The sequence below is a fragment of the Mesoterricola sp. MK458 genome (assembly GCF_055384935.1).
In genome coordinates this window covers 4,163,735-4,277,917 of sequence record NZ_AP045075.1, presented here as the reverse complement: position 1 = coordinate 4,277,917, position 114,183 = coordinate 4,163,735, and the positions used below count along the sequence as shown (strand labels likewise).

The window sequence follows — 114,183 nt, the reverse complement described above, 5'->3', positions numbered from 1 at the left end:
CGAAGATGATGTGTGGAGGGGTATGCCGAAGAAGCGCGCCACCCATCATCAAAGGACCTTGCCATCCGCCTCGCTCCTCTGTAGGAAATTGCTCTGCACAATACCTGTCAAGCGCCTTGAAAAGGTTTCCCAGATCAGCCCGTTCGAAATTGCGATTGGAATTCTCCTCAACCAGCTTTCGCAGGAAAGCAAGTCGAGGGGATCTAGTGAAGAAGTCGGGTTTGAGCATCTTCGCTTCGGCTCCATGTTCAATTTCTGTGGAACAGCGGGTCAAGCCTTGGGAGCTATTGAACCCCATTGGAGAAATGAATGGTCCGTCCCCAATTGCGTAATATTCAATGAGATATAACCTAGCACTCTAGTCGATGATTCTTCAAATATCTTGAGTTAAATGGGTTCCTAGGGGCGAACCAGATAAGTATCATACTTTGAATCGGTGGGGATGTTCCGCGCTTTGCATCGCACCTCCTGATCCCTGATTGGCGATGACTGAGGCATTTTGGGCGATTGCATGTTCGTGCATGATCCTGTCGATGATTGATTCACTACATTTTGGAACGCTCCGCTGGTCCACAGGATGAATCCTGATGAGTCCCTTCAATTCCATACAACTAATTGAACCCCTTCCCAACAAGGTGAGGTTGATGGTTGTTGATGATGAATCTCCTATTCGAGAATGCGCTTCGATGACCCTTATGCACCTTGGTGCAGAGGTGGTGCAGGCTTCCGATGGCTTGGAAGCCGTAACCATTTTCAGTTCTCAGCCTAATCAGATTCCATTGGTGATCATGGATATCTCAATGCCGATCATGAACGGGGTTGAGGCAACTGAAAAGATTCGAGCAATCAATCCCGAGGTCAAAATCATCCTCAGCAGCGGCGGGTCCAATCTTGACTGTTCGCACTTACATCCAAATGCGTTCCTACCAAAGCCATACACAGCCACCGCTCTCTGCGAAACGGTGAGACGAGTTCTTCAAGAACCATGAGCTTGTCCATCGCCTTGTAGCAGTGAAGAGCCAGTAGTCCGTGGAGACCTGCGCGGACCGATGGGTCTTTCCGTGAGTCGCAAAGATTGAATCTATTCCATGGGTGGTAAGTAGAAGAAGACCTCGGCATTCAAGCCGGGGCAGGAGGAACCCATGGTTTCAAAGATTGCGAGTAACGATCCACAGCGACCTATCGAGAGAACGAGAAGGTGCCAGAAACGGGTTTGTCGAAGCATGGAGCCTGACACTCCCGGCAACAATGCGCTCTCGCTGATTGCCTTCTTGAATGGTGAACGAGGCTTCCTGCTGAAGGGCTACGACGAAAGCGCCCTTTCCTTCTTCAACCTAGATGGAGAATCGATCTCACATGATCCAGGTTGGTTCAGTGTCCTTCGAAGGCTTGGCGAATACGTCCCTGGGGATATGGATGCGTTCTGGGCTCTCGTGATGCTGGTTTGACTCCTGAGGATGCCAAGGATATCTACCTTCGTCTACGGTGCCTCCTACCCTCGCCTACGGTGGCTTCTACCTACGTCTACGGTGGTTTCTACCAGGTTCTACGGTTGTCCATGCTGATATCGCAGGATTTATTGGGGACCCGAAGATCTTCCCGAGAGCATGAGGACCAGGACAATGCTCCACGAAGGCTGAGGATGGGCGTAAACCCTTATCACCATTGGTTTCTACCCGCGTCTACGATTGAAGTTAGGTTGGTCCAAGCACGATGTAGCCAAGGTGAGATGCATTACCGGGCTGCGGCCCGCGTCGGCGGGCGCAGTGTTCAATCTCCGAAAGGGGGTTTCAACGGGCTCAAAACGTGAAAACCCTCGTCAGCGTTGGCTTTCAGAGCAAAAATCTTGTGGCGTTTTGGTGACACCTTGCCCCGAAACGCAGTAAAATAGAGGCTCACTTGCGGGTGTTCCTTTGGTATTTGGAATCAGGCGTCACCTCACGGAACCCAATGTCCATGAGGCTTTGCACGTTTCAGGCTGGTGGTCCCGGGCAGAATTGAACTGCCGACCTACCGCTTAGGAGGCGGTCGCTCTATCCCCTGAGCTACGGGACCTGTGAACAGCCAAGGGCGAGTATAGCCTGATTCTAGAGATCCCGGAACTCGGCCCACTCGGGCTCGTTGGCGAAGATCCAGCGGTAGTAGGCGATGCCCTGGAGGCAGGCGGCGGCCTCTTCGTCCACCACCACCTGGCACCGGGGGTGGAGCTGCAGGGCGGAGGCGGTGACCATGGATGTGATGGGGCCTTCCACGGCCTTGGCGAGGATGGCGGCCTTGGATTCGCCCGTCACCAGCATCAGGCAGCGGCGGGAGTCCAGGATGGTGCCCACGCCCATGGTGATGGCGCGGCGGGGGACGGCGTCGGGGTCGCCGCCGAACATGGGGGCGTTCTGCTCCAGGGTGGAAGGCGTGAGGGCCTTTTCCCGGGTGCGGCTGCGCAGGGCCGACAGGGGCTCGTTGAAGCCGATGTGGCCGTCGCTGCCGATGCCCAGGAGCTGGAGGTCGATGCCGCCGGCGGCCTCGATCAGCGCCTCGTAGCGCCGGCATTCCTCCCCCAGGTCGGGGGCCATGCCGTCGGGAAGGTGGGTGCGTTCCGCGGCGACGTTCACGTGGCCGAAGAGGTGCGCCTCCATGTAGTGGCGGTACGAACAGGGGTGGGCGGCGGGGATGCCGATGTACTCGTCGAGGTTGAAGGTGGAGCAGGCCGAGAAGTCCAGGCCCTCCTTCCGGTGGAGATCCACGAGGCAGGCGTAGGCGCGCTCCATGGTGCGGCCCGTGGCGAGGCCCAGCACGAGCCCGGGCCGGGCCCGCAGCTCCTTGGCGACGATGCGGGCCACGAGGAGGGCGGCCTTCTGGCGATCGGGGGCGATGATGACTTCCATGGCGACCTCAGGGCAGGACGGGAAGACTGGCGGCGGCCACGGCCTGGCCCACGCGCCGGCTCTTCTCGTCGGGAAGGAAGACGGGGACGCGGGACGCGAACCCGGGGAACTCGGCCTCGAGCACCTCCCGGGCCCGGGCGAGGATGAGCTCCCCCCCTTCGCCGGAGGTGACCCTGCCCAGGATCATGACCTGCTCCAGGTCGTAGAACTCCCCGTACCACGGCAGGGTGTGGCCCAGGTACGAGCCGATGGTCAGGAAGAACTCCCGGGCCGCGGCGTCGCCCCGGGCCAGGCGGCCCTGCACGTCCTTGAGCCGCTCGGGAAGCGGCATGCCTGCGGGGAACGCCAGGCCCGCGGGGCCCGCGAGGCGGTCCAGGGCCTGCTGGGAGAAGTAGGCCGCGCCCACCCCGGGTTCGCCGGACCAGTCGTCGGTGCCGGCCCGGGGGTTGGCGTCCACCGCGGCGAAGGCCAGCTCGTTGAGCCAACCGGTGATCCTCCCGGCGCGGTCCAGGAACCCCACGGCCTCGCTGGAGCCCAGCGCGATGCCCAGGATCCCGGCCTTGCCCAGGGAGAGCCCGCCGGCCAGGGCCGTCACGTCGCCGTCGTTGATCACCTCCAGGGGCACGCCCCAGGCCTCGCGCAGGCGCAGGAACAGGGGCCGCACCTGGGCGTCGAAGCGGTCCGGAGGCACGGCGCGGAAGAGGGAGGCCACCCTCACCTGGTTGTCCACGATGATGCCCGCGCTGGAGCCGCCGATGGCATCCACCCGCGGCAGGTGGCTCGCGGCCAGCCTGAGGCCCTCGTCGATGCGGGCGTAGTGGTAGGCGGGATCCGCCTCGACCTTGGGGTTCCAGGGCAGCTCGGCGCTGAATACCACGTCGCCGTCCCGCACCGCGGCCACCTTGTAGTCGCTGGCCCCCAGGTCGAAGCCGATGCGGCAGCCCCCCAGGTTGCCGCCCAGGGCCAGGGGCCGGGGGGCGGGGGCGGGGACCTCGTCCACCGCCTCCACGGTGAAGGGCCGGCCGTAGGACAGCCCCATGATCTGCCGCTCGAAGGCCCAGGGCCCGCGTGGGGAGTACGCCTCCGCCAGGGCCCCGCACAGGGCGGGGGGGCCGGACACCGCGGCCCGGTGGCCCCCGCAGGCCCACAGGAGGCCGTTGAGCATCCACGTCACGTAGCGCAGGCTGTCGGCGTCCGCGCCCCCCGGGAAGACGTCCAGCTCGAGCCGGGCCGCCCAGCCCGGACCCTGCTCCAGGCCCAGCACCACCCGCTCCGAGGCGCCGTGGGCCGCCAGGGCCTTCCGGTAGGCGCGCACCCCCAGCGAGAGCGGGCGGTAGCCAGGATCCAGGGCCAGGGGCCGGGCCGGGGGCGTGTTGAACAGGCTCCTTTCGAACGGTTCGGGGCTGGCCATGGGAACCTCGCGGGGGACGTGGTTCCTTTGTACCAGATCCGGGGCCCGGGTTCGCACCCGGGCCCCCGATGACCTAACGCTTGGCCAGGGTGTGGTCCAGGTACCAGATGGCCCCGCCCTGCTCGCCGATGGCGTGGAGCTGGTCCACCAGCTCGTTCACGACCAGCTCCTCCTTCACCTGCTCGGTGACGAACCACTGCAGGGCGATCTCGGTGGCGTGGTCGCTCTCGGACTTGGCCAGTTCGTAGCACTGGCTGATGCTGGCGGTGTTGCCCTTCTCATGGTCCAGCACCATCTCGAAGATCGAGGTGGGCCCGTTGAAGCCCGTGGGCGGCGGGTTGATGGTCCGGAGCTCCAGCCGGCCGTAGCGGTCCAGGACGAAATCCACCAGCTTCAAGGCGTGGCTGGCCTCCTCGGCGGACTGCACCCGGAGCCAGTGGGCGAAGCCCTTGAAGCTCTTCTCCGAAAGGTGGGCGCTCATGGCCAGGTAGAGCTGCGAGGTGTACTGCTCGGCGTTGATCTGGGCGTTCAGCGCGTTCTGGGTTGCGGTGCTGATCATGGGGATCTCCGGTGTTGGAGGGGCAGGGCCGGCGTGGCGCTGCGCTCCAAAGCGATATATGAACCATTCAGAAGAAAAGTGCCGTGACCGGGGTCCGTGTTGATTCCACTATTCTTGCTTCGAGGGAGGTGCCCGTGCGCCGGCAGGAGAAGGAACTCAAGGATCCGGCGGCGGCCGCCCAGGTGCTGGACGCCGCCGAGTGGGGCGTGCTGGGCCTGGCGCCGGAGGCGGGCGCCCCGGTGCTGGTCCCCCTGAACTTCGTGCACCTGGATGGCCGCGTCTACTTCCACGGCGCCCAGGGCGGGACGAAGATGGACGCCCTGCGCCGGTGCGGCGCGGCCACCTTCCTCGTGGTGGACGCCTACGCCCAGATCCCTTCCTACGCCTTCGACCCCGAGCGGGCCTGCCCCGCGACCCAGTACTTCACCTCCGTGCTCCTGGAGGGCGCCGTGGGGGAGGTGACCGACCTCGACCGCAAGGCCGAGGTGCTGGACGCCCTCATGCGCAAGCTCCAGCCCGAGGGGGGCTACCGCCCCATCACCGCCGGAGACCCCATGTACAAGGCCAGCGTGGGCGCCGTGGCCATCCTCGAATTCGTGCCGGCGCGGTGCTCGGTGAAGTCCGACGTGGGCCAGCGGCTCACGCCGGCCCGGCGGGACTCGGTGCGGGCGATCCTGGCGCGCCGGGGGGATGCGGCGGCGCTTCGGACGCTGCGGGCGATGGAGGGCGGTCCAGGAGCTCCCGGATCCGGCGAAGCATCGCCAGGGGCTGAACCGGCTTCATGATCAGCTCCATGTCCCGGTCCAGCTCGCCCCGGCCCTGGATGAAGTCGGCGGTGTAGCCGCTGATGAACAGGACCTTCACGCCGGGGGCCTCCTGGCGGATCTCCTCGTAGGCCTGCCGGCCGCTCTTGCGGGGCATGATCATGTCCATGAGGATGAAATCCACGGCTTCCCGGTGGGCGCGGAAGACCTCCACCGCCTCCTGGCCGTCGGCGGCCAGCAGGACCCCGTAGCCGTGGTTGCGCAGCACGAGCTCCACCATGGTGCGCACCGCGGGTTCGTCCTCCACCACCAGGATGGTCTCCGTGCCCCGGACGTCGGTGGCGGCGGGACCCGCCTCCTCCCCGGCCTCGCCGGGCGCGGCGGCCAGGGGCGTCAGCACCTGGAAGACCGAACCCTGCCCCGGGGTGCTCTCCACCAGGATGTAGCCCTTGTGCTGCTTGACGATGCCGTACACCGTGGCCAGCCCCAGGCCCGTGCCGCGGCCCAGTTCCCGGGTGGTGAAGAAGGGGTCGAAGATCCGCTTCAGGGTGGCCTCGTCCATGCCTTCGCCGGAATCCCGCACCTCCAGCAGCGCGTAGTCCCCTTCCCGGCCGAAGCCGTGGCGGGCCCGGAAGGATTCGTCCAGGCGCCAGGGCCGGGTGGACAGGGCCAGAGTCCCGCCCGTGGGCATGGCGTCGCGGGCGTTGGTGGCCAGGCCCAGGAGCACCTGCTCCACCTGGCCCGGATCCACGTACACGGAAAGGGCCTCCGGGTGCCGGGACACCTCCAGGCGCACGTCGGCGCCGATGATCCGCCGCAGGAGCTTCTCCACGTTGCCCACCACGGCGTTGAGGTCCAGGACCTTGGGGTTCATCACCTGCTTGCGGCTGAAGGCCAGCAGGCTGTGCGTGAGCTGGGCGGCCCTTTCCGCGGCCTTGAGGATCTCCGCCAGAGCGGCCCGGTTGGGGTCACCGGGGCCCTGGGAGAACTGGATGAGGGTGCCGTAGCCGTTGATCACCTGCAGCGCGTTGTTGAAGTCGTGGGCCACGCCCCCGGCCAGGAGGCCCACCGCCTCCAGCTTCTGGGAATGGCGCAGCTGCTCCTCGAGCTGCTTCTGCCGGGTGATGTCCTGCTTCAGCCCCAGGAAATGGGTGATGACCCCCTGGGCGTCCCGCAGGGGGGAGATGGTGGCCCGCTCCCAGAAGAGCCCGCCGTCCTTCCTGCGGTTGTGCAGGTCGCCCACCCACACGTCCCCGCCGGTGAGGGTGCTCCACAGCTCCCGGTACACGGCCGGGTCCATCAGGCCGGACTTGAGGATCCGCGGGTTCTGTCCCAGCGCCTCGTCCAGCGCGTAGCCGGTGAGCGCGGTGAACTGGGTGTTCACGAACTCCATGGTGCCGGACACGTCCGTGATGACGATGGAGATGGCGCTCTGCTCCACGGCCTGCGCGAGGCGGTGCACGAACATGTCGGCCCGGGCCCGGGAGGTGATGTCCCGGTACTGCCAAAGGCGCAGGGCGGAGCCGGAGCCGGCGCGCAGCGGCCGGGAGCGCCGCTCCAGGACCCGGCCGTCCCACAGCTCCAGCACGTCGAGGCTCGTGGCCCGGGCATCCCCGCGCAGCGCGTCCTCCCGGGCCAGGAAGACGTCGGGGTCCTTGAGGTGGGCCAGGATGAGGTCCTCCTCGCACCCCGTGCCTTCCCCCAGGCCCCAGATCCGCCCGTAGGCGGGGTTGCGCTCCACTTCGGCGCCGGCGGCGTCCACGATGCGGATGCCGTCCTCCCCCCCGTCCAGGGCGGTGCCCAGGAGACCGGCCCGGTCGCGCAGGGCGTCCCGTTCGTTCGTTAGTTCGCCATGCCGGGCGGCCAGGAGGCCCAGGGCCTTCCACAGGAAGAGCGCCAGGGCCCCGTTCAGGAGCAGCCCCACCCCCAGGAAGGGCGCCCAGCGCCAGGCGTGGAGGGCTGCCGCCAGGCCGCCCCCCAGCACCATGAGGGCGGAAGCCGCCAGGGCGGCCACCAGGGCCAGGGATGTCTTCCCATGGGTCATGCGCACGGCTCCGGACGTGGCCACGTGGGCAGTTCATGCTTCGCCGGGGAATGAATGCGCGTTCGCCCCCCCTCACCCATACTATCCATCCCCCCCGTGCCCGGGGGCACATCCTGCGGGGAACCCCATGCACGTGAGAAGGTCCGTTTGCCCCTACGACTGCCCCGACGCCTGCGGCCTCCTGGTGGAGGTTGAGGACGGCTTGGCGGTTTCCGTGAAGGGCGACCCGGAGCACCCCCACAGCCGCGGCAGCCTCTGCCCGAAAATGACCCGGTACCAGGACACGGTCCACAGCCCCAGGCGCTTGACCGTTCCTTTGCTACGCACCGGCCCCAAGGGGAGCGGCCGCTTCGAGCCCGCAACCTGGCCCGAAGCCATCGACCGCATCGCCTCCCGGTGGCGGTCCATCATCGCCGACCACGGCGCCCAGGCGATCCTGCCCTACTCCTACGCGGGCACCATGGGCCTGGTGCAGCGCAACGCCGGCCACCCCTTCTTCCACCGCCTGGGGGCGAGCCGCCTGGACCGCACCATCTGCACCCCGGCCAAGGGCGCGGGCCTGGAGGCGGTGCTGGGCCAGACCCCCTGCCCCCACCCCGCGGAACTGCGCACCTGCGACCTGGTGGTGCTCTGGGGCATCAACGCGGTGGCCACCAGCGTCCACGGCCTCCTGGACGTGCGGGAGGCGCGGCGCCGCGGCGGCAAGGTGTGGCTGGTGGAAACCTACCGCACCCCCACCGCGGCCGAGGCGGATTCGACGTTCCTGGTGCGCCCGGGCAGCGACGGAGCCCTGGCCCTGGGCCTGATGCACGTGCTGGAGCGCGACGGCCTCCTGGACCGGGCCTTCCTGGACGCGCACACCCAGGGCTTCCCGGAGCTGTCCCGGGAGATCCTGCCGGACTATCCCCCGGAGCGGGTGGAGGCCCTCACGGGGCTGCCGGCGGCGGAGGTGGAGGCCATGGCCCGGGCCTACGGCGCAGCCAAGGCCCCCTGCATCGTCATCGGCGGCGGACTCTCCCGGTACGGCAACGGGGCCATGACGGTGCGCACCATCGCGTGCCTTCCGGCCCTGGTGGGCGCGTACGACCGCCCCGGGGGAGGCTGCTTCGGGCACACGTCCACCGGCGGCGCCTTCGCCCTGGGCGAGGTGACGCGGGAGGACCTGCTGCCGGGGCCCGTGCGCACCGTGAACATGAACCGCCTCGGCCACGCCCTGGGCGAGCTTTCCGGCCCGCGGGTGATGTCGCTCTACGTCTACCACTCCAACCCCGCGGTGGTGGCGCCGGACCAGAACGCGGTGCTGGCGGGCCTGGCCCGGGAGGACCTCTTCACGGTGGTGCACGAGCGGTTCCTCACCGACACCGCCCGCTACGCCGACGTCGTGCTGCCCGCCACCTCCTCCCTGGAGCACAGCGACCTCTACAAGGCCTACGGCAGCTACTGCATCCAGCGGGCCCGCCCCGCCCTGCCGCCGGTGGGGGAGAGCCGGAGCAACTGGGAGGTCTTCGGGCTCCTGGCCCAGGCCATGGGCTTCCAGGAGCCCTTCTTCCGCCAGAGCGCCGACGACCTCATCGACCACCTCCTGGGCCTGCCCAGCCCGTGGCGGCAGGGCATCGACGAGGCGGCCCTGGCCGAAGGCCGGGCCGTGGAGGTGGCGCCGCCCCCGGGGCCCCGCTTCCGCACGCCCTCGGGCAAGGTGGAACTGCTCAACCCCCGCGAACCCCACCCCCTGCCCCGCTTCCTGGCCCCCCACGCGGAGGGCGAGGCGCCGCCCTTCTCCCTCATGACCGCGCCCTCCCTCTTCGGGCTGAACTCCTCCTTCTGCGAGCGGGACGAGCTGCGGGCGCGGCGCAAGGGCATGCGCATCCGCATGGCCCCGGGCGACGCCGAGGCCCGGGGCCTGCGGGACGGCGACGCGGTGGCCGCCTTCAACGCCCTCGGCGAGGTGGCCTTCGCCCTGGAGGTCTCGCCCGCGGTGCCCGCCGGCATCCTGGTGGCCGAGGGGGTGTGGTGGCTGGAATTCGCGCCGGGGACCCGCTCGGTGAACGCCCTCACGTCCCAGCGGCTCACGGACCGCGGGGGCGGCAGCACCTTCTACGACAACAAGGTGGACATCCGGAAGCTCGGATAATCCAATCATTCCAAAATTCAAAATTTATTTATAATTCTCTCCGCCTCCGCTTGACGGCAGGGGGTCGCGGGCTATCCTGAAAACTGGAATATTATTTATTCATCCGGACCCGCAGGGACGACCCCCTTTCGCCAGGGTTCCGGAGGTGCGCCCCGAAGGAGGCCTCATGTCCCTATTCGACCGCTTCCAGGACCGCTACGAATCCGCCAGGGAAGAGGAGATGTCCATCCAGGAGTACCTGGAGCTTTGCCGGCGGGATCCCTCCGTCTACGCCAACGTGGCCGAGCGCATGCTCAAGGCCATCGGCGAGCCGGAGATCGTCGACACGAGGCTCCAGGAGCGCCACTCCCGGATCTTCGCCAACAAGGTCATCCGCGTCTACCCGGCCTTCCGGGACTTCTTCGGGATGGAGGAGGCCATCGAGTCCATCGTCGCCTACTTCCGCCACGCGGCCCAGGGCCTGGAGGAGCGCAAGCAGATCCTCTACCTCCTGGGCCCCGTGGGGGGCGGCAAGTCCTCCCTCGCCGAGGAGCTGAAGTCCCTCATCGAGAAGATCCCCTTCTACGCCGTGAAGGGCTCCCCGGTCAACGAATCGCCCCTGGGCCTTTTCAACCCCGCCGAGGACGGGCGGATCCTGGAGGAGGACTTCGGCATCCCGAGACGCTGCCTCACCACGATCATGAGCCCCTGGGCCGTCAAGCGCCTGCACGAGTACGGCGGCGACATCACCCGCTTCCGGGTGGTCAAGCGCCACCCCAGCCAGCTCGGCCAGGTGGCGGTGGCCAAGACCGAGCCCGGGGACGAGAACAACCAGGACATCTCCGCCCTGGTGGGCAAGATCGACATCCGCAAGCTGGAAACCTGCAGCCAGAACGACCCGGACGCCTATTCCTACTCCGGCGGCCTGTGCCTGGCCAACCGCGGCATGCTCGAATTCGTGGAGATGTTCAAGGCGCCCATCAAGGTGCTGCATCCCCTGCTCACCGCCACCCAGGAGGGCAACTACAAGGGCACGGAGGGCTTCGGGGCCATCCCCTTCGACGGGCTCATCCTCGCCCACTCCAACGAGGCCGAGTGGCAGACGTTCCGGAACAACCGCAACAACGAGGCCTTCCTGGACCGCATCTACATCGTGAAGGTGCCCTACTGCCTGCGCGTCACCGACGAGGTGCAGATCTACCGCAAGCTCCTGGACAACTCCTCCCTGGCCCAGGCCCCCTGCGCCCCTGACACGCTGCGCATGCTGGGCCAGTTCTCCGTGCTCAGCCGCATCAAGGACCCCGAGCACTCCAACGTCTATTCCAAGATGCGCGTCTACGACGGGGAGAACCTCAAGGACACCGATCCCAAGGCCAAGAGCCACCAGGAGTACCGGGACCTGGCCGGCGTGGACGAGGGCATGACCGGGCTCAGCACGCGCTTCGCCTTCAAGATCCTCTCCAAGGTCTTCAACTTCGACCACCGGGAGGTGGCGGCCAACCCGGTCCACCTCATGTACGTGCTGGAGCAACAGATCGAGCAGGAGCAGTTCCCCGCGGCGGTGGAGGACCAGTACCTGCGCTACATCAAGGAGTTCCTTTCCCCCCGCTACGCGGACTTCATCGGCAAGGAGATCCAGACCGCCTACCTGGAGAGCTACTCGGAATACGGCCAGAACATCTTCGACCGCTACATCACCTACGCCGACTTCTGGATCCAGGACCAGGAGTTCCGGGACCCCAACACCGGCGAGATGCTGGACCGGTCCTCCCTGAACGAGGAGCTCGAGAAGATCGAGAAGCCCGCGGGCATCGCCAACCCCAAGGACTTCCGCAACGAAGTGGTGAACTTCGTGCTGCGCGCCCGGGCCCGCAACGAGGGCCGGAACCCGGCCTGGACCTCGTACGAGAAGCTGCGCGTGGTCATCGAGAAGAAGATGTTCTCCAGCAGCGAGGAGCTGCTCCCGGTGATCTCCTTCAACGCCAAGGGCAGCACCGACGAGCAGCGCAAGCACCAGGCCTTCGTGGACCGCATGACCAGCAAGGGCTACACGGAAAGGCAGGTGCGCCTGCTGTGCGACTGGTACCTGAGAGTGCGGAAGGCGTCATGAACCGCATCGTCGACCGGCGCTCCGACAGCCGGAACAAGAGTTCGGTCAACCGCGGCCGCTTCCTCCGGAGGTTCCGCCAGGAGATCCACAAGGCGGTCAACGACATCATCGACCAGGGCGGCATCCGGGACCTGGACGGGGGCCGCACCGTGGGCATCCCGGCCAAGGACCTCACCGAGCCCCAGTTCGGGCTGGGTGGGGGCGGCCTCAAGGAACGGGTCCACCCCGGCAACGACACCTTCAGCACCGGGGACCGGGTGGACCGCCCCCCCGCGGAGGGCGGCGGCAGGGGCTCCCGGGCCAGCCCCGACGGCGAGGGGGAGGACGCCTTCACCTTCACCCTCACCCGGGACGAGTTCCTGGACATCTTCTTCGAGGAGCTGGCCCTCCCCAACCTCGTCAAGCGCCACCTGGCCTCCGTGGAAACCCGGAAGTGGGTGCGCGCCGGATACACCCAGACCGGCGTCCCCGCCAACATCAACTTCATCCGCACCATGCGCGGCGCCGCCGGCAGGCGCATCGCCGCGGCGGGACCGGCGCGCTCCCGCATCCGGGAACTGGAGGAGCAGCTCGAGGCCGTGGATGAGGAGGCCCTGCGCCTGGAACTGGCCGGGCTCCGCCGGCGCATGGCCGGGGTCCCCTTCATCGACACCTTCGACCTGCGCTACAACAACCGCACCCTGGTCACCCAGCCCTCCACCCAGGCGGTGATGTTCTGCCTCATGGACGTCTCCGGGTCCATGGACGAGCCCAAGAAGAACATGGCCAAGCGGTTCTTCACGCTGCTGTACCTCTTCCTCAAGCGCAACTACGAGCGCATCGAGGTGGTCTTCATCCGCCACCACACCGTGGCCGAGGAGGTGGACGAGGACGTGTTCTTCCACTCCCGGGAATCCGGCGGGACCGTGGTCTCCACGGCCCTGCGCCTGATGCACCAGGTCATCCAGGAGCGCTACGGCAGCGGCCTCTGGAACATCTACGGCGCCCAGGCCTCGGACGGCGACAACTGGCAGGAGGACTCGACCCTCTGCCTGGACCTCATGGGCAGCCGGATCATCCCGGTGGTGCAGCACTTCGCCTACCTCGAGATCTCCGAGGGCCGGCCCCAGAACCTCTGGGAGGAATACGCCCAGGTGCAGAAGGCCCACCCCGACACCTTCGCCATGCGCCGGGCGGCCTCGGCCAAGGAGATCTACCCAGTCTTCCACGAGCTCTTCAGAAGGAGGGTGCCATGACCCAGCTTCCATCCGGATCGGACTGGACCTTCGAGGCGCTGGATGCGTACGACACCGCCATCGGCCGCGCCGCGGCCGGCTACGGCCTCACCTGCTACCCCCACCAGCTGGAGATCATCACCACCGAGCAGATGATGGACGCCTACGCCTCCATCGGGATGCCCGTCTACTACCACCACTGGTCGTTCGGGAAGCACCTCCTGGCCACCTCGAGCCGCTACAGGCGCGGCCAGATGGGCCTGGCCTACGAGATCGTCATCAACTCCGACCCCTGCATCGCCTACCTCATGGAGGAGAACAGCCTGCCCATGCAGGCCCTGGTCATCGCCCACGCCGCCTACGGCCACAACTCGTTCTTCAAGGGCAACCACCTGTTCCGGCAGTGGACGAAGGCCGATTCCATCATCGACTACCTGGTCTTCGCCCGGAGGTTCATGGCGGAGTGCGAGGAGAAGCACGGCCAGGACGCGGTGGAGCGGCTCCTGGATGCGTGCCACGCCCTGATGAACGTGGGGGTGGACCGGTTCCGGCGGGCCCCCAGGCTCTCGCTGGCCAAGGAGCAGCAGCGCCAGAAGGAGCGCCTGGACCACCAGCAGGCCCAGCTCAACGACCTCTGGCGCACCCTGGTGGCTCCGCGGGAGAAGGACGCGCCCTCCCAGGCGCGGTTCCCCGCCGAGCCCGAGGAGAACCTCCTCTACTTCATCGAGAAGAACGCCCCCCTCCTGGAGCCCTGGGAGCGCGAGATCGTCCGCATCGTGCGCAAGATCGCCCAGTACTTCCACCCCCAGCGCCAGACCCAGGTGATGAACGAGGGGTGGGCCTCCTACTGGCACCACACGCTGCTCAACACCCTCTACGACCAGGGCCAGGTGGGCGAGGGCTTCATGCTGGAGTGCCTCCAGTCCCACGCCAACGTCCTCCACCAGCCGCCCTACAACAGCGACTGGTACTCGGGCCTCAACCCCTACGCCCTGGGCTTCACCCTGTGGAAGGACATCCGCCGCATGTGCGAGGCGCCCACGGACGAGGACCGGGCCTGGTTCCCGGGGGTCGCTGGCCGGAACTGGCTGGATACCTTCCATTTCGCCATGGAGAACTTCAAGGACGAGAGCTTCATCGCCCAGTTCCTCTCCCCCCGGGTCATGCGGGACTTCCGCCTTTTCACCGTGAGGGACGACGACGCCGAAAGCCGGCTCGCCATCGGGCCCATCCACGACGACTCCGGATTCCGCCAGCTGCGCCAGGCCCTGGCCGAACAGTACAACCTCGGCAGCCGCGAGCCCGACATCCAGGTGTGGAACGTGGACCTGCGGGGCGACCGCAGCCTCACCCTGCGCTACTTCAGCCGCAACCGGCGGAACCTCGCCCCCGACTGGCCCAAGGTCCTTGGCCACGTGGCCACGCTGTGGGGCTTCAGGGTCAGGCTCGAGGAGGAACTTGCCGGGGGCGGCACGCGAGCACTGGGCGAATGTGAACCTGCGCGGCCGGGGAACTGAGCCGGGATCCTGCGGTTGCTGGGGTCAAGCGATGGAAAGGCCGAGCGGATCTTGAGAAAGAAGTGCGCCTCGTCCCGGTAGCGGTATGCAAACCCAAGATGTCTGAAGTCTGCTACTTCCGACCTGTTACCCGATGGATCCGGCAAGCTCCATTGAAGGACCTATCGCCGAGGCGCCGAAGACGCCGAGGGTCGCCGAGGAAAGATAGAAAATCTTTTTCGGCGATCCTCGGCGTCTTCGGCGCCTCGGGTCGGGTAGGCCCGGGGCGTTGCCGCCCCAGGCCCCCCACAGATCCGGACGTGCCCGATTAAGGCATCCGGCTCCTCAGACCACGTAAGTAGCTGCGAGTGGGCGAGGCACGTTCCTTTTCAGCCTTGGCTGAGGGAGCGGAAACCGTTCCAGCAACCTGTAGAAGGCTTTCCAGGAGAGCACTGCCCTCTGGGACCTCCGCCCCAGCCACTTCTTCCACAGGTGCATGACCTGGTATCTGAAGTTGCCGATGGAACGCGAGTTCCCTGTGATGCCGTAGTAGTTGTAGTGGCCCACCAGCTTCTGGCGCAGGGTCTTGTGCTGGTCCTGGATCCGTTCATGCCGGTTGTGCCTGAACCAATCCCCCAGCGTCCTGATGGCACGGCTGAACCGCTTCTTCGAAGTCTTCCGCTTCACCACCCAGGCCCCTTTCAGGGACTTGCCCCAGTAATGGGTGAACCCCAGGAAATCGAAGTTGCCAGGGCCCCCTTCGGGGTCCCGCGGTTCCTTCGGCTTCCGGAATTCCACCAGCCGGGTCTTGTCCGGATGGATCTTCAGACCGAACTTCTCGAATCGCTTCGGCAGTACTTCCAGGACACGCCGTGCGTCTTCTTCCCGGGCGAAGCCCATCACGAAATCGTCCGCGTAGCGCACCAGAAAGGCCTGGCCCCGCAGCCGGGGCTTCACCTCTCGTTCGAACCACACGTCCAGCACTTCGTGGAGGTAGATATTCGCCAGCATCGGGGAGATCACCCCGCCTTGCGGGCTGCCTGTCTCTGGGTGCGTGATGCATCCCTGGTCCAGGACTCCCGCGTTCAACCATTTGCCGATCAGGCGCTTCACCACTCCGTCCCGCATCCGCTTGTCCAGCATTTCCCGCAGGCAGGCGTGGTCCAACGTATCGAAATACTGTCGGATATCCACGTCTAGCAGCCACCCGCCCCCCATTTTCATCGTCTGGTTCCAGATGGCCTGCAGGGCCTGGTGCGCCGACCGCCCGGGCCGGAATCCGTATGAACAGTCCAGAAAGTCCTGCTCATAGAGGGGTTCCAGGAGCATGACCACCGCCCTTTGGAGGACCTTGTCCTCGAAGGTGGGGATCCCCAGGGGACGCTGGGTTCCATCCGCTTTGGGGATGAATACCCTTCGCACGGGCGGGGCTTTGTAGGGGTCGCCGTCCTTGGCCCGTCTCAGCAGAGATTGGAGATTTGCCTCCAGGTTTTCCGCATAGTCCTTGGCCGTCTGTCCGTCTATCCCCACCGCCCCATCCTTTCGGGTTCGCCGGTAGGCTTCCGTGAGCCATTCGACGTCCATGTGGTGGGCCAGGGTACGCAGCGCCGCCTCCGGCATCTGCCTGGACAATTCTGCTATCCGTTGTTGTTTCGTGGAGACCGTTCCGGGAGACGAAGTTCCCATGGCCTTTCCCTCCAACGTTTCCGTGATCTGGCAGCCCCTTGGCTCCGGCGGGTCCCTCGGATCGGTTCCCCGCCTTCATCGCTACTACGAGCTGCTCCGATTCCCTGCCGATCCTCCCGCTTCCCTCGTTTGGCTTGAGGAGGCGGTACCGCCTTCGCATCCGGTTGTTCGCTCCTGATCGGGTCGGTGCCCCCCGTCCAGGCCAGGGTTGTTTGGGTTGTGGCGTCCCTAACCACGGTTCCAGGCGGAAACGGCAGGGCCTCCCCGGTTCCTGGGGGGACCCCCTGCGAACATGCCCTGCTCTTCGACCCCGGCGGGACCCTCGGGTCAGGCCATTACGACCCTACGGTGCGGCCTTCCGTGCTGTCGACGACGTCGGCTCCCGCGCTCTAAATCTTTCGAGGCTCCATCACACGGCCTATTCGCTCGCTGTCTACGCTTCGCAGGGCAGGTCACCCACACCCTACGCAAGACTCGCTTCTGGCTGCTGGCCAGCTTTGCCAGGCGGGGGTGGTTACCCGCCGGGTCCCATTGCGAGGTTTCAGGTTTCTATGTCATCCATCCTCCTCGCCCCGGCTTTCCGGGCGCACCGACAAGGTTTTTCGTTTCGAACGACCTCGATGACGAAAGATCCTAGCCAAGTCCCGTATCGGCGGCCAGCGGCAGGCGGAGGACGGCTCGCGCACCAGGTCCATCCTCGCGGTTGGCCAGCACCAGGCTTCCGCCGTGGGCCTCGGCGATCTGCCGGCTCAGGACCAGGCCGATGCCGCTGCCGCCGGTCTTGGTGGTGAAGAAGGGCACGAAGAGGTTGCCTCCGGTGGGCAGGCCCTGGCCGCGGTCCTCCACGCAGATCTCCACGGCGCCGGGCTGCAGGGACCAGCGCAGGGTCACGGGGCCTTCGCCGGCGTCCACGGCGTTGCGCACCAGGTTGATGAGGGCCTGGGCGATCTGGTCGCCGTCGGCCTGGAGGATCACGGGGGGGCCCGGGGCGACGGCCACGGGGCGGCGCTGCTCGAGGCCCGCCACCCGGCGCGCCAGGGCCTCCAGGTCCACCTCGGCCAGGCGCGGCTCCGGGAGCCGGGCCAGGCGGGTGTAGCCTTCCATGAACCGGCCCAGGCCCTGGGCCCTGGAGGCGATGATGCCCAGGCCCTGGCGCGCGTCGTCCATCCAGTCCTCCTCCTGGCGCTCCAGGATGCGGATGAGGCTCTCGGACAGGGACTGGATGGGGGCCAGGGAATTGTTGATCTCATGGCCCAGCACGCGGATCACCCGGTGCCACACCTTGCGCTCCTCCTCGCGCAGGGGCCGGGTGAGGTCCGAGAGCACCAGGAGCCGGTGGGCCCGCCCGCCCTGGCGGAAGGTGCCCCGGCGCAGCTCGAAGCGGCCCGCCCGGCCCGGGAAGGCCATGTCGGCCAGGGCCGAGGCTTCCCCGTCCAGGGCCGCGGCGAGGCCCAGCTCCGAGGCGGGCCGGCCCAGAAGCCGCTCCTGGACGCTGCCCAGCAGCCCCGCCCCGGCCCGGTTCACCAGGCGCAGGAGGCCGTCCCCGTCGAAGGCGAACACCGCCACGTCGATCTCGGCCATCACCGCCCGCAGGAGCGCCGTGGCCTCCATGGCCTTCATGCGCTGCTGCTGCATGAGTTCGCTCAGGGTGTTGAGCTCGTGGTACACCGAGCCCAGGGCGTCGGCCAGGGACGGCTCCCGGGCGCGGAAGGAGTAGTCCCCCTCCCGGATGGCGGCCAGGAGGTTGGAGAGCGTCTGGAGGGGGCGCCGCACCCGCGCGCGGATGGAGCGCGCGGCGAACCACGCCGCCGCGGCCGCGCCCAGGGCCAGCAGGACCCGCACCGGCCAGGGCCAGGGGCTGCGCGCCAGGAGCACCGCCGAGAGCGCCACGGCGGGAAGCGCGCCCAGGAGGGCCTGGAGCTGCATCCGCCGGTCGTGGGTCATGCGGAGATGCCGAGCTTGGCCATGCGCCGGTACATGGCGCTCCGGGAAAGCCCCAGCGCCTCGGCGGCCGCGGTGGCCCCGCCGTGGCGGGCCAGGGCCTTGCGGATGAGCAGGGCCTCCATGTCCTCCAGGCTCAGGTCGTCCAGGGCCGGGGCCGGGGCGCCCTTGGCGCCCAGCAGGAGGTCCGGGGCGGTGATCCAGGGGCCGCCGGCCATGAGCAGGGAGCGTTCCACGGCATGGGCCAGCTCGCGCACGTTGCCCCGCCAGGGGTGGGCCAGGAGGGCCTTCTGGGCGCCGGCGTCGAAGCCGGCGACGGCCTTCCGGTAGCGCCCCGCCTTTTCCTCCAGGAACCGCGTGGCCAGAGGCAGGATGTCCTCGGGGCGCTCGCGCAGCGGCGGCACGTGGAGCTCGACCGTGTCCAGGCGGAAGCGCAGGTCCTGCCGGAAGCGGCCCGCGGCCACCTCGGCGTCCAGATCGGCGTTGGTGGCGCTGAGGATGCGCACGTCGGCGCGCAGGGTGCGGCTCGAACCCACCCGCTCGAACTCGCCGGTCTCCAGCACCCGCAGGAGCTTGGCCTGGAGCGGCAGCGGCGCGTTGGCGATCTCGTCCAGGAAAAGGGTGCCGCCGTCGGCCAGCTCGAAGCGCCCGGCGCGCTCGCCCTTGGCGTCGGTGAAGGCGCCCTTCACGTGGCCGAAGAGCTCGGATTCCAGGACGCCTTCGGAGAGCCCGCCCGCGTTGAGGGTGATCAGGGGCCTGTCGGCCCGGGAGCTGGCGGCGTGGAGGGCCTGCGCCAGGAGGCTCTTGCCCGTGCCGTTCTCGCCCGTGATGAGCACCGAGGCCTCCGAAGGCCCGATGCGGCTCACCATCTCCATCACGTGGACCATGGCCTGGGAGGCGGCCACGATGGCCGGGGCGCCCTCCCGGAGGATCCGGTTCTCGGCTTCCAGGCGCCGGCTCTTCCTCAGGGCCGCGGCCAGTTCCAGGTGCGTGCGCAGGGTCGCCAGGAGCCGGGCGTTCTCCCAGGGCTTCTGCACGAAGTCCTTGGCGCCCCGCCGCATGGCCTCCACCGCCAGGTCGATGCTGCCCCAGGCGGTCATGACGATCACCGGCAGGCCGGGCTCCCGGGCCTGGATGCCCTCCAGCAGGGCCAGGCCCTCCTGGCCGGACGTGGTGTCCTGGCTGTAGTTCATGTCCATGAGCACCAGGTCGGGCCGGCCCGCGTCCAGGGCCGCCAGCGCGGCCTCCGGGGAGGCCGCGGTGTCGGTGCGGAAGCCCTCGGACTTCAGGAGGAGCCGCAGGCTCTCCCGGACATCGGGCTGGTCATCGGTGATCAGGATGCGGGGGGCGTTCGAGGGCATGGTCGGGTTCCAGGGTCTATCCTACTCCGCGCGGGACCCGGGTTCAGGTGGTCCGAACGGTCGTCACTCGTTCCGCAGGGCCACCATGGGGTCCACCTTGGTGGCCCTCAGGGCGGGCAGGAGGCACGCCAGGGCGCCCACCAGGGACAGCAGGCCCGCCACGGTGACGAAGGTCGCGGGATCCCAGGAGGTGACGCCGGCGATCTGGGCGTCCAGGGCCCGGCCCATGGCCAGGGAGATCACCACGCCCGCGGCCACGCCGCCCAGGGCCATGCTCAGCCCCTGGCCCACCACCAGCTTCAGCACGTCGCGCACCTGGGCACCCATGGCCATGCGGACGCCGATCTCCCGGGTGCGCAACGCGGTGAGGAAGGTGACCACGGCGTAGATGCCCACCGCCGCCAGCACCAGGGCCAGGGCCGCGAAGGACCCCAGGAGGATGCTCCGGGCCTGGGCGTCCTGGCGGTCCCGGGTGAGGGCCGTCTCCATCGTCCGGGGGTTGCCCAGGGGCAGTTCGGGATCCACTTCCCGCAGCACCCGCTTGAGCACGGGGAGCATGCCGGCGGGATCGGGAACGGTGCGCAGGACCACCACGAAGCTGGGGATGGGAAAGCCTCTGTCGGTGACGCTGGCCATGGGGAAATACATCTCGGGCTGCCCGCCCTTGCTGAGGCTGGCGTGGCGCACGTCGCCCACGACGCCCACGATGGAAAGGAATGGCTCTTCCCGGCGGTCCATGGAGATGCGGCCCTCCAGGACGTTGCCGCCCGGGAAGTGCTTCCGGGCGAAGGCCTCGTTCACGACCATGGTGGTGGATTCGTTGGGGGCGATGTCGCGGCCCTGGAGGATGGGGATGCCCATGGCCTTGAAGTAGCCCGGGGTGACGTGGTGGTTAAGGGCCTCCTGGCCGTCCGCGCTCTCCTGGCCCCCCACGTCGTAGGAGCTGGAACTGGTGGAGCCCAGCAGGGGCGGCGTGTCGTTGATCCCCACCGCCGCCACGCCCTGGGTCGCCTCCAGCCGGCGCTGGAATTCGACCATGAAGGCGTTGCGGGAGGCGGTGTCGGCGTACTTGTAGCGGGGGAGTGAGATGCGGGCCAGGAGGACGTGGTCCGGGCGGAAGCCCGGGTCCACGTTCTGCAGGTGCACCAGGCTCCGGAGCATCAGCCCGGCCCCGATGAGCAGGGCCGTGGCCAGGGCCGTCTCGGAGGCCACCAGGAGGCCCCGCAGGCGCGGGTGGCTTGCGGTCCCGGTGCCCTTGCCCTCCTTGAGGGAGCCGGCCAGGTGGAGCCGTTCGGCCTTGAGGGCGGGCACCAGCCCGAACAGGACCGAGGCCAGCAGGGAGATCACGACGGTGAACGCCACCACCCGCGCGTCCAGAGGCGCCGCCTCGATGCCGGTGCGGTTGGACCCGAGGATGGCCACGAGCCCGTTCAGGGCCCAGTGGCCCAGGAACAGCCCCGCCGCGCCGCCCATGAGGCCCAGCACCAGGCTCTCGGCCAGTGCGTGCCACACCAGGGCGCCGGGGCCGGCGCCCAGGGCCGCGCGGATGGCCATCTCCCGCTGCCTGCGGGAGCTGCGGGCCAGCATGAGGTTCATGAGGTTGGCGCAGGCGATGAGGAGCACGCAGGCCACGGCGCCCGAAAGCACCAGGAGCGTCCCCCGGGCGTTCACGACCACCTGGTCCCGGAGGGGCACCACGCGGGCGGTGAAGTTGCGGTTGGTGTCCGGGTAGGCGGCGGCGAGCCCCGCGGCCACGCGCTTGAAGTCGGCCTCGCAGGATGCGGCGGTGGCCCCGGGCTTCAGCCGGCCCACGACGCCCAGGAAGTGGCTGCCGCGCTGGTCGAGCTGGTCCTTCGTGAAGGCGGAGGGCAGCAGGATGCTGGTGCCGCCGATGCGATGGGCGAAGCGGAACCCCTGGGGCATGACGCCCACCACCGTCGTGTCCAGCCCGCTGAGGCGGATGGAGCGGCCCACGATGCCCGGGTCGGCGCCGAAGCGCCGGGTCCAGAAATCGTGCATCAGCACCACGGCCCGGGGGCCTTCGGCCCGGTCCTCCTCGGGCAGGAAGCCCCTTCCCAGGAAGGGATGCACCCCCACGACCCGGAAGAAGTTCCACGACACCCGGCCCGCGGGGACGTCCTGGGGCTCCTGGTCGCCGGTGAGGTTCAGGGAGTCGTTGGAGAGCGCGGCCATGCCTTCCACCTGGCCCGCGCTCCGTTGCCAGTCCAGGAAGTCGGGGGCGGAGAGCGGGTTGTCGGAGCGGTCCCGCACCGGCACGGCGCCCCAGACCGCCACGAGCCGGTCCGAATCCGGATAGGGCAGTGGCTGGAGAAGCACTCGGTCCACGAGGCGGAAGATGGCCGCGTTGGCCCCGATGCCCAGCGCCAGGATCAGCACGGCGAGCGCGGTGAAGCCCGGGGTCTTGAGCAGGGAGCGGAAGGCCCTGCGGAGATCGTCGAGGATGGCGTGCATGGGTCCTCCCTCAGGCCTTGGCCAGGGATTCCTCGACGACCCGCCCGTCGAAGAGGTGGATGGTCCGGTCGGCGTGCTGGGCGAAACGCTGGTCGTGGGTGACCATGCAGATGGTGGACCCGCGGCGGTGGAGTTCCTTGAGCAGGTCCATGACGGCGTCGCCGTTGGTGGAGTCCAGGTTCCCGGTGGGTTCGTCGGCCAGCAGGATGGAGGGCCGGCCCCCCACGGCCCGGGCCACGGCCACGCGCTGCTGCTGGCCGCCGGAAAGCTGGCTGGGAAGGTGCTTGGAGCGGTGCGACATGCCCACTTCCTCCAGGGCCTCCATGACCCGCGTGCGCCGTTCGCCCAGGGGCAGCCCCCGGTACACCAGGGGCAGCTCCACGTTCTCGTACACCGTCAGGTCGCCGATGAGGTTGAAGCTCTGGAAGATGAACCCGATCTCGTGGTTGCGGATGCGGGCCCGCTCCGAGAGGTTGAGGCCCGCCACGGGCTTGCCGTTAAGGGTGTAGCGGCCGTGGGTGGGCGTGTCCAGCAGCCCGAGGATGGAGAGGAGGGTGGACTTGCCGCAGCCGCTGGGCCCGGCGATGGAGATGAACTCCCCTTCCTGGATCTCCAGGTGGATGTCGGAAAGGGCGTGGGTCTCCACCTCGTCGGTGGTGAAGACCTTCCGGATGGCGTCGAGCTGGATGATGGATCGGGGGGACATGGAATCTCCTGGAAAGGGATTACTTGATCCGGATGCGGTCGGAGGTGTCCAAGGCGCTGGTGTCCGACAGGATCACCTGGTCGCCGGGCTTGAGGCCTTCGAGGATTTCGATGGTGGAGACCGACCCGCGCCCCAGCTTCACCTGGACGCGCCGGGCCTCGGAGCCGTCGGCGCTGAGCCGGTAGAGCCCCAGGGTTCCGTAGGCCTGGGCCTGCACGGGACGGCCCACGAACACGCCGTCGGAGGCCCGGTCCAGTTCCACGATGCCCTCGACGCTCAGGTCGGGCCGGGCCCCCTTGGGCAGGGCGCCTTCGAGGGTGGCGTCCACCAGGACGGTGCCGTTGGTCACGGCGGGGTCGATGCGCGCCACCCTGCCCTGCACCAGCCCGTTGCGGGTGTCCACCGAGACCGTCTGGCCCAGGACGAGGTCCTTGGCCTGGGTCTCGCTGATGCGGAGCTCGGCCTTGAGGCGGGAGGGTTCGGCCACCTTGGCCAGGGTGCTGCCCGGGGTCAGGCGCTGCCCGACCTGCACGGGCAGGAGCTGCAGGACGCCCTTGAGGCCCGCGCGCACCTTGAGGGCCTCCACCTGGCTGGCCTTGAGAAGCCACAGGGCCCGGGCCTGCTCGACCTTGGCGCTGTTGGCGGCGAGCTGGGCGGTGAGGGAGGCTTCGCCGATCCTCAGGCGGTCCTGCTCGATCTGGTATCGGGTCGTGAGCTCCTCGGCCTTGCCCCGGGCCTGCATGAGCACCTGGCGCGCCACGAGACCCTCCTTCTCCAGGCGCTCGTTGGCGTCCAGGTCCATGCGCGCCGCGGCGTAGTTGGCCTTGACGGTGGCCAGGGAGGAGCGCTTGTCCAGGAGGGCCTCCTGGACCCGGGCCTTGGCGCTGGTGAGTTCTCCTTCGGCGGCCTTGAACTGCCACTGGGCGTCCAGGGCGGCCTGCTGCAGCTCGGGATTCGACAGCTCAAGGATGACGGTGTCGGCCTTCACCGGGGTGCCGGGGTACACGAGGATCTTCTCCACGCGGCTGTCGAAGCCCGTGGTGATCCAGCGCACGTCCACCGGCTGCAGGGTCCCGGTGCCCCGCACCTGGAACACCATGGGTCCCCGCTTGACGGTATCCACCAGGATCCCCTGGCGCTCCACCGAGGGCACCGCGGGCTTGAGCCGCGCCAGCCCGATGGTGAGCGCCAGGATGCCAAGACCCGCGCCCCCCCAGGCGTAGTACTTCTTGCGACTGGGCGGGGTTGTGATGGGGATGTCCATGAACGGCTCCGAAGGCTCTGCCGTCGAAGGGAAGCCAGGACCGTGCCTAACGCCAAGACCCCATAAATCAATACTTGGTCAGGCGGTCACCCCGGAGCCCGTCCCATAAGCGGGACGGGGCCGTCCCATATTCAGGCGTAGACCCGCCGCCGAACCTCCTGCCGGGCCGTCCTCCATTCCCAGTAGGCCACGCGGACCTCCGCCCGGATCTGGATCATGGCGGCCTTCCATTCGGCCTTCCTCAGCACCCACGCCTCCCGCTTCTGGGCCTTGCGCTCGGACACGCGGGCTTCCCACCCCTCCACGTGCTCCTGCATGCGGGCCAGGGCCTGGTCCAGCCGGGTCCGGGCCGCCCTGAGACGGTCCGCGGCGGGGGTGGGGGTGGCGATGCCCGCCAGGAGGGTCTTCTCCTCCATGGCCAGGCGGGCCCGGCGGATCGCGGCGTCCGGCACCCGGCGCAGGCCCCGGGCCAGGCCCACCAGGGCCAGGGTCCAGATGAGCCACTTGGTGGGGTCGAACTGGTACCACTTAACGCCGTTGCGGTAGTCCCACTGGAACAGGTGGTGGTAGTTGTGGTACCCCTCGCCGTAGGTGAAGGGCGCCAGGAAGGCGTTGTCCCGGGCGGTGTTGGCGTCGGTGTAGGGCCGGGTGCCGAAGTAGTGGGCGGCGCTGTTGATGAAGAACGTGGTGTGGTGGGTGACGACGATGCGCAGCAGGACGCCGATGACGAGGTAGCCGAAGAGGTTGCCCCGCACCAGGCCCACCCCCGCCGGGATCAGCGCCACGAGGCCGCCGATGAGGAAATGGTACTTGTGCTGCCAGCGCACCAGGGGGTCCTTCTCCATGTCCGCGACGCCCTCGATGGGCGTGGTCTCGGCCTGCATGATCCAGAGCCAGTGGGCGTACCAGAAGCCCTTGGTGCTGTTGTACGGGTCCCGGTCATGGTCCACGTGGCGGTGGTGGATGCGATGGCTGCTGCACCACTGCAGGGCGGAATTCTGGAAGCTGGCCGCGGCCAGGCACAGGAGCACGAGGCGCACGGGCCAGGCGGCCTGGTAGGTGCGGTGGCTGTAGAGGCGGTGGTAGCCGGCGGTCACGCCCAGGCCGATGGCGAAGAACATGACGGTGAAGGCCACCCAGGGGCCCCAGTGGGTCAGGGAGTGCCGGAATTCCAGGGGCACCAGCACGAGGGCCAGCCCGAGGGTGCCCAGAAGAAAGGAGGTGTTAAGAAGATCCCAGCGTCGTTTATTAGGCACTTGAACTCCCGGCCTCCGGCTTTGGAGGTCACCCATCATCGTCCATATGGGTTGAATCCACAATATGGAGTTCTCTAGAACACCAAATATTAACGTTATACGAGCAGGCGAGTGGCATTGAGAACCGGGAGGATTATTGCCAACCCGTGGGTCCTCTAATCCGCCTGGGTCACCCGGTTCCGCCCGTTCGCCTTGCTGATATAGAGCGCCTCGTCCGCCCGGGAGATGAACCAGGCGGGGCTGGAGGCCTCCGTGGCCTGGGCCACCACGTAGCCCACGCTGATCGTCACCACCTCGGACACGGACGAGTCGGCATGGGGGATGCCCAGGGACTCCACGGCCTTGCGGAACATCTCGGCGGAAAAGGCGGCCTGCTCGGGGGTGGAGCCGGCGATGACCACGGCGAACTCCTCCCCGCCGTAACGCGCCGGAAGGTCGTCGGCGCGGCGGAAGACGTCCCGCATGACCCGGGCCACGGCCTTGAGGCACTCGTCGCCGGCCAGATGGCCGTAGCGGTCGTTGTACTTCTTGAAGAAGTCCACGTCCCCCAGGAGCAGGGCCACCCACCCTCCGGAGCGCCGGGCCCGGCGCACCTCGTTGTCCAGGGTCGAGTCGAAGCGGCGGCGGTTGGCCAGGCCCGTGAGGCCGTCCTGCAGGGCCATCTCCCGGAGCCGCGCGTTGGCGTCCTCCAGTTCCGCGGTGCGCTCCTCCACGCGCCGCTCCAGTTCCTGGTTGGCCCGGCGCAGGGCCTCGGCCTGCTCCAGGTTGCGGGCGTAGAGGCGCGCGTTGGTGATGGTGAGGGCGGCCCGGTCCGCCAGGCTCTGGAGGGTGGCCTCGTCCTCCATGGAGTAGGCCCGCGAGGAGCCCCCCTTGACCAGGGTGATGGTGCCGATGGTGCTGCCCTCGGTGCGCATGGGCGCCACCAGGAGGCTGTGGACCCGGAAGTGGTCGAGGTACGGGTGGAAGGCGGCCGGCAGGTGCTCCCGGATCTCGCCGGGCGTGGCGCGCTCCAGGCGCAGGCTCTGGCCCGTGCCCGCCACCTGCCCCGCCCCCAGCAGCGCACCGGGCCCCAGGACCCCCGCGGCCGTGGGGGCCAGGCCCTCCAGGGCCGGCAGGAGCGGGTCCCCGCCGATGTAGGGCTGGCTCACCACCTCGGTGTGGAGCAGGCCGTCGTCCCCCACCAGGTCGAGGATGCACAGGTCGCCCACGGAGGTGGACATGTGCTGGGCGATGAGCTTGAGCGCGGTCCCGTAGTCCGGGCCCACGCCGGCCAGGGCCAGGGACACGGCGTTCTGGGCCTCGGCCCGCTTGAGCCGGGCGGTGGCCTCCATCTCCAGGCGTTTGCGGGCCGTGATGTTGCTGGCGGTGACCAGGAGGCGGTCCACGCCCCCGATGCAGGCGCGGCGCATGTTCACTTCGAGCCACACCAGCTGGCCCGAGGGGTGGGGGCAGAGCCAGTCGAAGGTCTGGGGCTCGCCCTGGATGGCCTTCAGGGCCCAGTCGATGGCCACCTCGCGGGTGTAGGGCCAGATCCCCAGCCCGGTGTCGGCCAGCTCCGTGGCCAGGAGCCGCTGCTGGGAAAGGCCCAGGAACTCGCCGAAGCGCCGGTTCACGTCCAGGGTCGCGCCGGTGTCCAGGTCCTGGATCAGGATCCCGTCGTTCACGGACTCGTAGATGGCCTGGAAGCGCTGCTCGCTCAGATAGAGCTCGCCGGGGTCGGAGGACGCCCCGGTCATCCCGCGTTCCGGGAAAGGCAGCTCACCACCGTCCACATACGACCCATCAGGAGTTCCCAGGAATGATCCTCATCATGCCCTTATCCGATGGGGTTTTCAACTTTCCAGGGCGGCAACCCCCCGGAGGCGCCCCAGGAACCGGTTCTTGGCCGCCACGAACCACCGGCTGAACCGGGCCATGTAGATGTAGATGACCGGGGTGGTGTAGATGGTGAGGATCTGGCTGACCAGGAGCCCGCCCACGATGGCGATGCCCAGGGGCCTGCGCAGCTCGGAGCCCGCGCCCCGGCCCAGGGCCAGGGGCAGGCCCCCCAGGAGGGCGGCCATGGTCGTCATGGTGATGGGCCGGAAGCGCAGGAGGCAGGCCTGGAAGATGGCCTCCTCGGTGGTGAGGCCCTCCTTGCGCTCGGCCTCGATGGCGAAGTCGATCATCAGGATGGCGTTCTTCTTCACGATGCCGATGAGCAGGATGATGCCGATGAACGCGATGAAGCTCAGCTCCGTGCCGCAGATGATCAGGGCCACCAGGGCGCCCACGCCCGCCGACGGCAGGGTGGAGAGGATGGTCAGCGGGTGGATCAGGCTCTCGTAGAGGATGCCCAGGACGAGGTACACCGCGAGGAACGCGGCCAGCACCAGGATGGGCTCGTTGGCCAGCGAGGCCTTGAAGGCCTGGGCCGTGCCCATGAAGCTTCCACGGATGGTGGCCGGAAGCCGGATCTGCTCCTGGGCCTTCTCGATGGCATTGACGGCGTCCCCGATGGCGACGCCCGGAGCCAGGTTGAAGGTGATGGTCACCGACGGCAGCTGCCCCTGGTGCGCCACCGCCAGCAGGGTGGTCTCCCGCTGGAACTTGGCGAAGGCCGACAGGGGAACCAGGGCGCCGGTGGTGGAGCGCACCCGGATCTTGTCCAGGGAATCGGGGTTCTGCCAGTGCTCGGGGGCGACCTCCAGCACCACATGGTACTGGATGAGGTCGGTGAACATGGTCGACACCGGCCGCTGCCCGAAGGCGTCGTAGAGGGTGTTGTCGATCATCCGGGAGGTCACGCCCAGCCGGGCCGCGGTGGGCCGGTCCACCACCACGCTGGCCTGGAGGCCCTGGTTCTGCTGGTCGGTGTTCACGTCCACCAGTTCCTTGATGCCCCGCATCTTCTCGAAGACCCGGGGCGCCCACTGGAACAGCTCCCGGGACTCGTCCCCCTGGAGGGTGTACTGGAACTGGGCGTTGCCGCCCCGGCCTCCGATGCGGATATCCTGCACCGGCTGAAGGTAGAGCGTGGCGCCGGCGACCTTCGACAGCTTGCCCCGGAGGCGGGCGATGATCTGGTCCGCGGTGACGTCGCGTTCGTTCATGGGCTTGAGGGCCACGAAGACCCGGCCCGTGTTGGTGGTGCCCCCGCCACCCACGGAGCCCGTTACGACGCTCACCGCCGGGTCCGCCCTGACGATGTTGACGAACTCCCGCAACCGGCCCTTCATGGCCTGGAACGAGATGGACTGGTCGGCCTGGATGGCGCCCCGGATGCGTCCGGTGTCCTGCTGGGGAAAGAAGCCCTTGGGCACGAAGATGTAGAGCAGCGCCGTGGCCATGGCGGTGGCCACGGCGGTCATGAAGGTCATCCGCTTGTGGCGCAGGGCCCAGGCCAGGCTGCGTTCGTAGCCGCCCAGCACCGCCTTGAACCACCGTTCGGTAGCCTGGAAGAGCCGGCCGTGGCGGGCCTCTGAGGCCGGCCGCAGGAGCCGCGCGCACATCATGGGCGTGGTGGTGAGCGACACCAGCATGGACATGAGGATGGCCACCGACAGGGTGACGGCGAACTCCCGGAAGAGCCTGCCCACGATGCCGCCCATGAGGAGGATGGGGATGAACACGGCGCACAGCGAGATGCTGATGGACAGGACGGTGAACCCGATCTCCCGGGCCCCCTCCATGGCAGCATCGTAGGGGGACAGGCCCCCCTCCAGATGGCGGGTGATGTTCTCCACCACCACGATGGCGTCGTCCACCACGAAGCCCGTGGCCACCGTCAGCGCCATGAGCGAGAGGTTGTCCACGCTGTAGCCCAGCAGGTACATGACCCCGAAGGTGCCCACCAGGGACACGGGGACGGCCACGCTGGGGATGAGCGTCGAGCGCCAGTCGCGCAGGAAGATGAAGACCACCAGGATCACCAGTCCCACGGAGATCATGAGGGTCCGCTCCACGTCCTTGACCGAGGCCCGGATGGTCTGGGTGGCGTCCAGCACCTCCTCGAAAGCCACCGAGGGCGGCAGGGAGGCCTTGAGCTGGGGCTCCAGGGCGCGCACCGCGTCCACGGTCTCGATGATGTTGGCCTCGGGCTGGCGGAAGACCGCCATGGTCACCGAAGGCTTGCCGTTGGTGAGGCCGTCGTTGCGCAGGTCCTCCACGGAATCCGTGACCCGGGCCACGTCCCGCACCCGCAGCGCGGCGCCCCCGGCGAAGGAGATGACGAGATCGGCGTAGTCCTTGGCCTTGAGCAGCTGGTCCGTGGTGTTGATGATGAACGTCCTGTCCCCGTCCACCAGGGACCCCTTGGGCTGGTTGACGTTGGCCTGCTGGAGCACCTGGCGCACGTCCTCCAGGCTCAGACCCCGGGCGTGGAGCGCGTCGGGGTCCACCTCCACCCGCACCGCGGGCAGGGCGCCGCCCCACACGAAGACCTGGCCCACCCCGGGCACCTGGGACAAGCGCTGCTGCAGGACCTTGGAGGCGATGTCGTACATGTTCTGCCGCGGCACGATGTCCGAGGTGAGCGAAAGGAGCATCACCGGGGCGTCGGCGGGGTTGACCTTGCGGTAGCGGGGGTTGTTGGGAAGGTTGGCGGGCAGCTGGCCCCGGGCGGCGTTGATGGCGGACTGCACGTCCCGGGCCGCCGCGTCGATGTTCCGGTTCAGGTCGAACTGGATGGTGATGCTGGTGGAACCCAGGGAACTGGTGGAGGTCATCTCCGTGATGCCGGCGATGCGTCCGAACTGCCGCTCCAGGGGCGTGGCCACCGAGGAGGCCATGGTCTCCGGGCTGGCTCCGGGCAGGCCCGCCGACACCTGGATCGTGGGGAACTCCACCTGCGGCAGCGGGGACACCGGCAGGAACCGGAACGCGAGGCTCCCGGCCAGGGCCACCGCGATGGTCAACAAGGAGGTGGCGATGGGCCGCCGGATGAACGGGGCGGAAATGCTCATCGGGCCTCGGCCGGTACGCCGGCCTTGCGCATGCTCTTGAGCCTGCGCGCGATGCGGTCGAAGGCCAGGTAGATGACCGGGGTGGTGTAGAGGGTCAGCACCTGGCTGAAGATGAGGCCGCCGATGATGGAGATGCCCAGGGGCCGCCGGAGCTCGGCGCCCACGCCCGTGCCCATGGCCAGGGGGACCGCGCCCAGGAGCGCGGCCATGGTGGTCATCATGATGGGCCGGAACCGCAGGAGGCAGGCCTGGTAGATGGCCTCCTCGGGAGGCAGGCCCTCCTTGCGCTCGGCGTCGATGGCGAAGTCGATCATCAGGATGGCGTTCTTCTTCACGATGCCGATGAGCAGGATGATGCCGATGAGCGCGATCACGCTGAAGTCGGTGCGGCAGATCATGAGGGACAGCAGGGCCCCCACGCCCGCCGACGGCAGGGTGGAGAGGATGGTCACGGGGTGGATGTAGCTCTCGTACAGGACGCCCAGCAGGATGTACATGGTCACCAGGGCGGCCAGGATGAGGAAGGGGGTGTTCACCAGCGAGGCCCGGAAGGCCTGGGCGGTGCCCTTGAACTCGGACTGGAGGCTTCCCGGCATGTCCATGGCCGCCCGGACCTTCTCGATCTCGCGCACCGCGTCGCCGATGGAGGCGCCCCGGGCCAGGTTGAAGGACACGGTGGCCGCGGGGAACTGGCCCTGGTGGTTGATGGACAGGGGGGCGAAGGCGTTCTCCACGCGGGTGATGGAGGTGATGGGCACGGCCCCCCCGGTGTTGGACTTGAGGTAGATGTTGTCCAGGGCGTGGGGGCCCTCGCGGAAGCCATCCTTGGTCTCGAGCACGACCCGGGTCTGGTTCAGCTCGGTGAAGATGGTCGAGATCTGGCGCTGGCCGAAGGCGTCGTAGAGCGCGTCGTCCAGCATCTTCGGGGTGATGCCCAGGCGCGCCGCCGAGGCCCGGTCGATGACGAGACGAGTCTGGAGGCCGTTGTCCTGGAGGTCGCTGGCCACGTCCCGGAGGATGGGGATCTTGGAGATCTCCTCCACGAACCGCGGCACCCAGGTTCCCAGGACCTTGGGGTCGGGGTCTTCCATCGAGTACTGGTACTGGGTGCGGCTCACCCGGTCTTCCACCGTCAGGTCCTGCACCGGCTGCATGTAGAGCTTGATGCCGTCGATGCGTTCCAGTTCGGGCTTGATGCGCCGGATGACGTCGCTGGCGCTGAGCCGGCGCTCCTCCAGGGGCTTGAGGTTGATCTGGACCCGGCCGGAATTGAGGGTGGAGTTGGTGCCGTCGACACCGATGAAGGACGAGAGGCTTTCCACCGCCGGGTCCTGGAGGATCACTTCGGCCAGTTCCTGCTGCTTGCGGGCCATGGCCAGGAAGGAGACCGTCTGGGGGGCCTCGGACATGCCCAGGATCACGCCCGTGTCCTGCACGGGGAAGAAGCCCTTGGGGATCCAGACGTAAAGCAGCACCGTGAACCCCAGGGTGCCCACCGCCACCCACAGGGTGGCCGTCTGGCGCTTGAGGACCCAGGTCAGGGTGCGCCCGTAGAACGCGATGACCGCCTTGAAGACCCGTTCGGAGGACTGGTAGAACCGGCCCTTCTCGTGCTCGCGCTGGTTGCGAAGGAGACGGGCGCACAACATGGGGGTCAGCGTCAGGGACACCACGGCCGAGACGATGATCGTCACGGCCAGCGTCACGGCGAACTCCCGGAAGAGCCGGCCCACGATGTCACCCATGAAGAGGAGCGGGATGAGCACCGCGATGAGGGAGACCGTCAGGCTCACGATGGTGAATCCGATCTGTTCGGACCCGCGCAGGGCCGCCTCCATGGGCGGCACCCCCTCCTCGATGTACCGCATGATGTTCTCGATCATGACGATGGCGTCGTCCACCACGAAGCCGGTGGAGATGGTCAGGGCCATGAGGGTCAGGTTGTTCAGGCTGTATCCCAGGACGTACATCACCGCGAAGGTGCCCACCAGGGACAGCGGCACGGCGAAACTGGGGATGATCGTGGCCGCGAAGGTCCTCAGGAAGAGGAAGATCACCAGGATCACCAGGGCGATGGTGAGCATCAGCTCGAACTCCACATCCTCCACCGAAGCCCGGATGGTGGTGGTGCGGTCGGTGAGGATCTGCATCTTCACCGCGGCGGGGATCGACGCCTGGAGCTGGGGAAGCAGCGCCTTGATGCGGTCCACCACCGCGATGATGTTGGCACCGGGCTGGCGCTGGATGTTGAGGATCACCGCCGGCGTCCGGTTCATCCACGCCGCGAGCTTGGTGTTCTCGGCGCCGTCCACCACGGTGGCGACATCCTGCAGGGTGATGGGGTTGCCGTTCTTGTAGGCGATGACCAGGGGCTTGTAATGGGCCGAGCTGAGCAGCTGGTCGTTGGCGCCGATGGCGTACGACTGCATCTTCCCGTCGAAGGCGCCCTTGGCCTGGTTGACGTTGGCCGCGCCCACGGCGGCGCGGATGTCGGCCAGGGAAAGTCCGTACGAGGCCAGGGCCACGGGGTTGACCTGCACGCGCACGGCGGGCTTCTGGCCGCCGCTGATGCTCACCAGGCCCACCCCGGGAAGCTGGCTGATCTTCTGGGCCAGCCGCGTGTCGGCGAACTCCTCCACCTTGGGCAGGGGCAGGGTCTCCGAGGTGAGGGCCAGAGTGAGGATGGGGGCGTCGGCGGGGTTCGTCTTGGAATAGATGGGCGGATTGGGGAGGTCACTGGGGAGGTAGGTGCCCGCGGCGTTCACCGCCGCCTGGACCTGCTGCTCGGCCACGTCGATGTTGAGGTCCAGCGCGAACTGGAGGGTGACCAGGGAGCTGCCCTCGGACGAACTGGAGGTCATCTGGTTCAGGCCGGGGAGCTGCCCGAACTGCCGCTCCAGGGGCGCGGTGATGGCCGTGGCCACCACGTCGGGACTGGCGCCGGGGTAGAAGGTCTGCACCTGGATGGTGGGGTAGTCCACCTGGGGCAGGGCCGAGACCGGCAGCTGCTTGAAGCCCAGGAAGCCCACCAGCATGATCCCGGCCATGAGCAGGGAGGTGGCGATGGGCCGGAGGATGAACGGCCTGGATGGATTCATTTGGCGGCCTTGGGGGCGCCCTGCCCTTCCTCGAGGACCTTGCTGCCGGGCCGGAGCTTGTCGAGGCCGCTGACCACCACCTTCTCGCCGGGCTTGAGGCCCGCGCGCAGGGCGGTGACGTCGCCCTCGGTGGCCTGGGGCTCCACGGGCCGCAGCTCCACGGTGCCGTCAGGCTTGATGACGTAGACGAAGGTTCCGTTGGGGCTCCGCTGGACCGCGGCCGCGGGGATCATGAGGACGCCGCGCAGGGTGTCCACCAGGAGCCGGGCGTTGACGAACTGGTTGGGGAAGAGCGCGCCGTCCTTGTTGGCGAACTGGGCCTTGATGCGCACGGTGCCGGTGGTGGCGTCCACCTGGTTGTCCACCGCCAGGAGGGTCCCGGTGGCCAGCTTGCGGCTCATGTCGCGGTCGTAGACCTCCACCACCGGGGTCTTCCCGCCGCTGCTGCTGTCCAGCACGCTGCGGATGTTGTCGGCGGGGACCGAAAAGAGCACGTTGATGGGGGACACGGGCGTGAGGGTGACCAGGCCCGCGGCGTCCGAGGCCTTGACGGTGTTGCCCGTGTCCACGAGGCGCAGGCCCACCTTCCCCGAGACCGGCGCCGTGATGCGGCTGTAGGTCAGGTTCAGCCGGGCGCTCTCCACCGAACCGGTGTCGGCCTTCACGGCCGCCTCGCACTGGTCGACCAGGGCGCTCTGGGTGTCCAGCTGTTGCCGGGAAACGATCTTCTGGTCGAAGAGGGACTGGATGCGGGTCAGGTCCATGCGCGCGTTGCGCAGCACGGCCTGGTCCTTGGCCATCTGCCCTTCAGCCTGGAGCAGCTGCACCTGGAAGGGCCGGGGGTCGATGGTGACCAGGAGATCGCCCGCGGCCACCATCTGGCCTTCCCGGAAGTGGATCTTCATGATCTGGCCATCCACGCGGGTACGCACCGTCACCGCGTCCGTGGGCACCACGGTGCCCAGCCCCGAAAGGTTGACGGGCATGTCCCCGGTGCGGGCCACCCCCGAGGCCACGGGCACAGGCCGCTGGGGAGGCGCCGCCTTGGCGCCGCCCGACATGGCCTTCACCGCCACGATCCCCGCGATGGCGGCCACGACGGCCAGGCCCACCCACACCTTCCACGGCCTGCGGGAACTGCCGGCTTCAAGAGACGGATTGATGACCGATTCGTTTGCGTCCATGGGGTGCCAAAACCTGTAGAAAATGCCGACGGATCAACCCACCGGACGGGAGTTCGGGATACACATCGTTATCAGAGGTATTCTACCAAAACCATGATGAATGGGTCGTTTATTCCGGCGCCACCGGGCGCCCTCTCACCTTGGACCACGCGATAAGCCAAGCGTTTACGTTGAAATGGCACCACGGGCAATGAACCCTGCGTCATTCTAGCCCCGTCCGGTTCCTTTCCCCACTCCCCGCGCCTTCGAGGTACCGATGGTCCTTCCCGCCCTCCTCCTGGTCCCCGCCCTCGTGGCCTCCCCCACCCCGGAGGCCGCCGTGGCCGCCGTCCTGGACGACTGGCACCTGGCCGCCGCCCAGGCCGATGAGGCCCGCTACTTCGGCCACATGGCGGAGGAGGCCGTATTCCTGGGCACGGACGCCACCGAGCGCTGGCCCAAGCCCGCCTTCCGCGCCTTCGCCCACCCCTTCTTCGCCCGGGGCAAGGCCTGGTCCTTCCGGGCGACGCGACGCACCATCACCTTCGCCGGGCGGGGCGCCGTGGCCTACTTCGAGGAGGACCTGGAAACCCCGAACCTGGGACCCTGCCGCGGCACCGGCGTCCTTGAAACAAGGGATGGCGCCTGGAAACTGTTGCAGTACAACCTTTCTGTCCCCATTCCCAATCCCCTGATGGACGAGGTCAAGGAACGCATCCGGAAGCACCTGGCCAACCGGCAAATGGATTTAAAAATTCAATAAAGCTGACATACTCTCCCTACTCAATCCTAGGCGAGGGGACCATGAAGTCCGCGAAGGCTGTCACCATCCAGCAGAAGATGGTCCGTTTCACCAGCTTCCTTGCAGCAGGCCTGGCTCTCAGCGCCTGCCTCCTTGCCGGCATCCTCTTCCGGCGGATCCAGACCAACGCCATGTGGTCCAAGGGCGGGAATCTCGTCACGATCCTCGGCCCCGCGGTGGCTCCCAGCCTCCAGAGCGACGAGATGGGGACCACGGTCCGGGCCACGGAAAGTTTCCTGGAACAGATCAAGGGGGACCCGGACGTCAGCCTCGCCTGCATCGTGAACCTCGAGGAGGGCAAGGCGGTGGTGGCCCACCAGGTGGTGGACGAGAAGGCCAGGATCGACGCGGCCGCCCTGGCCCAGCCCCTGGCCGCCAAGGGCGACCGGCAATTCTCCCGGGACGGGTACCTCGTGGTGGCCGGGCCGGTGGTGTATTCCGGGTACGCCTCCAAGGGCACGTTCCTCCTCATCGCCATGAACCGGGACCGGCTCCAGCGGGAGATCGGGAAGAGCCTGGCCTGGATGGGTGGCCTGGGGATCCTCCTGGTGCTGGGCGGAAGAGCCGCCGCCCTCTACCTGGGCAGGACCATCACCGGACCCCTGGCGGCCATCGGACACCGGATGAACGACATCGCCCAGGGCGAAGGGGACCTCACCGTGCGCCTGGAGGTGTCCGGCCAGGACGAGATCGCCGCCCTGTCGGCCAACTTCAACCTCTTCGTCGGCAAGATCCACTCCACCGTCCAGCAGGTGGCGGTCATCTCCGACCGCATGGCCTCCGGCACCCTCGAGATGTCCTCGGGGATGTCGGAAATGGCCTCCACCGCCGAATCCATCGCCAAGGGCGCCGACAACCAGAAGGTGAGCGTGGAGCAGGCCAACCTCAAGGTCGGCACCATCGCCAAGGCCTCCAAGGTCGTCTTCGGCAACGTCACCGACGCCCTCGAGGTCTTCGACCGGGCCCAGGCCGCGGCCGAGGGCGGCGGCGCGGAAGTGGAGGAGGCGGTCAGGGCCATGCGGGCCATTCAGGACGACTCCAGCCAGATCGGCAACATCATCACCGTCATCACCGAAATCGCCAACCAGACCAACCTCCTTTCCCTGAACGCCGCCATCGAGGCCGCCAAAGCCGGCGAGCAAGGGAGAGGTTTCGCGGTCGTGGCGGACGAGGTGCGCAAACTGGCCGAGCGCAGCGCCCAGGCCGCCAAGGAAATCACCACCCTCATCCACCGCTCCACCCAAGGCATCGAAGCGGGCAGCGGTCAGGTCAACGCCGCAGGCGCCTCCCTGAAGACCATCCTGGAATCCATCCGCGCCAGCAGCGCCCGGCTGGATGCCATCGGCAACCAGAGCCGCACCCAGAGCCAGGACAGCCAGGAGGTGGTGGCGGCCATGGGAGCGCTCACGGACATCGCGGAACTGAACGCGGCCGCGATGGAGGAAATGGCCGCGACGCTCCGGGAGACGACGCGGACGGTGGGGGATCTGAGCGCGGCTGCGGAAAAGCTCAACGCGCTCACCACCAGCTTCAGGATTTGAGGACCGGGGGTCCTGGTTCAGGGGCGATACAAGGGGAGGATCAGGAGCTTTCCCGGTTTTTCACGCCCGACAGGACCTGCGGGCGTCAATCCCCCATGCAGATCCCCAGGTCCCGGGCCGTCTGAAGGGTGTCGGCGTCCAGGGGCACGCCCTTCATGCGGCCGGCCACTTCGGCGAGGGGCACGTAGTTCACGCCGTTCACGGCCAGGGCCACCATGATTCCGCTGTGGCCCTCGTCCAGGGCGCGCACGGCGGCGGCGCCGAAGCGCAGGGCCGCGAGGCGGTCGAAGGAGGTGGGGCTTCCGCCGCGCAGGAGGTGGCCCAGGACCACGCTGCGGGAGTCCTTGCCGGTGCGCTCCTGCAGGGCCTTGCACACCTGGTCGCCCATGCCGCCCAGGCGCTCGGCGTGGCCGGTTTCCGCGGCGGCGGCGACGAGGCGGGCACCGTCCCGGGGGGCGGCGCCCTCGGCGACCATGACGAGGGAGTACATGCGGTTGTGGAAGTCCCGGGTGCGGATGGCCTCCACCACCTTGTCCAGGTCGAAGGGGATCTCGGGGATGAGGATGGCGTGGGCGCTGCCGGAAATGCCCGCGTGGAGCGCGATCCAGCCGGCATAGCGGCCCATGACCTCCACGACCATCACGCGCTGGTGGCTCTCGGCGGTGCTGTGGAGGCGGTCCAGGCACTCGGTGGCGAAGGCCACCGCGGAGTCGAAGCCGAAGGTGGTGAAGGTCTTGTCCAGGTCGTTGTCGATGGTCTTGGGCACGCCCACCACGCGCAGGCCTTTTTCGGCCAGGGCGTTGGCGATGGTCAGGGACCCGTCGCCGCCCACCGAGATCAGGGCGTCCAGCTCGCGCTTGGCGAAGAACTCCAGGATCTCGTCGGTGCGGTCCACCTCGCGCACGGTGCCGTCGGGCATCTTCAGGGGGAAGTGGCAGGGGTTGCCCTTGTTGGTGGTGCCCAGGATCGTGCCGCCCAGGTGGGTGATGCCGCGGACCCGGTCCCGGGTGAGGCGGAAGACCCCGCCGTCGGCGTAGCGTTCGGGGAAGAAGATCCCGTTGAACCCCTCCCGGATGCCGTAGACCTCCCAGCCCCGGCGCTGGGCGGCGATGGTGGCGGCTCGGATGACGGCGTTCAGGCCGGGGGCGTCGCCGCCTCCGGTGCAGATGGCCACGCGGCGAATGGAGCTTTTCATGGGGTTCTCGCGGCAGGGAAAGGGTTGGGAGGAAGCCCCTCCATTGTGGCACCATCAGGCGGTGACGGAGGGAATCCATGTCCGGTGCCTACGCGAATTTCACCCACATGACCGACTACATGGCCCTGGAGGGCCTGCTGACGGACGAGGAGCGCATGGTGCGCGAAACCGCCCGGGAGTTCGTGAACCGGGAGGTGCTGCCCATCATCGAGCGGCATGCCCAGGACATGACCTTCCCCGCCCACCTGGTTCCCAGGATGGGCGAGCTGGGCTTCTTCGGGGCCACCCTGCCCGAGAAGTACGGCTGCGCCGGCCTGTCCCAGACGGCCTATGGGCTCCTCATGTACGAACTGGAGCGGGGGGATTCCGGCCTGCGCTCGTTCGCATCGGTGCAGGGCTCCCTGGTCATGTGGCCCATCCACGCCTTCGGCAGCGAGGCCCAGAAGGACCGCTGGCTCCCCCTCCTGGCCTCGGGCGCGAAGATCGGATGCTTCGGCCTCACCGAGCCCGACTTCGGCTCCAACCCGGGCGGAATGCTCACCCGGGCCGAGCGCATCCCCGGCGGCCGCTGGCGCATCAACGGCACCAAGATGTGGATCACCAACGGCACCGTGGCCGACGTGGCCGTGGTGTGGGCCCGCACCGACGAGGGCATCCGCGGCTTCCTGGTGGAAAAGGGCACCCGGGGCTTCTCGGCTCCCGAAACCAAGGGCAAGTGGAGCCTGCGCGCCTCGGTCACGTCCGAACTGGTGCTCGAGGACGTGGAGGTGGACGAGGAGGCCAGCCTCCTCCCCCTGGCCCGGGGCCTCAAGGCGCCGCTGTCCTGCCTCACCCAGGCCCGTTACGGGATCGCCTGGGGCGCCCTGGGCGCCGCGGACGCCTGCTACCAGTGCGCCCTGGACTACGCCGGGAGCCGCGTGCAGTTCGACCGGCCCATCGCGGCCACCCAGCTGCAGCAGGAAAAGCTGGCGTGGATGGTCACCGAGCTCACCAAGGGCCAGCTCCTGGTGCTGCACCTGGCCCGCCTCAAGGAACAGGGGACGTACACCCCCGCCCAGGTCTCCATGGCGAAGATGAACAACGTGAACGCCGCGCTGGAGATCTGCCGCAAGGCCCGCACGGTCCTGGGCGCCAACGGCATCCTCGACGAGTTCCCGGTGATGCGCCACATGGCGAACCTGGAAAGCGTCTACACCTACGAAGGCACCCATGACATGCACACCCTCATCATCGGCGAGGAGGTGACGGGGATCGCCGCCTACAGGTAATCACGGCACGCACACCGACCCGCTCTTGAGGCCGGCCACGGCGATGTCCGTTCCGTCGTCCAGGATGAGCAGGGCCTGGCCGCCCTCCATGCGCACGTCCACGATCATGTGGTTGAGGTACCGGGCGAAGGGATCCCGGTGCCACACCACGCCCGCGGGCCAGGCCCGGCGGTAGGCGTCCACCACCGGGTCCACCCGGGCCAGCACCGACTTCAGGGCCTCCTGGAAGGCCGGCTCGAAGCCGGGGGGAACCTCCCGGCCCAGGCCCGCGGCCCACAGGAAGGCCTCGGGGCGGAGGGTGCCGCGGTAGTCCCGGCCGTCCTCGGTCCACTCGCCGCCCAGGGCCCAGGGACTCATCTTCAGGCCGCCCGTGGCCACCACCGTGGCCTTGGACAGGGTCACGCGCCGGCTCCGGGAGGCGCCCAGGTGCAGGTAGACGCCCAGGAGGGGCTCATCCACCCCCGTGCCCACGAAGTCCTCCCGGCGGGAGGGATCGTCGTGGAAGACCACGGCCCGCAGGGGCAGCCCCTCCAAACAGGCGGCCACCTGCCGGGAGGGGGCGTCATTCCGGCCGAAGAGGCCGGTGACGGCCGACTCCCAGGCCGCCTGCACCGTGGCCAGGCAAACGACCCCCTCGGGGAGGCCCAGGTCGTTGAGCGGCAAGGGGTTCTCGCGCCAGTCCCGGGCGAGGACGGGAACGACCTGGCGGAAAAGGATGAGGGCCGGGTCCACGTCCCAGTGCGCCTCGGGCTCGTAGCCCAGTTCGCGGCACAGCTTGAACCAGGCGCCGGAGGGCGAGGCCTGGCCCAGCTCGAAGACGGCGTTGCCGTCCAGGAAGACCCGCAGGTCCGGGGTGGCGGGGGCGAATTGCAGGAGCAGCTCGTGGTCGCCCAGGGTGGCCAGGGCCGTCTCCAGGTACGGCTCGTCCACGGAATCCAGGACGGTGAGGGGCTCGCGAAGGATCCAGGCGCCCTTGGGCATGGGAGACCTCCATGGGGACCCCCCAATATAGGGCTACAGCACGGCCTTTCCCGTTTTTTTCAGGCTGAGTTCCAGGGTGAATTCCGCCACGGTTTCCAGCCCGGAAGGTGCCGGAACCGCGGCGCGCACCCGCACGGGCGCGGTCTGCCGCTCGCCGGTGGCCAGGACCTTCTCCACCAGCTCGCCGATGAGGGCGCCGTCCTCGCAGATGAAGCGCACGTCCGCCTCGGGCCGCTTGAGGAACCGCGCCTCGAAGGACTTGAACACCAGCGTGAGCCCGGCCTTCCGCGCCCGGATCCGCTCCACCGCCAGCAACCCCCCGGCGCAGTCCGCGCCGATGGCCATGGCTCCGAAATACATGGTGCCCAGGTGGTTCCGCGTCCAGCGCCGCAGGGGCACCCGCACGACGCAGCGCTCGGCGTCCAGCGCCTCGATGACCGGGCGCACCGAGGCCAGGAGCGGAATGCGGGCCCAGCCCAGGAGGCGCAGGGCGAAGGTGCGGCGGAGCAGCGCGAGGGTGGTCATGGCCCAGCATAGGGCTTCCGGAACCTCCGTCCAGTTCCGGCCATCCCTGGCAGCACGATGAAAGCCAGCCGCCGCTTCCCCATCCTCATCGACCTGCTCCTCGCCCACTTCCGCACCCACGGCAACCTCTCCGTGGGCGCCTGCGGCGAGCTGGCCCCGGGGGCGGCCCTCTTCCTGCCCGAGGGGCTCGAGCCTGAGTCCCTGCCCCCCTCCCCGAGCTTCACCCGGCCCCTTGCCATCACCGGCCCCCTGCCCCCGGACTGGGGCCCCTGGCCCCGCTTCGGCATCGCCATGGGCCGCTTCCGGGCGGCCATCCCCCTGGACCCGGGCACGGACCTCTACGGCACCGGGGAGGTGGCCGGGCCCCTCCGGCGCAACGGGAAGACCGTCATCCTCTGGAACAGCGGCTACCCGGGCTACATCAAGGACGAAGGCCGGCGCCTCTACCAGAGCCATCCCTGGGTGCTGGCGGTGCGCCCCGACGGATCGGCCTTCGGGGTCATCTTCGACACCAGCTGGAAGGCGGAGCTGGAGTGCGGGGCCGAGATCGTCTGCACCAGCCAGGGCCCGGCCCTGCCCGTGGTCATCCTCCGGGGCGGCACCCCCGCGGACGTGCTGCGGTCCCTGGGCGACCTCACCGGGCGCATGGAGCTGCCGCCCCGGTGGGCCCTGGGCTACCACCAGTCCCGCTACTCCTACGTGCCCGAAGCGCGCGTGCGCGAAGTGGCCCGGGAGTTCCGGGACCGGCGGATCCCCTGCGACGCCCTGTGGCTGGACATCGACTACATGGACGGGTTCCGCGTCTTCACCTTCGACCCCCAGGGTTTCCCGGATCCGGCTCGGCTCTCGGCCGACCTGCGGGAGATGGGCTTCCGGCTGGTGGCGACCATCAACCCGGGGGTGCGCGCCGAGCCCGGCTATTCCGTGTTCGACTCGGGCACCCGGGCCCGGGTCTGGGTCACCACGCAGGCCGGACGCGTGTTCCGGGGCAAGGTGTGGGCCAGCTCCTGCGTGTTCCCGGACTTCACCTCCCCCCGGGTGCGGGCGTGGTGGGCGGACCTGCACCCCCCCCTGCTGGAAGCCGGCGTGGCGGGCCTCTGGAACGACATGAACGAGCCCTCCATCTTCGACGGCCCCGACCTGACCCTGCCCGAGACCGCACGCCACGCGGGCGGAGGCGGGCTCTGGCCGGGCTCCCACCTGCAGTACCACAACCTCTACGGCATGCTCATGGTGCGCGCCACCCGGGAAGGGCTCCTGGGAGCCCGCCCGGACCGGCGCCCCTTCATCCTCACCCGCTCGAACTTCCTGGGGGGCCAGCGCTACGCGGCCACATGGACCGGGGACAACTATTCCACCGAAGGCGACTACAGGCTGGCCACGCCCATGAGCCTGACCCTGGGCCTGTCGGGCCAGCCCTTCAACGGCCCGGACCTGGGGGGCTTCGTGGGGGATCCCACCTCGTCCCTGTGGGCGCGGTGGGTGGGCACCGGCGCCTTCTTCCCCTTCTGCCGGGGCCATTCGGACAAGGGCACCCGCAGGAAGGAGCCCTGGGCCTTCGGGCCGGGGGTGGAGCGCACCGCGCGCATCGCCCTGCTGCGGCGCTACCGGCTCCTGCCCTACCTCTACACCTGCTTCCAGGAAGCCGCCGCCACGGGCCTGCCCGTCATGCGGCCCCTGTTCCTTGCCGACCCCGCCAACCCCGACCTGCGCGCGGAGGAGCGCTGCTTCATGGTGGGCGGCGACCTCCTGGTGGTGCCGCCCGGGGCCCGGGGCGCGCCGCGGCCCCGGGGCCCCTGGCATCCCCTTTCCCTGGTGGAGGGGGACCTGGAGGACCGCCACCAGGCGCGGCTGTATGCCCGGGGCGGCAGCATCCTCCCCCTGGGGCCCGAGGCCATGAGCACCGCCGAGGCGCCGGAGGGGGCCACCACCCTCCTGGTGGCACCCGGCCCCGACGGCCGCGCCCAGGGCCGCCTCTACCACGACGCGGGCGACGGCTTCGCCTACCGCAACGGGGACTTCCGCCTCGTCACCTACCAGGCCGACCTGCGCGGAGACATTGTGGATCTCAAGATCCTCAGCACCCAGGGCCGGCGCCCCAGGCCGGCCTCAAACCTCGCCATCGAACGCCTGTTGCCCACCGGCGCCCGGGCGTTCTGCTGGGAGGGCCCCTTTTGAACCCTTGGCAAGGCGCCCGATCCATGATCCAATCCATCCCCAAGAGCAGGACCATGACCGCCCATTCCGCGACCTTCACCTTTACCCCCGCCGCCCGCCGTTATTATTACGGCGGCGGCGGAGGACTGGTCGAGGCATGGAGCCCTAGCAGATAGAAGCTCCCGCACCCTTTCGAACCCGTCCCCCATGGCCTGGCGGACGGGTTTTTTCGTTGCCGGGAAGGGTGGACACCCCAGGAGAACCCCATGGACCCCAAGCTTGAGACCCTCGGCGCCGCCCGAAGGGAGATCGACGAGACCGACCGCGAACTCATCCGCCTCCTGGCGCGCCGCTTCGACGCGGTGCGCCTGGTGGCCGGCGCCAAGGCCGAGGGCGGGGAGCTGCCCGTCATGGACAACGACCGGGAGCGCGACGTGCTTTCGGCCTGGATCCGGGACGCCGAGGACCTGGGCCTCTCCGCCCCCTTCGCCCGCAGGATCCTCAAGGAGATCCTCAGCCACTCCCGGCGTCTCCAGGAGCCCCTGGTGGAGGGCGGCGCCGCCCGCGCCCGCAAGGTGAAGGTGGGGTACCAGGGCGTGCCGGGCTCCTACAGTTCCGCGGCGGCGGCCCACCTCATGGCCACCCGCAGCGCCCAGGGCAGCGAGCTCATCGGGCACCCCATGTTCCTGGACGTGGTGGAGGCCCTGCAGTGCGGGGCCATCGACTACGGCTTCCTGCCCATCGAGAACAGCATCGGCGGCTCCATCGCGGACGTGAACCGGCTGCTCATCGACAACCTCCTCCACATCGTGGACGAGGAGGTGTGGGACGTGGACCACGTGCTGGCCGCCAAGCCGGGCACGGCCCTGGAGGAGATCCGCGTGGTGCGCAGCCACCCCGCCGCCCTCACCCAGTGCGAGGGCTTCCTGCGGGCCATGGACGACGTCGCCCGCCAGCCCTGGTTCGACACCGCGGGCGCCGCCGAATCGCTCCTGGAGGAGGGCGCCCGGAACGTGGGGGCCATCTGCTCGGAGGAAGCCGCCCGGGCCCGGGGCCTGGACGTCCTGGCCACCCGCATCGCCGACCAGGAGCACAACGAGACCCGGTTCCTGCTGCTGTCCCGGGCGCCCGAGGTGCCTGACCCGCGGGTGCCCGGCAAGACCTCCCTCGTCTTCCGCCTGAACCACCACGAGGGCACGCTCGCCAAGGCCCTGGGGATCTTCGCGGAGGCGGGGGCGAACCTCACCCGCATCGAGAGCCGGCCCCTGCCCGACACGCCGTGGGAGTACCTCTTCTTCGTGGACGTGGAGGGGCACCAGGAGGCCCCCGCCCTGGCGGGGGCCCTGAAGGAGCTGCGGGGCGCCTGCAACCACCTGAGGATCCTGGGCACCTACCCCCGGCGCACCCGCGGCCAGGAGGCCCACCTGGACGCCGGGGCCGTGGGGGCCGCGCCCGCGCCCGTCCTCTCCTGCGAGGCGCCTCCGGTGCCCGCCCCCGCCGCCGGTCCCGTCCGCGCCACCTTCAAGATCGGCAACGTCCCCATCGGCGAGGGGCACTTCGTGCTCATGGCCGGCCCCTGCGCCGTGGAGAGCCGCCAGCAGATCCTGGACGGCGCCCGCATGGTGCGCGCCGCGGGCGCGACCATCCTCCGGGGCGGCGCCTTCAAGCCCCGCACCTCGCCCTACGCCTTCCAGGGCCTGGGCCTCGAGGGGCTGCGCTACCTTGAGGAGGCCGGCCGGGAGTGCGAGATGCCCATCGTCACCGAGATCCTCACCATCGAGGACATCCTCCCGGTCTCCAGCAAGGCCGACATGCTCCAGGTGGGCGCCCGCAACATGCACAACTTCGCCCTGCTCAAGGAGCTGGGCAAGCTGGACAAGCCCATCCTCCTCAAGCGCGGCATGAGCGCCACGGTGAAGGAGCTGCTCCTGGCCGCCGAGTACATCCTCCACGGCGGCAACCAGCGGGTGGTGCTCTGCGAGCGGGGCATCCGCACCTTCGAGACCGCCACCCGGGCCACCCTGGACGTCGCCGCGGTGCCCGTCCTGAAGCGCCTCACCCACCTGCCCGTCATCGTGGACCCGTCCCACGCCGCCGGCGTGCGCGACCTCGTGGTGCCCCTGGCCCTGGCCGCCGCCGCCGCGGGCGCCGACGGACTGATCGTGGAGGCCCACCCCAACCCCGCCGAGGCCCTCTGCGACAAGGACCAGGCCCTCACCCGCGAGGACATGGCCGCGCTGCAGGCCGCCCTTCGCCCCATCGTCAGCGCCCAGGGGAAGAAATGGTGACCCTCAACGCCCGCGCCGGCGCCGCCGGCCTTTCCCCCACCATGGCCGGGGCTTCCGCCCCCTGCCTCCACCCCGATCCCGTGGACCTCACGGTGGGCGAGCCCGAAGGCCTGCCCCCCGCGGCCGTGCGCGAAGCCGCGGCCCGGGCGGCGCTGGAGGGGCACACCCGCTACGGCCCAGCCCAGGGCCTTCCCGTGCTGCGGGAGCTCATGGCCGCGGACCTGACCCGGCGGGACGGGGTGCCCCGCACCGCAGAGGGCATCCTCGTCACCGCCGGGGGGAAGCCCGCCATCCTCGACGCCCTCCGGTGCATCCTGGAGCCCGGGGACGAGGTGCTGATCTTCGCCCCCTACTGGCCCACCTTCCGGGACCAGGTCACCTGGGCCGGAGGCTCCCCGATCATCGTGCCGCCGGGGCCGGACCTCCTGCCCGCGGAGGGCGCCCTGGACCGGGCGCTGGGCCCGCGCACCCGGGCCGTCATCCTCAACCAGCCCTCCAACCCCACCGGGCGGGTTTGGGACCTCCCGCGCCTCCACGACCTGGCCGACGTCCTCCTGGAGCGGGACCTCTGGCTGGTGCTGGACCAGGTGTACGGCACCCTCACCCTGGACGGCCCCGAACTGCCCTTCCTGCGCGCCTGCCCCGACCTGGCCGACCGCACCCTCCTGGTGGAGAGCTTCTCCAAGCGCTTCGCCATGACCGGCTACCGCCTGGGCGCCGCCGCCGGGCCCCTGTCCCTCATCCGCGCCATGACGAGCCTGGGCTCCACCAGCGTCACCCACCCCAGCATGATCAGCCAGCACGCCGGCATCGCCGCGCTGGGCCTGGACGGCGCCTACGAGCGGGAGATGGCCGCGGGCCTGCGGATCCGCAGGGACCGGCTCCAGGGAGGCCTGAACGCCATCCGAGGCATCCGCTGCGGCCGCCCCGAGGGGGCGATCTACCTCTTCCCCCACGTGGGCGATTGGATGGAGGCCCATGGCGTCGCCTCGGACGCGGAGCTGGCCGCGCGCCTCCGGAACGAGGCCGGCGTGAAGGTGCTCCCGGGGTCCGCCTTCGGCGCTCCTGGCCACCTGCGCATCTCCATCGCGGCGTCCCTGGAGGCGCTGGACAGGGCGATGGAGCGGATGCGGGGCTTCTTCGGGTAGGGCGTCAGGCCTTCACTTCCAGCCCCCTGAGGGCGGCGGCCAGGGCTTCGGCCTTGTCCGTGCGCTCCCAGGGGAAGCCGTCGCGGCCGAAGTGGCCGTAGCTGGCGGTGTCCCGGTAGATGGGGCGCAGGAGGTCGAGGGAGGTGATGATGCCCTTGGGGCTCAGGTCGAAGTGCTCGGCCACGAGCCGTTCCAGCTGCTCGTCGGAGACGGCGCCGGTGCCGAAGGTGGTGACCATGACGCTCACGGGCTTGGCCACGCCGATGGCGTAGGCCACCTGCAGCTGGCACCGGGAGGCCAGGCCCGCGGCGACGATGTTCTTGGCCACGTGGCGCGCGGCGTAGGCCGCGGACCGGTCCACCTTCGAGGGGTCCTTGCCGGAGAAGGCGCCGCCGCCGTGGGGGGCGGAGCCGCCGTAGGTGTCCACGATGATCTTGCGGCCCGTGAGGCCGCAGTCGCCCTGGGGGCCGCCCACCACGAAGGTGCCGGTGGGGTTGACCAGGTAGTCCGTGCCCTTGAGCCAGTCCGCGGGCATGACCGGCTTGATGATCTCCTCGATCACCGCCTCCCGGAGGGTCTCGTAGGGAACGTCGGCGGCGTGCTGGGTGGAGACGACGATGCTCTCGGCGCCCACGGGGCGGCCGTCGACGTAGCGCAGGGTGACCTGCGACTTGGCGTCGGGGCGGAGCCAGGCGAAGCGGCCTTCCTTGCGGAGCTTCGCCTGGCGCTCCATGATGCGGTGGGCGTAGTGGAGGGGGGCGGGCATGAACGCGTCGGTCTCGTCGCAGGCGTAGCCGAACATCAGGCCCTGGTCGCCGGCGCCCTGTTCCTTGTGGAGCCCTTCGCCCTCGGTGACGCCCTGGCTGATGTTCTGGGACTGCTTGTCGTAGCAGACCATGACGGCGCAGCCCCGGTAGTCGATGCCGTAGTCGGTGCTGTCGTAGCCGATGTCCCGCAGGACGCCCCGGGCGACCTGGATGTAGTCCACCACCGCGTTGGTGGTGATCTCCCCGGCCATGACGACCAGGCCCGTGTTGCACAAGGTTTCCGCCGCGACCCGGGACCTGGGGTCCTGGGCGAGGCAGGCGTCCAGCACCGCGTCCGAGATCTGGTCGGCGACCTTGTCGGGGTGGCCTTCGGAGACGGACTCCGAAGTGAAGAGATAATGGCTCGACATCATGACTCCGGGGGCTGCGTGGGTTTCAGGTTCTTCTCCTGCGCATGGGACCGTTGGGTCCAGGGCACCGCAGCTTCCTGCTCGGTTGCCGACCCCTCGCGGGGCACTCGACATGCACTGCTATTCTTGGGCCGTCCCCCGGGTTTGTCAACTCACCAAAGGCAGGCGGGCGGCCCCTTAACGGCTGGCCGGCGGCACGATTCCATTCATGCGGAGGTACACGACGATCTGGCCGTAGTGATCCATGGTGTGGGCCAGAAGGATGTTCGCCAGGGCGACCCTGGAGGTGTCGCCATCGCCGAAGGGGGACTTGACGGCCACCAGCGCGTTCCGGTCGGTGATGGACTTCAGCGCCTTGTGGACGTATTCATACGAGCCCTTCAAGTAGGCCAGGACCTCCGCCTTGTCCTTCAGGGCCGCGGGGCCGTCCCCCTTCCCCACGTCCACCGGGGGCTTCTCCCCGAGGATGACCGAGCCCACCCAGTAGTTGATCGCGCCCACGTGCCTGGCCTGGGCGGCCACGTCGCGCACCCCCTTGAACTCGCCCGCGGTGGGCACGAACGCGAACTTCGATTCGGGCATGGCTTCCAGGGCGGGGACGAACTCCTTCTCGGCGTAACCGAGGGAGGCGTCCAGGGTCGCGCCCAGCGGCTTTACGATCTTGGGGGGTTCGGCGGTCTGGGCCGTGAGGGCGGGTGCGGCGAGGAGAGCCGCGAGGACGGTGGCGTTCCTGATCATGACAATCTCCTTGGATCCGGGGACGGGGGGGCGCCGGACGGGTCCGCCCCCGCGAGGACGCCGCCCAGCTTCTGGAACAGCATCGACAGGGCCACCACCAGCACGCAGCCGACGACGTTGTACCAAAGGAATGAGATGCCGCTGAAGACGAAACATGCCAGAACGGCGGCCTCGGCCACCACCGCGGCCCAGAACGCGCTGCCCCCCCGGACCCACTTCACGTAGAAGGCCACCAGGAAGATGCCCAGGATGGTCCCGTAGAAGAGGGAACCCAGGATGTTCACCGCCTCCACCAGGGAGCCCAGGCGGCTCGCGTATTCCGCGAAGGCGATGGCGAAGCATCCCCACCCAAAGGTGGCCAGCCGCGACACCCACATCTCCCTCCGGGTGTCGGCCCCCCCCGCGTATCGGCGCCACAGGTCGACCACCGTGGTGGCGCCCAGGGCGTTGATCTCGGCGGACATGGAGGACATGGAGGCCGAGAACACCGCGGCCAGCACCAGGCCCACGAGGCCGGCGGGGAGGTTGTGGAGGACGTACCACAGGAAGACGTAGTTGGTGTCGCTGGGATTCAGGGTGGGGTCGGCTTTGCGCAGGACGCCCACCGCCTCGACCCGCTTCTGCGCGGCCCTGGCGTCGGCGGCCAGCAGCTCCTCCCGGGCCGCGGGCAGGGAGCCCTCCCCGTGGCGGGCGCGGATGAAGTCCTCCGCCCGGGCAGAGCGTTCCGCCAGGGCCGAACCGTAGGCCTCCTGGGCCCGGCGGAATTCGGGGGCGGCCTCGCCGGCCAGGACGCGCTGGACCGGACCGGGGTTGAAGAACACCGGAGGCGGGGTGAACTGGTAGGCCACGAACACCATGGCGCCCACCAGGAGGATGAGGAACTGCATGGGCACCTTGAACAGGCCGTTGGCCAGGAGCCCCATGCGGCTCTGGGCCACGGAGCTGCCCGACAGGTAGCGCTGCACCTGGGACTGGTCCGTCCCGAAGTAGGAAAGGGCCAGGAAGAACCCGCCCACCAGGCCCGACCACAGGTTGTAGCGGTTCTGGAGGTCGAAGGAGAAATCGATGGCGTTGAGCCGGCCCAGGCTCCCGGCCACGTGCAGGGCGTCCCCGAAGGAGACCCCCGGCGGCAGCCGGAGCACCACCATCACGCCCGCGCCGGCCATGCCGCAGGTGATGATCAGCATCTGCCAGCTCTGGGCCCAGGAGACGGCGCGGGTGCCCCCCGTGACCGTGTAGATCATCACCAGGGAACCCACCAGCACGAGGTTCAGGTGGATGTTCCACCCCAGCAGCACCGACAGCACCAGGGCGGGGGCGTAGATGGTCAGGCCCACCGCCAGCCCGCGCTGCACCAGGAAGAGCACGGCGGCCAGGGTGCGCGTCTTGCCGTCGAACCGCTCCTCCAGGAACTGGTAGGCCGTGAACACCTTGAGCCGATGGAACAACGGCACCGCGGTGATGGAGAGCACCACCATGGCCAGGGGCAGCCCCAGATAGAACTGCACGAAGCGCATGCCGTCCACGTAGGCCTGGCCGGGGGTGGAGAGGAAGGTGATGGCGCTGGCCTGCGTGGCCATGATGGACAGGCAGATGGTGAACCACCGCGCGTCTCGGTCCGCCAGCAGGTAGCCGGTGGAGTCCTTGTGTCCCCGCCCCTTCCACAGGCCGAAGAGCACCACGAAGGCGAGGCAGCCGCCCAGGACGGCCCAGTCCAGCCCGCTCACGAGAAGGCCTTCCCGAACAGCCGGAACAGCAGGATGCACAGGGCCAGGTTCAGGAGAACCAGGCCGTATAGCCGGGACCACCGTCCCAGTATGGGAGGCGGCTCGTTCATGGGGCGGTCTTCAGGGCCAGCAGGTTCGCGAAGAGCCGGTAGGCCCCGGGCACCCCGTCCGGCAACTGCCGGAAGAAGGCCAGGCCCGTGTAGACGAAGTGTCCCTTGCCGTGGTTGGCCACGAGGAGCCCCCCCGCCAGAGGCTTCTCGCCCGTATCACCCGACGCCAGGACAGCCTGGTAGCGCGCGTCCCAGTCCCGGGCGAAGTAGAGCCCGCGTTCCTGCACCCAGCCCTCGAAGTCCGCGGCGGTGATCCGGTTGGGCACGTTCAGCACGGGACTGGAGGGCGCCAGGAAGGCCACGGGCGCGGTCTCCTCCGTGACCCGGTCCCGGGAGACCTTGAACGGGAAGGGCCCCAGGTCCGGCGTCACGAGGCCCTGGTCCACGGCATAGAGCACCACCTCGGTGCCCCCCCGGGCCACGTAGTCCAGGAGCCTGCCCTTGAGCTGGGCCAGGCGGGGCCGGGTGTTGAAGGCCCGGATGCCCACGACGATCGCGTCGTAGGCGTCCAGGTCGCCCCCGGCGAGGTCCTCGTCGGAAAGCAGGTCCACCTGGTACCCCAGGGGCCGGAGCGACCGCGGGATCTCGTCGCCCGACCCCATGACGTAGCCGATGCGGGAACCCCCGCGCCGGAGGTCCAGGCGCGCCACCTTCGCCCGGGCGGGGGGGAACCAGGTCTGGATGGGGATGTGCGGATAGTCGATGCGCATGCGGGAAAGGGCGGGCTGCGCCGGCCCCCCCACGGCCACGGCCACCTCGAGGTACCCGGTGCCGGGCGTGGCGGGCGGGGTGAGGACGGTGACCACCTTGCGCTCGTCCCCGGCCCGCTCCAGGGCGAAGGGGATCTCGGCGGGATCGGCCTTCCAGCCCGCGGGGGGCAGGAGCTTCACCACCCCGGAAACCGGGCCCCGGGCCGCCGCGACGTCGAGGGTGACCGTGCGGGGGGCGCCGTCCCCGAGGATCTGCACCGGGTCCGCGAGGTTCACCAGGACCGGCGGCGCGATGGTGAAGGCCTGGTAACGCTCGCCCAGGACCGGGTCCCGGAAGCGGTACTGCACGGGCACCTTGAGGTCGAAGGGAACCCCGCCGGCCTCCAGGTGGAAGGTGGCCTGGAAGGCGGCGGGCCCTTCGGGAAGCCCCGCCAGGGGGGAGGGGGGCGCGGCCCCGGTTCCCAGCCACGCGGGCCGGGAGGGCGGCATCCCCGCCGGGACGCGCAGGGCCCGCGTCTCCTTCAAGGGCTCGTTGGGGGCGAGCTTCCGGTCCAGGGTCACCGAGGTCCCGTCCAGGACGAGGCCCTTGACCCGCACGGCCCCGGTGGCCCGTGCGACGAGGGTGGCCGTCACGGGGACCTCCTCCCCGGGCGTGGCCCCGGGGCGCGCGGTGATGGCCTCGGCCCAGAGCCCGGCGGCGCAGCGGATGGCCTCCACGAGTTCGTCCCGCTTCACGTCCACCCAGGGGTCGGCGGGCACCTTCTCCAGGGCGGCCTTGGCCTCGAGCAGGAGATCCAGGGCCGCGCCGGGCCGTTCGGGGCGGTAGGCCGCGCGGGCCCGGGCCAGGATGGCGCCCACGGCCTCCCCGCCCCGCACCCGGCCCCAGGTGAGGTCCACGCCCTCGAAGAAGCCGCTCCTGGCGGGCTCGCCGGCCAGGGGCTCGAAGTACTCCAGGCGCGAGCCGCGGCTGGGCACGGCCCCGAAGCCCTGGCTGCGGTGCATGCTCCGGCTCTCCGCGGCCAGCTCCGTGAAGGACTTGCCCAGGACGGGGTCGTAGGCGCCCACGTCCAGGGTCAGGAAGGAGCCGGGCTTCATGGCGTCCCGCTCCTCCTGGGGGCGGAAGCTGTTCCACAGGATGCGCCGGGCCTGCCAGGGGCGGACCCGGTCCAGCTGCTCGGGGAAGGCGCGAGGGTCCGCGGCGGCCCGGAAGGCCTCCAGGGCCAGCATGGCGGAGGCCGTGTGGTGGCCGTGGGTGGTGCCGAGGGTGGGGGAGAACCGGGTGATGATGACGTCGGGACGGAGCCTGCGCACGGTCCAGACCACGTCGGCCAGGGCCGCGTCGTGGCCCCAGATGGAAAGCGTCTCCTCTGGAGTCTTGGAGAAGCCGAAGTCGGTGCAGCGGGTGAAGTACTGCTCGGCGCCGTCCAGGTGCCGCGCGGCCAGGAGCTCCTGGGTGCGGATGAGGGCCAGGCCGTCGCCCAGTTCGGGCCCGATGAGGTTCTGACCGCCCCCGCCCCGGGTCATGGAGAGGTAGGCCGCGCGCACCTTGGCGCCCTGGGAGAAGGCGGCGAGGGCCGCCGTGTTCTCGTCGTCGGGGTGGGCCGCGACGTACAGCACCGTGCCCAGCACCTGGAGCTTGTCCAGGAGCACCTGGAGCGCCGCCGCGTCGCGCACGGGTTCGGGCTGCGCGAGGGCCGGGGAGGCTGCCAGGGCCGCGCAGAGGCAGACGTTCAGGTTCAAGGGCATTCGGATCATTCGGCCATCCCGGCGTGGAGGAAAGGTGCCCGACAAGAATAGTCAGATTTGGGCATCCTTCAAAAGAAGGATCATGCGGGCCCCCGCGCGGCCCGTGCGGAATTCCGCAAGGCCGGAGCTCCGGCCCGGTACCACCGGACCCGGCGCTCCCCGGCCCCAGGCCCTCCGGGAAATCCGCGGCCTTGGCACATGCCTTGCTGGGATCCGGTGTCCCCTTGGACTGAACGAACGCCCTCAACCCCACCCGTGGAGCTTCCATGAACCGCTTTGTCTCCCTCCTGCTGGCCGGCGCCCTCGCGCTAGGCGCCGGCCTCCCCTCCTGGAGCCTCGAACCCAAGCCCGCCCAGGACGTCCTGGTCGTGGGCCACAGGAACCCCGACACCGACAGCATCATCGGCGCCATCGCGGTGGCCCGGCTCAAGACGAAGCTGGGGATGCCCGCGGCCCCCATCGCCCAGGGCCCCGTCAACCCCGAGACCCAGTACGTCCTGGACACCTTCCACCTGGCGGCTCCGCCCGTGGAAACGAAGGTGGCCGGACGCAAGGTGATCCTCGTGGACCACTCCGACTACCCGCAGGCCCCCGCCGACCTGACCAAGGCCGACGTGGTCGGCCTGGTGGACCACCACAAGCTGGGCGGCCTCGCCACCGAGAAGCCCCTGGAAGCCTGGGTGTTCCCCGTGGGCTCCACCTCCACCATCGTCGCCCGCATGTATGCGGCGGCCAAGGTTCCCGTCCCCAAGGATCTCGCCGGCGGGATGCTCTGCGCCATCCTCTCGGACACCGTCATCTTCAAGTCGCCCACCACCACCCCCGAGGACCGGGCCACCGCCAGCCGCCTGGCGAAGGTCGCCGGCGTGAAGGACATGCAGGCCCTGGGCCTCAAGCTCTTCGAGGTGAAATCCCAGGTCAAGGGCGTGCCGGCCATGGACCTCCTCAAGCGCGACTTCAAGAGCTTCGTCATGAACGGCCGCAAGGTGGGCGTGGCCCAGCTCGAGGTGGTCGACCTGGCCATCCTGGCGCCCATGCGCAAGGACCTGCTCAAGGCCATGGTCGAGCTCAAGGCCGAGGGCTACCACAGCCTCCTGCTCATGCTCACCGACGTCATGAAGGAAGGCACCGACCTCCTCCTGGTGTCCGACGACGAGGCCATGGTGGACGGGGCCCTGGGCGCCAAGTCCCAGGGCGGAACCCGGTGGCTCCCCGGCGTCATGAGCCGCAAGAAGCAGGTGATCCCCAATCTGGAAAAGGCCTTCAAGTAGGACGGGCCGTCCCGGCGGAGGGCGCTCCGAACGCCAGCACCTCCCCCACATCCAGCACCCGCAGCAACCCGGAGGCGGAGCCCGCCGCAGCGGTCAGGCGCCGCAGGGGCTCCCCCCGGGGTTCGTCCGAAAGGTCGAAGGTGCCGTAGTGCATGGGAATGAGCGTGCCGGCCCCCAGGTCGTGGAAGGCCTGGAGGGCCTCCTCGGGGTTCATGTGGCTGGGCTGCATCAGGAAGGGCGGATCGTAGGCGCCGATGGGCAGGAGGGCGTAGTCCACCGGGCCCACCTGGTCCCGGATCTCCTTGAAGTGTCCGTTGTAGCCGGTGTCCCCGGCGAAGTACAGCGACCGCCCTCCCCACTCCACGAGAAAGCTCCCCCAGAGGGCCGCGTTGTGGTCGTTCAGGCCCCGCCGGTGCCAGTGCTGGGCGGGCAGGAGGGTCACCTTCAGGCCGGGCCCGGTGTCGAAGCGCTGGTACCAGCCCGCCTCCTGCACCGCCATGGAGGGATTCGCACGCCGGACCAGGTCGCCCAGGCGCAGCGGGACCAGGGCCGTGAGCCCCGGGCCGGCGAGGCTGGCCAGGGTGGGCAGGTCCAGGTGGTCGTAGTGCCCGTGGGAGACCAGGACGTAGTCCACCGCCACCCCGGCCATGTCCATGGGCACCTCCGCCAGGCGCCTCAGGAAGCGCGGGCCCTTGAGGACGGGGTCCAGCAGCAGGGTCCGGCCCGCGGCCCGCAGCAGGAAGGAGGCGTGCCCCAGCCACACCAGGCAGTCCTCTCCGGGCAGGGCCTCCAGGGGCCGCACCGCGAGGCGGAAGCCGTCCTGACGCTTTTCGCGCGCCTTGGGGTTCCGGGAGAACCGCCACTTCAGCACGGGCCAGAAGGAGCGCCCCACGGGGGACATGTAGCGCTCCAGGAACCGGCCTCCGCGGAAGGTGTTGCCCGGGTAGCCGTGGCGGATGGTGTGGAGATCGGGGTTCATCATGGCGGCACTTTCCGGGAGAATCCCTCCATGGAGGACCCCTACTATCTCGTGAATTTCCAGTGCGTGCTGGAGGATGTGCGCGCCCGGTGCGCCGACCTGCTCCGGCCCGGGGAGGCCGCGCGCCTGGAAGCCTTCCTGGGGCTGTCCGGGGACGCCCGGCGCCTCTACGTGCGCATGCTCACGCGCAAGGGCCCCTGGTTCCGCCCCGGGGACCTGGCCTACCCCGAGATCGGCCCCGGCGCCCTGGGGGAGCTGGCCGAAACCGGCTTCCTGGCGGGTCCGGAGGCGGCCTCCCGGGACGACCTGGCCGCCCTGCTCCGCAAGGCCGAGCTCGAGGCCCTCCTGGCCGGGGCCGGCCTCCCCTTCCGCCGGGCCGAGCCCCGCGCGGACCTGGCCGGGCGCGTGCCCGAGGCCCTCCTGCGGGCCTCGGCCGACGCGGTGGCGCCCCTGGGCCGGGACTGGGCGCGCCTGCTCTTCCTGCTCTTTTTCGGCAACCTCGAACAGGACCTCACCGACTTCGTGCTGGCCGAGCTGGGCCACGTGCGCTACGAGGCCTACGCCGTCGACCCCGCCTGCAGGCCCTTCCGGGACCGGGAGGAGGTGGACCTCCTGCTCTCCCTGGACGGACTGCGGGACGCCCTGGAGGCCGGCGAGGACCTGGCGGGGATCACCGCGGCGCTCCTGGCCATGGAGGGCCGCGCCGGGATCCGTTCCCAGCGGCGCTATCACCGCATGCTGGCCGAGGTGGGACGCACCTGGGAGCGCCGGGGCTCTCCCGACGCCGCCCTGGCGTGCTTCGGGCGGTGCGCCCTGCCCCCGGCCCGGGAACGCACGGCCCGCATCCACCTGGCCCTGGGGCGCCCGGAGCTCGCCGCCGCCACCGCCCTGGAGATGGCCGAGGCCCCGCTGGACGTGGCCGAGGAACGCTTCGCGGGCCAGTTCCTGCGCCGCCTGGCCCGCCACGACCCGGGGGCGGCGCGGTGGGCCGAGGGTCATCCCCCCGATCCCCCGCTGCCCGAAGTGCGCCTCCGCGTGGCCCGGCACCCGTCGGGCTCCGTGGAGCTGGCGGCCCTGGAGGCCTCGGGCTGGGAGGGTTTCCACACCGAGAACACCCTGTGGACCGCCCTCTACGGCCTGGCCTTCTGGGACGTCCTCTTCGCGCCGGTGCCCGGCGCCTTCCAGCACCGGTTCCAGCTGGGTCCCGCGGACCTGCGCACGCCCCAGTTCGCCCTGCGCCGCCGGGAGGCCATCGAGGCCCGGTTCGCCGAACTGGAGGCCCCCGGCGCCCCCCGGCGCCTGATCCTGGCCCGCGCGGAGGAGAAGCGCGGCATCGCCAACGCCTTCGTGAACTGGAAGGCGCTGGGCCCGGGCCACCTGGAGGCGGCCCTGGCGACCCTGCCCCAGCCGGCCCTGCTGGCCGTGCTGCGCGCCATGGCCCCCAACCCCGCGGCCTTCCGGAGCGGGTTCCCGGACCTCTTCCTGCACCGGGAGGGCCGCTGCATGGTCTGGGAGGTGAAGGGCCCCGGCGACGCCCTGCGGCCCGAGCAGGAGCGCTGGATCGCCCTCTTCAACCGCGCGGGCCTGGACGCCCGGGTCGCGTGGGTGCGTTACTTGGATGGGGAGGAACCATGAACCTGGATCCCGAATCCTGGGAGCGGCGCTTCGAGGCGTTCTGGGCGGAGGCCCCGGACGGGGACGGGGCCCACGACGTGCACCACCTGCGCCGGGTGTGGCGCTCGGCCCGGAGGATCGCCGCCACCGAGCCCGGCTCGGACCTCCTGGTGATCCTGGCCGCGGCCTACCTCCACGACCTGGTGAACCCGCCCAAGGATTCCCCCCTGCGCTCCCGGGCCTCACGGCTCTCGGCGGAGAAGGCCGTGCCGCTCCTGGAGGCCATGGGCTTCGACCCGGACCGGGCCCGGGCGGCGGGGCACGCCATCGAGGCCCACAGCTACTCCGCCGGCATCCCCCCCGCCACCCTGGAGGCCCGCATCCTCCAGGACGCCGACCGCCTCGAGGCCCTGGGCGCCATCGGCCTGGCCCGGTGCTTCTACACCGGCGGCAAGATGGGCACCGCGCTCTGGGAGGCCGGGGATCCCCTGGGCCGCTCCGGCCGCGCCCTGGACGACCGCGCCTATTCCGTGGACCACTTCCCCCTCAAGCTCATGCGCCTGCCCGACCTGATGACCACCGCCGAAGGGCGCCGCCTGGCCCGGCGCCGGGCCCGGGTCCTGGCCCTGTACCTGGCCCAGCTGGAACGGGAACTCCTTGACTGACGCCCGAAACATTGTTCAATGCTAGGCAAGCCAAAGGAGGTCCCATGAACAAAGTGGTCGCCCACTTCCTGGACGGTTCCTTGGCCAAGGGGCTCACCGTGGACTTCGTCGCCACGAAGGACCGCTTCCACCTGGTGGTGGACGGCGCCCCGCCCCGGGAGATCCTCCTCTCGGAGCTGAAGGGGCTCTTCTTCGTGAAGGACCTGGAAGGGGACCTGGGCCACGCCAAATCCAACCTCTTCCACCCCGGCGACATGAGCCCCGGCCGCCGGATCCGCGTGGACTTCAGGGACGGGGAGACCATGCTCGGCACCACCCAGGCCTACACCCCCGGGCGTGCGGGCTTCTTCGTGGTGCCCGCCGACAAGAAGTCCAACACGGAGCGGGCGTACATCCTGTCCTCGGCCACCCGGGCCGTCACCTTCCTGTGAGGGCGGCCACCAGGGCGTCGGCGTCCCGGTCGGTGTTGTAGGCCTGCGCGGACATGCGCACGAAGATCGAGCCCTTGTGGGAGGTCACCGGCACCTCGATGCGGTGGTCGCGCATGAGGGCCTCCTGGAGCGCGGCGGGATCCCCCGCGGGCACCGGGATGATGGCCATCTGGGCGAAATCGGCGTCCTCCGCGGGCGGGGTCAGGCCCGTGGCCGCGCAGACCCGGTGGAGCGTCTCCACCACCAGGCGGTGGCAGCGCCGGCGCTCGGCGTCCCATCCGTTGCGCGCCTGGAAGGCGATGGCCGCGGGGACGGAAAGGAAGGGCGACAGGTCCCGGGTGCCCTGCCACTGGAGCTTGCGCTCCATGGGCGCGGTGCCCGTGTAGCTGTCGTTGGCCGGCAGGGCCAGGTAGCCCCAGCTCACCGTGGTGGCGTCCAGCATGGCCTGGTGCTCGGCCCGCACGTGGAGGAAGGCCGAGCCCTTGGGGGCGCACAGCCACTTGTGGCAGTTGCCCGTGTAGAAGTCGGCGCCCACGGCCTCCAGGTCCAGGTCGAGCTGGCCCGGGGCATGGGCGCCGTCGATGACGGTGAGGATCCCCGCGGCCCGCGCGCGCCGGCACAGCTCCTCGATGGGGAAGATGAGGGCGGTGGTGGAGGTGACGTGGCTGAGGAAGAGCACCCGGGTGCGGTCCGTGACCTTCTCCCACACGCGGTCCGCGAATTCCCCGCTCCGGAAGGGCAGCGGAATCTCCGCGCGCACGTACCGCGCCCCGCAGCGGGCCGCAGCGAAGGCCCAGGCGCCTTCGCAGGCGCCGTACTCGTGGTCCGTGCCCAGGATCTCGTCGCCGGGCTCCAGGGGCAGCGACCGCGCCACGGTGTTCACCCCGTGGGTCGCGTTGGGCACGAAGATCAGGTCCTCCCCCCGGGCGCCCAGGTACCTTCCCAGCTCCGCCCGCGCCGTGGAGAGGAGCCCGGCCGAGCGCCGGCCCAGGAACGCCACAGGGTTGGCCTCCATGGCCTCCTGCCAGGCGCGGCTCGCGTCCAGCACCTCCCGGGGGCAGGCCCCGAAGGAACCGTGGTTCAGGAAGATGGTGGAAGGGTCGAGGAGGAATCGCTGCATGGGGTGTCTCCGCTCCGTTGCCATTGTAGTGCGCCCCCGGAGCACTGTAGCCTGGAGGGCGATGGCCCCCCGCCCCTTCTTCTCGGTCCTCCACGACCTCCTGGATCACGAGCGGGACGTGCGCCTCGGGGAACTCCTGGATGCCGCCGGGGAACAGTCCTACGGCCTCCTGATCCTGCTGCTGGCCCTGCCCAGCCTCGTGCCCGGGGTCAACACGGGCCTGGCCCCGGTGGGAGGCGCGGCGGTGATGGCCATCGGATTCCAGCTGGGCCGCGGCGTTCCCCACCCCTGGGTGCCCCAGCGCATCCTCGCCCTGCCCATCCACAAGGGCGCCATCAAGGGCGCCCTGGCCCGCCTGGAGGGGCTCCTGCTGCGCTGGTCCAGCCGCACCGCGGAACGGCACCCCCTGGGCCGCAAGTGGATGGGCGCCGCCCTGGCCTGGACCGGCTTCCTCCTGGCCGTGCCCCTGCCCCTGCCCTTCGCCAACATCATTCCCGCCGCCATCCTCTGCCTCCTGGGCGCCGCGCTCCTGGAACAGCGCCAGGACTGGGCCTGGGCCGCCACCCTCGCCAGCCTAGGGACGTCCCTCTACTTCGCGCTGTCGGCGAACGTGGCTTTCAGGATTATCAAGGCGTTGCGGAATCTGGTGAGCTAGGAAGGTAGTGATCGGCATCCCCCAGACTCAATGACGAGGTTTGGCTAGGCGGAATGCTGCTGTACGGCCCAGGTAGCCAGTACGAGCATCGTGGGCTGGTTGAAGCTGTGACCGGCCTGTCCGTGGCGATTCGGCAAGACCATCGAAAAGATTGAACGCTGGGGCGCTGGGGGCTCGCTGGGGCGCTGGGGAAAAGAAGGTGAACCTTGGGGAGGCTGACGGTAGGTCCTTTTGGAGGGTCCCATGCCACGCTACTGGGGAGAACACTCGGGGGATGATTACCCGCATCAGGACATCACCCAGGCGATAATCGAAGCCGCAATCCGGGTCCAGAATGCGCTGGGCCCGGGGCTTCTCGAGGATGCCTACAAGGCCTGCTTGGCGCATGCCCTGAGGGGGAGCGGCCACAAAGCCTTACGTGAGGTTCGCCTGGACATCGTATGGGAGGGCCTGACAGTCGAAGGTGCCTACAAGATGGACCTCGTGGTGGACGACAAGGTTGTGGTCGAAGCAAAGACAGTGGAAAAGCTGGTGGATGCCCACTTCGCACAGGTCAACACCCAGCTGCGATTCTCCAGTCTCCAGGTTGGCCTGCTATTGAACTTCCGATCCTGGCCCCTCAAGGATGGCGGCATCCGCCGGGTCGTTCACACCAGAGACTGAACCCCCAGCGTCTCAGCGAGTCCCCTGCGCCCCAGCGTTTGATCTTTCTGCCTGGTTGTTGTGGCGCAACGGTTACGTGCTTTGCCAAAGAGCCATCCTTGATGCACCATGTCCCGGGCCGATCGGGTAGAAGCCAATCCTGACCATATATTCCAATCAAACCATAATTAGGCCGATCGGGTTTCCAGTACCCTTGCCTTCTGTCGCCTGGATACCTTCCGCGCCTTCTCCACGTCCGGGAGGTGCACCTCCGCCCACCGGCACAGGGCGCCCAGGGGTTCCTTCAGGGTGGCGCCCAGGTCGGTGAGGGAGTATTCGGTGCGCGGCGGAACCTCGGGATACACCACGCGGCGGACCAGGCCGTCCTCCTCCAGCTTGCGCAGGGTCTGCGTCAGCATCTTCTGGCTGATGCCGCCCACCTCGCGCTGGAGCTCCCCGTACCTCCGGGTGCCCTGGGACAGCAGGTAGATCACCAGCGTGGTCCATTTGTCCGCGATGAGGTCCAGCACGAGGCGGGTGGGACACACGGGACTGAGAACGTTGGGAGCCATCGGACACGCATTGCGAACCATTGGGTGCCTACCTTCCGAAATAGTGCCTACTTTCCAAAGGAGAGTGACAGGCCTAATTTTGTATTACGGCCGACTTGACCGCAACCCCCGAATTCAACGGAGCCCCCATGACCACCGCGACCGTAATCTCCCCCGACGAACTCCTCCACGCCCAGGCCTGGCGCTACGCCACCAAGCAGTTCGACCCCTCCCGCAAGATCCCCGCCGGGACCTGGTCCGCCCTGGAGACGTCCCTGGTGCTCAGCCCCAGCTCCTTCGGCCTCCAGCCCTGGAAGTTCCTGGTCATCCAGGACCCCGCCCTGCGCACGAAGCTCCGGGCCGCGTCCTGGGGCCAGAGCCAGATCGAGGACGCCTCCCACCTGGTGGTCTTCCTGGCCAAGGAGACCCTCACCGAGGCCGACGTGGACCACTTCGTGGCCCGGGTTGCCGAGGTGCGCCACCAGACCTCCGAATCCCTGGCGGGCTACCGGGGCATGATGGTCGACACCCTCGTGACCGGCCCCCGGGCGGCCACGATCGATGCCTGGGCCGCCCGCCAGGCCTACATCGCCCTGGGCAACTTCATGACCAGCGCCGCCCTCCTGGGCGTCGACACCTGCCCCATGGAAGGCCTCGATGCCGCCCAGTACGACCAGATCCTGGGCCTGGCCGGCACCGGCTACCGCACCGTCGTCGTCTGCCCGGCTGGCTACAGGTCAGGCGGCGACAAGTATGCCGACCTGGCCAAGGTCCGCTTTCCCGAAGGCGAAATGGTCGAACACCGATAAAAAGAGGATTCCGGCATCGCCTATGGCGCCCTCCCTGGAATTCCCAAAGAAGCCCTAATGGGATAGCTTGACGGGTCCGAAACCTTCCTTGGAGGTGGACCCATGTCGATCTTCCACCAGTACCAGAGCCGTTACGAATCCGCGGGCGCCGAGGAAATGAGTCTCCAGGAATATCTGGAACTCTGCCGGAGGGATCCCTCCGCCTATGCCAGCGTCGCCGAACGGCTCCTGAGCGCCATCGGCGAGCCGGAACTGGTCGATACCCGCTCCGTGGAGCGGCTCAGCCGCATCTTCGCCAACAAGGTCGTGCGGATCTATCCGGCCTTCAAGGAATTCTACGGGATGGAGGAGGTGATCGAAGGGATCGTCTCCTACTTCCGCCACGCGGCCCAGGGGCTCGAGGAGAAGAAGCAGATCCTCTACCTCCTGGGGCCCGTGGGCGGTGGCAAGTCCTCCCTGGCCGAGGAGCTCAAGGCCCTCATGGAGAAGGTCCCCTTCTACGCCATCAAGGGGTCCCCGGTCCACGAGTCCCCGCTGGGCCTGTTCAACCCCGCCGAGGATGGACCGATCCTCGAGGGCGACTACGGGATTCCCCGGCGCTACCTCACGTCCATCATGAGTCCCTGGGCCGTCAAGCGCCTGCAGGAATACGGCGGCGACATCACCCGGTTCCGGGTGGTCAAGCTGCGCCCCTCGGTGCTCAGCCAGATCGCCGTGTCCAAGACCGAACCCGGTGACGAGAACAACCAGGACATCTCCTCGCTGGTGGGCAAGATCGACATCCGCAAGCTGGAGACCTACTCCCAGAACGACCCGGACGCCTACTCCTACTCGGGCGGCCTGTGCCTGGCCAACCGCGGGATGCTGGAGTTCGTGGAGATGTTCAAGGCGCCCATCAAGGTGCTGCATCCGCTGCTCACCGCCACCCAGGAGGGCAACTACAAGGGCACGGAGGGGTTCGGCGCCATCCCCTTCGACGGGCTCATCCTGGCCCACTCCAACGAGGCCGAGTGGATCACCTTCAAGAACAACCGCAACAACGAGGCCTTCCTGGACCGCATCTACATCGTGAAGGTGCCCTACACCCTGCGGGTCACCGACGAGATGCGCATCTACCAGAAGCTCCTGGACAACTCCTCCCTGGCCCAGGCCCCCTGCGCCCCCGACACCCTGCGCATGCTGGCGCAGTTCTCGGTGCTCAGCCGCCTCAAGGAGCCCGAGAACTCCAGCATCTATTCCAAGATGCGCGTCTACGACGGGGAGAACCTCAAGGACACCGACCCCAAGGCCAAGAGCTACCAGGAATACCGGGACTTCGCGGGGGTGGATGAAGGGATGACGGGCCTTTCCACCCGCTTCGCCTTCAAGATCCTCTCCAAGGTCTTCAACTTCGACCACCGGGAGGTGGCGGCCAATCCCGTGCACCTCATGTACGTTCTGGAGCAACAGATCGAGCAGGAGCAGTACCCCGGGGCCGTCGAGGAGCAGTACCTGCGCACCCTCAAGGAGTTCATCTCCCCGCGGTACGCCGAATTCATCGGCAAGGAGATCCAGACCGCCTACCTGGAGAGCTACTCCGAATACGGCCAGAACATCTTCGACCGGTACGTGAACTACGCCGACTTCTGGATCCAGGACCAGGAATTCCGCGATCCCAACACCGGCGAGATGCTGGACCGGGTGGCCCTGAACACCGAGCTGGAGAAGATCGAGAAGCCCGCGGGCATCTCCAACCCCAAGGACTTCCGCAACGAGGTGGTGAACTTCGTCCTGCGCGCCCGGGCCCGGCAGGACGGGAAGAACCCCGCCTGGACCTCGTACGAGAAGCTCCGGTCGGTAATCGAGAAGAAGATGTTCTCCAACACGGAGGAGCTGCTGCCCGTGATCTCCTTCAACGCCAAGGCCACCACCGACGACCAGAAGAAGCACCGCGACTTCGTGGACCGCATGGTGGCCAAGGGCTACACCGAAAAGCAGGTGCGGCTCCTGTGCGACTGGTACCTGCGCGTCCGGAAATCGTCATGATCCAGATCATCGACCGGCGCTTCGACAGCAAGAACCGCAGTTCCGTGAACCGCGCGCGGTTCCTGCGGCGCTTCCGAGGCCAGATCAAGCAGGCCGTGTCGGACGTCATCGACCAGGGCGGAATCAAGGACATGGATTCCGGAAAGAAGGTGCGCATCCCCGGCAAGGACATCGCCGAGCCCCAGTTCGGCCACGGCCCCGGGGGGCGGCGCGAGCGGGTGCACACGGGCAATGACCGTTTCGCCACCGGCGACGAGGTGGAGCGCCCCCCCGCCGGGGACCGGGGCGGCCCGGGCGGCCGCGCCAGCCCCGACGGGGAAGGCGAAGACGCCTTCGAGTTCGCCATCTCCCGGGACGAATTCCTGGACTTCTTTTTCGAGGAGCTGGCGCTGCCCAACCTGGTCAAGCGCCATCTGGCCAGCCTCACCGAATTCCGCAACGTCCGGGCCGGCCACACCCACACCGGCGTGCCCACCAACCTGAACCTCGTGCGCACCATGCGCGGCGCCACGGGCCGGCGCATCGCGACCCGCGGCCCCTTCCTGGACCGGCGGGCGGAACTGGAGGCGGCCCTGGCCGAGGCGAAGCGCCTCCACGGCGAGGACAGCGCCGAGGTCCGGGAGATCCTCCTGGAGCTGGAGCGGCTGGGCCGGCGGCTCTCGGCGGTGCCCTTCATCGACACCTACGACCTGCGCTACAACAACCGCGTGCGCGTGGCCCAGCCCACCACCCAGGCCGCGATGTTCTGCCTCATGGACGTGTCAGGGTCCATGGACGAGGCCAAGAAGAACATCTCCAAGCGCTTCTTCACCCTGCTGTACCTCTTCCTGAAACGGAACTACGAGCGCATCGAAGTGGTCTTCATCCGCCACCACACCTCCGCGGAGGAGGTGGACGAGGAGCGCTTCTTCCACTCCCGGGAGACCGGCGGCACCATCGTCTCCAGCGCCCTGCGGCTCATGCGCGACATCGCCGCCGAGCGCTACGCCCCGGGCCTTTGGAACCTCTACGGGGCCCAGGCTTCGGACGGCGACAACTGGGCCGACGACTCCGAGCCCTGCCGGGACCTGCTGGCCGATTCGATCCTGCCAATGGTTCAGCACTTCGCCTACATCGAGATCGCCGACACCCCCCAGGTGCTCTGGCGGGAGTACGAAACGCTGCTGCCCGGCCATCCCGGCTCCTTCGCCATGCGCCGGATCCGGGAGGTGACCGACATCTACCCCGTCTTCCACGACCTCTTCCGGAAACGGGTGTAGCCGTGCTCCCCGGGGGATCGGAGTGGACCTTCGAGTCCATCACCGCCTTCGACGACGCCATCGGGCGCTTGGCCCGGGACTTCGGCCTGGACACCTACCCCCACCAGCTGGAGATCATCAGCTCCCTGCAGATGATGGACGCCTACGCCTCGGCCGGCATGCCGGTCAACTACCACCACTGGTCCTTCGGCAAGCACTTCCTGGCCACGGAGAACCGCTACCGGCGCGGGCAGATGGGCCTGGCCTACGAGATCGTCATCAACTCCGACCCCTGCATCGCCTACCTCATGGAGGAGAACACCCTGACCATGCAGGCCCTGGTCATCGCCCACGCGGCCTACGGCCACAACTCCTTCTTCAAGGGCAACCATCTGTTCCGCCAGTGGACCAGCGCCGGGACCATCATCGACTACCTGGTCTTCGCCAGGGACTACATCGCCCAGTGCGAGGAGCGCCACGGGCAGGACGCCGTGGAGCGCCTCCTGGACGCGTGCCACGCCCTCATGAACCTGGGCGTTGACCGCTACCGGAGGTCCCCGCGGCTCTCCCTCACCAAGGAGCGCGCGCGCCAGAAGGAGCGCGAGGCCTACCTCCAGGCCCAGGTGAACGAGCTCTGGCGCACGCTCCCGGCCCGCCCCGGGAAGGAGAGGCCCGCCGAGGAGCCCCGCTTCCCCAGGGAGCCCGAGGAGAACCTGCTGTACTTCATCGAGAAGAACGCGCCCCTCCTGGAACCCTGGCAGCGGGAGATCGTGCGCATCGTGCGCAAGGTGGCCCAGTACTTCCATCCCCAGCGCCAGACCCAGCTCATGAACGAGGGGTGGGCGACCTTCTGGCACTTCACCCTGCTCAACGCGCTGTACGACGAGGGCAGCGTGGGCGACGGCTTCATGTTCGAGTTCCTGCACGCCCACACCAGCGTCATCCACCAGCCCCCCTACAACAGCTCCTGGTATTCGGGCGTCAACCCCTATGCCCTGGGCTTCGCCATGTGGCGGGACATCCGGCGAATCTGCGAGGCCCCCACCGAGGAGGACCGCCGCTGGTTCCCGGACATCGCGGGCTCGAACTGGCGCGAGGTGCTGCCCTTCGCCATGGGCAACTTCAAGGACGAGAGCTTCATCGCCCAGTTCCTCTCCCCCCGCCTCATGCGGGCGTTCCGGTTCTTCACGGTGGTGGACGACGAGATCGATCCCCGGCTGCGCATCGGCCCCATCCACGACGGGTCCGGGTACGAGGACCTGCGCCGCGTCCTGGCCGACCAGTACAACCTGGGCAGCCGCGAGCCCAACATCCAGGTGTGGAGCGTGGATCTGCGCGGGGACCGCACCCTCACCCTGAGCTACGCCAACCCCCGGGACCTGCCCCTGGCCGAGGATTTCGAGGCCGTGCTGGAGCACATGGCCTACCTGTGGGGCTTCACGGTGCGCCTGGAGGAGCGGGACGCCGCCGGCGGGGTGCGGGTGCTGGGGGTGAAGCTCGGAGAACGCAGGCGTCGGGACTGAACCGAGCATTTGTTCTTCCCTTCGCGGAGAGGACGTGTAGAGTCGTTGCTACGCCATCCCCAAACCCTTTTTTCTGGAGCTTCCCATGAGATACCTCCCTCTCATCGCCGCGGTTCTTCCGTGCGTCCTGGCCAGCGCCCAGTCGCCCACTCCGGCCCAGGCGGAATCCCTCGTGAAACGGGCCGTCACCTACGCCAAGACCCATGGCATCGAGAAACTCATCCAGCAGACCAACCAGGCCAACGGCGTCTTCCACGTGGGGTCCGGCGGGGAGATGTACCTCTTCATCTACGACCAGGCCGGCATCTGCAAGGCCATCGGATTCAACTCGGTGGAACTGGTGGGCAAGGACCGCAGCGGCCTCAAGGATCCCAGCGGGAAGATGATCATCCAGGAGATGCTCAAGGTGGGCAAGACCAAGGGCAAGGGGTGGGTGGACTACCAGTACCCGGACCCGGTGAGCGGCAAGGTCCTGCAGAAGACCTCCTACATCGAATCGTTCGAAGGCCTGGTGCTCGGCTGCGGGATCTACAAGAGGTAGCTTCGGCAGGATAGTCGAATAAATTATTAACAATGACGATTCAGGAAAAGGCCCTCTTCGTCACCCATTACGGTCAGGTCTGAGGTCTTGATCAGGAGGACTTATTCCCCGTCGGATCGGCGAATGGTTTATTCGGGAATGGTTGCATGACAGCGCAGGAAACTGTCGATTCGAGGATTCCTGGCAAAAGGATGAAACGCTGGGGCGCTGGGGGCTCGCTGGGGCGCTGGGAAAATGAAAACCTTGGGGGGGATTGCGGGTGGACCCTTCTCAAGTCAATACGAACCGGCGCTTCTATCTTCTTGACCGCTGAAGACTGGTGGGCTCCATCGCTACACCCACAAGGCAGTTCCCCCAGCGCCCCAGCGAGACCCCAGCGCCCCAGCGTTCAATTATTTCGATGGATCGTCCGATCCGCCCAGGACAATCCGTTCAGGGCATACCCACTCGCAGCCATTCAAACCTTTGGCAAAACCTGATCATTCCTTGACCCATTTGATTCCCCCCACGTCCAGACAGAGAACCACCCTTGTCCGAACTAAAAGTCCGGCCAAGGGTGGCTCTGAATTCCTCTATCGGGCAGTAACGCCTTCCCGCAGGCCGACCGCCTTCAGGGCCTCGGCGATGAAGCCCACGGTGCGGTCCACGTTGTGCAGCTTGTCCAGGCCGAACAAGCCGATGCGGAAGGTCATGAAGTCCGCGGGCTCGTCGCACTGGAGGGGGACGCCGGAGGCCACCTGGTAGCCGACGGCCACGAACTTCTTGCCGGACTGGAAGTCGGGGTCGGTGGTGTAGCTGACCACGACGCCCGGGGCCTTGAAGCCCTCGGCGGCGACGCTGGGGAGGCCGCAGCCTTCCAGCAGGGTGCGCACCTTGGCGCCCAGTTCGGCCTGCTCGGCGCGCAGCTTCTCGAAGCCGTAGGCCTCCATCTCCTGCATGACGGCGCAGTCCTTGGCCAGGGCGTCGGTGGGCATGGTGGCGTGGTAGGCATGGCCGCCCTTGAGGTAGGCGTCCATGATGGCCGACCACTTCTTGAGGTCGCAGGCGAAGCTGGAGCTGGCGGTCTCGGCCATGACGGCCTTGGCCTTCTCGCTCAGCATCACCATGGCGGCGCAGGGGCTGCCGCTCCAGCCCTTCTGCGGGGCGCTCACGATCACGTCCACGCCCAGGGCCTCCATGTCGACCCACATGCACCCGGAGGCGATGCAGTCCAGCACGAAGATGCCGCCCGCGGCGTGGGTGGCGGCGGCGACGGTCTTGATGTAGTCGTCGGGCAGGATGATGCCGGCGGCGGTCTCCACGTGGGGCGCGATGACGACGGCGGGCTTCTCGGCGGCGATGGCGGCCACCACCTCGGCCACGGGCGTGGGGATCCAGGCGTCCTGCTTGCCGGCGCCCACCTTGCGGGCCTTGAGGACCACGTGGGAGGAGGGGATCGCGCCCATGTCGAAGATCTGGGTCCAGCGGAAACTGAAGAACCCGTCGCGGATGACCAGGGCCTTCCTGCCGGCGCAGAACTGGCGGGCCACGGCCTCCATGCCGTAGGTGCCGCCGCCGGGGACCAGGGCGACGCCCTTGGCGTTGTAGACGAGCTTGAGGATGCGGTCCATCTCGCGCATGACCAGCTGGAACTTCTTGGACATGTGGTTCAGGGCCCGGTCGGTGTAGACAACCGAGAACTCCATGAGTCCATCGGGATCGATGTCGGGAAGCAGTGCGGGCATGGGAATCCTCCTCGGATCAGAGCCAGTTGATGTCGGTGCCCGCGGGAAGGTGCGGGGTGAAGATGGAGAGGTACTGCAGGTCCTCCTCCAGGGCGCGGGTGTCGTGGACGATGCCCCGGGGGCAGACGTGGACGTCGCCCATCTTCACGGGCTTCCACTCGCCGTTGATGAGGAGCTCGCCCCTTCCGCCCACCACGATCACGTACTCGTCGCAGACGGTGTGGAAGTGGGTGCCGATCTGCGTGCCCTTGACGGCGGTGCGCACCATCAGCTGCGTGCGGGGGCAGTCGTACGCCACCACGCTGTCCACGCCCTTTTCGGGCAGGGTGCGCTTGGCGTACTCGTCACGGAGGTGGAGGAGGATGGCTTCGGCCGGCGTCGAGTCGATCAGGCCCTTCAGGGTGCCGGGTTCATAGGCGGGAATGCTCATGGGCGTCTCTCCTGTGCGCGGGTGGTTCGATTCTACTGCCTAAATGGCGGCGGGAGCGGTGGGGAGGATGGCGGGGATGACGAAGGCCTGGACGAGCACCAGCACGATGACCATGCAAAGCAGGATCATGGAGTACTTGAGGGTCTTGCGGAAGATGTCGGTCTCGTGCCCCACAAGGCCCACGGCGGCGCAGGCCACGGCGATGGACTGGGGCGAGATGAGCTTGCCCATGACGCCGCCGAACAGGTTGGCGCTGGTGGTAAGGACGGGATTGAGTCCCAGGTGCACCGCGGTCACCTGCTGGAGCTTGCCGAAGAGGGCCGCGGAGGAGGTCACGGAACCGGTGAGGAACACGCCCACCAGGCCGATGACGGGCGAGAAGATGGGGAACGCCATGCCGGTGAGCTGCGCGAAGGCCAGGCCCAGGGTGAAGGACATGCCCGAGTAGTTGGCCAGGAACCCCAGGCCGATGACCGAGGCCAGGGTGATGAGGGCGAAACGGAGCTGCTTGAAGGTCTTGAGGAAGACCCGGGTGCCGGTGGCCGGTCCGATGCCCAGGACGGCCATGGAGATGAGGGAGGAGATGAACATGGCGGTGCCGGGGGCGATGAGCCAGTCCCAGCGGTAGTTGGCGCCGTACGCAGCGGGCGTGGCGACGATGGGGGCGGCCTTGAAGACCACGCCGTTCAGCCAGGGCCAGCTGGGAATCATCACGAACCAGTGGTGGGCCTTGGTGCAGTAGGCCTTGAAGGCGGGGGTGCCCCAGATGCCCATGACCACCATGAGGATGAGGAAGGGCGACCATGCCTTGAAGATCTGCCCGGCGGAATAGGTGCCCGAGGCCGCGACGTGGCTGGCGGCGGTGTCCTCCGCGAAGGTCCAGGTGGTCGCGGGCTGCCAGAAGCGCAGGAAGATCACGAGGCAGAGCAGGGACACCACGGAGGCCACGATGGCGGGGAGTTCGGGGCCGAACCAGGTGGAGATGCAGAAGGAGGCCGCGGCGTAGCTCACGCCGGCCACGAGACAGGCGGGGATCACTTCCTTGGCGCGCTTGAAGCCCACCATGACGACCACCATGAAGAAGGGGATGATCAGGGCCATGAAGGCCATGTCGATGCCCACGGCGCGGGCCATGGTGGTGGCGGGGATCCCGGTCACCGTGCTCATCATCATGGTCGGCACGCCCACGGGCCCGAAGGGCACGGGCGGGGTGTTGGCCACCAGGCAGATGACGGCCGCCGGCAGCGCCGGGAAGCCCAGGCCGATGAGCATGGCCGCGGCCACCGCCACCGGGGCGCCCTGGCCCGCCACGCCTTCCATGAAGGCGGAGAAGGAGAACGCGATGAGCAGCGCCTGGATGCGCCGGTCCGGGGAGAGGGAGGAGATGGAACTCTTGATGACCTCGAACTGCCCGCTCTCCACCGTGAGGTTGAAGAGGAACACGGCCGTGAGGATGATCCAGCCGATGGGCCACAGGCCCGTGACCATGCCCAGGGCCGAGGCGGACAGCGCCGCGCTCACCGGCATCTTGTAGACGAGCACGCTGATGACGATGGTGATCAGGAGCGTGAGGGGCCCGGCCACATGGCCTTTCATGCGCTTGACCGCGAGGGCCCAGAACAGGAAGAAGATGGGGATGGCCACCACCAGGGCCGTCAGGAGCAGGCTCCCGTTCAGGGCGGAGTAGTTCTGGTTCCACTGCATGGTTCAGTCCTTTCACTCACGGGGTTTGGACGGACCGGTCGCAGCCCCGCGGACGGGGTGGGAACCGGAGGTTCGACGCTTGGTCACAAGGCCTCGCTGGTTTGCGTATCGCTTATTGATGCAACGGTGGGATGCGAAGATTAGAGATCCATGGGTCTTTTGTGTCAAGTCGATATATCAATAAGCTTAGGTTATGCCCCCGAACCACGGCCAGTATGAAGAGCCTATTAAAATACCGGTCGTTCGGCTCGCCCCGCCCCGGGCCCGGGACCGCGGTCCGGTAACCTTGAGGGGATGCCTTCCTCCGCCCCGCGTCCCCACAGCTTCCGCACCACGGCCATCATCATCGCCTGCGCCCTGTTCATGGAGCAGCTGGACGCCACCGTCCTGGCCACGGCGCTGCCCACCATGGCCCGGAGCTTTTCCGTCTCCCCCCTGCACATGAGCGCGGCCCTCACCAGCTACCTGCTGGGCCTGGCCATCTTCATCCCGGCCAGCGGGTACTTCGCGGACCGGTACGGCGCCCGGCGCATCTTCCGGCTGGCCATCCTGGTCTTCACCGCCGGTTCCATGCTTTGCGGCCAGTCCACCAGCCTCCTCTTCCTGGTGGGCGCCCGGTTCCTCCAGGGCATGGGCGGGGCCATGATGGTGCCCGTGGGGCGCCTGGTGCTCCTGCGCACCGTGGACCGCAAGGACATGGTCGCGGCCATGTCCTGGTTCATGGTGCCCGCCCTCATCGGACCGGTGGTGGGCCCGCCCCTGGGGGGCTTCCTGGTCACCTACCTGTCCTGGCGCTGGATCTTCTACATCAACGTGCCCATCGGCATCCTGGGCATCTGGCTGGCCACGGTCTACATCGAGGACATCAAGGAGCTGGATCCCGGCCGGTTCGACCTGAAGGGCTTCCTCCTTTCCTGCGTGTCGCTCTCCTGCCTCATGTACGGGCTGGAGATGGGCAGCCGGGGGGGCGGGATCTCCCTGGGCGTGACGCTCCTGATCATCGCCATCGGCCTGGCGTCCGGCTTCGCCTACGTCCTCCACGCCCGGGGCGCCGACAACCCGATCCTGGACTTCCGGATGATGCGCATCCCCACCTTCGGCATCTCGGTCATCGGCGGGTCCCTCACCCGCATCACCGGGGGGGCCCTGCCCTTCCTGCTGCCCATGATGATGCAACTGGGCTTCGGCATGTCCGCGGCCCGCAGCGGCCTCATCACGTTCAGCACCGCCGCCGGCTCGGTGCTCATGAAGATCGCCGCCCCGCCCATCCTGCGCCGCTTCGGCTTCCGCAACACCCTGGTGTGGAACAGCCTCATCGCCTCGGGCTTCCTGGCGGCCTGCGCCCTGTTCCGGCCCGGATGGCCGGTGTTTCTCATCCACGGCGTGCTGCTCCTGGGGGGGTTCTTCCAGTCGCTGCAGTTCACCGCCCTCAACACGGTGGCCTACGCGGACATCTCCCAGCCCCGCATGAGCTCCGCCACCAGCTTCTACGCCACCTTCCAGCAGCTGATGCTCTCCATGGGCATCTGCGTCTCCTCGGCCATCCTGGCCCTGGCCATGGCCGTCTCCGGCCACGCGAGCCCGCGCCTGTCCGATTTCTCCGCCGCGTTCCTGGGGGTGACGGCCCTCTCCGTCCTGGCCTCCCCGGTGAGCGCCCGGCTGCCCCGCGACGCGGGCCGCGCCATGAGCGGCCACGGGGAAGCGGGGGAGGCATCCCTGGCCCTGGAAACCTAGGAAAAGGAGTCCGCCATGGCAAGCGTCTACGTCACCCGCATGCTCCCCCCGGAACCCCTCGACGCCCTGCGCCGGTGCCACGCCGTGGAGGTCAACCCCCACGACCGGGCGCTGACCCGGGAGGAATTGCTGGGGGCGGTGCGCGGACGCGACGCGGTCATCACCCTGCTCACCGACACCATCGACGGGCCGGTCCTGGACGCCGCGGGGCCCCGCTGCCGGATCTTCGCCAATTTCGCCGTGGGGTTCGACAACTTCGACGTGGACGCCGCCACGGCGCGGGGCGTGATCCTCACCAACACCCCGGGGGTGCTGGACGAGGCCACCGCCACCCACGCCTGGGCCCTCCTGCTGGCCACCGCCCGCCGCATCCCCGAGACCGACCGCTTCCTGCGTTCCGGGGCGTGGACGGGCTGGGGACCCCTGCAGTTCCTGGGCCGGGACGTGGACCGCACGACCCTGGGCGTGGCCGGCCTGGGCCGCATCGGCAGGGCGTTCGCGGCCAAGGCCGCCGCCTTCGACATGCGGGTGATCTACCATGACCTCCACCCCTCCCCGGACTTCGAGCGGGCCTGCGGCGCCACGTTCGTGGACAAGGCCACCCTGCTCCGGGAGTCCGACTTCCTCTCCCTGCACCTGCCGCTGCTGCCCTCCACCCGCCACTTCATCGGCGCGGCCGAGCTGGCCGCCATGAAGCCCACCGCCATCCTCATCAACACCGGCCGCGGCCCGCTGGTGGACGAGAAGGCCCTGGTGGCCGCCCTGCGGGACCACGTGATCTGGGGCGCGGGCCTGGACGTCTTCGAGGCGGAACCGCGCCTGGCGCCCGGCCTGGATGGGCTGGAGAACGTGGTCATCGTGCCCCACACGGCCTCGGCCACGTTCCGGACCCGGCAGGCCATGGGCATGACCGCCGTGGACAACGTCCTGCGCGTCCTGGCGGGGGATCCCCCCCTGACCTGCATCAATCCGGCCGTCCTCCCCTAGGAAGGGGCCTTCGAGCTCAATGTTTTCAACGAACCTCGTGCATTTCTCGGGGCGAATGCATGTCAAAACACAATTTTCCAGGCCAACCCATTGCGATAGCGTCTCATTCTCAGTTATGATCCCTGGAACGCCCCAGGAACCCCGTGACGCTGCCCTCCCCCGATGAATCCGCCCTGAAGCCGGTGAACCTCCCGCACATGCCTGTCTGACCCTTCGCTCAGGCCGCCTGACGCCCCTCAACCCCCCAAAGGAGTCCCCGTGTCGACCCTCGCGCCCTCACTGGCCCTCGGCCTATTCGCCCTGCCCGCCATCGCCCAGCAAGCCCCCGCCGAAAAGCCGGAAACCGTCCTCCCGGAGGTGAAGGTCCGGGGGGGGAAGACCTACAAGCCGCAGGATTCCGCCTCCCCCAAGCAGGCCTCGGCGCTCATGGACACGCCCCAGTCCATCACCGTCGTCCCCCAGGCGGTGCTCCAGGACCAGGGCGTCACCACCCTGCGCGACGCCCTGCGCAACGTGGCCGGCATCAGCCTGGCCGCGGGCGAAGGCGGGGCCCAGGGCGACAGCCTGACCCTGCGCGGCTTCCCGGCCCGCAACGACCTCTTCCTGGACGGCATGCGCGACTTCGGAAGCTACTACCGGGACTCCTTCAACCTCGAGACGGTGGAGGTCATCAAGGGCGCGTCCTCCGTGCTCTTCGGCCGGGGCTCCACGGGCGGGACCGTCAACCAGCTCAGCAAGACCGCCCGGCTCCGGAGCGCCAACGGCCTCACCCTCATGGGGGGCACCGACCACACCCGCCGCCTCACGGGGGATTTCAACTCGGCCCTGGGGGAGCATTCCGCCTTCCGGGTGAACGTGCTCTCCCACGCGTCCAACGTGGCCGGACGGGACGTGGCCCAGGACCGGCGCACGGGCTTCGCGCCCACGCTCTCCTTCGGCCTGCGCACGCCCACGGTGGTGACCGTGAGCTACCTCCACCAGGCCGAGAACAACGTGCCCGACTACGGCCTGCCATGGTTCTTCGACCGCCCCGCGGACGTGGACCGGTCCAACTACTACGGGTTCAAGGACGCCAACCGCCTCGTCACCACCGTGGACGTGTTCACGGCGCGCATCGAGCACCAGGTGGGTGACACCCTCACGATCCGGGACCAGGTGCGCCACGGCCGCTACGCGCGCGACGTGCAGATCACGGAAGCGCGCATGCCCGCGGGCCTGACGCCGGCCACGCCGCTTTCCTCCATCAGCGTCACCCGGGGCCAGATCACCGCGGAAAGCGCCGAGACGTTCCTCCAGAACCAGCTGGACCTCACCTTCAGGCAGGCCTCCGGAGCCTTCAGCCACACGCTCGTGACGGGCCTGGAGGCCTCGCGGGAGGGCTCCCGCCCCGTGCGCCCCACGATCACCTTCGCGGGCGCCAACGGAACCACCAGCCTCGTCGATCCCGACCCGGGCGCCCCCTACCTCCCCTCCGGGATCTCCTCCACCTCCTACACCACCACGGGGGCCAGGAGCCTGGGGTTCTACGCCCTGGAAACGGTGAAATGGGGCGAGACCTGGGAATTCCTCGGGGGGTTCCGGTGGGACCGCTTCGCCGCCGAGTTCGACCAGACCGTCGCCGCCGCCGTCCCATCCGCCTCGTCCTTCGACCACACCGACACCATGCTCAGCTGGCGCGCGGGGGTCGTCTTCAAGCCGCTTCCCAACGGCAGCGTCTACCTCTCGTACGGCACCTCCTTCAACCCCTCGGCCGAGGCCCTCGCCCTCTCCGCCAGCACCGCCGACGTGGATCCCGAGAAGAACCGCAACCTGGAGGTGGGCACCAAGTGGGACCTGGCGGGGGGACGCCTTTCCCTGAGCGGGGCCCTCTACCGGCTCGAGAAGACCAACGCGAGGGTGCCCGACCCGACCCCGGGCTCCATCTCCAACGTCCTGGGCGGCAACCAGCGGGTCCAGGGCTTCGAACTCGGCCTGGCGGGCCGGATCGGCGAGCGCTGGCAGGTGTTTTCCGGCTACGCCTTCGCCGACAGCGAGGTGGTCAGGACCACCGCCGCCCACACCCAGGGCAACCCCCTGGCCAACGCCCCGCGGCACACCTTCAGCCTGTGGACCACCTACGCCCCCGCCGCCGCGGTGGAGGTCGGCGCGGGCCTCCAGGGCGTCTCGCGCCGGGTGGCCAACAGCACCGGGATCGAATACGGCGCCGGGTCGGGCATCTGGAAGCTCAAGGAGGCCGACGGCTACGTGAAGGTGGACCTCATGGCCAAGGTGCGGTTGACCGGCAAGGTGGATCTCCAGGTGAACCTGCTCAACGCCACCAACACGGCCTACTGGGACCTCCTGCACCCCAGCCACGTGGTGCCCGGGGCCACCCGGACCCTGCTGGTCGGCTTGAACGCGAAGTTCTAGGAGGCGCCGCCATGCTCATCGACATTCCGCAGGTGCTCGACGCCGCCGAGGTCCTCCACTTCCGTCAGCTCCTGGCGGAGGCGGACTGGGTGGACGGCCGGGTGACGGCGGGCCACCAGTCCGCGCAGGTGAAGGCCAACCTGCAGCTGCCCGAGGACAGCGCGACCGCCCGGGACCTGGGCGGCCTCATCCTGGGCCGGCTGGAGGGGAACCCGCTCTTCCTCAGCGCCGCGCTGCCGGCCCGGGTCTTCCCGCCCCTCTTCAACCGCTACGCCGCCGGCATGGGATTCGGGAACCACGTGGACAACGCCATCCGCACCCTTCCGGGCCAGGCGGCCCGTATCCGCACGGACCTCTCGGCCACCCTGTTCCTTTCCGCCCCCGAGGACTACGACGGCGGGGAGCTGCTCGTGGAGGACACCTTCGGCGTCCATTCCGTGAAGCTGCCGGCGGGCCACCTGGTCCTGTACCCCTCCGGCAGCCTCCACCGGGTGGCGCCCGTGACCCGCGGGGAGCGCCTGGCCTCCTTCTTCTGGATCCAGAGCATGGTGCGCGACGACGCCCGGCGGACCCTGCTCCTGGACCTGGACACGGCCGTGCAGGGCGTCCGGGGCGAGCTCCCCGCGCATCCATCCCTGCTCACGCTCACGTCCTGCTATCACAACCTCCTGCGCATGTGGGGTGAACCTTGACGATGCGCAAAGCGATCTTCTGGATCCACCTCGCCGCGGGCCTCGTGGCGGGGCTGGTGGTGGCCGTCATGGCCTTCACGGGGGCCGCCCTGGCCTTCGAGCACGAGTTGGTGGACTGGGCGGAACGGGACCTGCGAAGGGTGGCCGTTCCCGCTCATGCCGTCCGCATGGACCTGGAGACCCTGAAGGGGCGGCTGCGGGAGGCCGAGCCTTCCGTGCGGAACCCGGCCGTGACGGTGTTCCGGGATCCGGCGGCGGCCGTGGTCTTCACCGAAGGGCGCGACAGGGCCTGGTTCCTGGACCCCTACACCGGGGAAGTGAGGCGGCCCGCCACCCGCCGCATGCACGCGCTCATGGAAGCCATGACGGACGCGCACCGGTGGCTGGCCCTGGGCGGGAACCTCCGGTCCGCCGGCAAGGCCGTCACCGGCGCCAGCAACGTCGCCTTCCTCCTGCTCTGCCTCACCGGCGCCGTGTTGTGGTGGCCCCGGAAATGGAGCTGGGCGAACCTGAGGCGCCTTTCCCTGCCGGCCCTGGGCCCCGGCGGGAAGGCCCGGGACTTCAACTGGCACGCCAGCGTGGGCCTGTGGACGGTGCCGGTCCTGACCGTCCTGACGGTGACCGCCGTGCCCATTTCCTACCGGTGGGCCTCCGACGCCGTCTTCCGCGCCGCGGGGGAGGTCCCGCCCCCCGCGCCTGGCGCGGGCGCCGCGCGGCCGCCCCTCGCGCAACCCGCCCCCCGCGCGCGGCCGGTCCCCCTGGATGCCGTGTTGGCCCGCGCGGAAAAGGAGGTCCCCGGGTGGCTGCAGGTGGGTATCCGGACCGGAGGGGGGCGCCCCGCCCCCAGCGAAACCGCCGGTCCCCCGCCGATCACCGTGACCCTGCGGGAAGCCTCCCCGTGGCCCCGAACGGCGACCACCAGCCTGACCGTCCATCCCTCCACGGGCGACCTGCTCAGCCGCACCGCATTCCAGGATCTGAGTCCGGGCCGGCGGATCCGGACCTGGATGCGCTTCCTCCACACGGGACAGGCCCTCGGGGCGTGGGGTCAGCTGGTGGCGGGCCTGGCCTGCGTGGGCGCCCTCCTCCTGGTCTACACCGGGGTCGCCTTGAGCTGCCGGCGGTTCTTCCCGTCCCGCCTCAACGGTGCCTGATCTCCGCCACCACGCAGTTCCCGTTGCCGCTGTACGCCACCCGGTCGAAGGCCTCCCACCGGGCCAGGAGGATCCCCCGCCCGTGGCTGTCGGACATCCGGCTGGCGTCGACCCCCTCGTAGGCCCGCCAGTCGAAGCCTTCGCCCATGTCCTGGATGCGGATGCGGGTGACGGCCTCCGTGCGCGTCAGCGAAACCACCACCTGGCGGTCCCGGAACTCCGGAAGCTCCAGGCGCCGCGCGATCTCGCCGGCCCAGGCCTGCCGGGCGATGAGATCGGTCTTCTCCTGGTAGGTGATGCCCAGGTTGCCGTGCTCCACGGCGTTGACCAGCAGTTCCAGGATCCCCGTCACCGTGCGCCGGGGGTCCGGGAAGGCCTTGGCCAGGAGCGTGGCCAGGTCGCCGCACGCATCGAGGGTTCGGAGGTGGAACACGCCCCGGCGCACCAGGCCCATGGCCGAACGGATGCTGTCGAGCTCCGCGTAGAGCTTTTTCCGGGTCTCGAATTCCCGCACCGCCGACCCCACCACCTGCGCCACCATCCGCGGGTCCAGCGGCTTCACGAGGTAGTGCAGCGCGCCGGCCCTTAGGCCCTCCCGGATGTCCTCGTCGCTGTCCATGGCCGTCTCGAGCACCACCGGTATGTCCTGGAGGCCCGGCGTGGCCTTCATGTGCTTGAGCACCTGGAGGCCGTCCATGCCCGGCATCATGCGGTCCAGCAGCACCGTCGCGAAGCCCGGGTTGCCCGCGAGGCGGTCCAGGGCCGCGAGCCCGTCGCCGGCCAGGGTGATGTGGTAGCCTTCCCGCGCCAGGGTTCCCTTGAGCAGCGTCGCGGTGAGGTCGTCGTCTTCCACGATCAGGATCTTCGGACGGGGCATGGGCTTCTCCGGGGCGCGGCCGGCACGGTCGTGGAGCCGGATCCATCATCGCAGAGGTTGCCCCTTCGCCGGGACCCTCCGGAACCGGAATCCCGGTGGCCTCACCCAGGATCATCCGGTTCCGGGACGCGGACCCGGGCGCGAAGGAGGATGTCATGCAGGCAAACGATTCCGCCACCCCTGATCCGGGCCGCCCCGCCCCTCCGTTCCCGCCCCAGCCCCAGGAGCCGCCCGGCGCGGAGGGTCCCCTGCGTCCCAGGGCCGACCACGGGACCGCCACCTACGTGGGCCACGGCCGCCTCACGGGAAAGGCCGCGCTCATCACCGGCGGGGACAGCGGCATCGGCAAGGCCGTGGCCATCGCCTTCGCCCGGGAGGGGGCCGACGTCCTCCTCTCCTTCCTGGACGGGGAGGAGGAAGACGCGGTGGACACCGCCCATTGGATCCACGAAACCGGGCGCAAGGCAGTGCTGGTCCCCGGGGACATCGGCCGGCCCTCCCACTGCCGCGAACTGGTGCGCAGGGCGGTGGAGGCCTTCGGCGGAATCGACATCCTCGTGAACAACGCCGCGACCCAGACCGCCTACCCCGACCTGGAATCCATCCCCGAGGAGGCCTTCGAGGCGACCTTCCGCACCAACCTGTTCAGCATGTTCTACCTGGTGAAGGCGGCCCTGCCCCACCTGCGCCCGCGCGCCTCCATCATCAACACCGCCTCCATCGAGGCCTTCCTTCCCCAGCCCGCCCTGCTCCCCTATTCCTCCACCAAGGGCGCCATCGTCACCTTCACGAAGGCCCTGGCCGGGTCCCTGGCGGAGCGGGGCATCCGGGTCAACGCCGTGGCCCCCGGCCCGGTGTGGACGCCCCTGATCCCGTCCTCCTTCCCGGAGGCGAAGGTGGCCGGCTTCGGCACCTCCACCCCCATGGGCCGGCCCGCCCAGCCCGCCGAGCTCGCCCCCATCTACGTCCTCCTCGCGTCCGACGAGGCCAGCTTCATGTCCGGCGGGATCCATGAGGTCACCGGGGGACGGCCGTTGACCTGAACCCGGCCCCGGACGTCCTCGGATCGATGCCAGACGCATGGGATCAGGCAGGCCCGGGGGTGCTAATCTCGGGTCCGACCAACCGGAAGGTGAATCATGGGCAACGTATTCATCAGCATCGGACTGACCCTCGATGGCTTCCTGGCGCCGGAAGGCATGACCATGGACGACCCCGGGCACAGGAACTGGGGGGCCAAATGGGGTGCGTTGATGGCCTGGATCATCAACCAGCAGTACTTCCGCGACAAGCTCAAGCTCGGCCCCGGGGGCGAGACGGGCCCCGTGAACGACCGGGTCCGCCAAACCTTCGAGCGCACCGGAGCCAACATCATGGGCAAGCGCATGTTCGACCAGGGCGAGGCCAGCTGGCCTGAGGAGGCCCCGTTCCACACCCCGGTGTACGTCCTGACCCACACGAAACGGGACCCGTGGGTCCGGCCCGGCGGAACGACCTTCCATTTCATCCCTGATGGACCGGAGCGCGCGCTGGCGCTGGCGCGGGAGGCCGCCGGGGACCGGGATGTCCGCATTTCAGGGGGCGCGAAGGTCATCCAGCAGTACCTGAACCTCGGTGTCATTGATGAGATGGAAATAGCCTTGGCCCCCGTGTTCTTCGGGGCCGGCAGGCGGCTCTTCGAGAACCTGGACGAGCCCGCGCCGCAGTTCCGCATCGAGAGCGTTCTCAATGGTTCGTTCGCGACGCACCTGCGATACGTACGCCTTTAGGAAGACCCAGCCCCGTGCCCCGGCCAGACCTGTAAAAAAAGAAGCCCTTGAATTTTTCAAGGGCTTCTTCGTGTTTCTGGCGGAGAGTGGGGGATTCGAACCCCCGATAGGCTTTTGACCTATACACGATTTCCAATCGTGCTCCTTAAACCACTCGGACAACTCTCCTGCGGGGTTTCCTGCTTGCGCGGGACTTGACAGGCTACCACGGAGCGGGCCCGGAACCAACCCTGGAATGTGCCGGGGGCGCTCCCGGGGTCCGATTATTCATTAATCGACTCTTTTGGCGGCCTCCGCCCTCCCGGAAGGTGCCGGTTCCCTGGCCTTGCTTGGAAGTGCGGTATGCTCTCCTGAACGCAATACGCTGGGAGGTCGTGTGGCCAAGCTTGATCTGGTCATGTTTGAGGAAGAATACAAGCAGCTGCAGGAGATCATCGGGCGTCTCCAGGTGGACTCCAGCAGCAAGGTCGTCTTCCTCGTCGACAAGAACGGACAGCAGATCGCCGCCAGCGGCGACGTGCGGAGCATCGACGCCACCAGCCTCGCCTCCCTCACCGCCGGCAACGTCGCCGCCACGGACGGACTCGCCAAGCTGATCGGGGAAAAGGAGTTCAGCCTGCTCTTCCACGAGGGGGAGAAGGATAATCTGCACATCTCCATCGTGGGCAAGCGGGGCATCCTGGTGGTGATCTTCGACCAGACCTCGAGCCTCGCCCTGGTGCGGCTGCGGGTCAAGAAATCCAGCCGGGAGCTCGCGGAGATCTTCGAGAAGGTCGAGCAGCGGGCCCAGGCCACGGCCGACGAATCCACCAACTTTGAAAGCCCCTTCTCCGAGATCACGGACGAGGACATCGACAAACTTTTCGGCGACTGACCCAGGACCCCCCTCGGACAACCACGATGACATTCATCAATTACGCCTCCCGGGAGATCAACTGCAAGATCGTCTACTACGGTCCGGGTCTCTGCGGCAAGACGACGAACATCCAGTGGATCCATGAGCAGGCCAACCCCGAGAAGCGGGGCAAGCTGGTGAGCCTGGCCACCGAGACCGACCGGACCCTCTTCTTCGACTTCCTGCCCCTGGACATGGGGATGGTCAAGGGCTTCAAGGTCCGCTTCCACCTGTACACCGTGCCGGGCCAGGTCTTCTACGACGCCTCCCGCAAGCTCATCCTCCGGGGCTGCGACGGCGTGATCTTCGTCGCCGACAGCCAGCGGCCCCGGCTGGAAGCCAACATCGAATCCATCGCCAACCTCGCCACCAACCTCAAGGACAACGGCTTCGACATCCGCAACATCCCCTACGTCCTCCAGCTCAACAAGCGCGACATGCCCACCGCCGCGCCCCTGGGGGAGATGGAGGACCTGCTGCGGTTCCGGGGCGAGCCCATGATCGAGGCCGTGGCCAGCAAGGGCCAGGGCGTCATCGAGACCCTGAAGGCCTGCGCGAGGCAGATCCTGATGGAGCTACAGAGGAGTTGATTCCTGGCTGGGATTCTGTAAAATCAAGTTTCACGCTTTCCGGCGTAGCTCAGTGGTAGAGCAATCGGCTGTTAACCGATGGGTCGGGGGTTCAAATCCCTCCGCCGGAGCCAAAAAAACGGGCCCTTCGGGCCCTTTTTTTTGGCTCCGGCGGAGGGATTTGAATCACAGAATTGCTGGCAGGTAGGCGCAGGCAAGGACAGCCCGGGGGGCTGTCATTGCCGATCAGCGCCGTGCCAGCAATTCGTGCGGGAGGCCGCCTTAACCCGATGAATCCTCCCCGGGGGCCGACCTTTGGGCCCTTTTTTTTGGCTCCGGCGGAGGGATTTGAATCACAGAATTGCTGGCAGGTAGGCGCCGGCAAGGACAGCCCGGGGGGCTGTCATTGCCGATCAGCGCCGTGCCAGCAATTCGTGCGGGAGGCCGCCTCAACCCGATGAATCCTCCCCAGGGGCCGACCTTTGGGCCCTTTTTTTGGCTCCGGCGGAGAGATTTGGAGTCAGGCATACTGGGTGCGTTCCCCTTCCCCAGGTGCCCCATGCTGCGTCGCCTCCTCCTCCATTCCCTGTCCGCGGTCCTGGTGGCTGCGGTCCCGGGCCAGCGCTGGCTGGACCACTTCAACCAGGACCTGCTCCCCTTCTGGAACGTGCCCGCGGCCTGGGGGACGCCCCGGGGGGACTTCCCCACCTACCGGTGCAACGACGGGAACCTCTTCAACCCGGAGGCCCCCTGCCCCGAGATCGCCGACGCCCCTGGGTGGATCAAGGCCAGCGCCGGCCTGGAATTCACCCGCATGAAGTCCCGGCAGACCTACTTCTACGGCGCGGCCTACCACCTCACGGGCGACCCGGCCATGCTGGCCCTGGCCCGGGACGGCGTGCGGTTCCTGCGCGCCAGGGCCCTGGACAAGGACACGGGCAGCGCCGTCACCTACTGGGACAAAGGCGTCCCCGGCCCCGCCACGCTGGAGCGCACCACCCAGGACCTGGCCTACGCGGAACTGGGCATGGCGATGTACTACTACCTCACCCGGGATCCCGAGGTGCTGGCCGACATCGTGCGCCTGAAGGACCACATCTTCACGCAGTACTGGGACAAGGACTGGGGGATGCTCCGCTGGGCCGCCAAGGGCCCCGCGGAGGAGACCGGCCGCAAGGAGCTGGTGGCGCAGCTGGACCAGGTGAACGCCTACATGCTGCTCCTGGCGCCCATCCTCCCGGAGCCCCTGCGCACCCAGTGGAAGGGCGACCTGGTGAAGCTGGCCCGGGTGATGGTGGAGAAGTACCACGCCCCCGACAAGCACCTCTTCTGGGGCACGCTCCACGAACCCAGGGCCCTGGGCACCCGCCACACCGACTTCGGGCACACCGCCAAGGCCCTGTGGATGATCGGCCGCATCGGGCGGCTCGCGGGGGACGAGGCCCTGGTGCGCTTCGCCGACACCGAGGGCGCCGCCGTCCTGGGCATGGCCCTGCTGCCCGACGGCACCTGGGGCTCCAAGCTGCGCCGGGACGGCTCCGTGGAGGCCTCCAAGGAGTGGTGGATCTACGCGGAACTGGATCAGCTGGCCGAGACCCTGGCCCTGTCCGACCGCAAGTGGGCCAAGCCCCTGGACACCACCGCCGCGTTCTGGCTCACCTCCATGGTCGACCGCAGGCACCACGAAGTGCGGGGCTGGGTCGGGCCCAAGGGCGAGCGCGACGAGGATGCCCCGAAGATCCACCTGTGGAAGAACGGCTACCACTCCGCCGAGCACGCCCTGGTGGGCTACGTCACCTCCCGGGCCCTGGAGGGCAAGCCCGCGACGCTGTACTTCGCACTGCCGGATCCCAAGGCCCAGGTGGACCCCTACTTCTACAGGGGGAAGGCCGGGGCGCGGCGGGTCTCGCCCCTGCCGGGCTTTCCCGGGCTCAGCAAGGTCGAGGTGGGCTTCTCGAAAATCCGCTAGGTCCTGAACTGCCGGGCCAGGGCCGCGAGGCCTTCGGCGGTGTGGGCCAGTTCATCGGAATGGGTGCTGATGGTCTCCACCGTGCTGGACAACTGCACGCTGGCGCTGGCGTTCTCGGTGGCTTTGGCGGCGCTGCGCTCCACCTGGTCGGCCACCTCGGTGCTGGCGGCGGACTGCTCTTCGGCCGAGGCGCTGATCTCCATGGCCATGGACGTCACCTGGCCGATGTGCTCGCGGATGTCCCCCAGGGCGTCCACGGCGCCCTGAACGGTGGCGCGGCCCTGGGTCACGGCCTCGTTGCTCACCTCGATGAGGCTCGCGATCTCCCGGGCGGACTGGGCGCTGCGCTCGGCGAGCTTGCGCACCTCCTCGGCAACCACCGCGAACCCCTTGCCCAGGGAGCCGGCCTTGGCGGCCTCGATGGCGGCGTTGAGGGACAGGAGGTTGGTCTGGCGGGCGATCTCCTGGATCACGCGCACGGCGTGGACGACCTTGGTGGTGGCGTCCTCCACCTGCGCCATGGCAGCCAGGGCCGCCTCGCCGGAGCGGTCCCCGGCCTCGGTGGCCGCCACGGCCTCCACGGCCTGGCGCTGGCTGGCCTTGACGTTGGAGGCCACTTCCTGGATGGAGGCGGACAGCTCGGTCATGGCCGAGGCCATGCGTTCCACCGAGATGCGCTCCTCCTCCGCGTTGCGGGCCAGCTCGCGGCTGGTGGCGGCGATCTGGTGGGTGGCGGCGGAGAAGTTCTCGGCCGTCTCGGTCACGCGCGTGCCGTCGAAGCGGATGCGGTTGACCATGCCCTTGATGTTGGACTGCATGGTGCGAAGCCGGGCCAGGAGGCTGGTGGTGTCCCCCGGGGGCGTCTCCAGCTCCACGCGCAGGTCCCCCTGGGCGATCTGCTGCACCGCGTCGATGGCCGTCTCGGGCTCGCCGCCCAACTGGAGCCGCTGGGCGCGCAGGAGGAGCCAGGCGATGACCACTCCGGCCACGACGACGGCAAGGCCGCCCAGCCCCAGGAGCCAGAGGCCGCCGTCCACCAGGGACGCCACCTCTCCGAGCCCCTTCACGGCGGGGTTGGCCTCCTGGATCCGCCGGACGCCCTCCCCGACCTTCAGGAAGGCGGCCATGTCCAGGCCCATGGCCAGGGCCAGGAGGCCCAGGAGGGCCGCGAACCCCCCGCGCATGCGCCAGCGGGACGTCCAGGAGCGCAGCGGCATCCACGGCTGGGCGGTGGCCTCGGCCATGGATTTGCCGGCGTTGAGAAGTTCATACATCCGCTGGGCCTCGCGGATCTGGGCCCTGGAAGGCCGGCTCCGGATGGAGACGTAGCCCGTCACCTGCCCCCGGTCCATCACCGGCGTGACGCTGGCGTCCACCCAGTAGAAGTCCCCGTTCTTGCAGCGGTTCTTCACGATGCCGAACCAGGGCTTGCCCGCCTTGGCCGTGGCCCACAGGTCGGCGAAGGCCGCCGCCGGCATGAAGGGGTGCCGCACGATGTTGTGGGGCTGGCCCATCATCTCCTCGGCGCTGAATCCGCTCATGCGCACGAACTCGTCGTTCACGTACGTGATCCGGCCCTGGGGGTCCGTCATGGACACGATGAAAGCCCCGTCTTTGAGGTGATGTTCGACGGCGGTGACCGGTTGGTTGTTGCGCATGTTCGGGCCTTGGGGAATCGGGTGGAAATAATTTAATGATTAAAATTGTATAAAATTTGAAACGTCGTGGCTGCATAAAAATCGCCTTAGGCGCCGATTGAACCCAAGGGAGACGTTTTTCATCATTTTTGAATTATTTATTGAGCATTCCAGGCCCGCTCAGGCCTCGTCCCGGCACGCCGCCACATAGTGGCCGAACACCCGGCGCACGGCATGCAGGACGATGGCCCGCCCGTTGGGCTCCAGTTCCCCGTCCAGCACCGCGTCCAGGGCCATGGGCAGGTGCCGGCTCAGGAGCTGGCTCGGCAGAGGCCCGGCCGTGGCGGCCAGAAGGCGTTCCACCTCCGCCTCCACCTCCGGGTCGGTCCAGTAGTAGCGGGAGCGGTCCCGGTAGCTGAAGAGCCGGGTGTAGGACCGGTCAGGGCCGTGGTGGTGGTCCTTCCAGTGGACGGGATCCTTGCGCATGGCGCGGTCCAGCACCACCCGGAGCTCGATGGACGGCCCTCCCCCGTTCAGTTCCCGGGCCACGTCCTCCAGGGCGAAGAGGGCCTCCCGGCAGGCGAAGGTCAGCCAGGGGCCCACCTTGAGGATCCCCGCCCCGTCCTCCACCAGGTCCCGCAGCACGCCGGGGTGCTGGTAGTCGGCGCCGTGGGCCTCGAACATCCAGGGCCTGCGGCCGGCGATGGCCTTGGCCAGGGGCCGGGCCTTCTTGCGGTCGTAGGGGTGCACGGTGGTTTCGCTGAAGGCGACGCCGGGCTGGACCGAAAGGGCCACCACCCGCTCCCAGGCGCCGGCCGCCCCTTCCTGGGCCAGGGCTTCCCGGAACAGGACCAGGGCGCGGTGCACCTCCGGAACGGGGGTGACCCTCGGGCCGGATTCGCCGGGCGCGTCCACCCCCAGCACGTACACCGGCGGGTGGCCGTCCGGGTGTTCGTGCCAGGTCTGCTCGGCCAGCAGGCACAGCGAGGCCGCGCGCCGTGCGGCGGTTTCCGGCGCCACGGCCGTCCCGTCGCCGCCGCAGGCCACGGCCGTGTCCAGGTGGAGCTTCCGGAACCCCGCCGCCACGCAGGCCTGCACCAGCGAGCCCGCCTTGGCCATGGCCTGGGCGGCCGGTTGGACCCGCCAGGGACCCGGGCCCAGCCGGTCGCCGCCGAAGATGAGGCGGGAGGGGTCGAAGCCGGCTTCGGCGGCCAGCCCCAGGACGAAGGTCCGGTAGCCCTCCGGGGTCAGTCCCGTGTAGCCGCCCAGGGGATTCACCTGGTTGCCGGAGGCCTCCACCAGGAGGGGTCCCCCCGCCGACAGGACCTCGTCCATGGCCGCCCGCAGCACCAGGGGATGGGCGGAGCACACCGCGGGAAGGGCCCGGGGCCGGCCCTGCCGCCGACCCTCGCAGAGCTCAAGGAGCCGCTCAGGCACGCGGGCCTCGGGCACGGACCGGCATTTCCGAAGGGCATCTCATCGGGGGGTTCCTCATCTACGAGGTTAACCGCGTCCGGCCCGAAGGGTAGGTCCGGCGGGCCATTCGCAGCTAGAATTCCTGGATGCCACCATCCCCAGTCGATCCACCGAAGGAAGCGGCGGTCATCCACCGCATCCGGGGGTCCAGCTTTCCCATGAGCGTGGCCGCGGCGCGGACCACCCTGGGCGAGGACGCCTGGCGGCAGCTGCTCGCCCAACTTTCCCCCGGGGCCCGGGCGCTGGCGGCGGCGCCGCCGGTCTTCGACGTCTGGATCGACGCCGGCCTGGTGACCGAATGCTGGAACGCGTTCCGGCGGGCCGGCAACCTGGGCCAGGTGCCCGGGGCCCTGGGAGCGGAAACCATCCGGGTGCGCCACCCCATCCCTTTCCGGGGGCCCGCGAGCCTCGTGGAGGCCCTTCCCGCCTTCTGGCGGGGCTCCGTGGAGGGGGGGGTGGTGACCGCCGAATTGACGGGCGCCCAGTCCGCGGTGGTGCGCATCTGGGCCGTCTGGCCGGTGCCCTGGTTCTTCGAATGCCACGTGCCGGCCTGGTTCACCCACGGCCTCCAGATCGCCGGAGCCCACGGGGCCGCCGTGCGCCACATCCCCCCGGCGGATCCCGCCGGCACCCGTCACGAATACCAGCTTCTATGGAGTTGATCGGTGCCTAATAATATGTTCAATTGTTCTTGATCAGCCTTCATTCCCAGGCATGGAGACCCCCCGGCAAGGCCTTCGTTGTCGTGCACAACCCGAGCAGGTCCCCAAGGAGCATCTTTCGTGGCCTCTGTTCAACCCGATCCGGATCCGAATGAAATGCTCCTGAAAGACATGGAAGCTTCGGAACTCGTGGAGCACCTGGCGAAGGCCCGGTCGGAAGTGGCCCAGCTCAAGGCGCAGCTGGAGGGCCTCCGCGACCAGGATCCGCTCACGGGGCTGCCCAACCGCTTCCGCCTGGCGGACCGCACGGGCCAGGCCATCCTCATGGCCCATCGCCAGGGAAACATGGTGGCCGTGCTCTTCATCGAGCTGGACCGCTTCAAGTCCATCAACCAGACGCTGGGCTTCGCGGATTCCGACGACCTGTGCCTGCAGCTCACCCGGCGCATTTCCGTGCTGCTTCGTCCCGGGGACACGCTGGCCCGGGTGGGCAGCGACCAGTTCGCGGTGCTGCTGCCCGAGGTGCGGGATCCCATGGAGCCCCTGCGCATCGCCCAGGGCATCCTGGACGCCCTGTGCATCCCCTACCGCGTCTCCAAGCGCGAGGTGCGGCTCACCGCCAGCATCGGCATCAGCCTGTCGCCCCAGGACGGGGACAACGCCTCCACGCTCCAGAAGGAGGCGGAGAACGCCTGCAACCGCGCCAAGGGCAGCGGCGGCAACGCCATCCAGTGCACCACCCTCACCCTCAGCGAGGCCGCCTTCGAGCGCCAGCAGATGGACGCCTTCCTGGGCGAGTCCCTGGCCAAGAACGAGATGCGGATCTTCTACCAGCCGCAGTTCAACATGGAAGGCCACATCGTGGGCATGGAGGCCCTCCTGCGCTGGCAGCACCCGGTGCTGGGCGCCGTGCCGCCCTCCAAGTTCATCCCCCTGGCCGAGGAGAACCTCTTCATCCACACGCTGGGCGAGTGGGCCCTCAACAACGCCTGCCGCCAGGCCGCGATCTGGCAGGCCCTGAGCCCCCGTCCCATCAAGCTGGCCGTGAACGTCTCGCCGGTCCAGCTGGCCTCCCCCAGGCTGGTGGACTACGTGGCCCGCACCCTGCGGGAATCCAGGCTCTCGCATTCCTGCCTGGAGCTGGAGATCACCGAGAGCAGCCTCCTGAAGAACTCCGACCCGCGCCACACGCCGCTGCACGACCTCAAGGCCCTGGGCGTGCGCATCGGCCTGGACGACTTCGGCACCGGCTACTCGAGCCTGAGCTACCTGCAGCAGCTGCCCATCGACACCCTCAAGATCGACCAGGCCTTCGTGCGCAACATGCACCCCGACCGCCCCGGCGTCATCTCCTCGAACCCCATCGTGCAGACCATCGTGAACCTGGGCAACAACCTGGGCCTGTCCCTGGTGGCCGAGGGCGTGGAGACCCAGGCCCAGAAGGAGACCCTGCACGCCATGGGCTGCCACGCCTTCCAGGGCTACCTCATGGGCCGCCCCATGGAAGCCGCGGCCATGGGCATCCACCTGGAGACGCAGATCAACACCGCGTTCAACGCGCTCCTGGGCCCTTCGATGCAGGACCGCGCGGCGGGGTAGGAGGTTGTGGCGCCCGGAAGCCGGTAGGTGCAACACTTCTCCAACGTCCCCCGCGATGCTCTCCGTTGCTGCCGGCGAAGCCGGCAGCAACGAACGGGGCGAGATGGGGGGACCCGGACCTGCCGGTACTAGCGGGGCAGATGCAGGTCGTCGGCCCCTGTGAGGACGCACCCGGCGGGAATGCGGATCTGGGCGCCCAGGGTGACGGCGCCCTTGGCCCGGGGCTCCACCGCCAGGGTCCAGGCGCGCACGCCCGGCACGGCGGCCTCCCGGGAAGGGGTGGCCTCGGGCAGGGGCGTGATGCGCACCTTGTCGCTGGAGGCGCGCACCTCCCGGTCCAGGAGCTCCACCTGCACCGCCTCGGCGGTGTCGTTGGCGACCTCCATGCGCTCGCGCAGGGTCCACTGGATGTCCTTGGTGAAGGTGCCCACGGCCTCCTTCAGGGCCTCCACCTGGCGCAGCTCCACCCGCACGCCCCGGTAGGGGCCGAACCCGAACTGGAAGGGCGCCCCGGGGGAAGGCATCTCCAGGGCGGTCTGGCCCACCCGCTGGGTGCCCGCGTAGTGCACCACCGCCGCGCCGGGGAAGAGGGGGATCCCCGCGGGGACCGGGAAGCGCGCCACCCGGTGGACCGTGGGATCCAGGCGGGGCGTGGCCACCAGGGCCAGGGCCGGCTCCAGGTCCCGGGCGAGGATGCGGAAGCGGTGGGCCTCGTTGTCCGCGGGAATGTCCTTGGCCCCTTCCAGCGCCCAGGTGGCCGCGATGCCCCGGGCCTCCTCCAGGGGCTGGGCTTCGGTGGCGTCCATGGGGGCGCCCGCCGCCAACACCTCCACCACCGCCGCCGCGGGGGCCTGGAGATACTGGTTCTGGGCGATGCCCGGTGAGAGGCTCGATTTGGCCTTCATCCGCCGCTCCGCCACCTCGATGGCGGGAAGCGCGGAGTCCACGAGCCGGGGCCCGTGGTACTGGGCCAGGGCCAGGCTCCGGCCGCTGCGGGCGTTGGTGATCTCCACCTGCACACGGTTCCAGTCCTCCCCGGTGCCCTGGCGCACGGTGGCGAAGATGGCCAGCTCGAGCTTCCTCCCGTCGGCGGCGAGGCGGGCCTCGTAGGTGGGCACCCAGCCCGCGCCGCGGATGCGGTAGGTGAATTCCACCTCCACCTCTCCGGCCCTGTCGGTGGCCACCTCCACGGTGGCCTGGGCCGGGCTGGCGCTGCGCTCCGCGGCGCGCTTGCGCAGGTCCTCGTCCAGCCTGCGGAAATCCTCCCTGACCTTTTCCAGTTCCCGTCTGCGGCGCCGCTCGCGGGTGAGCACCTCCCCGAACCGGCCCTGGAGGCCCCTGCTGAGCTCCACCACGGGCGCGGCGCCCGGGAGCGCGCCGGTCATGCGCGCGGAGATCTCCTTGTCGTAGGCCGCCTGCAGCCCCGACAGGAAGGCCAGTTCCTTGGTGATGGACTCCCCTTCCGCCTCCAGGACGTCCTGGCGGTCGCGCACCCCCTCCCACTCGGCCTTGAGGGCCTTGTAGTCGGCCGTCTCGGTGACCTTGCGGGTCTCGGCGCCCACCCCCAGGTCGCCCAGGCGCGAGCCCTGGGGACCGGAAGCCGCCACGCGCACGTCGTCCAGCTCCAGACCCTGGGGCAGGTCCCTGAGCAGCAGGCGGTGGACGCCGGCGCCGGCCACCTTCACCCGGCCCACCCGGGTGACCCAGGCCTCGTCGGGGTGGAGCCGCACCTTGCGGATGGGCGCGGTGAGGGGCATGGGGGCTTCCGCAAGGAGGCTCAGGGCAAGACAGGGCAGCAGCCATTCGATTCGCATGTATACCTCGGATTTTGACCAGTCTACCCCACCTCGCGGCCGGAATCGGGCAAAGTGGAGGAACGCCCGGGAGTCCCATGCGCCTGCCCATCCTTATCCTCGCCGCCCTAACGCTGCCCCTGCGCGCCGACGGTCTCGACGCCCTGCGGACCCGCCTGCAGAAGCCCGCCGGCGCCGAGACGCTCAAGGCCTCGGTGCAGCTCGAGACCTGGAACCGCAGGGGCGACGAGAAGAAGCCCGTGGTCAGCCAGGGCAAGGCCTCCGCCTGGGCCGAGTACGGCCCCCAGGGCCTGCGCCTTTTCTGGGGCCGCGAGACCCTGGCCCAGGCCCTCCAGGAAGCCCGCCTGCGCACCGCGGATCCGGAGAAGACCACGCCCACCCGGGACGCCCTGGGTTCCATCGACGCCCTGAGCGTCCAGGGCTGCTTCGACCCCGCTCCGCAGCTCCTCCAGGACCTGGACAAGGCCACCTTGCTGGAGGAGCGGGCCGACACCCTGGACGGCCGGGACCTGAGGCTCCTCTCCCTGAAGCTGGAACCCCACCTGGGTGCCCGGGACCGGAAGTACGTCAAGGAACTGGATGCCACCGCCAAGGTCTGGGTGGACGCCGACGGCCTTCCCGTGGCCGCCGAGACCCGCGTCAAGGTACGCGGCAAGGCCCTCCTGGTCATCAGCTTCAGCTCGGAGCAGCGGGACGCCTACCGCTTCGCGCGGGTGAACGGCAGGCTCGTCACCGTGCATCACCTGCACGAGAGCAGCGGCTCCGGAGGCGGGGAGTCCGGCCAGTCCCGGCGGGTGACGACCCTGACCTTCAGCGGGTCGTGACGGGCGGATCCGCCGCCAGGGCCGCGGCCAGCGCCAGGGGCAGCACCGCCAGCGGGAGCAGCGCCGCCAGGGCGCCCATCGTCAGGGCCAGGGACACCAGGTGCAGCACCGGCACGAACAGCGCCACCGCCACCACCGCCCCGGCCAAGGCCAGCCGGGGCCGGCCCGTGAAGTCGGCCAGGACCAGGGCGGCGAACGACGCAACCAGGGGCACGGAGAACAGGAACGTCGCGCCCGGAAGCACCCGTGCGGCGGCGGCCATGGCCAGCAGGTTGAGGCCCATGGCGCCGACGAGGGCCGAGCGCCCCGGGCATCGGCGCGCCAGGAGGTAGGCCCCCAGGGCCACCAGGGCGAGGAGCCCCCAGGTGATGGGCCGCTCCAGCGGGACGTTGGGCAGGTAGGCGAACCGCCACGGCACCCCGGTGGCCCGGGAGGTCAGGAAGCTCGCCCCCGCCCCCGCCGCCAGGGCGGCCGCGCCCAGGCCCGTCCAAGCCAGGAACCAGCCCCCGATGGACAGGACCCGCGCCCGGCCCCGGGCCAGGTTCCAGGCCATCACCCCGTGGAAGGCGAGCACCAGGGCCACGGACAGGTAGCGGTCCCACCGCAGGGGCCAGGAGGCCAGGACGCCCGGCAGGCACGGGAAGAAGACCATGTCCTCCCGGGAGGCGAAGGCCTCCTTCCCCGCCAGCCTCGGATCGGCGGCGTAGGCCCGGACCATGGGCAGGATCTGTTCCCCGTAGTGCTGCAGGGAGGCCATGGAAACGTTCCGGGAGCTGTCCCGGGGCGTGTGATAGAAGGCGAGCCCGTCCAGCACCGCGAAGTTCAGGCCGGGCAGGCCCGCCCGGGTGAAGACGGTGAAGTCGGTGCCGTTGGGCATGCGCCGGTACACGTCGGACGCGAAGGAATACCCGAAGGGCCAGCGGGCCTTGCGGAAGAGACGGATGGCCGCGCTGTTGCCCCGGCCCGTCTCGAACATGACCGCCGGCCCCCGCACGCCCCGGGCCTCGAGGTTGATGACCAGGTTCACGTCCCGGTACAGGTGCGGATTGCGCTCCATCTCGGCCCGGGCGCCCAGGAGGCCGGATTCCTCGGCGTCGGTGAAGAGCAGGCGCACGCCGTTCTCCAGGGGTCCAGGGGCCCCCGCCACCAGGCCCGCGATCTCCAGCATGGCGGCCACCCCGAGGCCGTCGTCGGCCGCCCCCAGGGACCCGGGGGCCGCGTCGTAGTGGGAGACCAGCAGCACCGAGGAGCCGCTGCGGCCCGGAATGGCCGCGGCGATGTTCTCCAGGGGGTAGCGGTGCCCGGCGCGGTCGGTGACCTCGGGGTGGCGGAGGGTGGCGGGTTCCAGGCCCGCGGCCTCCAGGCGCCCCCGGATGTAGTCCCGCACCGGCGCGAGGCTGGCCTGGTCCCGCACCGAATGGGGCGCCCGGGCCAGGACGTCCAGGTGCGCCCGGGCGCGCAGGGCCGAAAAGCCCGGACCCGGCGGCGCGGGCGCGGGAAGGACGAGCACGGAGAGCCCCAGCAGGACGCCGGCCGCCAGCGCCCCCAGGGCGGCGAGGTGGCGCCTCATGGAAGCACCTCCTCGGCGTCGCACCGCGCGTCAAGCCCATCGCCGCCGCCGGGCGCCACCTCCACGCCGCTCCGCTCGCGCACCTTGTCCAGCGTGGTGGCGAAGGCCATCCAGGACGCCGGGTCCAGGCCCTCCTCGTGGGGGATGATCCAGGCGCAGGCCCGGGTGGCGCCTTCGGGCGTGATCCAGATGACGGCCTTCCACAGGGCCGCGGGCACCGCGATCTCCCGGACCCCGATCGTGGCGCCGCCGCCCAGCACCGGCCCCGTGTAGACCCAGATCTGCGCGGTCCTCCCGGTGAGGCCGGGCCGGAACCCGCTCCCCGTGCGCACGCCGCTGACGGCCTCCTCCAGGCGGGACCAGATGCCCCCGTTGTGCTTCTGGAGCTGGGGGACCATGTTGGCCATGGAGAAGGTCTCCCGGGCGGCGTCCCGCCCGAAGGCGTAGGCGATGGCCGCGAAGGGGGTCATGTGGCCGCGGCTGTGGCCCGACCCGGCGTAGTCGCGGGTCGTCACCCGCGCCTGGGTGGCCTCCTCCGTGAAGAACGGCATGCCCTTGCGGGCCACGGCCTCGGGCTCGCCCCGGGACCCGGAGACGGTGTAGACGCTCCACAGGGGCACCTTGGCGGACTCGGAATACCCCAGCGTGTAGGCCGTGTAGGCCACCACCGTCACGGGCTCGGGACTCCGGGGCTGGACGCCGCCGAAGAACACGTCGGCCGCGAATGCGCCCAGGGCGGTCAGCATCAGGATCGCGATGCGCAATGCTTTCACGGAAACTCCATCCACCGGGCCCCGGCGGTTGCGGGCACTGTACAATTGGTTCCATGAAGGTTATCACGCAGTGGAACGCATGACCGGGTCCCGCGAGCCCGGAGCCGGCCCGATTTTCGCCATGGCCTGCGCCTGCGGGATCGCGGTGGCGAACATCTACTACAACCAGCCCATGCTGGGCATCCTGCGCCGGGCCTTCCCGGACGGCATGGCGGTGGGCGTCATCCCCACCGTCACCCAGCTGGGCTACGCCGCGGGGCTCTTCTTCCTGGTGCCCCTGGGCGACCTCCTGGAGAGGCGGCGGCTGATCACGGTGCAGTTCATGGCCCTGGTGCTGGCGACGCTCATGGCCGCCGTGGCGCCCGGGGCCTGGTCCCTGGTGGCGGCCTCGTTCCTCATCGGGGCCGGGGCCACCGTGGCCCAGCAGATCCTCCCCGTGGCCGCGTCCCTGGCCTCGGACCGGAGCCGGGGCGCGGTGGTGGGGGGCGTGATGAGCGGCCTGCTCACCGGGATCCTCCTGAGCCGAACCCTGTCGGGGTTCGTGGGGGCCCACTGGGGCTGGAGGACGATGTTCTGGCTCGCCGCCCCCATGGCCCTGGCGGGGGCCGCCGTCATGCGGTTCCTGCCCCCCAGCCTCCCCGCGGCCTCCATGGGGTACGGGCGGCTTCTGGGCTCCCTCCTCCACCTCTGGCGCGGGGAGCCCCGCCTGCGCCGCGCGACGCTCACCCAGGCCCTGCTCTTCGCGGCGTTCAGCGCCTTCTGGACGACGCTGGCGCTGCACCTGGAGCAGCCGCCCTTCCACCGGGGCGCGGACCTGGCCGGACTCTTCGGGGTGATCGGGGCCATCGGGATCCTCGCCGCGCCGCTGGCGGGACGCGTCGCGGACCGGCGGGGCCCGGCCCCGGTGGTCATGACCGGCGCCGGCGTGGTGCTCGCCGGATGGCTGGTGCTCGTGGGCTGGAACACCCTGGCCGGCATGGCCGTGGGGGTCGTGCTCCTGGACTTCGGCGTCCAGAGCGCCCTCATCGCCCACCAGCAACTGGTCTTCGGCCTCCGGGCCGAGGCGCGCAACCGGTTGAACACGCTTTTCATGACCGGCATGTTCCTGGGCGGCAGCCTGGGATCCAGTGGAGCCATGCTGGCCTGGAGGACCACGGGCTGGGCCGGTGTGGGCGGATTCGGAATTGTGGTGGCCCTGGCCGCGGCGATGGTCCAGGTGCGCCGGCGGGGGTAAAGGGGGGAATCGTCCACGTCAACGCACGAACCCGTTGCGCCGCGAATGCCAAGAAAAAAATGGAACGCTGGGGCGCAGAGGACTCGCTGAGGCGCTGGGTGAAAAGCCTTGTCCAGGAACAGCCCGGCGGATCCGGCCGTCCATCAGGGGTCAAGTCAGGGAATGAGGTTCTTTTTTTCCCCAGCGCCCCAGCGAGCCCCCAGCGCCTCTGCGTTTGATCTTTTTGATGACCCTACCGAGCCCCCCTGGACCCTCCGACCCTCAACCAGCCAGCAGAAGAAGCCAACTCATTTACTTATGAAATGCCCCCCCTACCCTTCCACGAGGACGGCCCGCACCGGGGAGCCGTCCCCGCCTTCAATGCGCAGAGGCAGGGCCGACAAGGTGTAGAGCCCGGGCGCCACGCCTTCCAGGCGCAGGCCTTCCAGACAGCGCATGCCGCTTTCGAAAAGGGCGTGGTGGCTCTCCAGGTTCGTGGAGTCGAAGGGATCCACGGACGGGGTGTCGATGCCCGCCAGGAGGCAGCCCTGGTCACGCAGGCTGCGGATCAGTTCGGGGGAGAGGGCGTTGAAATCGGGGGAGAACCGCTCGGGGTCGGGGTACGAATCCGTGCGGAACAGCACCCTCGGGGCCCGCACGGGGCCGGACAGGTGATGGGGGAGGATGCGCTCCCGGGGCGGGAGCTTCACCGTGATGACTTCGCAGGGGCCCAGGTACGGCAGGAGGTCCACGGCGTCCATGGCGGGGGCCCCGGGCAGGATGTGGGCGGGGGCGTCGGCGTGGGTGCCGGCGTGGAGCGTCGTGCGCATGGCGCTGCAGTCGGCGGCGCCCCCGTCAGCCATGCGCGCGAGGATCTCCCGGCTGAAGCCCACGTCCCCGGGCCACACGGCCAGGCGTGGCGAGAGGGTGGCGGTGATGTCGATGATCCGGGTCACGGGCGGCTCCTGGGGATCCCCCATTAGACCACCGGTGGAACGGGGCGTAGGCGGGCTATCATGGGTCGTGCGCCGTGCCGACCGCCTGTTCCACATCGTCCAGCTCCTGCGCCGCGACCGCCTTTCCACGGCGCAACGGCTCGCGGGGGAACTGGGCGTATCGGTTCGAACGGTCTACCGGGATGTGGCCGACCTTCAGAAGTCCGGCGTGGCCATCGAGGGCGAGGCCGGAGCTGGCTACCGCCTGGGCCGCCACGCGGAGCTGCCGGCCCTGGGCTTCACCGAGGATGAGCTGGAGGCCCTGATCGCTGGAGCCCGCATGATCCAGGCCTGGTCGGATCCCGCCCTGCGGGAGGCGGCCTGCTCCGCCCTCCTCAAGGTCGAAGCGGCCGCCTCCCCGGAGGTGCGGCGGAGACTGGCCCATTCGGAGATGCACGCACTGAATTTCTGGGCGGCGGGTGGCGGTGCCCGTTTCATGGGCGAACTGCGGACGGCCATGCGCGCCCGCCGCAAGGTGCTCATGGGCTATCGGCGGGCGGACGGAACCGGTTCGGAGCGGACCGTCTATCCCCTCGGCCTCTTCTTCTGGGGGCACACCTGGTGCCTGGCGGGATGGTGCGAACTCCGGGACGAGTTCCGCACCTTCCGCCTGGACCGCATCCAATCCGTGGCCGTGCTCCAGGGGACCTTTGAACCGATCGAGGGCCACACCCTGGCGGACTACATCCGGAAGGCGGAGAACGACCCCTGGGACTCCTGACAGATCCCTGGCAGGAGCCCCTGCCAGTCTTCCATCCGGAAGGTCGTCACGGATGGCGGCCCTTCCACGCACCCGGGTCCCGGCCCCCACGGGCCGAGCCATTCCCTTCAAAGGAGTTCCCATGTTCCGACGCCTCGACGACTTCCGCGCCTCCTTCGCCCACGCCCGGGAGAGCTACCTGAAGATCCTGGACGCCATCCCCGAGTCCGCCGCGGGCACGGCGGTGGCGGACGGCCATCGCGACCTTCGCCGCCTGGCCTTCCATCTGGTGGAGACCCTCATCGAAATGCCCTCCCGCACCGGCCTCAAGCTGCCCCACGGTGAGGCCTTCCTGGCCAACCAGCCCCTCCCTCTGCCCGCTACGATGGCCGAGATCCGGCAGGCCTACGTGAAGGCCGCCGAAGCGTTGCAGACGGCCCTGGACGCCTGGAACGACGCCACGCTGGAGGTCTCCGACGACATGTACGGCCAGTCGTGGAAGCGGGGGGAGACCCTGGGTATCCTGCTCACCCACCAGATCCACCACGTCGGCCAGATGACGGTCCTGATGCGCCAGGCCGGCCTGCGCGTGCCGGGCATCTACGGCCCGGCGAAGGAGGAGTGGGAGGCCTACCACATGCCCGCTCCGGCCATCTGAACCGGTCAAGGCGAATATCAACGCAAGACCATCTGATATCATCGGGGGGATCCCCGGAGACACCATGAGCGATGCCTGGAGCTACATCCAGAATGGAGCCACGCAGGGCCCCGTGCCCCAGGAGACCCTCCAGGCCCTGCTGGCTTCCGGCCAGGTGCGCTGGAACGACCTGGTGTGGCGCCAGGGGCTCGCCGACTGGACCCAGGCGGGGTCCCTCCCCGAATTGCGCGTGGCCCCTCCGCCGCCCCCCGCCCCCGCGATCACCCTGGCCCCGCCCCGGGAAGAGGCCGCCGTGGCCGCCGAGGTGGTGGACGCCCTGCGCGCCACCCGCCCCTGGGTGCGCTTCATGGGCGTGCTGGGCATCCTCGGGACGATCCTGATGGCGGTGGTGGCCCTGGCGGTGGTGGGCATGACCCAGGGGCCCCTGCGCGGCATGCCTGCGGGGATGCGCGTGGTGCTGCCCGGCATCTACCTCGTCATGGCCGCGTTCCAGATCCCGCCCGTGCTGTTCCTCAACCGCTACGCCAGCCGCATCACCGACCTGCTCCGGGACGGCGGCCCCGACGCGCTGGCCGAGGCCCTGCGGGCCCAGAAATCCTTCTGGCGCTACGTGGGCATCATGACCCTGGTGGTCCTGTGCATCTACGCCCTGGCGGCCCTGGTGGGCGTCGGCGCGGCGCTCTTCCTGGGCGGCCTGCGCGGGCTCTGACGGGCCCGCACAGGCCGGTCCGGGATCAGGGCAGGACCTTGAGGGTGAGGGGATCCCGCAGCGGCAGCCGCGTCACCGGCAGTCCCAGCGCGTCCCCGAGGCGGCCCGGATGGTCCTTGGGATCCCCGGCCTCCGCTTCGGCGGCCTTGCCCACCACCAGGACGACCAGCTTGGCGGGGTCCAGGTAGGTGCGGGCCGCCTTCTGCACATCGGCCGCGGTGACCGCCTCGACCCGCGCGCGGAAGTCCGCGTAGGCGTCCGGGGGCCATCCCAGGAGGTGCTCCTCCGCGAAGAACCGCACCACCGCCGCGGGATCGGACCACTGGGAGGGGAAGGACTGGATGATGGAATCCTTGATCGTCCTGAGCTCGGCCTCGGGGACCGGCTCCCGCCGGAGGCGCTGGATCTCGGCGAGGGTCAGGCGCAGGGCGTAGGGGACCGATGCGTTGCGGGTCTGGAAGGCGCAGGTCCAATCTCCCCGCCAGTGGGCCCCCTCGTCGAAGCCCGCGTAGACGCCGTAGGTGAGACCCTCGTCGCTGCGGAGCTTCCGGGTGAGCCGGGCGGTGAAGCCTCCGCCCCCCAGCACCTGGTTCAGGACCACGGCCGCGGGCCAGTCCGCGTCCAGCCGGCGCAGGCCCGGCAGCGCCAGCAGGACGCGGCTCTGCACCAGGTCCTTGTCCACCACCCGGATGCCGGGCACGCGCACCGCGCGCGGGGCCGGCACGGGCGGGCTCGGCAGGGCCCGGGGCCCGGGCCGCAGGGCCCCGAGGGTGCGTTCCAGGAGCGCGAGCATGGGACCGCGCTGGAACCGCCCCGTGAGCGTCACCGCGAGGTTGGCGGGGTGCAGGAGCCGGGCGTGGAAGGCCTCCAGGTCCGCCCGGGTGATGGCGTCCAGGCTGCCGCGGGTGGGCAGGGCCGTGGTGAAATGCCCTTCGCCGTTGAGCAGGAAGGCGGCTTCCACCGCGCTGATGGCATCGGCGTCGTCGTTGCGGCCCTCGATGTTCCGCCGGGCGCCCTGGAGGGCCAGGTCGAGCCGGTCCTGGGCGAAGGCGGGACGCAGGAGCACGTCCATGAAAAGGGCCAGGCCTTCGGGCAGGTCCTTCTCCAGCACCTCCAGGGCCACTTCGCCCGAGGTGGACCCGCAGTGGCTCCAGAGGGTGGCTCCCAGATCATCCAGGCGCTGGTCCATGTCCTGCGCGGACCGCCCCTGGGTGCCGCCGCTGCGCAGCACCTGGCCGAAGAGCGCGGCCAGGCCCTCCTTGCCCTTGGGCTCCAGGTAGGCGCCGCCCTTGAAGTGCACCGCGATGCGCACGAGGGGCACGCCTTCCGGTTCCGGACGGAGGTACACGGCCACCCCGTTGGCGAGCCTCGCCTCGTGGTCCCGGACCCGGGGCATGGCGAAGGCGAGGGGGGGGAAGGTGAGCCGCTCGGGACGGGCCGGGATGGCCTGGGCGGCCAGGACCGAGGCCGCCAGGAAGGGCAGGAGGCCGATGGGAAGGATCCTCATTTGACCTCCGGGGTCGGGGGGTTCACCCGGGCCGGCCTGCGGCTCACCAGGAGGACGGTGCGGTTTTCGGGCTTGAGGTAGGTCCGGGCCACCCGGGCCACGTCTTCCGCCGTGACCTCGGCCAGGCGCCGGGGGGCGTCCAGGAGGTCCCGCGCGGTGCCCATGCCCTCGGCCTCGGCCAGGGCGTAGCGCAGGCCCGCGTTGTTCTCCAGCATGCGGAACAGGCCGACCTGGGCCTGGTTCTTCACGCGCGCGAGTTCCCGGGGGGTGACGCCGCCGGCGGCGATCTTCTCCATTTCCCGGTACAGGGCGGGTTCCAGCTCGGCGGGGCCGTGGCCCGGGGCGGGCTCGGCCATGAGGGTGAACGAACCCCCGTAGCGCATCCCGAACGCGCCGCTGCGCACCGACAGGGCGGTCTTCTCCCCCGTCACGAGGAGGCGGTGCAGGCGCCCCGAAGCGCCGTTGAGGATGCCCGCGAGCACCTGCAGGGCCGGGGCGTCCCGGTGCACCCCGGGGACGGTCTTGTAGTTCACCCGCAGCATGGGGCTGGCGTCGGCCACGGCCACCATGCGCTGCTCGGCCACCTGGGGAGGCTCGGTGGTGAGCACCGGGGGCACCCCCTCAGGATTGGGGGCCAGGCGCCCGAAGTACCGCTCCACCAAGGCGAAGGCCTCCTCCGTGCGGAAGTCCCCCACCAGGACGAGCGAGAGGTTGTTGGGGGCGTAGTAGGTGGCGTAGAACCGGTCGGCCTGCTCCCGGGTGATCTGCGTGACGTCGCTGGGCCAGCCGACGACGGGCCACCGGTAGGGCAGCGCCTCCCAGGAGAGGGCCGCGAAGGCCTCCTGGATCCGGCCGGTGGCCGTGGCGTCGGTGCGCTGGCGCCGCTCCTCCAGGACCACGTCCCGCTCGCTGTAGAACTCCCGGAACACGGCGTTCTTCAGGCGGTCGGACTCCAGCCAGGCCCACAGCTCGAGCTTGTTGGCGGGCACGGTGACGTGGTAGAAGGTGCGGTCGGGCGTGGTGTTCGCATTCAGGTCGGTGGCCCCCATCTCGTCGTAGATCTTGGGCAGCTCGTCCTTGACCACCAGGCTGCGCTGCTCGGCCACGAGGCGGTTGAACGCGTCCAGGAGCTCCTGGTGCCGGGGGCTCCGGGCCTGCGGGTCCTGGAGGCCGCCGCCCTCGCCCCGGCGCTGGCGCTCCCGGAGGAGGGCCAGCTCCTCGCGGATGCCGGCCCGGAGCCGGTCCTGGGCGGCGTTGAGCTCCCGGTCCCGCACGGCGTCCCGGGTGCCGATGGTGTCGGTGCCCTTGAACATCATGTGCTCGAAGAGGTGGGCCATGCCGGTGGCCCCGGCGGTCTCGTTGGCGCTGCCCACCCGCGCCACCCACCCGCAGGCGATGCTCGGGGCGTTGTGGCGTTCCACCAGCAGGACCCTCAAGCCGTTGGGCAGGGTCCGCTCCACCAGGGGCACGGTCTGGGCCGCCAGGGGCGCGGCGAGGAGGATGGCGGCGAGGGCGCGTCGCATGCTACCGGCCTTCCCGGTGCTTGGCGAGGTTCTTGCGGATCAGGGCGAGGTTGCCGGGCGTGGCGTGGGGATCCTTCTCGGCCGCGGCCAGGGCCTCCTCCGCGAACCGGAGCGCCGCCTTGGGATCGCCGCTGTTGGCGTAGAGTTCGGCCTTCATGGCGGTGAGCATGTAGTTCCCCATGCCCCGGGCCTCCAGGTCCTTGGCCAGGCTCTTGCCGAAGTCGTAGGCGGCGGGTGCGAGGTCCGTCTCCACCGCGAAGATCGCCTGCATCATGTAGTAGGCGCCCTGCTCGTGGTTGGACTCCTCCAGGATGGCCTTGGACACCTGGATGCCCCGCTCCAGGTCGGCATGGTAGAGGGCCACCAGGTGCTGGTAGGCCAGCGAGTACTTCAGCTTGGGGCGCTTCTCCATCGCCGCCTCGATGGCCTTGGCGGCCTCGGCGTACTTCTTGGCGGCCATGGCCTCCCCGATGGGGCGGGTGATCTCCAGTTCCGTCTCGCGACGGGTCCGGGCCCCGGCCAGGTCGTAGGTGCCCGCCAGCTCCTCCTTGAGGACGGACTCCAGCGCGGAAGGATGGCCGATCCAGGCCACGCGGCCCTCCCGGTCCACCAGGAACGCACAGGGGATCCCGCCCTCGCCGGCGGCCTTCATCCAGGCGTCGGCGATGCGGCCGTCGCTGCCGTCCGCGGCGACCCGGTAGCCCATCTTCGGCCCCTGGGCCTTCACGAAGGCCTTGACCTTGGGCAGGGTGTCGCCGCTCCCCGCCTTCTGGGTCTCCCAGATGTCCATGCCGATCACGGTGACCTTGCCCTTGTAGGTGCGGGCCAGTTCCGTGAGGTGGGGGATGCTCTCCTTGCAGGGGGCGCACCAGGTGGCCCAGAACTCCACCGCGTAGAGCTTGCCCTTCTCGAAGGCCTTCACCGGCGTCCCCTTGATCCAGGTGGCCGAGGCGATGGCGGGGGCGGGATCGCCGATCTTCAGGTAGGTCGCCCCTTCTGCCCCCGCCCTCCCGGCGAGGGCGGCGCAACAGCAGATCAGGACGGTTCGGACGATGCTTCTCATGGGGTGCTCCAGGGAATGGGTGCTCAGGGTTTGCGGGCGTCCCGCCAACAGCAAGGATCGCCCTGGGCGGCGGCCCGTCCCAGTGAAGTCTGGACAGGAAAACGCCGGGTTTTAAGGCGCCGCCCGGATCCTCGCGGATCCAGTGGGAGCGCCGGTTCCGGCCTAGGCCGGTATCTCCAGGACGGCGGCGAAGCCCGCTTCGCCCACCGCGTCGAAGCGCAGTCCCCAGCCCTCGTGCGCGGCCATCTGGCGCAGCAGGAAGATGCCCACGCCGTGGCCGGGCCCGGCCTGGGCGACGCCCGAAGCCGCCAGGTCGGAAAGCTTCGCGAGGGGGATGCCCGGGCCCTCGTCGCGCACCTGGATCTCCACGACCTTGCCGCACCGCCGCACCCGGACCCGGGTGGCGCCCTGGCCATGGACCAGCGCGTTCTCCAGGAGGGTGTTGAGGGCGGGCTGCAGGGCCCTGGAGGAGGCGCGGAAGGTCACGTCCTCCACCTCCAGGTCGAGGGTCCTGCCCTCGCCCGCGAAGATGGGTTCCATCTGCCCGTGGAGCCGCCGGAAGAAGGCGGCGCCGAGGACCTCCGCCACCGGGACGCGGGCCTCGGGGCGCACCCCTTCCAGGCCCGCTTCGATGATCTTCACCAGCTTGTCCACCTCGTCGCCGATGCGGGCCAGGTGGGACTCCTGGACCTCCTTGGCGAGGTTGGCGTTGCGCACGGTGTCGCAGCGCAGCTTCAGGACCGTCAGCGGCGTCTTCAGGCTGTGGGCCAGGAAGGCCAGCTGGTCGGCCCGGAGGCGGTCGCGCCGGCTGATGTAGACGTGCAGCAGGCACCCCAGGCCCAGGAGCGCCACGAAGGCGAAGTGGGCGCCCCAGGCCATGCGGGTCCAGGCCCGGATCCGGTGATCCATGGTTTCGGCCTGGGCCCGGGTGCCCCAGAGGCCCGCCACCCAGGGATCCCCGAAGGACAGGCTGAGGTCCGGGAACATGGCCGAGAACGTGGGCCGGGCCGGGCGGAACGTCCGGCTCCGGGGCGCCACGGCGCGGCTTTCGGCGTTGCGCTGCCCCACCTGGGGATCCCGGTCGTAGCGCGTGATGGCGAACCGGTAGGGGGCGCCCCGGTCCATGAAGCGATCCAGGAAGCCTTCCGTCGCGGGGGCGGAGGGGTGCCAGACCCGGAAGGCCCAGTGGCGCCCGGTGGCCAGGGCCAGGGTGCTCTCCTCATAGGCCCGGGGGTTGTCCTTGGTCGGGGGGATCCAGGTGGACCCCCCGGAGGCCTGGGCCTGCCGCGCCCATTGAAGCAGGCGGGAGGATTCCTCCCGGCCGGCGGGATCCGCCGGGCGCAGGCGCCGGCCATCCCGGAGCCACACGCGCCCGGCGGCGGGATCCACCAGCGCCTGCAGCAGCGGGTCCTCGTCCAGCCACCGCCCCACCTCCACCTCGTCGCCCCGGGTGAAGGCGACGGGGGCGTGGGGGTGGGTCCAGGCCTTGACCACGGCCAGGCCCGCCTCGTGGGCCTGGCCCTCCCAGACCTGGAGGGCCACGGTCATGCGATGGCCGATGAACATTCCGGGCAGGAAGGCGCTCAGGCCCGCCACCAGGAGCCACAGGCCCAGCAGCGCGGGCGGCGAGAGCAGCCTGCCGTAGCCGCGCAGCACCCGGAACCGACCGCGGAGGCGGTGGCGCTTGGGCCTGCAGACCTGGATGGTGGGCATGGAGATCATTCTAGCCAGACCCTGCGTTCAGAACTTGAAGCCCAGGACGGCCTGGACCGTGCGGGGGAAGAGGTTGCCCTGCCCCAGTCCGAAGGTCGGGTTGGGATTGAACGTGTTGCTGGCCACGGAGCCGTCGGCGGGGCTCGGCGCGTAGGGGAAGGTCATCCCCTGGGCGACGACGGTGCCGCCGGTGTCCCGGGTCATGTAGCGGACCCGGTTGAACACGTTGATGATGTTGATCTTGGCGTACGCCGCGACCTTGCCGTAGAGCTTCTGCTCATAGCCCGTCTGCAGGTCCACGGTCCACACCTCCGGCTGGCGCAGGATGCCCAGCTCGGGGAAGTAGCGGGTGTAGGAGGAGGCGTAGCCCTGGTCCTGCAAGGCGGTGGTCGTCTGGGCCTGGCCGGACCGGAAGGCCACGGCGGTACCGGACTTGTAGGTGCCCACCAGGCCCAGGTTCAGGGTCCCCGAACCGATGGCGATGCGATAGTTGACGTCGGCGTTCACCATGACGGGCACGTCCAGTCCAGGGGCGGGGCCCATGGGATTGAGCTGGTAGGTGGGGATGTTGCCTTCGCCGAAGTCGTTGGCCTGGGAGGCGGCGCCGCCCAGGTTGGTGCCGGCGTTCTCGAAGGTGCGGCTCCAGGTGGCGTTCCCGCCCACGAGCAGGTTCTCGCCCAGCTTTCGGCGGTAGGCCATCTCCACACCGTAGTAGTTCTGCTTGGCGTTGGGGTCGTTCTTGATGACCACCTTGGCCTTGCCCGGGGCCATGCCGTTGCCGTAGTGGAAGTCGTCCAGGAACTGGTCGTTCCAGCGCCGCACGAAGGTGACGGTGAGGTTCTGGAGGGTGTCGTTGTAGGCGTAGCCCACGGTGGCCTCGTAGGTCCTGGGGGCCTTGATGTTGGGATCCACGAAGATGTTGCGGTCGGTGAGGGGGTCCCGGACCATGTTGGGGTTGTCGATGCCGGTCTGGCCGTTGTGGTTGCCCCAGGCCGCCCAGTTGATGGCGCCGCTGGGCAGGACCGCGTCCAGGCCGGTGCCCTGGTTGGGGCCGCCGGTGCCGATGTACATGTACTCCCGGGTGATGGGGGAGGAGGTGACGGTGGCCGAGGCGAGGTTGCCCTGGTTGATCATGCCGGAGTACTGGGCCGCGCCCACCCGGAAGACGTGGGTCTTGTCGCCCTTGAGGTCGTAGCTCGCGCCCAGCCTGGGGGCGAAGGTCTGGAACGAGTAGGTGATGTTCTCGGGGTTGTTCGCGCTCTTGTACTGGTCGAAGCGCAGGCCCAGGTTGAAGGTCCAGTGCGTGTCCACCTTCCAGGAGTCGTTCACGTAGAGGCTGTTCACCTTGGTGTCGGCTTCGCCCCGGGTGGGGAAGTAGCTGTAGAGCGTCGTATCGGCGCTCATGGGCGTGAGGACGCGGTTGGCGAGGCCGGGATTCGTCGCGCCGGTGGCGTAGTTCCGGAACTGGATCTCGTAGTTGGAGGGCGTGGGCGAGGCGGCGCCGGTGCGGTTGTAGTGGTAGAACTGCAATCCGCCTTCCACTTCGTGGGTGCCCATGGCTTCCGTCACCCAGGTGAGGTTGATGCCGCCCGTCCGGGTGTGGCTATCGGCCTGGCTGTCCGAGCCGTAGCCGTTGTCCAGGACGTCGCTGGACTCCAGTTCCTTCCAGGTGGGAAGGAGCTTGCCGCCCGTGGGTCCGGTGCCGGGCCCACCGCTCTTGGAATAGGCGTCGTTGAGCTTGACGTCCAGGGCCAGGGACGAGGAGATCTGGGCCAGGTAGCCCAGGGAGTAGTAGCCCTTCTTGGACTTGGTCAGGCCGCTGAGGGTCTCCAGGGTCGAGACGGTGCCGTTGGAGATGCCGTTGAGGTCCCGGGAATTGGATTCGTTCAGCTCCAGGGACAGCCGCTGCCCCAGGGACATCTGCCAGTCGACCTTGGCGTCCAGCAGGTACGAGTCCCGCACGATGGTGTAGGGCACCTCCCCGCCCATGGAGGGCTGGGTCTTGGTGACGAGGCGGGTCTCGGGGCTGTTGGTCTGGTAGGCCACCGCGAAGAAGAGCTTGTCCTTGATGATCGGGCCCGTGAGGGTGTAGCTCTGCACGGTCTGGTGGTGGTCGGGAACGGGCGACCAGGTGATGGGGAAGTGGTAGAGGTTGGAGTAGTAGTACGCCACGCCCGGCATGCGGTACTTGGAATTCCACTTCTCGTTGGCGATCTCGAAGCGGCTGGTGCCCGTGAACTCGTTGGTGCCGCTCTTGGTGGTGACGTTGAGGACGCCGCCCGTGAAGCGGCCGTACTTGGCGGAGATGCCGCTGGTGAGCACCTGCACCTGGTCGATGAAGTCGTTGTTCAGGTTGACGTTCTGGCCGCCGTAGTTGGCGTCCGAGGCCGACACGCCGTCCACCACGTAGGTGTTGTGCTGGCTGTCGGTGCCGTGGATGGTGTCCATCACGGAGCCCGGCGCGCGGAAGGTGGTGGCGGTGAGGCGGCTGGTGCCCATGTAGTAGATGGGCAGCTCGCTGATCTCGGCCATGGTCATCACGATGCCCGTGGTGGCCTGGGTGGTGTCGATCACTTCCATCCCCTGGGTGTCCACCACCTCCACGACGATGCCCTGGGCGCCCAGCTTGATGTCCATGCGGTTGGTCTGGTTGGCCACCACGGTGATGGCCCCCTCGAAGCCCGAGGTCCCCTTGGCGGAGACCTTCACGCGCACGGGCCCGGGGACCATCTGGCGGAAGTTGAAGTCGCCGTGGGAGCCGGTCTTGAGCTCCTGCACGCCGCGGGAGGTGTGGGCCTGGACCAGGGCGCCGGCGACGACCTTGCCGTCCGGACCCTTCACGGTGCCGGTAATGTTGCCCACGGCGCTGCTCTGGCTGAAGAGCAGCCCCGACGAGGCCACGATCAGGGCGCTGATGCGCATCGCGCTCCAGGATTGACGAGGTAGGATCATGAGTGGGCTCCCATATGAATTGTGGAATGGCTTTTGACTTGTCTGATCGTTGCTTTCCGCCGGAGCTGCGTCCAGTAAAGGCCGACAAAGGAATTCCACGTTTTTAACGCGGCGTTCACGCACTTGTTTCAGCTTGAATGACAGGGCTTATGGGCTACGCGCCCATCCGCTCCGATCCGGGAAGCGGTACGCTTTCGACCCCTGAACTTTCGGTTGCCGGCCCTCGCCGGATTCCGTCTACCATCAGGAATCATGGCGGCCAAATCCCTACCCCCCGATCGCATCCTGGTCATCGAGGACGAGCCCGAGATCGCGGAGATGCTCAAGCTCAATCTGGAGGCCGCGGGCTTCCAGGCCGAGACGGCCGGCGACGGCGGCGAAGGCCTGGCGATCCAGGAGAGCCGGCCCGCGGACCTGATCGTGCTCGACCTCATGCTGCCCCGGGTGGGCGGCATGGAGGTGCTCCACGTGCTCCGCCGCCGGCGGGACCCGGTTCCGGTGCTCATCCTGACCGCGCGCACCGGGGACGCGGACCTCCTCCAGGGCCTGGCCCAGGGCGCGGACGACTACCTGGGCAAGCCCTTCTCCACCCTCGAGCTCATCGCCCGCATCCGCGCCATCCTCCGCAGGACGCGCAACCAGGAGTCCCAGCCCCGGATCCTCCGCAGCGGCCCCTTCCGCATCAACTTCCTCCAGCTGGACGTGCACCGCGGGCGCACCAACCTGAACCTCACCCTGCGGGAATTCCGGCTGCTGGAGGTCCTGCTCTCCAACCCGGGCCGGGTGAACAGCCGCCAGGAGCTCCTCAACATGGCCTGGGACCCCGACGGCAAGCCCATGCCCAAGACCGTGGACGTGCACATCGGCACCCTGCGGAAGAAGCTGGGCGACACGGACAAGTCCCCCTTCATCCAGACCCTCGACCGGGAAGGGTACCGCTGGATGCTGCCCGTCACGCCGGAAGCGGGCTGATCAGGCCTCGCCTTCGGGCCCGGGCAGCCGGAACCGGAACGCGGCCCCCTGGCCCACCGCGGATTCCGCCCACAGGGTTCCCCCGTGCCGGTCCACGATGCGCTTCACCGTCGCGAGGCCGATGCCCTGGCCGGGGAAGTCGTGCTTGGCGTGGAAGCGGTGGAAGGGCTGGAACAGGTGCGCGGCCGTCGCCGCGTCGAACCCGGCCCCGTTGTCGCGCACGCAGAACCCGTCCGGCTCCTCGCGGAAGGCGATGTGGGCCCGCTCCCGCCGGGAGGAATACTTGAAGGCGTTGCCCAGCAGGTTGCGCAGGACCACGTCCAGCAGCCCCGGATCTCCCCAGGCCCGCAGCCCCGGCTGGATTTCCCAGGTGGTCTCCCGGCCCGGGGAGGAGGCCTGGTACTCCGCGGCCAGGGCTCCCGCCGCCGCCGACAGGTCCACCCAGCCCTTCCGGAGGGGCCGGTCGTTGGCGACGGCCAGCTGCAGCAGCGCCTCCACCATCTTGCCCATGGTGGCGCCCACCTCCACGATCCGCGCCAGCACCTGCCGGTCCTCCTCCGCCAGGGTGGGCCCGGCCCTGAACGTCAGGATGTCGCCCAGGGAAACCAGGGCCTGGAGCGGGTTCCGCAGGTCGTGGGCCACGGTGCGCACGAAGGCGTCCAGGTCCCGGTTGGCCTGGGCCTGGAGCTCGGTCCGCTCGGCCACGCGGCGTTCCAGGTCCTGGTTCAGTTCGCGCATCTCGTCGACCAGGTCCTCCGCCAGGCGGCGGGCCTCCACCAGGTCGCGCTCCCACACCTCCCGCTCCACCGCCGGCACGAAGGTCATGCGATGGTGAAGCCCCCCGCCCGGTTCCCCGTGGACCTCCGCCTCCAGGAGCACGTGGAACCGGCTGCCGTCCCGGCGAAGGAGGTCCACGGCGATGCGGCCGGGCCGGCCTCCGGTCGCCAGCACCGGCACGTGGTGGGTGTGCACCAGCACCCGTCCGGCGGGGGTGAGGAACGCCCCGGGCCAGGCGAGGCCCGCCAGGGACGCCTCGGTGTGCCCCAACCACGCCAGCAGCGCGGGATTGGCCCGCAGGACCCGGCCGTCGGGGGCGGCCGCCAGGAAGCCCACCGGGGCGCTTTCGAACCAGTCCGTGTCCCAGAGTCCGGAGAGCTCAACCATGCCCGGGCTCCAGCGTCGCGAGGAAGGCCTCCATGGCCCCCGCCACCTCCCCTGGGGCGCTCAGCTGGGCGAAGTGCCCCGAGGTCGCCAGATAGTGCAGGCGTGCGCCGGGGATGGCGTCCTTCAGATACTCGCTGACCGCCACCGGGACGATGGGGTCCTCCCGGGACTGCAGGAGCAGCACCGGATGGCGGCAGGCGCCCAGGCTCGGCCGCGCGTCCACCGCGAAGGTGGTCCGGGCGAAGTGCCGCAGGATGCTCGGCTCCGCGGCCAGGAAGGCGCGCTCCACCTCGCCGGCCACATCCGGGCGCCGGGGGTCCGCCACGGTGGCGCGGGCCAACTCCCCCGCCCAGGCCTCCCGGTTCAGGTCGAAGGCCGTCAGGAGCTCATCCACGTCCCGCTGGGTGAACCCGCCCCGGTAGCCCGCATCGTCCAGGTAGCGCGGCGAGGCGCCCAGCATGACCAGGCAGCGGAACCGCCCGGGCTCCCGGAGGGCCGCCTGCAGTCCGATCATCGCGCTGACCGAGTGCCCCACGAAGACCAGGTCATGCAGGTCGAAGGCCGCCACCACCTCCAGGACGTCCTGGATGTAGCCTTCGAGCGCGCCGTAGCGCTCGCGCCGGTAGGCGCCCACGTCCGAGGCGCCGGAACCCACGTGGTCCATGAGCACCACCCGGTGCCGGCCGGCGAAACCGGGGGCGAGGCGCCGCCAGAGGGTCTGGTCCATGCCGAACCCGTGGCAGAAGAGCATGGGCGCGTCCCCGGACCCCAGGAAGGTCAGGTGGTGGCGCGCGATGGTCCGCGCCTGGACGGGGGTCGGATGGGAAAGCGCCATGGTGGGAGATAGGATGGTGGGAATCCCGCCATTGTGCCAGCTGTTTTGCGTTTTTCAACACCCTTTCCGCCCCCCCCGGCGCCGGCATAGCCTCGTTTTTCGTCACTCGCCAAAGGCTTGCGGTAATCTGGAGATCACCTGGAAATTACATGCGTCGAGCCCTCTGGAAGAAGTGGCTTTCTATCCCCGCCCGCGGTCTGACCCTCGCTTCGGACCTCGGCGCCGCCGCCCGCTTCTACCGCATCGGCGGGATCACCCTGCTACGCAGGCTCGCCTGGCTCCGGGCCCACGGAGGCTTCCGGGTCCGGGAGGCCCTCCAGGACGGCCTCCTTGACCCGCGCCTGCCCCTGTCCGCCCTGGCGGCGACCATCTCGAAAGCCACCCTCGTCCGGCTCCAGACCCGCGTGAACCCGGACCGGTTCGATTGCCTCACCGAGGACAAGGCCCTCTTCTACGCCTACGGCCAGGGCCTGGGGCTTCCCGTTCCCCGTCTCCTGGGGGTCGTGGCCCGCCCGGCGGGGTTCACCGCGGAGGGAGGCCCCCTGCGCGACCCCGGCGACTGGCGGGCCTTCCTGGCCACGCTCCCCGACGAATTCGTGGTCAAGCCCAGCCGGGGCGCCTACGGGCGGGGCGTGGAGATCTTCCGCCGCGAGGGCGGGGGCTTCACCGGTTCGGCCACCGGGCACCACCCGGAGACGCTCGCGCCGGCGGCCTTCTTCACCGATCCCCGGTACGCCACCTTCGTGGTCCAGGAGCGGCTCCACCCCCACCCGGCCATGGCGGCCCTGAGCGGGACGCCCTACCTCCAGACCGTGCGCGTGGTCACCGACGTGGATGCGCGGGGGGAGAGCCGGGTGGTCTTCGCCATGCTCCGGGTGATCGCCGGCGGGGCCGTGGTCGACAACTACGACGAGGGCACCAACGGCAACCTGCTGAGCTACGTGGACGTCGCCCAGGGAACCCTCGTCCACACCGTCGGCATGCGCCCGGGCGGGATCGGCATCCAGGAGGTGTCCGTGCACCCCAGGACGGGCGTGCCTTTCCGGGACTTCCCACTGCCGGACTGGGAGGCGGCCTGCGCCCTGGCGCGCCGGGCCGCCCTCCTCTTCCTGCCCATGCGGACGCTGGGGTGGGACATCGCCCTGACCCCCGCCGGCCCCCGGATCGTGGAGGCCAACAAGCGGTGGGACCCCTGCAACGAGATCGCCGGGGCCGCCGCCAGGCCCGGAATGACCGAAGGCCTCGTGGCGTTCCTGGCGGAGCTACGCCAGGGCTGACGCCTTGGCCCGCAGGTTCCGCCGCCGGCGCAGCCAGAGCAGCACGCCGGTCACCGAGAACGAGGCGACCACCAGTCCCAGGGCCGACACCAGCACCCGCCCGGGCCAGCCCAGGATGCGCCCCGAGTGCAGCGGGAACATGGCCTGCAGGAAAATATCCCCGCGGCTGCCGGTGCCGGGAACGTCCGCCCCCCGCGGCCGGCCGTCGCCCGCATCGAAGTAGAGCCAGGGATTGCCCAGGCCGCCGTCGCCGTGGTCCCGGCCCGGTTCGTAGAACCCGACCCCCCATACCCCCGCCTCGGCGCTGTGGAACACGCCCCCCGCGGGGGCCGTCCACCCGCGGCGCCGGGCCTCGGCCCGCCCCAGGGCCACGGCCTCCGCCAGGGACACGCGGGGCTCGGCCGGCGGGCCCGGCACCATGGACGCGAAGGGCGAGGGCGTGAGGGTGGAGAACAACGACACCACGGGACGCACCACCTGGGGCCCCAGGTTCATGCTCACGGAGGTCACGGCCAGCACGAGGACCAGGAGCCAGGTCCACACGCCCCCGGCCCGGTGCAGGTCGAAGGTCCGCCTCGGCCCGCCCTGGCGCCAGCGGATCGCGAACGTGCGGCGCCAGGCGGCCCGGGAGGGGAAGGAGATCCCCAGGGCGATGAAGCTGTCCATCACCCAGAGCAGCGCCAGGACGCCCATGAATACCACGCCCGTCTCGATCCCCCAGGCCCTGGGCAGGTGGAGGCTGTAGTGCAGCTTGTAGAGGAAGGGGAGCAGGTTCTCCCGGCTGAGGGAGGCGCGGCCCCAGTCCCGGCGGCCCTGGACCTCGCCCGTGGCCGGGTCCAGGGCCACCTGGTTGTAGCCCACCTGGAAGGGCTTTCCCGTGGCCGGGTCCACCCGGGGCTCCACGGAAACCAGCAGGGTGCGGCCCAGCTCCACGGCCAGGGGCATGAAGCGCACCCGGATGGCCGGGTCGCGCGCCTCCAGCTGGGCCGCCAGGTCCAGGGCGGACCGCGGCGCCCCCTGGGTGCGCGCGTGGAACATCCCGGGGTTGAGCCGCGCGTCCAGCTCGTGGTCCCAGGAAATGACGGCCCCGGTGAGGCCGGCCACGAACAGGAAGGCCGCCGCGCCCAGGCCGAACCAGCGGTGGAGGTTGACGAGGATTCTCCGGAACACGGCGACCCTTTCCCGGTGCATCAGAAGCGGTAGGTGACGCTGGCGATGAGGTTGCGCCGCGCGCCGTACCAGGCGTCACCCCGGCTCAGGATCGTGGTGGTGTAGATCCGGTCGGCGAGGTTGGTGCCGTTGACGGCGAACCGCCAGGGGCCGGTCTCCAGGGCGAGCATGGCGTCCACCAGGTTCGTGGCGGCCACCTCGGGGGCGGCGGGGTTGTGGAAGGCCGCGGTGTGGCGGAACCCCACACCCGCGGACCAGCCCTCCATCCCGGCCAGGGGGAACCGAAGGCGGCCCCACAGGGAGCCCTGGTTGGCGGGGGTGGCCTCCAGCTGCTCGTCCAGGTCGATGTGGTCGAAGTTGGCCACCAACTCGAAGTTCTTTGTGAGCCGGGTCTTGAGCTCAGCCTCGAAGCCCTTGCTCCGCGTCTCGCCGGCCTGCAGGCTGTTGAGGGGCTGGGCCGGGTCGGGGATCTGCCGGTTCTTCTCCTTGAGGTCGTAACAGGCGACGTTGAAGGAGGTGGCGCCCGAGGGGCTCTGGTACTTGACGCCCGCCTCCCACTGCTCGCCACGCAGGGGCTTGTAGCGCCGCTGGTAGAAGTCGCTCCCCGCCACCGGCTGGAAGGACTCGGAGTAGCTCACGTAGGGCGACCACCCGGCTTCCGTCAGGAGCATGAAGGCCCCGCGCACCGTGGTGGCGTCGTCGCGGTCCGTGGCGGAGCCCTCGGACGCATTGGTGACGTGGTCGCGGCGCGCGCCCAGGGTGAAGGCGAACCGTTCGGCGATGCGGATCTGGTCCTGCACGTAGAGGCCCGTCTGCCGCAGCTCCGTGGATGGGTTGGGCGTCAGGTCGGGCGCCGTGAAGTTCCCGTACACTGGGGCGTAGAGATCGAAGGAGGGGCTGAAGCCGAAGGCGGAGGCGGCGTGCTCGGAGTAGCGGAGGTGGTCCAGCCCCACCAGGAGGCGGTGCTCGAAGAGCCCCGCCTTGACGGTGCCCTCCAGGGACTGGTCCGCCACCAGGGCGTGGCCGTCGCGCGTGTTGGCCCAGATGTAGCGGCTGATGATCCGCTGGTCCGGGTCCAGGTAGGGGCTGGTGGGATTGGCGAAGTTGCTGGCCGGATAGAGGCTCCGGTAGGTGCCCCGGTTGGAGGCGTACCGGACGTTCTGGCGCAGCGTCCACCCGCCGGCGAACCGGTGCTCGAAGGCGTAGCCCAGGCTGGCCTGGCGCATGTCGTAGGCGTCGTAGCCGGGCTCGCTCACGAAACGGCTGGTGGGAATCTGGCCGTTGGGATTGGGCAGCACGGTGCCGGACCAGGGCAGGAAGGTGGCGGAGGAGCCGCTCATGTCCTTCTGCCAGTAGCCCAGGAAGGTGAGGCTGGTGGCGTCGTCGGGGCGCCAGGTGAGGGAAGGGGCGACGGCGTACCGGTCGTCGGGCACGAAGTCCACCTGGGTGTCGCTCCTGCGGCCCACGCCCACGAGTCGGTAGGAGAAGCGGCCGTCGTCCGAAAGGGAGCCGGTGAGGTCGCCCTGGATCTGACGGCGGTTGAAGCTGCCGAACTGCACGCCGATCTCCCCCTGCCGCTCCGCCTGGGGCCGCTTGCTCTGGAGGTTGATGACGCCCCCGGTGCTGCCCTGGCCGTACAGCATGGAGGAGGGGCCGCGCAGCACCTCCACCCGCTCCAGGAGGTAGGGATCGGGGCGCACGTTGTTGTTGTAGCCGTAGACCTGGAGGAGGCCGTCCATGAACTGGGTGGGCTCGGTGCCCCGCACCCGCGTCCAGTCGCCGCGGCTGTCCACCCCGTAGGCGTTGG

87 protein-coding genes, 3 tRNA genes and 1 pseudogene (2 of these 91 only partly in view) are annotated in these 114,183 nt (G+C 69.2%); 44 read left to right on the top strand and 47 right to left on the bottom strand.

From position 1 onward, the window contains the following. Positions 1–229, bottom strand: the start of a protein-coding gene (locus tag ACZ5LB_RS18725) for a hypothetical protein (protein WP_464603720.1). The gene continues 521 nt to the left of window position 1, outside the view; only the first 229 of its 750 coding nucleotides appear in the window; it begins with the start codon at positions 227–229; its stop codon lies off the left edge, out of view. Positions 230–587: 358 nt separating this feature from the next. Here ACZ5LB_RS18725 and ACZ5LB_RS18720 point away from each other — a divergent pair, with 358 nt between their 5' ends. Continuing rightward, on the top strand, positions 588–989 hold the full coding sequence (locus tag ACZ5LB_RS18720) for a response regulator (protein ID WP_464603719.1): 402 nt from the start codon (positions 588–590) through the stop codon (positions 987–989). 234 nt (positions 990–1,223) lie between these two features. After that, positions 1,224–1,448, top strand: a complete 225-nt coding sequence (locus tag ACZ5LB_RS18715) for a hypothetical protein (RefSeq protein ID WP_464603718.1) — start codon at positions 1,224–1,226, stop codon at positions 1,446–1,448. A gap of 531 nt (positions 1,449–1,979) precedes the next feature. Here the strand turns inward: ACZ5LB_RS18715 and ACZ5LB_RS18710 are convergent. From ACZ5LB_RS18710 to ACZ5LB_RS18695, 4 genes are all read right to left on the bottom strand, one after another. Then, positions 1,980–2,055: transfer RNA gene (locus tag ACZ5LB_RS18710), tRNA-Arg, on the bottom strand. A 32-nt stretch (positions 2,056–2,087) separates the two neighbouring features. After that, positions 2,088–2,882 carry a glucosamine-6-phosphate deaminase gene (gene nagB, locus ACZ5LB_RS18705; RefSeq protein WP_464603717.1) on the bottom strand — a complete coding sequence of 265 codons (795 nt, stop codon included), beginning with the start codon at positions 2,880–2,882 and terminating at the stop codon, positions 2,088–2,090. A gap of 7 nt (positions 2,883–2,889) precedes the next feature. Continuing rightward, the gene (locus ACZ5LB_RS18700; RefSeq protein ID WP_464603716.1) at positions 2,890–4,293 is read right to left on the bottom strand and encodes an ROK family protein; all 1,404 of its coding nucleotides are present in this window, start codon (positions 4,291–4,293) and stop codon (positions 2,890–2,892) included. Between the two features lie 73 nt (positions 4,294–4,366). Beyond that, positions 4,367–4,852, bottom strand: a complete 486-nt coding sequence (locus ACZ5LB_RS18695) for a ferritin (RefSeq protein ID WP_464603715.1) — start codon at positions 4,850–4,852, stop codon at positions 4,367–4,369. Positions 4,853–4,986: 134 nt separating this feature from the next. Between ACZ5LB_RS18695 and ACZ5LB_RS18690 the strand changes: the two genes are divergently transcribed. Beyond that, complete coding sequence (locus ACZ5LB_RS18690) at positions 4,987–5,637, top strand: pyridoxamine 5'-phosphate oxidase family protein (protein ID WP_464603714.1); 651 nt, start codon at positions 4,987–4,989, stop codon at positions 5,635–5,637. A 19-nt stretch (positions 5,638–5,656) separates the two neighbouring features. Here ACZ5LB_RS18690 and ACZ5LB_RS18685 read toward each other — a convergent pair. Further along, positions 5,657–7,084: pseudogene (locus tag ACZ5LB_RS18685) on the bottom strand (PAS domain S-box protein); the annotation flags it as partial. 703 nt (positions 7,085–7,787) lie between these two features. Between ACZ5LB_RS18685 and ACZ5LB_RS18680 the strand changes: the two are divergent. The 4 genes from ACZ5LB_RS18680 to ACZ5LB_RS18665 all read left to right on the top strand — a co-directional run bounded on the left by ACZ5LB_RS18680 (position 7,788) and on the right by ACZ5LB_RS18665 (position 14,611). After that, the gene (locus ACZ5LB_RS18680; RefSeq protein WP_464603713.1) at positions 7,788–9,791 is read left to right on the top strand and encodes a molybdopterin oxidoreductase family protein; all 2,004 of its coding nucleotides are present in this window, start codon (positions 7,788–7,790) and stop codon (positions 9,789–9,791) included. Positions 9,792–9,957: 166 nt separating this feature from the next. After that, positions 9,958–11,880: a PrkA family serine protein kinase gene (locus ACZ5LB_RS18675; RefSeq protein WP_464603712.1), complete on the top strand. Its 1,923-nt coding sequence runs from the start codon at positions 9,958–9,960 to the stop codon at positions 11,878–11,880. Next, on the top strand, positions 11,877–13,115 hold the full coding sequence (locus ACZ5LB_RS18670; RefSeq protein WP_464603711.1) for a YeaH/YhbH family protein: 1,239 nt from the start codon (positions 11,877–11,879) through the stop codon (positions 13,113–13,115). Before ACZ5LB_RS18675 ends, ACZ5LB_RS18670 begins: the two co-directional genes overlap by 4 nt. After that, positions 13,112–14,611 carry a SpoVR family protein gene (locus tag ACZ5LB_RS18665; RefSeq protein ID WP_464603710.1) on the top strand — a complete coding sequence of 500 codons (1,500 nt, stop codon included), beginning with the start codon at positions 13,112–13,114 and terminating at the stop codon, positions 14,609–14,611. The genes ACZ5LB_RS18670 and ACZ5LB_RS18665 overlap by 4 nt, the downstream gene beginning before the upstream one ends. Before the next feature lie 324 nt (positions 14,612–14,935). Here ACZ5LB_RS18665 and ltrA read toward each other — a convergent pair whose 3' ends face one another. From ltrA to ACZ5LB_RS18610, 11 genes are all read right to left on the bottom strand, one after another. Then, positions 14,936–16,222 carry a group II intron reverse transcriptase/maturase gene (gene ltrA / locus ACZ5LB_RS18660; RefSeq protein ID WP_464603709.1) on the bottom strand — a complete coding sequence of 429 codons (1,287 nt, stop codon included), beginning with the start codon at positions 16,220–16,222 and terminating at the stop codon, positions 14,936–14,938. Positions 16,223–16,909: 687 nt separating this feature from the next. Then, positions 16,910–18,220: a sensor histidine kinase gene (locus tag ACZ5LB_RS18655; protein ID WP_464603708.1), complete on the bottom strand. Its 1,311-nt coding sequence runs from the start codon at positions 18,218–18,220 to the stop codon at positions 16,910–16,912. Beyond that, entirely contained in the window at positions 18,217–19,578 is a 1,362-nt protein-coding gene (locus ACZ5LB_RS18650) for a sigma-54-dependent transcriptional regulator (RefSeq protein WP_464603707.1), read from the bottom strand. The genes ACZ5LB_RS18655 and ACZ5LB_RS18650 overlap by 4 nt, the downstream gene beginning before the upstream one ends. 63 nt (positions 19,579–19,641) lie before the next feature. Beyond that, the gene (locus ACZ5LB_RS18645) at positions 19,642–22,050 is read right to left on the bottom strand and encodes an ABC transporter permease (protein ID WP_464603706.1); all 2,409 of its coding nucleotides are present in this window, start codon (positions 22,048–22,050) and stop codon (positions 19,642–19,644) included. A 10-nt stretch (positions 22,051–22,060) separates the two neighbouring features. Continuing rightward, positions 22,061–22,756 carry an ABC transporter ATP-binding protein gene (locus tag ACZ5LB_RS18640; RefSeq protein ID WP_464603705.1) on the bottom strand — a complete coding sequence of 232 codons (696 nt, stop codon included), beginning with the start codon at positions 22,754–22,756 and terminating at the stop codon, positions 22,061–22,063. A gap of 19 nt (positions 22,757–22,775) precedes the next feature. Then, positions 22,776–24,020, bottom strand: a complete 1,245-nt coding sequence (locus tag ACZ5LB_RS18635; protein WP_464603704.1) for an efflux RND transporter periplasmic adaptor subunit — start codon at positions 24,018–24,020, stop codon at positions 22,776–22,778. A 131-nt stretch (positions 24,021–24,151) separates the two neighbouring features. Further along, complete coding sequence (locus ACZ5LB_RS18630; protein ID WP_464603703.1) at positions 24,152–25,276, bottom strand: acyl-CoA desaturase; 1,125 nt, start codon at positions 25,274–25,276, stop codon at positions 24,152–24,154. A gap of 155 nt (positions 25,277–25,431) precedes the next feature. Continuing rightward, complete coding sequence (locus tag ACZ5LB_RS18625; RefSeq protein ID WP_464603702.1) at positions 25,432–27,012, bottom strand: sensor domain-containing diguanylate cyclase; 1,581 nt, start codon at positions 27,010–27,012, stop codon at positions 25,432–25,434. 96 nt (positions 27,013–27,108) lie between these two features. Next, entirely contained in the window at positions 27,109–30,219 is a 3,111-nt protein-coding gene (locus tag ACZ5LB_RS18620; protein ID WP_464603701.1) for a multidrug efflux RND transporter permease subunit, read from the bottom strand. Continuing rightward, on the bottom strand, positions 30,216–33,317 hold the full coding sequence (locus ACZ5LB_RS18615; protein ID WP_464603700.1) for a multidrug efflux RND transporter permease subunit: 3,102 nt from the start codon (positions 33,315–33,317) through the stop codon (positions 30,216–30,218). Before ACZ5LB_RS18615 ends, ACZ5LB_RS18620 begins: the two co-directional genes overlap by 4 nt. Beyond that, positions 33,314–34,501 carry an MdtA/MuxA family multidrug efflux RND transporter periplasmic adaptor subunit gene (locus tag ACZ5LB_RS18610; protein ID WP_464603699.1) on the bottom strand — a complete coding sequence of 396 codons (1,188 nt, stop codon included), beginning with the start codon at positions 34,499–34,501 and terminating at the stop codon, positions 33,314–33,316. The genes ACZ5LB_RS18615 and ACZ5LB_RS18610 overlap by 4 nt, the downstream gene beginning before the upstream one ends. Before the next feature lie 256 nt (positions 34,502–34,757). Between ACZ5LB_RS18610 and ACZ5LB_RS18605 the strand changes: the two genes are divergently transcribed. Continuing rightward, on the top strand, positions 34,758–35,243 hold the full coding sequence (locus tag ACZ5LB_RS18605) for a nuclear transport factor 2 family protein (RefSeq protein ID WP_464603698.1): 486 nt from the start codon (positions 34,758–34,760) through the stop codon (positions 35,241–35,243). 41 nt (positions 35,244–35,284) lie between these two features. Then, positions 35,285–36,823 carry a methyl-accepting chemotaxis protein gene (locus ACZ5LB_RS18600; RefSeq protein ID WP_464603697.1) on the top strand — a complete coding sequence of 513 codons (1,539 nt, stop codon included), beginning with the start codon at positions 35,285–35,287 and terminating at the stop codon, positions 36,821–36,823. An 85-nt stretch (positions 36,824–36,908) separates the two neighbouring features. On the opposite strand, the gene ACZ5LB_RS18595 is transcribed toward ACZ5LB_RS18600, so the two are convergent. Beyond that, positions 36,909–38,018: a 6-phosphofructokinase gene (locus ACZ5LB_RS18595; protein WP_464603696.1), complete on the bottom strand. Its 1,110-nt coding sequence runs from the start codon at positions 38,016–38,018 to the stop codon at positions 36,909–36,911. Positions 38,019–38,095: 77 nt separating this feature from the next. Between ACZ5LB_RS18595 and ACZ5LB_RS18590 the strand changes: the two genes are divergently transcribed. Then, entirely contained in the window at positions 38,096–39,286 is a 1,191-nt protein-coding gene (locus ACZ5LB_RS18590; protein ID WP_464603695.1) for an acyl-CoA dehydrogenase family protein, read from the top strand. On the opposite strand, the gene ACZ5LB_RS18585 is transcribed toward ACZ5LB_RS18590, so the two are convergent. Together ACZ5LB_RS18585 and ACZ5LB_RS18580 are read right to left on the bottom strand one after the other, a co-directional pair. Further along, positions 39,287–40,267 carry a hypothetical protein gene (locus ACZ5LB_RS18585; protein WP_464603694.1) on the bottom strand — a complete coding sequence of 327 codons (981 nt, stop codon included), beginning with the start codon at positions 40,265–40,267 and terminating at the stop codon, positions 39,287–39,289. Between the two features lie 33 nt (positions 40,268–40,300). After that, a complete protein-coding gene (locus ACZ5LB_RS18580) occupies positions 40,301–40,792 on the bottom strand; it encodes a DUF4442 domain-containing protein (protein ID WP_464603693.1) in 492 nt (163 codons plus the stop codon). Positions 40,793–40,849: 57 nt separating this feature from the next. Here ACZ5LB_RS18580 and ACZ5LB_RS18575 point away from each other — a divergent pair, with 57 nt between their 5' ends. The 3 genes from ACZ5LB_RS18575 to ACZ5LB_RS18565 all read left to right on the top strand — a co-directional run bounded on the left by ACZ5LB_RS18575 (position 40,850) and on the right by ACZ5LB_RS18565 (position 46,385). Continuing rightward, a complete protein-coding gene (locus ACZ5LB_RS18575) occupies positions 40,850–42,970 on the top strand; it encodes a TIM-barrel domain-containing protein (RefSeq protein WP_464603692.1) in 2,121 nt (706 codons plus the stop codon). Between the two features lie 245 nt (positions 42,971–43,215). Next, positions 43,216–45,237, top strand: a complete 2,022-nt coding sequence (gene aroF / locus ACZ5LB_RS18570; RefSeq protein WP_464603691.1) for a 3-deoxy-7-phosphoheptulonate synthase — start codon at positions 43,216–43,218, stop codon at positions 45,235–45,237. Beyond that, positions 45,231–46,385: a pyridoxal phosphate-dependent aminotransferase gene (locus ACZ5LB_RS18565; protein ID WP_464603690.1), complete on the top strand. Its 1,155-nt coding sequence runs from the start codon at positions 45,231–45,233 to the stop codon at positions 46,383–46,385. Before aroF ends, ACZ5LB_RS18565 begins: the two co-directional genes overlap by 7 nt. A gap of 4 nt (positions 46,386–46,389) precedes the next feature. Here ACZ5LB_RS18565 and metK read toward each other — a convergent pair whose 3' ends face one another. The 4 genes from metK to ACZ5LB_RS18545 form a co-directional block, all read right to left on the bottom strand. After that, the gene (metK, locus tag ACZ5LB_RS18560; RefSeq protein WP_464603689.1) at positions 46,390–47,562 is read right to left on the bottom strand and encodes a methionine adenosyltransferase; all 1,173 of its coding nucleotides are present in this window, start codon (positions 47,560–47,562) and stop codon (positions 46,390–46,392) included. A 177-nt stretch (positions 47,563–47,739) separates the two neighbouring features. Beyond that, positions 47,740–48,300, bottom strand: coding sequence for a DinB family protein (locus tag ACZ5LB_RS18555; protein WP_464603688.1), 561 nt, complete (start codon positions 48,298–48,300; stop codon positions 47,740–47,742). After that, positions 48,297–50,027 (bottom strand): sodium:solute symporter family protein, encoded by a 1,731-nt coding sequence (locus tag ACZ5LB_RS18550; RefSeq protein ID WP_464603687.1) that lies wholly within the window; start codon positions 50,025–50,027, stop codon positions 48,297–48,299. The genes ACZ5LB_RS18555 and ACZ5LB_RS18550 overlap by 4 nt, the downstream gene beginning before the upstream one ends. Positions 50,028–50,133: 106 nt before the next feature. Then, entirely contained in the window at positions 50,134–52,602 is a 2,469-nt protein-coding gene (locus ACZ5LB_RS18545) for a PIG-L family deacetylase (protein WP_464603686.1), read from the bottom strand. Between the two features lie 257 nt (positions 52,603–52,859). Between ACZ5LB_RS18545 and ACZ5LB_RS18540 the strand changes: the two genes are divergently transcribed. Continuing rightward, positions 52,860–53,864, top strand: a complete 1,005-nt coding sequence (locus tag ACZ5LB_RS18540; protein WP_464603685.1) for a manganese-dependent inorganic pyrophosphatase — start codon at positions 52,860–52,862, stop codon at positions 53,862–53,864. Here ACZ5LB_RS18540 and ACZ5LB_RS18535 read toward each other — a convergent pair. After that, entirely contained in the window at positions 53,857–54,846 is a 990-nt protein-coding gene (locus ACZ5LB_RS18535; RefSeq protein WP_464603684.1) for an MBL fold metallo-hydrolase, read from the bottom strand. The two genes, ACZ5LB_RS18540 and ACZ5LB_RS18535, sit on opposite strands and share 8 nt — an antisense overlap. Positions 54,847–54,873: 27 nt before the next feature. Here ACZ5LB_RS18535 and ACZ5LB_RS18530 point away from each other — a divergent pair, with 27 nt between their 5' ends. Genes ACZ5LB_RS18530 through ACZ5LB_RS18520 form a run of 3 tightly spaced genes read left to right on the top strand, consistent with a single transcriptional unit; the run spans position 54,874 to position 57,553 of the window. Continuing rightward, positions 54,874–56,478: a VRR-NUC domain-containing protein gene (locus ACZ5LB_RS18530; RefSeq protein WP_464603683.1), complete on the top strand. Its 1,605-nt coding sequence runs from the start codon at positions 54,874–54,876 to the stop codon at positions 56,476–56,478. Next, entirely contained in the window at positions 56,475–57,122 is a 648-nt protein-coding gene (locus tag ACZ5LB_RS18525) for an HD domain-containing protein (protein WP_464603682.1), read from the top strand. The genes ACZ5LB_RS18530 and ACZ5LB_RS18525 overlap by 4 nt, the downstream gene beginning before the upstream one ends. A 44-nt stretch (positions 57,123–57,166) precedes the next feature. Further along, positions 57,167–57,553, top strand: a complete 387-nt coding sequence (locus tag ACZ5LB_RS18520) for a DUF6982 domain-containing protein (protein WP_464603681.1) — start codon at positions 57,167–57,169, stop codon at positions 57,551–57,553. Here ACZ5LB_RS18520 and ACZ5LB_RS18515 read toward each other — a convergent pair. Continuing rightward, a complete protein-coding gene (locus tag ACZ5LB_RS18515) occupies positions 57,540–58,673 on the bottom strand; it encodes an aminotransferase class V-fold PLP-dependent enzyme (RefSeq protein WP_464603680.1) in 1,134 nt (377 codons plus the stop codon). The genes ACZ5LB_RS18520 and ACZ5LB_RS18515 overlap by 14 nt on opposite strands. 61 nt (positions 58,674–58,734) lie before the next feature. On the opposite strand from ACZ5LB_RS18515, the gene ACZ5LB_RS18510 reads away from it, so the two are divergent. Both ACZ5LB_RS18510 and ACZ5LB_RS18505 read left to right on the top strand, forming a co-directional pair. Further along, positions 58,735–59,328: an exopolysaccharide biosynthesis protein gene (locus ACZ5LB_RS18510; RefSeq protein WP_464603679.1), complete on the top strand. Its 594-nt coding sequence runs from the start codon at positions 58,735–58,737 to the stop codon at positions 59,326–59,328. A gap of 243 nt (positions 59,329–59,571) precedes the next feature. After that, complete coding sequence (locus tag ACZ5LB_RS18505) at positions 59,572–59,991, top strand: GxxExxY protein (protein WP_464603678.1); 420 nt, start codon at positions 59,572–59,574, stop codon at positions 59,989–59,991. A gap of 167 nt (positions 59,992–60,158) precedes the next feature. Here ACZ5LB_RS18505 and ACZ5LB_RS18500 read toward each other — a convergent pair whose 3' ends face one another. Further along, positions 60,159–60,542, bottom strand: coding sequence for a winged helix-turn-helix transcriptional regulator (locus ACZ5LB_RS18500; RefSeq protein WP_464603677.1), 384 nt, complete (start codon positions 60,540–60,542; stop codon positions 60,159–60,161). A gap of 128 nt (positions 60,543–60,670) precedes the next feature. Here ACZ5LB_RS18500 and ACZ5LB_RS18495 point away from each other — a divergent pair, with 128 nt between their 5' ends. The 5 genes from ACZ5LB_RS18495 to ACZ5LB_RS18475 all read left to right on the top strand — a co-directional run bounded on the left by ACZ5LB_RS18495 (position 60,671) and on the right by ACZ5LB_RS18475 (position 66,657). After that, positions 60,671–61,330, top strand: a complete 660-nt coding sequence (locus ACZ5LB_RS18495) for an NAD(P)H-dependent oxidoreductase (RefSeq protein ID WP_464603676.1) — start codon at positions 60,671–60,673, stop codon at positions 61,328–61,330. 102 nt (positions 61,331–61,432) lie between these two features. Continuing rightward, positions 61,433–63,355: a PrkA family serine protein kinase gene (locus ACZ5LB_RS18490; protein WP_464603675.1), complete on the top strand. Its 1,923-nt coding sequence runs from the start codon at positions 61,433–61,435 to the stop codon at positions 63,353–63,355. Further along, complete coding sequence (locus tag ACZ5LB_RS18485) at positions 63,352–64,614, top strand: YeaH/YhbH family protein (RefSeq protein ID WP_464603674.1); 1,263 nt, start codon at positions 63,352–63,354, stop codon at positions 64,612–64,614. The genes ACZ5LB_RS18490 and ACZ5LB_RS18485 overlap by 4 nt, the downstream gene beginning before the upstream one ends. 2 nt (positions 64,615–64,616) lie before the next feature. After that, positions 64,617–66,116 (top strand): SpoVR family protein, encoded by a 1,500-nt coding sequence (locus ACZ5LB_RS18480; RefSeq protein WP_464603673.1) that lies wholly within the window; start codon positions 64,617–64,619, stop codon positions 66,114–66,116. Positions 66,117–66,201: 85 nt separating this feature from the next. Then, on the top strand, positions 66,202–66,657 hold the full coding sequence (locus ACZ5LB_RS18475) for a cache domain-containing protein (protein ID WP_464603672.1): 456 nt from the start codon (positions 66,202–66,204) through the stop codon (positions 66,655–66,657). 572 nt (positions 66,658–67,229) lie between these two features. Here ACZ5LB_RS18475 and ACZ5LB_RS18470 read toward each other — a convergent pair. From ACZ5LB_RS18470 to ACZ5LB_RS18460, 3 genes are read right to left on the bottom strand one after another with little or no spacing between them, the layout of a single operon-like run. Then, positions 67,230–68,381, bottom strand: coding sequence for an aminotransferase class V-fold PLP-dependent enzyme (locus ACZ5LB_RS18470; RefSeq protein ID WP_464603671.1), 1,152 nt, complete (start codon positions 68,379–68,381; stop codon positions 67,230–67,232). 16 nt (positions 68,382–68,397) lie between these two features. After that, entirely contained in the window at positions 68,398–68,811 is a 414-nt protein-coding gene (locus ACZ5LB_RS18465; RefSeq protein WP_464603670.1) for a cupin domain-containing protein, read from the bottom strand. 39 nt (positions 68,812–68,850) lie between these two features. Beyond that, positions 68,851–70,515: an L-lactate permease gene (locus ACZ5LB_RS18460; protein ID WP_464603669.1), complete on the bottom strand. Its 1,665-nt coding sequence runs from the start codon at positions 70,513–70,515 to the stop codon at positions 68,851–68,853. A gap of 294 nt (positions 70,516–70,809) precedes the next feature. On the opposite strand from ACZ5LB_RS18460, the gene ACZ5LB_RS18455 reads away from it, so the two are divergent. The 5 genes from ACZ5LB_RS18455 (at position 70,810) to ACZ5LB_RS18435 (ending at position 77,491) form a co-directional block, all read left to right on the top strand. After that, a complete protein-coding gene (locus ACZ5LB_RS18455; RefSeq protein WP_464603668.1) occupies positions 70,810–72,249 on the top strand; it encodes an MFS transporter in 1,440 nt (479 codons plus the stop codon). A 15-nt stretch (positions 72,250–72,264) separates the two neighbouring features. Then, positions 72,265–73,236: a 2-hydroxyacid dehydrogenase gene (locus tag ACZ5LB_RS18450; RefSeq protein ID WP_464603667.1), complete on the top strand. Its 972-nt coding sequence runs from the start codon at positions 72,265–72,267 to the stop codon at positions 73,234–73,236. 258 nt (positions 73,237–73,494) lie between these two features. Further along, a complete protein-coding gene (locus ACZ5LB_RS18445; protein WP_464603666.1) occupies positions 73,495–75,645 on the top strand; it encodes a TonB-dependent receptor in 2,151 nt (716 codons plus the stop codon). A gap of 11 nt (positions 75,646–75,656) precedes the next feature. Next, positions 75,657–76,337: a Fe2+-dependent dioxygenase gene (locus tag ACZ5LB_RS18440; protein ID WP_464603665.1), complete on the top strand. Its 681-nt coding sequence runs from the start codon at positions 75,657–75,659 to the stop codon at positions 76,335–76,337. Between the two features lie 2 nt (positions 76,338–76,339). After that, positions 76,340–77,491 (top strand): PepSY-associated TM helix domain-containing protein, encoded by a 1,152-nt coding sequence (locus tag ACZ5LB_RS18435; RefSeq protein WP_464606334.1) that lies wholly within the window; start codon positions 76,340–76,342, stop codon positions 77,489–77,491. Here ACZ5LB_RS18435 and ACZ5LB_RS18430 read toward each other — a convergent pair. Further along, positions 77,478–78,368, bottom strand: a complete 891-nt coding sequence (locus tag ACZ5LB_RS18430) for a response regulator (RefSeq protein ID WP_464603664.1) — start codon at positions 78,366–78,368, stop codon at positions 77,478–77,480. The two genes, ACZ5LB_RS18435 and ACZ5LB_RS18430, sit on opposite strands and share 14 nt — an antisense overlap. A gap of 155 nt (positions 78,369–78,523) precedes the next feature. Between ACZ5LB_RS18430 and ACZ5LB_RS18425 the strand changes: the two genes are divergently transcribed. Both ACZ5LB_RS18425 and ACZ5LB_RS18420 read left to right on the top strand, forming a co-directional pair. Then, positions 78,524–79,411, top strand: coding sequence for an SDR family oxidoreductase (locus ACZ5LB_RS18425; protein WP_464603663.1), 888 nt, complete (start codon positions 78,524–78,526; stop codon positions 79,409–79,411). 96 nt (positions 79,412–79,507) lie between these two features. After that, the gene (locus ACZ5LB_RS18420) at positions 79,508–80,137 is read left to right on the top strand and encodes a dihydrofolate reductase family protein (RefSeq protein WP_464603662.1); all 630 of its coding nucleotides are present in this window, start codon (positions 79,508–79,510) and stop codon (positions 80,135–80,137) included. A 77-nt stretch (positions 80,138–80,214) separates the two neighbouring features. Here the strand turns inward: ACZ5LB_RS18420 and ACZ5LB_RS18415 are convergent. Further along, positions 80,215–80,305: transfer RNA gene (locus ACZ5LB_RS18415), tRNA-Ser, on the bottom strand. A gap of 208 nt (positions 80,306–80,513) precedes the next feature. On the opposite strand from ACZ5LB_RS18415, the gene ACZ5LB_RS18410 reads away from it, so the two are divergent. The 4 genes from ACZ5LB_RS18410 (at position 80,514) to ACZ5LB_RS18395 (ending at position 83,570) form a co-directional block, all read left to right on the top strand. Beyond that, positions 80,514–81,011 carry a roadblock/LC7 domain-containing protein gene (locus ACZ5LB_RS18410; protein ID WP_464603661.1) on the top strand — a complete coding sequence of 166 codons (498 nt, stop codon included), beginning with the start codon at positions 80,514–80,516 and terminating at the stop codon, positions 81,009–81,011. A 26-nt stretch (positions 81,012–81,037) separates the two neighbouring features. Next, on the top strand, positions 81,038–81,622 hold the full coding sequence (locus ACZ5LB_RS18405; protein WP_464603660.1) for a GTP-binding protein: 585 nt from the start codon (positions 81,038–81,040) through the stop codon (positions 81,620–81,622). Between the two features lie 38 nt (positions 81,623–81,660). After that, positions 81,661–81,735: transfer RNA gene (locus ACZ5LB_RS18400), tRNA-Asn, on the top strand. Between the two features lie 425 nt (positions 81,736–82,160). Beyond that, positions 82,161–83,570, top strand: a complete 1,410-nt coding sequence (locus tag ACZ5LB_RS18395) for an AGE family epimerase/isomerase (RefSeq protein ID WP_464603659.1) — start codon at positions 82,161–82,163, stop codon at positions 83,568–83,570. On the opposite strand, the gene ACZ5LB_RS18390 is transcribed toward ACZ5LB_RS18395, so the two are convergent. Continuing rightward, positions 83,567–85,228, bottom strand: coding sequence for a methyl-accepting chemotaxis protein (locus tag ACZ5LB_RS18390; protein ID WP_464603658.1), 1,662 nt, complete (start codon positions 85,226–85,228; stop codon positions 83,567–83,569). The genes ACZ5LB_RS18395 and ACZ5LB_RS18390 overlap by 4 nt on opposite strands. Before the next feature lie 159 nt (positions 85,229–85,387). Beyond that, positions 85,388–86,644, bottom strand: a complete 1,257-nt coding sequence (locus ACZ5LB_RS18385; RefSeq protein ID WP_464603657.1) for a class II D-tagatose-bisphosphate aldolase non-catalytic subunit — start codon at positions 86,642–86,644, stop codon at positions 85,388–85,390. 125 nt (positions 86,645–86,769) lie between these two features. On the opposite strand from ACZ5LB_RS18385, the gene ACZ5LB_RS18380 reads away from it, so the two are divergent. Both ACZ5LB_RS18380 and ACZ5LB_RS18375 read left to right on the top strand, forming a co-directional pair. Further along, complete coding sequence (locus ACZ5LB_RS18380) at positions 86,770–87,345, top strand: hypothetical protein (protein ID WP_464603656.1); 576 nt, start codon at positions 86,770–86,772, stop codon at positions 87,343–87,345. A gap of 156 nt (positions 87,346–87,501) precedes the next feature. Continuing rightward, on the top strand, positions 87,502–88,944 hold the full coding sequence (locus ACZ5LB_RS18375; protein ID WP_464603655.1) for a putative bifunctional diguanylate cyclase/phosphodiesterase: 1,443 nt from the start codon (positions 87,502–87,504) through the stop codon (positions 88,942–88,944). Between the two features lie 128 nt (positions 88,945–89,072). On the opposite strand, the gene ACZ5LB_RS18370 is transcribed toward ACZ5LB_RS18375, so the two are convergent. Continuing rightward, positions 89,073–90,758 (bottom strand): mucoidy inhibitor MuiA family protein, encoded by a 1,686-nt coding sequence (locus tag ACZ5LB_RS18370; RefSeq protein WP_464603654.1) that lies wholly within the window; start codon positions 90,756–90,758, stop codon positions 89,073–89,075. A gap of 77 nt (positions 90,759–90,835) precedes the next feature. Here ACZ5LB_RS18370 and ACZ5LB_RS18365 point away from each other — a divergent pair, with 77 nt between their 5' ends. Further along, on the top strand, positions 90,836–91,582 hold the full coding sequence (locus ACZ5LB_RS18365; protein ID WP_464603653.1) for a hypothetical protein: 747 nt from the start codon (positions 90,836–90,838) through the stop codon (positions 91,580–91,582). On the opposite strand, the gene ACZ5LB_RS18360 is transcribed toward ACZ5LB_RS18365, so the two are convergent. Continuing rightward, positions 91,569–93,152, bottom strand: coding sequence for a M28 family peptidase (locus ACZ5LB_RS18360; protein ID WP_464603652.1), 1,584 nt, complete (start codon positions 93,150–93,152; stop codon positions 91,569–91,571). The genes ACZ5LB_RS18365 and ACZ5LB_RS18360 overlap by 14 nt on opposite strands. Continuing rightward, positions 93,149–93,925 carry a DNA/RNA non-specific endonuclease gene (locus ACZ5LB_RS18355; protein WP_464603651.1) on the bottom strand — a complete coding sequence of 259 codons (777 nt, stop codon included), beginning with the start codon at positions 93,923–93,925 and terminating at the stop codon, positions 93,149–93,151. Before ACZ5LB_RS18355 ends, ACZ5LB_RS18360 begins: the two co-directional genes overlap by 4 nt. Positions 93,926–94,004: 79 nt before the next feature. On the opposite strand from ACZ5LB_RS18355, the gene ACZ5LB_RS18350 reads away from it, so the two are divergent. Beyond that, complete coding sequence (locus tag ACZ5LB_RS18350) at positions 94,005–95,159, top strand: MFS transporter (protein WP_464603650.1); 1,155 nt, start codon at positions 94,005–94,007, stop codon at positions 95,157–95,159. A gap of 311 nt (positions 95,160–95,470) precedes the next feature. On the opposite strand, the gene ACZ5LB_RS18345 is transcribed toward ACZ5LB_RS18350, so the two are convergent. Then, complete coding sequence (locus ACZ5LB_RS18345) at positions 95,471–96,094, bottom strand: cyclase family protein (RefSeq protein ID WP_464603649.1); 624 nt, start codon at positions 96,092–96,094, stop codon at positions 95,471–95,473. A gap of 67 nt (positions 96,095–96,161) precedes the next feature. On the opposite strand from ACZ5LB_RS18345, the gene ACZ5LB_RS18340 reads away from it, so the two are divergent. The 3 genes from ACZ5LB_RS18340 to ACZ5LB_RS18330 all read left to right on the top strand — a co-directional run bounded on the left by ACZ5LB_RS18340 (position 96,162) and on the right by ACZ5LB_RS18330 (position 98,200). Continuing rightward, entirely contained in the window at positions 96,162–96,854 is a 693-nt protein-coding gene (locus ACZ5LB_RS18340) for a helix-turn-helix transcriptional regulator (protein ID WP_464603648.1), read from the top strand. Positions 96,855–96,975: 121 nt separating this feature from the next. Continuing rightward, positions 96,976–97,491 carry a DinB family protein gene (locus ACZ5LB_RS18335; protein WP_464603647.1) on the top strand — a complete coding sequence of 172 codons (516 nt, stop codon included), beginning with the start codon at positions 96,976–96,978 and terminating at the stop codon, positions 97,489–97,491. Between the two features lie 64 nt (positions 97,492–97,555). Then, the gene (locus ACZ5LB_RS18330; protein ID WP_464603646.1) at positions 97,556–98,200 is read left to right on the top strand and encodes a DUF4339 domain-containing protein; all 645 of its coding nucleotides are present in this window, start codon (positions 97,556–97,558) and stop codon (positions 98,198–98,200) included. Positions 98,201–98,225: 25 nt separating this feature from the next. Here ACZ5LB_RS18330 and ACZ5LB_RS18325 read toward each other — a convergent pair whose 3' ends face one another. The 5 genes from ACZ5LB_RS18325 to ACZ5LB_RS18305 all read right to left on the bottom strand — a co-directional run bounded on the left by ACZ5LB_RS18325 (position 98,226) and on the right by ACZ5LB_RS18305 (position 106,928). Continuing rightward, positions 98,226–99,707: a M16 family metallopeptidase gene (locus ACZ5LB_RS18325; RefSeq protein ID WP_464603645.1), complete on the bottom strand. Its 1,482-nt coding sequence runs from the start codon at positions 99,705–99,707 to the stop codon at positions 98,226–98,228. Beyond that, positions 99,704–101,230, bottom strand: coding sequence for a M16 family metallopeptidase (locus ACZ5LB_RS18320; protein ID WP_464603644.1), 1,527 nt, complete (start codon positions 101,228–101,230; stop codon positions 99,704–99,706). The genes ACZ5LB_RS18325 and ACZ5LB_RS18320 overlap by 4 nt, the downstream gene beginning before the upstream one ends. Position 101,231: 1 nt before the next feature. Further along, the gene (locus ACZ5LB_RS18315; RefSeq protein WP_464603643.1) at positions 101,232–102,293 is read right to left on the bottom strand and encodes a TlpA family protein disulfide reductase; all 1,062 of its coding nucleotides are present in this window, start codon (positions 102,291–102,293) and stop codon (positions 101,232–101,234) included. Between the two features lie 162 nt (positions 102,294–102,455). Beyond that, positions 102,456–104,006 carry a sensor histidine kinase gene (locus ACZ5LB_RS18310; protein WP_464603642.1) on the bottom strand — a complete coding sequence of 517 codons (1,551 nt, stop codon included), beginning with the start codon at positions 104,004–104,006 and terminating at the stop codon, positions 102,456–102,458. 27 nt (positions 104,007–104,033) lie between these two features. Then, on the bottom strand, positions 104,034–106,928 hold the full coding sequence (locus ACZ5LB_RS18305; RefSeq protein WP_464603641.1) for a TonB-dependent receptor: 2,895 nt from the start codon (positions 106,926–106,928) through the stop codon (positions 104,034–104,036). A 282-nt stretch (positions 106,929–107,210) separates the two neighbouring features. On the opposite strand from ACZ5LB_RS18305, the gene ACZ5LB_RS18300 reads away from it, so the two are divergent. Next, positions 107,211–107,930 (top strand): response regulator transcription factor, encoded by a 720-nt coding sequence (locus ACZ5LB_RS18300; protein ID WP_464603640.1) that lies wholly within the window; start codon positions 107,211–107,213, stop codon positions 107,928–107,930. Here the strand turns inward: ACZ5LB_RS18300 and ACZ5LB_RS18295 are convergent, their stop codons facing one another. Together ACZ5LB_RS18295 and ACZ5LB_RS18290 are read right to left on the bottom strand one after the other, a co-directional pair. Then, positions 107,931–109,094 carry a sensor histidine kinase gene (locus ACZ5LB_RS18295; protein ID WP_464603639.1) on the bottom strand — a complete coding sequence of 388 codons (1,164 nt, stop codon included), beginning with the start codon at positions 109,092–109,094 and terminating at the stop codon, positions 107,931–107,933. Beyond that, a complete protein-coding gene (locus ACZ5LB_RS18290; protein ID WP_464603638.1) occupies positions 109,087–109,929 on the bottom strand; it encodes an alpha/beta fold hydrolase in 843 nt (280 codons plus the stop codon). The genes ACZ5LB_RS18295 and ACZ5LB_RS18290 overlap by 8 nt, the downstream gene beginning before the upstream one ends. Before the next feature lie 149 nt (positions 109,930–110,078). On the opposite strand from ACZ5LB_RS18290, the gene ACZ5LB_RS18285 reads away from it, so the two are divergent. Beyond that, on the top strand, positions 110,079–111,206 hold the full coding sequence (locus tag ACZ5LB_RS18285; RefSeq protein WP_464603637.1) for a sugar-transfer associated ATP-grasp domain-containing protein: 1,128 nt from the start codon (positions 110,079–110,081) through the stop codon (positions 111,204–111,206). Here the strand turns inward: ACZ5LB_RS18285 and ACZ5LB_RS18280 are convergent. Both ACZ5LB_RS18280 and ACZ5LB_RS18275 read right to left on the bottom strand, forming a co-directional pair. Continuing rightward, positions 111,192–112,376 carry a PepSY-associated TM helix domain-containing protein gene (locus ACZ5LB_RS18280; protein ID WP_464603636.1) on the bottom strand — a complete coding sequence of 395 codons (1,185 nt, stop codon included), beginning with the start codon at positions 112,374–112,376 and terminating at the stop codon, positions 111,192–111,194. The two genes, ACZ5LB_RS18285 and ACZ5LB_RS18280, sit on opposite strands and share 15 nt — an antisense overlap. Before the next feature lie 20 nt (positions 112,377–112,396). Further along, positions 112,397–114,183: the 3' portion of a TonB-dependent siderophore receptor gene (locus tag ACZ5LB_RS18275; RefSeq protein ID WP_464603635.1), read on the bottom strand. Its footprint extends 547 nt past the window's final position; 1,787 of the gene's 2,334 nt are visible here — the last part of the coding sequence; its start codon lies off the right edge, out of view — the gene reads right to left on this strand; its stop codon occupies positions 112,397–112,399.

What these genes read in the sequence shown, in the direction of transcription:
- ACZ5LB_RS18720 (WP_464603719.1), top strand. Translation starts at nt 588, where the DNA reads ATGAGTCCCTTCAATTCCATACAACTAATTGAACCCCTTCCCAACAAG.
- ACZ5LB_RS18715 (WP_464603718.1), top strand. Translation starts at nt 1,224, where the DNA reads ATGGAGCCTGACACTCCCGGCAACAATGCGCTCTCGCTGATTGCCTTC.
- nagB (WP_464603717.1), bottom strand. Translation starts at nt 2,882, where the DNA reads ATGGAAGTCATCATCGCCCCCGATCGCCAGAAGGCCGCCCTCCTCGTG.
- ACZ5LB_RS18700 (WP_464603716.1), bottom strand. Translation starts at nt 4,293, where the DNA reads ATGGCCAGCCCCGAACCGTTCGAAAGGAGCCTGTTCAACACGCCCCCG.
- ACZ5LB_RS18695 (WP_464603715.1), bottom strand. Translation starts at nt 4,852, where the DNA reads ATGATCAGCACCGCAACCCAGAACGCGCTGAACGCCCAGATCAACGCC.
- ACZ5LB_RS18680 (WP_464603713.1), top strand. Translation starts at nt 7,788, where the DNA reads ATGCACGTGAGAAGGTCCGTTTGCCCCTACGACTGCCCCGACGCCTGC.
- ACZ5LB_RS18675 (WP_464603712.1), top strand. Translation starts at nt 9,958, where the DNA reads ATGTCCCTATTCGACCGCTTCCAGGACCGCTACGAATCCGCCAGGGAA.
- ACZ5LB_RS18670 (WP_464603711.1), top strand. Translation starts at nt 11,877, where the DNA reads ATGAACCGCATCGTCGACCGGCGCTCCGACAGCCGGAACAAGAGTTCG.
- ACZ5LB_RS18665 (WP_464603710.1), top strand. Translation starts at nt 13,112, where the DNA reads ATGACCCAGCTTCCATCCGGATCGGACTGGACCTTCGAGGCGCTGGAT.
- ACZ5LB_RS18655 (WP_464603708.1), bottom strand. Translation starts at nt 18,220, where the DNA reads ATGACCCACGACCGGCGGATGCAGCTCCAGGCCCTCCTGGGCGCGCTT.
- ACZ5LB_RS18650 (WP_464603707.1), bottom strand. Translation starts at nt 19,578, where the DNA reads ATGCCCTCGAACGCCCCCCGCATCCTGATCACCGATGACCAGCCCGAT.
- ACZ5LB_RS18645 (WP_464603706.1), bottom strand. Translation starts at nt 22,050, where the DNA reads ATGCACGCCATCCTCGACGATCTCCGCAGGGCCTTCCGCTCCCTGCTC.
- ACZ5LB_RS18640 (WP_464603705.1), bottom strand. Translation starts at nt 22,756, where the DNA reads ATGTCCCCCCGATCCATCATCCAGCTCGACGCCATCCGGAAGGTCTTC.
- ACZ5LB_RS18635 (WP_464603704.1), bottom strand. Translation starts at nt 24,020, where the DNA reads ATGGACATCCCCATCACAACCCCGCCCAGTCGCAAGAAGTACTACGCC.
- ACZ5LB_RS18625 (WP_464603702.1), bottom strand. Translation starts at nt 27,012, where the DNA reads ATGACCGGGGCGTCCTCCGACCCCGGCGAGCTCTATCTGAGCGAGCAG.
- ACZ5LB_RS18620 (WP_464603701.1), bottom strand. Translation starts at nt 30,219, where the DNA reads ATGAGCATTTCCGCCCCGTTCATCCGGCGGCCCATCGCCACCTCCTTG.
- ACZ5LB_RS18615 (WP_464603700.1), bottom strand. Translation starts at nt 33,317, where the DNA reads ATGAATCCATCCAGGCCGTTCATCCTCCGGCCCATCGCCACCTCCCTG.
- ACZ5LB_RS18610 (WP_464603699.1), bottom strand. Translation starts at nt 34,501, where the DNA reads ATGGACGCAAACGAATCGGTCATCAATCCGTCTCTTGAAGCCGGCAGT.
- ACZ5LB_RS18605 (WP_464603698.1), top strand. Translation starts at nt 34,758, where the DNA reads ATGGTCCTTCCCGCCCTCCTCCTGGTCCCCGCCCTCGTGGCCTCCCCC.
- ACZ5LB_RS18600 (WP_464603697.1), top strand. Translation starts at nt 35,285, where the DNA reads ATGAAGTCCGCGAAGGCTGTCACCATCCAGCAGAAGATGGTCCGTTTC.
- ACZ5LB_RS18595 (WP_464603696.1), bottom strand. Translation starts at nt 38,018, where the DNA reads ATGAAAAGCTCCATTCGCCGCGTGGCCATCTGCACCGGAGGCGGCGAC.
- ACZ5LB_RS18590 (WP_464603695.1), top strand. Translation starts at nt 38,096, where the DNA reads ATGTCCGGTGCCTACGCGAATTTCACCCACATGACCGACTACATGGCC.
- ACZ5LB_RS18585 (WP_464603694.1), bottom strand. Translation starts at nt 40,267, where the DNA reads ATGCCCAAGGGCGCCTGGATCCTTCGCGAGCCCCTCACCGTCCTGGAT.
- ACZ5LB_RS18580 (WP_464603693.1), bottom strand. Translation starts at nt 40,792, where the DNA reads ATGACCACCCTCGCGCTGCTCCGCCGCACCTTCGCCCTGCGCCTCCTG.
- ACZ5LB_RS18575 (WP_464603692.1), top strand. Translation starts at nt 40,850, where the DNA reads ATGAAAGCCAGCCGCCGCTTCCCCATCCTCATCGACCTGCTCCTCGCC.
- aroF (WP_464603691.1), top strand. Translation starts at nt 43,216, where the DNA reads ATGGACCCCAAGCTTGAGACCCTCGGCGCCGCCCGAAGGGAGATCGAC.
- ACZ5LB_RS18565 (WP_464603690.1), top strand. Translation starts at nt 45,231, where the DNA reads ATGGTGACCCTCAACGCCCGCGCCGGCGCCGCCGGCCTTTCCCCCACC.
- metK (WP_464603689.1), bottom strand. Translation starts at nt 47,562, where the DNA reads ATGTCGAGCCATTATCTCTTCACTTCGGAGTCCGTCTCCGAAGGCCAC.
- ACZ5LB_RS18555 (WP_464603688.1), bottom strand. Translation starts at nt 48,300, where the DNA reads ATGATCAGGAACGCCACCGTCCTCGCGGCTCTCCTCGCCGCACCCGCC.
- ACZ5LB_RS18545 (WP_464603686.1), bottom strand. Translation starts at nt 52,602, where the DNA reads ATGATCCGAATGCCCTTGAACCTGAACGTCTGCCTCTGCGCGGCCCTG.
- ACZ5LB_RS18540 (WP_464603685.1), top strand. Translation starts at nt 52,860, where the DNA reads ATGAACCGCTTTGTCTCCCTCCTGCTGGCCGGCGCCCTCGCGCTAGGC.
- ACZ5LB_RS18535 (WP_464603684.1), bottom strand. Translation starts at nt 54,846, where the DNA reads ATGATGAACCCCGATCTCCACACCATCCGCCACGGCTACCCGGGCAAC.
- ACZ5LB_RS18530 (WP_464603683.1), top strand. Translation starts at nt 54,874, where the DNA reads ATGGAGGACCCCTACTATCTCGTGAATTTCCAGTGCGTGCTGGAGGAT.
- ACZ5LB_RS18525 (WP_464603682.1), top strand. Translation starts at nt 56,475, where the DNA reads ATGAACCTGGATCCCGAATCCTGGGAGCGGCGCTTCGAGGCGTTCTGG.
- ACZ5LB_RS18520 (WP_464603681.1), top strand. Translation starts at nt 57,167, where the DNA reads ATGAACAAAGTGGTCGCCCACTTCCTGGACGGTTCCTTGGCCAAGGGG.
- ACZ5LB_RS18515 (WP_464603680.1), bottom strand. Translation starts at nt 58,673, where the DNA reads ATGCAGCGATTCCTCCTCGACCCTTCCACCATCTTCCTGAACCACGGT.
- ACZ5LB_RS18510 (WP_464603679.1), top strand. Translation starts at nt 58,735, where the DNA reads ATGGCCCCCCGCCCCTTCTTCTCGGTCCTCCACGACCTCCTGGATCAC.
- ACZ5LB_RS18505 (WP_464603678.1), top strand. Translation starts at nt 59,572, where the DNA reads ATGCCACGCTACTGGGGAGAACACTCGGGGGATGATTACCCGCATCAG.
- ACZ5LB_RS18500 (WP_464603677.1), bottom strand. Translation starts at nt 60,542, where the DNA reads ATGGCTCCCAACGTTCTCAGTCCCGTGTGTCCCACCCGCCTCGTGCTG.
- ACZ5LB_RS18495 (WP_464603676.1), top strand. Translation starts at nt 60,671, where the DNA reads ATGACCACCGCGACCGTAATCTCCCCCGACGAACTCCTCCACGCCCAG.
- ACZ5LB_RS18490 (WP_464603675.1), top strand. Translation starts at nt 61,433, where the DNA reads ATGTCGATCTTCCACCAGTACCAGAGCCGTTACGAATCCGCGGGCGCC.
- ACZ5LB_RS18485 (WP_464603674.1), top strand. Translation starts at nt 63,352, where the DNA reads ATGATCCAGATCATCGACCGGCGCTTCGACAGCAAGAACCGCAGTTCC.
- ACZ5LB_RS18475 (WP_464603672.1), top strand. Translation starts at nt 66,202, where the DNA reads ATGAGATACCTCCCTCTCATCGCCGCGGTTCTTCCGTGCGTCCTGGCC.
- ACZ5LB_RS18470 (WP_464603671.1), bottom strand. Translation starts at nt 68,381, where the DNA reads ATGCCCGCACTGCTTCCCGACATCGATCCCGATGGACTCATGGAGTTC.
- ACZ5LB_RS18465 (WP_464603670.1), bottom strand. Translation starts at nt 68,811, where the DNA reads ATGAGCATTCCCGCCTATGAACCCGGCACCCTGAAGGGCCTGATCGAC.
- ACZ5LB_RS18460 (WP_464603669.1), bottom strand. Translation starts at nt 70,515, where the DNA reads ATGCAGTGGAACCAGAACTACTCCGCCCTGAACGGGAGCCTGCTCCTG.
- ACZ5LB_RS18455 (WP_464603668.1), top strand. Translation starts at nt 70,810, where the DNA reads ATGCCTTCCTCCGCCCCGCGTCCCCACAGCTTCCGCACCACGGCCATC.
- ACZ5LB_RS18450 (WP_464603667.1), top strand. Translation starts at nt 72,265, where the DNA reads ATGGCAAGCGTCTACGTCACCCGCATGCTCCCCCCGGAACCCCTCGAC.
- ACZ5LB_RS18440 (WP_464603665.1), top strand. Translation starts at nt 75,657, where the DNA reads ATGCTCATCGACATTCCGCAGGTGCTCGACGCCGCCGAGGTCCTCCAC.
- ACZ5LB_RS18435 (WP_464606334.1), top strand. Translation starts at nt 76,340, where the DNA reads ATGCGCAAAGCGATCTTCTGGATCCACCTCGCCGCGGGCCTCGTGGCG.
- ACZ5LB_RS18430 (WP_464603664.1), bottom strand. Translation starts at nt 78,368, where the DNA reads ATGCCCCGTCCGAAGATCCTGATCGTGGAAGACGACGACCTCACCGCG.
- ACZ5LB_RS18425 (WP_464603663.1), top strand. Translation starts at nt 78,524, where the DNA reads ATGCAGGCAAACGATTCCGCCACCCCTGATCCGGGCCGCCCCGCCCCT.
- ACZ5LB_RS18420 (WP_464603662.1), top strand. Translation starts at nt 79,508, where the DNA reads ATGGGCAACGTATTCATCAGCATCGGACTGACCCTCGATGGCTTCCTG.
- ACZ5LB_RS18405 (WP_464603660.1), top strand. Translation starts at nt 81,038, where the DNA reads ATGACATTCATCAATTACGCCTCCCGGGAGATCAACTGCAAGATCGTC.
- ACZ5LB_RS18395 (WP_464603659.1), top strand. Translation starts at nt 82,161, where the DNA reads ATGCTGCGTCGCCTCCTCCTCCATTCCCTGTCCGCGGTCCTGGTGGCT.
- ACZ5LB_RS18390 (WP_464603658.1), bottom strand. Translation starts at nt 85,228, where the DNA reads ATGCGCAACAACCAACCGGTCACCGCCGTCGAACATCACCTCAAAGAC.
- ACZ5LB_RS18380 (WP_464603656.1), top strand. Translation starts at nt 86,770, where the DNA reads ATGCCACCATCCCCAGTCGATCCACCGAAGGAAGCGGCGGTCATCCAC.
- ACZ5LB_RS18375 (WP_464603655.1), top strand. Translation starts at nt 87,502, where the DNA reads ATGCTCCTGAAAGACATGGAAGCTTCGGAACTCGTGGAGCACCTGGCG.
- ACZ5LB_RS18370 (WP_464603654.1), bottom strand. Translation starts at nt 90,758, where the DNA reads ATGCGAATCGAATGGCTGCTGCCCTGTCTTGCCCTGAGCCTCCTTGCG.
- ACZ5LB_RS18365 (WP_464603653.1), top strand. Translation starts at nt 90,836, where the DNA reads ATGCGCCTGCCCATCCTTATCCTCGCCGCCCTAACGCTGCCCCTGCGC.
- ACZ5LB_RS18360 (WP_464603652.1), bottom strand. Translation starts at nt 93,152, where the DNA reads ATGAGGCGCCACCTCGCCGCCCTGGGGGCGCTGGCGGCCGGCGTCCTG.
- ACZ5LB_RS18350 (WP_464603650.1), top strand. Translation starts at nt 94,005, where the DNA reads ATGACCGGGTCCCGCGAGCCCGGAGCCGGCCCGATTTTCGCCATGGCC.
- ACZ5LB_RS18335 (WP_464603647.1), top strand. Translation starts at nt 96,976, where the DNA reads ATGTTCCGACGCCTCGACGACTTCCGCGCCTCCTTCGCCCACGCCCGG.
- ACZ5LB_RS18330 (WP_464603646.1), top strand. Translation starts at nt 97,556, where the DNA reads ATGAGCGATGCCTGGAGCTACATCCAGAATGGAGCCACGCAGGGCCCC.
- ACZ5LB_RS18325 (WP_464603645.1), bottom strand. Translation starts at nt 99,707, where the DNA reads ATGAGGATCCTTCCCATCGGCCTCCTGCCCTTCCTGGCGGCCTCGGTC.
- ACZ5LB_RS18320 (WP_464603644.1), bottom strand. Translation starts at nt 101,230, where the DNA reads ATGCGACGCGCCCTCGCCGCCATCCTCCTCGCCGCGCCCCTGGCGGCC.
- ACZ5LB_RS18315 (WP_464603643.1), bottom strand. Translation starts at nt 102,293, where the DNA reads ATGAGAAGCATCGTCCGAACCGTCCTGATCTGCTGTTGCGCCGCCCTC.
- ACZ5LB_RS18310 (WP_464603642.1), bottom strand. Translation starts at nt 104,006, where the DNA reads ATGCCCACCATCCAGGTCTGCAGGCCCAAGCGCCACCGCCTCCGCGGT.
- ACZ5LB_RS18305 (WP_464603641.1), bottom strand. Translation starts at nt 106,928, where the DNA reads ATGCGCATCAGCGCCCTGATCGTGGCCTCGTCGGGGCTGCTCTTCAGC.
- ACZ5LB_RS18300 (WP_464603640.1), top strand. Translation starts at nt 107,211, where the DNA reads ATGGCGGCCAAATCCCTACCCCCCGATCGCATCCTGGTCATCGAGGAC.
- ACZ5LB_RS18295 (WP_464603639.1), bottom strand. Translation starts at nt 109,094, where the DNA reads ATGGTTGAGCTCTCCGGACTCTGGGACACGGACTGGTTCGAAAGCGCC.
- ACZ5LB_RS18290 (WP_464603638.1), bottom strand. Translation starts at nt 109,929, where the DNA reads ATGGCGCTTTCCCATCCGACCCCCGTCCAGGCGCGGACCATCGCGCGC.
- ACZ5LB_RS18285 (WP_464603637.1), top strand. Translation starts at nt 110,079, where the DNA reads ATGCGTCGAGCCCTCTGGAAGAAGTGGCTTTCTATCCCCGCCCGCGGT.